This is a genomic window from Salinigranum marinum, assembly GCF_024228675.1.
Taxonomy (GTDB): Archaea; Halobacteriota; Halobacteria; order Halobacteriales; family Haloferacaceae; genus Salinigranum; species Salinigranum marinum.
Genome location: NZ_CP100461.1, coordinates 902,005 through 1,015,566, shown reverse-complemented (window position 1 = coordinate 1,015,566; position 113,562 = coordinate 902,005). Strand labels below are relative to the sequence as shown.

General features: G+C 67.0%; 104 protein-coding genes, 3 tRNA genes, 3 rRNA genes and 1 pseudogene (2 of these 111 cut by a window edge). 61 read left to right on the top strand and 50 right to left on the bottom strand.

The window, feature by feature from the left end:
- Positions 1 to 1,283, bottom strand: partial view of a Fe-S cluster assembly protein SufB gene (gene sufB / locus NKJ07_RS04950; protein ID WP_318569474.1) — the 5' portion only. The gene continues 151 nt to the left of window position 1, outside the view; 1,283 of the gene's 1,434 nt are visible here — the first part of the coding sequence; it begins with the start codon at positions 1,281 to 1,283; the stop codon falls past the left edge of the window.
- 173 nt (positions 1,284 to 1,456) lie between these two features.
- Here sufB and NKJ07_RS04945 point away from each other — a divergent pair, with 173 nt between their 5' ends.
- From NKJ07_RS04945 to NKJ07_RS04935, 3 genes are all read left to right on the top strand, one after another.
- Positions 1,457 to 1,648, top strand: coding sequence for an HVO_2922 family protein (locus NKJ07_RS04945; RefSeq protein WP_318569473.1), 192 nt, complete (start codon positions 1,457 to 1,459; stop codon positions 1,646 to 1,648).
- Between the two features lie 186 nt (positions 1,649 to 1,834).
- Entirely contained in the window at positions 1,835 to 2,566 is a 732-nt protein-coding gene (psmA, locus tag NKJ07_RS04940) for an archaeal proteasome endopeptidase complex subunit alpha (RefSeq protein ID WP_318569472.1), read from the top strand.
- Positions 2,563 to 3,399: an MOSC domain-containing protein gene (locus tag NKJ07_RS04935; protein ID WP_318569471.1), complete on the top strand. Its 837-nt coding sequence runs from the start codon at positions 2,563 to 2,565 to the stop codon at positions 3,397 to 3,399. Before psmA ends, NKJ07_RS04935 begins: the two co-directional genes overlap by 4 nt.
- A gap of 63 nt (positions 3,400 to 3,462) precedes the next feature.
- Here NKJ07_RS04935 and NKJ07_RS04930 read toward each other — a convergent pair whose 3' ends face one another.
- Positions 3,463 to 4,194: an SDR family oxidoreductase gene (locus tag NKJ07_RS04930; protein WP_318569470.1), complete on the bottom strand. Its 732-nt coding sequence runs from the start codon at positions 4,192 to 4,194 to the stop codon at positions 3,463 to 3,465.
- Positions 4,195 to 4,402: 208 nt separating this feature from the next.
- On the opposite strand from NKJ07_RS04930, the gene NKJ07_RS04925 reads away from it, so the two are divergent.
- The 12 genes from NKJ07_RS04925 (at position 4,403) to NKJ07_RS04870 (ending at position 19,838) form a co-directional block, all read left to right on the top strand.
- Positions 4,403 to 4,624 (top strand): hypothetical protein, encoded by a 222-nt coding sequence (locus NKJ07_RS04925; protein ID WP_318569469.1) that lies wholly within the window; start codon positions 4,403 to 4,405, stop codon positions 4,622 to 4,624.
- A 122-nt stretch (positions 4,625 to 4,746) separates the two neighbouring features.
- Positions 4,747 to 4,821, top strand: a tRNA-Glu gene (locus tag NKJ07_RS04920).
- Between the two features lie 465 nt (positions 4,822 to 5,286).
- The gene (locus tag NKJ07_RS04915) at positions 5,287 to 5,955 is read left to right on the top strand and encodes a helix-turn-helix domain-containing protein (protein ID WP_318569468.1); all 669 of its coding nucleotides are present in this window, start codon (positions 5,287 to 5,289) and stop codon (positions 5,953 to 5,955) included.
- Between the two features lie 138 nt (positions 5,956 to 6,093).
- Positions 6,094 to 7,485 carry an ABC transporter substrate-binding protein gene (locus tag NKJ07_RS04910; protein ID WP_318569467.1) on the top strand — a complete coding sequence of 464 codons (1,392 nt, stop codon included), beginning with the start codon at positions 6,094 to 6,096 and terminating at the stop codon, positions 7,483 to 7,485.
- Positions 7,486 to 7,503: 18 nt separating this feature from the next.
- Positions 7,504 to 8,415 carry a carbohydrate ABC transporter permease gene (locus NKJ07_RS04905; RefSeq protein ID WP_318569466.1) on the top strand — a complete coding sequence of 304 codons (912 nt, stop codon included), beginning with the start codon at positions 7,504 to 7,506 and terminating at the stop codon, positions 8,413 to 8,415.
- Positions 8,412 to 9,287: a carbohydrate ABC transporter permease gene (locus NKJ07_RS04900; RefSeq protein ID WP_425504743.1), complete on the top strand. Its 876-nt coding sequence runs from the start codon at positions 8,412 to 8,414 to the stop codon at positions 9,285 to 9,287. The genes NKJ07_RS04905 and NKJ07_RS04900 overlap by 4 nt, the downstream gene beginning before the upstream one ends.
- Entirely contained in the window at positions 9,287 to 10,417 is a 1,131-nt protein-coding gene (locus NKJ07_RS04895) for an ABC transporter ATP-binding protein (RefSeq protein ID WP_318569464.1), read from the top strand. The genes NKJ07_RS04900 and NKJ07_RS04895 overlap by 1 nt, the downstream gene beginning before the upstream one ends.
- Before the next feature lie 113 nt (positions 10,418 to 10,530).
- Positions 10,531 to 11,754, top strand: a complete 1,224-nt coding sequence (locus tag NKJ07_RS04890; RefSeq protein WP_425504726.1) for a CaiB/BaiF CoA transferase family protein — start codon at positions 10,531 to 10,533, stop codon at positions 11,752 to 11,754.
- A gap of 980 nt (positions 11,755 to 12,734) precedes the next feature.
- A complete protein-coding gene (locus NKJ07_RS04885; protein ID WP_318569463.1) occupies positions 12,735 to 13,091 on the top strand; it encodes a hypothetical protein in 357 nt (118 codons plus the stop codon).
- 154 nt (positions 13,092 to 13,245) lie between these two features.
- Positions 13,246 to 14,424, top strand: a complete 1,179-nt coding sequence (locus NKJ07_RS04880) for a thiolase family protein (RefSeq protein WP_318569462.1) — start codon at positions 13,246 to 13,248, stop codon at positions 14,422 to 14,424.
- Between the two features lie 741 nt (positions 14,425 to 15,165).
- Complete coding sequence (locus tag NKJ07_RS04875; RefSeq protein WP_318569461.1) at positions 15,166 to 19,029, top strand: PAS domain S-box protein; 3,864 nt, start codon at positions 15,166 to 15,168, stop codon at positions 19,027 to 19,029.
- An 89-nt stretch (positions 19,030 to 19,118) separates the two neighbouring features.
- A complete protein-coding gene (locus NKJ07_RS04870) occupies positions 19,119 to 19,838 on the top strand; it encodes an HAD family hydrolase (protein ID WP_318569460.1) in 720 nt (239 codons plus the stop codon).
- A 236-nt stretch (positions 19,839 to 20,074) separates the two neighbouring features.
- Here NKJ07_RS04870 and NKJ07_RS04865 read toward each other — a convergent pair whose 3' ends face one another.
- Positions 20,075 to 20,725: a DUF7344 domain-containing protein gene (locus tag NKJ07_RS04865; protein ID WP_318569459.1), complete on the bottom strand. Its 651-nt coding sequence runs from the start codon at positions 20,723 to 20,725 to the stop codon at positions 20,075 to 20,077.
- 314 nt (positions 20,726 to 21,039) lie between these two features.
- On the opposite strand from NKJ07_RS04865, the gene leuS reads away from it, so the two are divergent.
- Entirely contained in the window at positions 21,040 to 23,739 is a 2,700-nt protein-coding gene (gene leuS / locus NKJ07_RS04860; RefSeq protein ID WP_425504725.1) for a leucine--tRNA ligase, read from the top strand.
- Between the two features lie 55 nt (positions 23,740 to 23,794).
- A complete protein-coding gene (locus NKJ07_RS04855; RefSeq protein WP_318569458.1) occupies positions 23,795 to 24,310 on the top strand; it encodes a CinA family protein in 516 nt (171 codons plus the stop codon).
- A 1-nt stretch (position 24,311) separates the two neighbouring features.
- Here NKJ07_RS04855 and NKJ07_RS04850 read toward each other — a convergent pair whose 3' ends face one another.
- Both NKJ07_RS04850 and NKJ07_RS04845 read right to left on the bottom strand, forming a co-directional pair.
- Positions 24,312 to 24,947: a universal stress protein gene (locus NKJ07_RS04850; RefSeq protein WP_318569457.1), complete on the bottom strand. Its 636-nt coding sequence runs from the start codon at positions 24,945 to 24,947 to the stop codon at positions 24,312 to 24,314.
- 86 nt (positions 24,948 to 25,033) lie between these two features.
- Complete coding sequence (locus tag NKJ07_RS04845) at positions 25,034 to 26,224, bottom strand: redox-regulated ATPase YchF (RefSeq protein WP_318569456.1); 1,191 nt, start codon at positions 26,222 to 26,224, stop codon at positions 25,034 to 25,036.
- 159 nt (positions 26,225 to 26,383) lie between these two features.
- Here NKJ07_RS04845 and NKJ07_RS04840 point away from each other — a divergent pair, with 159 nt between their 5' ends.
- Together NKJ07_RS04840 and NKJ07_RS04835 are read left to right on the top strand one after the other, a co-directional pair.
- On the top strand, positions 26,384 to 26,836 hold the full coding sequence (locus tag NKJ07_RS04840; protein ID WP_425504724.1) for a DUF8124 family protein: 453 nt from the start codon (positions 26,384 to 26,386) through the stop codon (positions 26,834 to 26,836).
- The gene (locus NKJ07_RS04835; protein WP_318569455.1) at positions 26,826 to 27,263 is read left to right on the top strand and encodes a hypothetical protein; all 438 of its coding nucleotides are present in this window, start codon (positions 26,826 to 26,828) and stop codon (positions 27,261 to 27,263) included. Before NKJ07_RS04840 ends, NKJ07_RS04835 begins: the two co-directional genes overlap by 11 nt.
- 143 nt (positions 27,264 to 27,406) lie before the next feature.
- Here NKJ07_RS04835 and NKJ07_RS04830 read toward each other — a convergent pair whose 3' ends face one another.
- The 5 genes from NKJ07_RS04830 to NKJ07_RS04810 form a co-directional block, all read right to left on the bottom strand.
- Positions 27,407 to 29,032 (bottom strand): ICP22 family protein, encoded by a 1,626-nt coding sequence (locus NKJ07_RS04830; protein ID WP_318569454.1) that lies wholly within the window; start codon positions 29,030 to 29,032, stop codon positions 27,407 to 27,409.
- Between the two features lie 938 nt (positions 29,033 to 29,970).
- Positions 29,971 to 30,092 (bottom strand): 5S ribosomal RNA (gene rrf, locus NKJ07_RS04825).
- Positions 30,093 to 30,251: 159 nt separating this feature from the next.
- Positions 30,252 to 33,166: ribosomal RNA gene (locus tag NKJ07_RS04820) — 23S ribosomal RNA — on the bottom strand.
- A gap of 245 nt (positions 33,167 to 33,411) precedes the next feature.
- A tRNA-Ala gene (locus NKJ07_RS04815) sits at positions 33,412 to 33,483 on the bottom strand.
- A 113-nt stretch (positions 33,484 to 33,596) separates the two neighbouring features.
- Positions 33,597 to 35,063, bottom strand: a 16S ribosomal RNA gene (locus tag NKJ07_RS04810).
- The 16S, 23S and 5S rRNA genes sit together here with 1 tRNA gene alongside, the layout of an rRNA operon.
- Before the next feature lie 997 nt (positions 35,064 to 36,060).
- Between NKJ07_RS04810 and NKJ07_RS04805 the strand changes: the two genes are divergently transcribed.
- Together NKJ07_RS04805 and NKJ07_RS04800 are read left to right on the top strand one after the other, a co-directional pair.
- On the top strand, positions 36,061 to 36,621 hold the full coding sequence (locus NKJ07_RS04805; protein WP_318569453.1) for a TATA-box-binding protein: 561 nt from the start codon (positions 36,061 to 36,063) through the stop codon (positions 36,619 to 36,621).
- A gap of 97 nt (positions 36,622 to 36,718) precedes the next feature.
- A complete protein-coding gene (locus NKJ07_RS04800; RefSeq protein WP_318569452.1) occupies positions 36,719 to 37,507 on the top strand; it encodes a helix-turn-helix transcriptional regulator in 789 nt (262 codons plus the stop codon).
- Between the two features lie 54 nt (positions 37,508 to 37,561).
- Here the strand turns inward: NKJ07_RS04800 and NKJ07_RS04795 are convergent, their stop codons facing one another.
- Entirely contained in the window at positions 37,562 to 38,767 is a 1,206-nt protein-coding gene (locus tag NKJ07_RS04795; RefSeq protein ID WP_318569451.1) for a Cdc6/Cdc18 family protein, read from the bottom strand.
- Between the two features lie 1,111 nt (positions 38,768 to 39,878).
- A complete protein-coding gene (locus NKJ07_RS04790; protein ID WP_318569450.1) occupies positions 39,879 to 40,751 on the bottom strand; it encodes a hypothetical protein in 873 nt (290 codons plus the stop codon).
- 144 nt (positions 40,752 to 40,895) lie between these two features.
- On the opposite strand from NKJ07_RS04790, the gene NKJ07_RS04785 reads away from it, so the two are divergent.
- Positions 40,896 to 42,830: a DEAD/DEAH box helicase gene (locus NKJ07_RS04785; RefSeq protein ID WP_318569449.1), complete on the top strand. Its 1,935-nt coding sequence runs from the start codon at positions 40,896 to 40,898 to the stop codon at positions 42,828 to 42,830.
- Between the two features lie 87 nt (positions 42,831 to 42,917).
- Entirely contained in the window at positions 42,918 to 45,155 is a 2,238-nt protein-coding gene (locus tag NKJ07_RS04780) for an N-6 DNA methylase (RefSeq protein WP_318569448.1), read from the top strand.
- Between the two features lie 35 nt (positions 45,156 to 45,190).
- On the opposite strand, the gene NKJ07_RS04775 is transcribed toward NKJ07_RS04780, so the two are convergent.
- Positions 45,191 to 45,994, bottom strand: a complete 804-nt coding sequence (locus NKJ07_RS04775) for a class I SAM-dependent methyltransferase (RefSeq protein WP_318569447.1) — start codon at positions 45,992 to 45,994, stop codon at positions 45,191 to 45,193.
- Positions 45,995 to 46,093: 99 nt separating this feature from the next.
- Between NKJ07_RS04775 and NKJ07_RS04770 the strand changes: the two genes are divergently transcribed.
- Both NKJ07_RS04770 and NKJ07_RS04765 read left to right on the top strand, forming a co-directional pair.
- Positions 46,094 to 46,167, top strand: a tRNA-Tyr gene (locus NKJ07_RS04770).
- A 56-nt stretch (positions 46,168 to 46,223) separates the two neighbouring features.
- Complete coding sequence (locus tag NKJ07_RS04765; RefSeq protein WP_318569446.1) at positions 46,224 to 46,733, top strand: hypothetical protein; 510 nt, start codon at positions 46,224 to 46,226, stop codon at positions 46,731 to 46,733.
- A 37-nt stretch (positions 46,734 to 46,770) separates the two neighbouring features.
- Here the strand turns inward: NKJ07_RS04765 and NKJ07_RS04760 are convergent, their stop codons facing one another.
- The 10 genes from NKJ07_RS04760 to NKJ07_RS04715 form a co-directional block, all read right to left on the bottom strand.
- Entirely contained in the window at positions 46,771 to 48,069 is a 1,299-nt protein-coding gene (locus NKJ07_RS04760) for an IS4 family transposase (RefSeq protein ID WP_318569445.1), read from the bottom strand.
- Between the two features lie 304 nt (positions 48,070 to 48,373).
- Positions 48,374 to 48,517: a hypothetical protein gene (locus NKJ07_RS04755; RefSeq protein WP_318569444.1), complete on the bottom strand. Its 144-nt coding sequence runs from the start codon at positions 48,515 to 48,517 to the stop codon at positions 48,374 to 48,376.
- Complete coding sequence (locus NKJ07_RS04750; RefSeq protein WP_318569443.1) at positions 48,514 to 48,708, bottom strand: hypothetical protein; 195 nt, start codon at positions 48,706 to 48,708, stop codon at positions 48,514 to 48,516. Before NKJ07_RS04750 ends, NKJ07_RS04755 begins: the two co-directional genes overlap by 4 nt.
- Positions 48,709 to 48,710: 2 nt before the next feature.
- Complete coding sequence (locus tag NKJ07_RS04745) at positions 48,711 to 49,154, bottom strand: hypothetical protein (protein WP_318569442.1); 444 nt, start codon at positions 49,152 to 49,154, stop codon at positions 48,711 to 48,713.
- 5 nt (positions 49,155 to 49,159) lie between these two features.
- Positions 49,160 to 49,537, bottom strand: a complete 378-nt coding sequence (locus NKJ07_RS04740; RefSeq protein WP_318569441.1) for a hypothetical protein — start codon at positions 49,535 to 49,537, stop codon at positions 49,160 to 49,162.
- 3 nt (positions 49,538 to 49,540) lie between these two features.
- A complete protein-coding gene (locus NKJ07_RS04735) occupies positions 49,541 to 50,068 on the bottom strand; it encodes a hypothetical protein (protein ID WP_318569440.1) in 528 nt (175 codons plus the stop codon).
- Positions 50,069 to 50,302: 234 nt separating this feature from the next.
- Positions 50,303 to 50,695 (bottom strand): hypothetical protein, encoded by a 393-nt coding sequence (locus NKJ07_RS04730; protein ID WP_318569439.1) that lies wholly within the window; start codon positions 50,693 to 50,695, stop codon positions 50,303 to 50,305.
- 4 nt (positions 50,696 to 50,699) lie between these two features.
- The gene (locus tag NKJ07_RS04725) at positions 50,700 to 51,347 is read right to left on the bottom strand and encodes a hypothetical protein (protein ID WP_318569438.1); all 648 of its coding nucleotides are present in this window, start codon (positions 51,345 to 51,347) and stop codon (positions 50,700 to 50,702) included.
- A 57-nt stretch (positions 51,348 to 51,404) separates the two neighbouring features.
- The gene (locus NKJ07_RS04720; RefSeq protein WP_318569437.1) at positions 51,405 to 51,923 is read right to left on the bottom strand and encodes a hypothetical protein; all 519 of its coding nucleotides are present in this window, start codon (positions 51,921 to 51,923) and stop codon (positions 51,405 to 51,407) included.
- A gap of 1 nt (position 51,924) precedes the next feature.
- Positions 51,925 to 52,146, bottom strand: coding sequence for a hypothetical protein (locus NKJ07_RS04715; protein WP_318569436.1), 222 nt, complete (start codon positions 52,144 to 52,146; stop codon positions 51,925 to 51,927).
- A gap of 251 nt (positions 52,147 to 52,397) precedes the next feature.
- Between NKJ07_RS04715 and NKJ07_RS04710 the strand changes: the two genes are divergently transcribed.
- The 5 genes from NKJ07_RS04710 to NKJ07_RS04690 all read left to right on the top strand — a co-directional run bounded on the left by NKJ07_RS04710 (position 52,398) and on the right by NKJ07_RS04690 (position 54,450).
- The gene (locus tag NKJ07_RS04710) at positions 52,398 to 52,586 is read left to right on the top strand and encodes a hypothetical protein (protein ID WP_318569435.1); all 189 of its coding nucleotides are present in this window, start codon (positions 52,398 to 52,400) and stop codon (positions 52,584 to 52,586) included.
- Positions 52,586 to 53,071 carry a hypothetical protein gene (locus NKJ07_RS04705; protein WP_318569434.1) on the top strand — a complete coding sequence of 162 codons (486 nt, stop codon included), beginning with the start codon at positions 52,586 to 52,588 and terminating at the stop codon, positions 53,069 to 53,071. Before NKJ07_RS04710 ends, NKJ07_RS04705 begins: the two co-directional genes overlap by 1 nt.
- Positions 53,064 to 53,459, top strand: coding sequence for a hypothetical protein (locus NKJ07_RS04700; protein WP_318569433.1), 396 nt, complete (start codon positions 53,064 to 53,066; stop codon positions 53,457 to 53,459). Before NKJ07_RS04705 ends, NKJ07_RS04700 begins: the two co-directional genes overlap by 8 nt.
- On the top strand, positions 53,460 to 54,074 hold the full coding sequence (locus NKJ07_RS04695) for a hypothetical protein (RefSeq protein WP_318569432.1): 615 nt from the start codon (positions 53,460 to 53,462) through the stop codon (positions 54,072 to 54,074).
- A 103-nt stretch (positions 54,075 to 54,177) separates the two neighbouring features.
- The gene (locus NKJ07_RS04690) at positions 54,178 to 54,450 is read left to right on the top strand and encodes a polysaccharide transporter (RefSeq protein WP_318569431.1); all 273 of its coding nucleotides are present in this window, start codon (positions 54,178 to 54,180) and stop codon (positions 54,448 to 54,450) included.
- A gap of 1 nt (position 54,451) precedes the next feature.
- Here NKJ07_RS04690 and NKJ07_RS04685 read toward each other — a convergent pair whose 3' ends face one another.
- The 3 genes from NKJ07_RS04685 to NKJ07_RS04675 all read right to left on the bottom strand — a co-directional run bounded on the left by NKJ07_RS04685 (position 54,452) and on the right by NKJ07_RS04675 (position 55,654).
- The gene (locus NKJ07_RS04685; RefSeq protein WP_318569430.1) at positions 54,452 to 54,883 is read right to left on the bottom strand and encodes a type II toxin-antitoxin system VapC family toxin; all 432 of its coding nucleotides are present in this window, start codon (positions 54,881 to 54,883) and stop codon (positions 54,452 to 54,454) included.
- Complete coding sequence (locus NKJ07_RS04680) at positions 54,883 to 55,143, bottom strand: AbrB/MazE/SpoVT family DNA-binding domain-containing protein (protein WP_318569429.1); 261 nt, start codon at positions 55,141 to 55,143, stop codon at positions 54,883 to 54,885. The genes NKJ07_RS04685 and NKJ07_RS04680 overlap by 1 nt, the downstream gene beginning before the upstream one ends.
- A 220-nt stretch (positions 55,144 to 55,363) precedes the next feature.
- Positions 55,364 to 55,654, bottom strand: coding sequence for a MarR family transcriptional regulator (locus tag NKJ07_RS04675; protein ID WP_425504723.1), 291 nt, complete (start codon positions 55,652 to 55,654; stop codon positions 55,364 to 55,366).
- Between the two features lie 256 nt (positions 55,655 to 55,910).
- On the opposite strand from NKJ07_RS04675, the gene NKJ07_RS04670 reads away from it, so the two are divergent.
- The 6 genes from NKJ07_RS04670 to NKJ07_RS04645 are packed head-to-tail and all read left to right on the top strand — an operon-like array spanning position 55,911 to position 57,963.
- Positions 55,911 to 56,141 (top strand): hypothetical protein, encoded by a 231-nt coding sequence (locus NKJ07_RS04670; RefSeq protein ID WP_318569427.1) that lies wholly within the window; start codon positions 55,911 to 55,913, stop codon positions 56,139 to 56,141.
- The gene (locus tag NKJ07_RS04665) at positions 56,138 to 56,281 is read left to right on the top strand and encodes a hypothetical protein (RefSeq protein WP_318569426.1); all 144 of its coding nucleotides are present in this window, start codon (positions 56,138 to 56,140) and stop codon (positions 56,279 to 56,281) included. Before NKJ07_RS04670 ends, NKJ07_RS04665 begins: the two co-directional genes overlap by 4 nt.
- Positions 56,278 to 56,487 (top strand): hypothetical protein, encoded by a 210-nt coding sequence (locus tag NKJ07_RS04660; RefSeq protein WP_318569425.1) that lies wholly within the window; start codon positions 56,278 to 56,280, stop codon positions 56,485 to 56,487. The genes NKJ07_RS04665 and NKJ07_RS04660 overlap by 4 nt, the downstream gene beginning before the upstream one ends.
- Positions 56,487 to 56,738, top strand: a complete 252-nt coding sequence (locus NKJ07_RS04655; protein ID WP_318569424.1) for a hypothetical protein — start codon at positions 56,487 to 56,489, stop codon at positions 56,736 to 56,738. Before NKJ07_RS04660 ends, NKJ07_RS04655 begins: the two co-directional genes overlap by 1 nt.
- Positions 56,738 to 56,953 carry a hypothetical protein gene (locus NKJ07_RS04650; protein WP_318569423.1) on the top strand — a complete coding sequence of 72 codons (216 nt, stop codon included), beginning with the start codon at positions 56,738 to 56,740 and terminating at the stop codon, positions 56,951 to 56,953. The genes NKJ07_RS04655 and NKJ07_RS04650 overlap by 1 nt, the downstream gene beginning before the upstream one ends.
- Positions 56,953 to 57,963, top strand: a complete 1,011-nt coding sequence (locus NKJ07_RS04645) for a tyrosine-type recombinase/integrase (protein ID WP_318569422.1) — start codon at positions 56,953 to 56,955, stop codon at positions 57,961 to 57,963. Before NKJ07_RS04650 ends, NKJ07_RS04645 begins: the two co-directional genes overlap by 1 nt.
- A gap of 458 nt (positions 57,964 to 58,421) precedes the next feature.
- On the opposite strand, the gene NKJ07_RS04640 is transcribed toward NKJ07_RS04645, so the two are convergent.
- On the bottom strand, positions 58,422 to 58,793 hold the full coding sequence (locus NKJ07_RS04640) for a 2Fe-2S iron-sulfur cluster binding domain-containing protein (protein WP_318569421.1): 372 nt from the start codon (positions 58,791 to 58,793) through the stop codon (positions 58,422 to 58,424).
- A 186-nt stretch (positions 58,794 to 58,979) separates the two neighbouring features.
- Here NKJ07_RS04640 and NKJ07_RS04635 point away from each other — a divergent pair, with 186 nt between their 5' ends.
- The 5 genes from NKJ07_RS04635 to queC all read left to right on the top strand — a co-directional run bounded on the left by NKJ07_RS04635 (position 58,980) and on the right by queC (position 62,064).
- Positions 58,980 to 59,306, top strand: a complete 327-nt coding sequence (locus NKJ07_RS04635) for a DUF7999 family protein (RefSeq protein WP_318569420.1) — start codon at positions 58,980 to 58,982, stop codon at positions 59,304 to 59,306.
- Between the two features lie 96 nt (positions 59,307 to 59,402).
- Complete coding sequence (locus NKJ07_RS04630; protein ID WP_318569419.1) at positions 59,403 to 59,813, top strand: acyl-CoA thioesterase; 411 nt, start codon at positions 59,403 to 59,405, stop codon at positions 59,811 to 59,813.
- 115 nt (positions 59,814 to 59,928) lie between these two features.
- Positions 59,929 to 60,390 carry a 6-pyruvoyl trahydropterin synthase family protein gene (locus tag NKJ07_RS04625; protein WP_318569418.1) on the top strand — a complete coding sequence of 154 codons (462 nt, stop codon included), beginning with the start codon at positions 59,929 to 59,931 and terminating at the stop codon, positions 60,388 to 60,390.
- A 2-nt stretch (positions 60,391 to 60,392) separates the two neighbouring features.
- Positions 60,393 to 61,175: a 7-carboxy-7-deazaguanine synthase QueE gene (locus NKJ07_RS04620; protein WP_318569417.1), complete on the top strand. Its 783-nt coding sequence runs from the start codon at positions 60,393 to 60,395 to the stop codon at positions 61,173 to 61,175.
- A 175-nt stretch (positions 61,176 to 61,350) separates the two neighbouring features.
- A complete protein-coding gene (queC, locus tag NKJ07_RS04615; RefSeq protein ID WP_318570534.1) occupies positions 61,351 to 62,064 on the top strand; it encodes a 7-cyano-7-deazaguanine synthase QueC in 714 nt (237 codons plus the stop codon).
- Positions 62,065 to 62,083: 19 nt separating this feature from the next.
- Here queC and NKJ07_RS04610 read toward each other — a convergent pair whose 3' ends face one another.
- On the bottom strand, positions 62,084 to 64,381 hold the full coding sequence (locus tag NKJ07_RS04610; protein WP_318569416.1) for an outer membrane protein assembly factor BamB family protein: 2,298 nt from the start codon (positions 64,379 to 64,381) through the stop codon (positions 62,084 to 62,086).
- Positions 64,382 to 64,614: 233 nt separating this feature from the next.
- On the opposite strand from NKJ07_RS04610, the gene NKJ07_RS04605 reads away from it, so the two are divergent.
- Positions 64,615 to 65,520, top strand: a complete 906-nt coding sequence (locus tag NKJ07_RS04605; RefSeq protein WP_318570533.1) for a DMT family transporter — start codon at positions 64,615 to 64,617, stop codon at positions 65,518 to 65,520.
- A gap of 155 nt (positions 65,521 to 65,675) precedes the next feature.
- Positions 65,676 to 67,694, top strand: coding sequence for a hybrid sensor histidine kinase/response regulator (locus tag NKJ07_RS04600; RefSeq protein WP_318569415.1), 2,019 nt, complete (start codon positions 65,676 to 65,678; stop codon positions 67,692 to 67,694).
- A gap of 77 nt (positions 67,695 to 67,771) precedes the next feature.
- Here the strand turns inward: NKJ07_RS04600 and NKJ07_RS04595 are convergent, their stop codons facing one another.
- Positions 67,772 to 68,248 (bottom strand): VOC family protein, encoded by a 477-nt coding sequence (locus NKJ07_RS04595; protein WP_318569414.1) that lies wholly within the window; start codon positions 68,246 to 68,248, stop codon positions 67,772 to 67,774.
- Positions 68,249 to 68,475: 227 nt separating this feature from the next.
- Between NKJ07_RS04595 and NKJ07_RS04590 the strand changes: the two genes are divergently transcribed.
- Both NKJ07_RS04590 and NKJ07_RS04585 read left to right on the top strand, forming a co-directional pair.
- Positions 68,476 to 69,012, top strand: a complete 537-nt coding sequence (locus NKJ07_RS04590) for a cupin domain-containing protein (RefSeq protein ID WP_318569413.1) — start codon at positions 68,476 to 68,478, stop codon at positions 69,010 to 69,012.
- A gap of 172 nt (positions 69,013 to 69,184) precedes the next feature.
- Entirely contained in the window at positions 69,185 to 69,817 is a 633-nt protein-coding gene (locus NKJ07_RS04585) for a class I SAM-dependent methyltransferase (protein WP_318569412.1), read from the top strand.
- Position 69,818: 1 nt separating this feature from the next.
- On the opposite strand, the gene NKJ07_RS04580 is transcribed toward NKJ07_RS04585, so the two are convergent.
- The 3 genes from NKJ07_RS04580 to NKJ07_RS04570 form a co-directional block, all read right to left on the bottom strand.
- Entirely contained in the window at positions 69,819 to 70,292 is a 474-nt protein-coding gene (locus NKJ07_RS04580) for an SRPBCC family protein (RefSeq protein WP_318569411.1), read from the bottom strand.
- 62 nt (positions 70,293 to 70,354) lie between these two features.
- A complete protein-coding gene (locus tag NKJ07_RS04575; protein WP_318569410.1) occupies positions 70,355 to 70,564 on the bottom strand; it encodes a hypothetical protein in 210 nt (69 codons plus the stop codon).
- Positions 70,565 to 71,121: 557 nt separating this feature from the next.
- A complete protein-coding gene (locus NKJ07_RS04570) occupies positions 71,122 to 75,666 on the bottom strand; it encodes a DUF7997 domain-containing protein (protein WP_318569409.1) in 4,545 nt (1,514 codons plus the stop codon).
- Between the two features lie 265 nt (positions 75,667 to 75,931).
- Here NKJ07_RS04570 and malA point away from each other — a divergent pair, with 265 nt between their 5' ends.
- Together malA and gghA are read left to right on the top strand one after the other, a co-directional pair.
- On the top strand, positions 75,932 to 77,935 hold the full coding sequence (gene malA, locus NKJ07_RS04565) for an alpha-amylase MalA (protein WP_318569408.1): 2,004 nt from the start codon (positions 75,932 to 75,934) through the stop codon (positions 77,933 to 77,935).
- Positions 77,932 to 80,334, top strand: coding sequence for a glucosylglycerol hydrolase (gghA, locus tag NKJ07_RS04560; protein WP_318569407.1), 2,403 nt, complete (start codon positions 77,932 to 77,934; stop codon positions 80,332 to 80,334). The genes malA and gghA overlap by 4 nt, the downstream gene beginning before the upstream one ends.
- A gap of 52 nt (positions 80,335 to 80,386) precedes the next feature.
- On the opposite strand, the gene NKJ07_RS04555 is transcribed toward gghA, so the two are convergent.
- The 9 genes from NKJ07_RS04555 to NKJ07_RS04515 all read right to left on the bottom strand — a co-directional run bounded on the left by NKJ07_RS04555 (position 80,387) and on the right by NKJ07_RS04515 (position 89,853).
- Positions 80,387 to 80,836, bottom strand: coding sequence for a GNAT family N-acetyltransferase (locus tag NKJ07_RS04555; protein WP_318570532.1), 450 nt, complete (start codon positions 80,834 to 80,836; stop codon positions 80,387 to 80,389).
- Between the two features lie 145 nt (positions 80,837 to 80,981).
- Positions 80,982 to 81,143 (bottom strand): hypothetical protein, encoded by a 162-nt coding sequence (locus NKJ07_RS04550; RefSeq protein ID WP_318569406.1) that lies wholly within the window; start codon positions 81,141 to 81,143, stop codon positions 80,982 to 80,984.
- Positions 81,144 to 81,185: 42 nt separating this feature from the next.
- Positions 81,186 to 82,031: an N-acyl homoserine lactonase family protein gene (locus tag NKJ07_RS04545; protein ID WP_318569405.1), complete on the bottom strand. Its 846-nt coding sequence runs from the start codon at positions 82,029 to 82,031 to the stop codon at positions 81,186 to 81,188.
- Between the two features lie 64 nt (positions 82,032 to 82,095).
- Positions 82,096 to 84,222 (bottom strand): ArnT family glycosyltransferase, encoded by a 2,127-nt coding sequence (locus NKJ07_RS04540; protein ID WP_318569404.1) that lies wholly within the window; start codon positions 84,220 to 84,222, stop codon positions 82,096 to 82,098.
- A gap of 12 nt (positions 84,223 to 84,234) precedes the next feature.
- The gene (locus NKJ07_RS04535) at positions 84,235 to 85,434 is read right to left on the bottom strand and encodes an ABC transporter ATP-binding protein (RefSeq protein WP_318569403.1); all 1,200 of its coding nucleotides are present in this window, start codon (positions 85,432 to 85,434) and stop codon (positions 84,235 to 84,237) included.
- Positions 85,424 to 87,016 (bottom strand): ABC transporter permease, encoded by a 1,593-nt coding sequence (locus tag NKJ07_RS04530; protein WP_318569402.1) that lies wholly within the window; start codon positions 87,014 to 87,016, stop codon positions 85,424 to 85,426. Before NKJ07_RS04530 ends, NKJ07_RS04535 begins: the two co-directional genes overlap by 11 nt.
- A 33-nt stretch (positions 87,017 to 87,049) precedes the next feature.
- Entirely contained in the window at positions 87,050 to 88,246 is a 1,197-nt protein-coding gene (locus tag NKJ07_RS04525; RefSeq protein WP_318569401.1) for an extracellular solute-binding protein, read from the bottom strand.
- A gap of 46 nt (positions 88,247 to 88,292) precedes the next feature.
- Positions 88,293 to 89,456: an alpha-1 4-glucan-protein synthase gene (locus NKJ07_RS04520; protein WP_318569400.1), complete on the bottom strand. Its 1,164-nt coding sequence runs from the start codon at positions 89,454 to 89,456 to the stop codon at positions 88,293 to 88,295.
- Between the two features lie 103 nt (positions 89,457 to 89,559).
- Positions 89,560 to 89,853: a methyl-accepting chemotaxis protein gene (locus NKJ07_RS04515; RefSeq protein ID WP_318569399.1), complete on the bottom strand. Its 294-nt coding sequence runs from the start codon at positions 89,851 to 89,853 to the stop codon at positions 89,560 to 89,562.
- Here NKJ07_RS04515 and NKJ07_RS04510 point away from each other — a divergent pair.
- Positions 89,848 to 90,036, top strand: coding sequence for a hypothetical protein (locus tag NKJ07_RS04510; protein ID WP_318569398.1), 189 nt, complete (start codon positions 89,848 to 89,850; stop codon positions 90,034 to 90,036). The two genes, NKJ07_RS04515 and NKJ07_RS04510, sit on opposite strands and share 6 nt — an antisense overlap.
- Positions 90,037 to 90,252: 216 nt before the next feature.
- On the opposite strand, the gene NKJ07_RS04505 is transcribed toward NKJ07_RS04510, so the two are convergent.
- Complete coding sequence (locus NKJ07_RS04505; RefSeq protein WP_318569397.1) at positions 90,253 to 92,571, bottom strand: DEAD/DEAH box helicase; 2,319 nt, start codon at positions 92,569 to 92,571, stop codon at positions 90,253 to 90,255.
- A gap of 186 nt (positions 92,572 to 92,757) precedes the next feature.
- Here NKJ07_RS04505 and NKJ07_RS04500 point away from each other — a divergent pair, with 186 nt between their 5' ends.
- Entirely contained in the window at positions 92,758 to 93,186 is a 429-nt protein-coding gene (locus NKJ07_RS04500) for a thiol-disulfide oxidoreductase DCC family protein (RefSeq protein WP_318569396.1), read from the top strand.
- Positions 93,183 to 93,683 carry a GIY-YIG nuclease family protein gene (locus NKJ07_RS04495; protein WP_318569395.1) on the top strand — a complete coding sequence of 167 codons (501 nt, stop codon included), beginning with the start codon at positions 93,183 to 93,185 and terminating at the stop codon, positions 93,681 to 93,683. The genes NKJ07_RS04500 and NKJ07_RS04495 overlap by 4 nt, the downstream gene beginning before the upstream one ends.
- A gap of 335 nt (positions 93,684 to 94,018) precedes the next feature.
- Here the strand turns inward: NKJ07_RS04495 and NKJ07_RS04490 are convergent.
- The 5 genes and pseudogenes from NKJ07_RS04490 to NKJ07_RS04470 form a co-directional block, all read right to left on the bottom strand.
- Positions 94,019 to 94,333, bottom strand: a pseudogene (locus NKJ07_RS04490) (ATP-binding cassette domain-containing protein); the annotation flags it as partial.
- On the bottom strand, positions 94,330 to 95,649 hold the full coding sequence (locus tag NKJ07_RS04485; protein WP_318569393.1) for an ABC transporter permease subunit: 1,320 nt from the start codon (positions 95,647 to 95,649) through the stop codon (positions 94,330 to 94,332). The gene NKJ07_RS04485 and the pseudogene NKJ07_RS04490, both read right to left, overlap by 4 nt.
- Entirely contained in the window at positions 95,646 to 95,888 is a 243-nt protein-coding gene (locus NKJ07_RS04480) for a hypothetical protein (protein ID WP_318569392.1), read from the bottom strand. The genes NKJ07_RS04485 and NKJ07_RS04480 overlap by 4 nt, the downstream gene beginning before the upstream one ends.
- A gap of 99 nt (positions 95,889 to 95,987) precedes the next feature.
- Positions 95,988 to 96,143: a hypothetical protein gene (locus NKJ07_RS04475; RefSeq protein WP_318569391.1), complete on the bottom strand. Its 156-nt coding sequence runs from the start codon at positions 96,141 to 96,143 to the stop codon at positions 95,988 to 95,990.
- Between the two features lie 111 nt (positions 96,144 to 96,254).
- Positions 96,255 to 96,689, bottom strand: a complete 435-nt coding sequence (locus NKJ07_RS04470; RefSeq protein WP_318570531.1) for an ABC transporter substrate-binding protein — start codon at positions 96,687 to 96,689, stop codon at positions 96,255 to 96,257.
- A 589-nt stretch (positions 96,690 to 97,278) separates the two neighbouring features.
- On the opposite strand from NKJ07_RS04470, the gene NKJ07_RS04465 reads away from it, so the two are divergent.
- The 4 genes from NKJ07_RS04465 to NKJ07_RS04450 all read left to right on the top strand — a co-directional run bounded on the left by NKJ07_RS04465 (position 97,279) and on the right by NKJ07_RS04450 (position 100,460).
- Positions 97,279 to 97,839 (top strand): winged helix-turn-helix domain-containing protein, encoded by a 561-nt coding sequence (locus NKJ07_RS04465; RefSeq protein WP_318569390.1) that lies wholly within the window; start codon positions 97,279 to 97,281, stop codon positions 97,837 to 97,839.
- An 89-nt stretch (positions 97,840 to 97,928) separates the two neighbouring features.
- The gene (locus tag NKJ07_RS04460; RefSeq protein ID WP_318569389.1) at positions 97,929 to 99,647 is read left to right on the top strand and encodes an Nramp family divalent metal transporter; all 1,719 of its coding nucleotides are present in this window, start codon (positions 97,929 to 97,931) and stop codon (positions 99,645 to 99,647) included.
- Positions 99,644 to 100,015: a hypothetical protein gene (locus NKJ07_RS04455; RefSeq protein WP_318569388.1), complete on the top strand. Its 372-nt coding sequence runs from the start codon at positions 99,644 to 99,646 to the stop codon at positions 100,013 to 100,015. Before NKJ07_RS04460 ends, NKJ07_RS04455 begins: the two co-directional genes overlap by 4 nt.
- Positions 100,008 to 100,460 (top strand): hypothetical protein, encoded by a 453-nt coding sequence (locus NKJ07_RS04450; protein ID WP_318569387.1) that lies wholly within the window; start codon positions 100,008 to 100,010, stop codon positions 100,458 to 100,460. Before NKJ07_RS04455 ends, NKJ07_RS04450 begins: the two co-directional genes overlap by 8 nt.
- A gap of 13 nt (positions 100,461 to 100,473) precedes the next feature.
- Here NKJ07_RS04450 and NKJ07_RS04445 read toward each other — a convergent pair whose 3' ends face one another.
- From NKJ07_RS04445 to NKJ07_RS04435, 3 genes are all read right to left on the bottom strand, one after another.
- On the bottom strand, positions 100,474 to 100,740 hold the full coding sequence (locus NKJ07_RS04445) for a hypothetical protein (RefSeq protein ID WP_318569386.1): 267 nt from the start codon (positions 100,738 to 100,740) through the stop codon (positions 100,474 to 100,476).
- Positions 100,741 to 100,743: 3 nt separating this feature from the next.
- Positions 100,744 to 103,824: an FAD-binding and (Fe-S)-binding domain-containing protein gene (locus NKJ07_RS04440; protein WP_318569385.1), complete on the bottom strand. Its 3,081-nt coding sequence runs from the start codon at positions 103,822 to 103,824 to the stop codon at positions 100,744 to 100,746.
- A gap of 95 nt (positions 103,825 to 103,919) precedes the next feature.
- Complete coding sequence (locus NKJ07_RS04435; protein WP_318569384.1) at positions 103,920 to 105,647, bottom strand: L-lactate permease; 1,728 nt, start codon at positions 105,645 to 105,647, stop codon at positions 103,920 to 103,922.
- Between the two features lie 584 nt (positions 105,648 to 106,231).
- Between NKJ07_RS04435 and NKJ07_RS04430 the strand changes: the two genes are divergently transcribed.
- From NKJ07_RS04430 to carB, 7 genes are all read left to right on the top strand, one after another.
- Entirely contained in the window at positions 106,232 to 106,735 is a 504-nt protein-coding gene (locus NKJ07_RS04430) for an LUD domain-containing protein (RefSeq protein ID WP_318569383.1), read from the top strand.
- Complete coding sequence (locus tag NKJ07_RS04425; RefSeq protein ID WP_318569382.1) at positions 106,728 to 108,941, top strand: LUD domain-containing protein; 2,214 nt, start codon at positions 106,728 to 106,730, stop codon at positions 108,939 to 108,941. Before NKJ07_RS04430 ends, NKJ07_RS04425 begins: the two co-directional genes overlap by 8 nt.
- Before the next feature lie 91 nt (positions 108,942 to 109,032).
- Positions 109,033 to 109,320 carry a PRC-barrel domain-containing protein gene (locus NKJ07_RS04420; protein WP_318569381.1) on the top strand — a complete coding sequence of 96 codons (288 nt, stop codon included), beginning with the start codon at positions 109,033 to 109,035 and terminating at the stop codon, positions 109,318 to 109,320.
- 249 nt (positions 109,321 to 109,569) lie between these two features.
- A complete protein-coding gene (locus NKJ07_RS04415) occupies positions 109,570 to 109,821 on the top strand; it encodes a DUF8006 family protein (protein WP_318569380.1) in 252 nt (83 codons plus the stop codon).
- A 119-nt stretch (positions 109,822 to 109,940) separates the two neighbouring features.
- Positions 109,941 to 110,474 (top strand): DUF5815 family protein, encoded by a 534-nt coding sequence (locus NKJ07_RS04410; RefSeq protein ID WP_318569379.1) that lies wholly within the window; start codon positions 109,941 to 109,943, stop codon positions 110,472 to 110,474.
- A gap of 63 nt (positions 110,475 to 110,537) precedes the next feature.
- Positions 110,538 to 110,753 carry a hypothetical protein gene (locus NKJ07_RS04405; protein ID WP_318569378.1) on the top strand — a complete coding sequence of 72 codons (216 nt, stop codon included), beginning with the start codon at positions 110,538 to 110,540 and terminating at the stop codon, positions 110,751 to 110,753.
- Between the two features lie 152 nt (positions 110,754 to 110,905).
- Positions 110,906 to 113,562 carry the 5' portion of a carbamoyl-phosphate synthase large subunit gene (gene carB, locus NKJ07_RS04400; protein WP_318569377.1) on the top strand. It continues 577 nt past the right edge of the window, so only the first 2,657 of its 3,234 coding nucleotides appear in the window; the start codon lies at positions 110,906 to 110,908; its stop codon lies off the right edge, out of view.

Below are 113,562 nucleotides of genomic sequence, written 5' to 3'. Positions count from 1 at the left end.
AAGACGTCTTCGTCGCCGATCTTGCCCACGGTGGCCTCGTGGGCCACGTCGACGCGCTCTTCCATGATCTCGATGTGGGGCATCGTATCCGAGAGCGAGTCGTTGTCGAACATCAGCGCGTCACACTCGACGGTGCACGACGAGTCGTGTGCGCCGTCGGCGATGCGGACCAGGCCCCGGTAGTTCGTACGGCCCCCCTCGCGTGCGATCGACTTCGAGACGATCGTCGACTTCGTCTCGGGAGCGTTGTGGTACACTTTCGCACCCGTGTCGATGTCCTGCCCGCGCGAGGCGAACGCGATTGTGATGTGGTTGTCCGAGGCACCGCGCCCGTTGAGGATCGTCGCCGGGTAGAGCATGGTGGCCTTCGAGCCCATCGAGCCCGAGATCCACTCCATCCGTCCGTTCTTCCCGACGATGGCGCGCTTGGTGTTGAGGTTGTACGTGTTCTTCGACCAATTCTGCACTGTCGAGTACTGGACGTGAGCGTCCTCCTTCACGAACACCTCCACGCAGCCGGAGTGAAGGTTGAACGCGGAGTACTTGGGCGCGGAACAACCCTCGATGTAGTGGACCTCGCTCCCCTCCTCGGCGACGATGAGCGTGTGCTCGAACTGGCCCATGCCCGCCGAGTTCATCCGGAAGTACGCCTGGATGGGCATGTCAAGGTGGACCCCCTCGGGGACGTAGACGAACGACCCGCCCGACCAGATCGCGCCGTGGAGGGCGGCGAACTTGTTGTCGGTGGGCGGGACGCACTTCGTCATGAAGTACTCCTCGACGAGTTCCGGGTGTTCCCTGACCGCCCTGTCCATGTCCATGAACACCACGCCGAGCGACTCCCACTCCTCGCGCATGTTCTGGTAGACGATCTCGGACTCGTACTGTGCGCCGACCCCCGAGAGCGCGTTCTTCTCTGCCTCGGGGATCCCCAGTTTGTCGAACGTGTCCTTGATGTCTTCCGGGAGGTCGTTCCAGTCGCGGACGCCGCCGCGGACCTCGACGTCGGGCCGGATGTACGGGACGATGGCGTCGACGTCGACGTCCGAGAGGTCGGGCTGGTTCGGCCACCCGGTAGGCATCGGCATGGCGTCGAACGTCCGCAGCGCGCGCAGGCGGCGCTGGAGCATCCACTCCGGTTCGCCCTTGTCCGCGGAGATGAGGCGCACCGTCTCCTCGGTCAGCCCCTTGTCGGCGACGAACGCCGCGCGCTGTTCCTTTCTGAACTCGAAGCGCGCCTGTGCGTCCGTCTCTTTGAAGTGTTCCTCCTTGCGGGTACTCATGCTCCCACTCGGTGCCGAGAGCTTATCACCTTATCTGGATTCGTGATTCGAGAGGAGATATACGAACGAACCGTGAACGTATCGTGAGCCAGAGCGCCGGCTGGGCCGCCGCGACCTCGCACCTCGGGGAGCGTGGCAGGAGGCCTTTTCAGCGTTCGTGTCGAACGGCGGGCATGAGCAAGGCGAGGTTCGAACTGTACGTCGACCGCGCCGGCGACCACCGCTGGCGGCTCGTCCACGACAACGGCAACGTGCTCGCCGACTGTGGCGAGGGGTACGCGTCTAGACAGAAGGCGCGGCAGGGGCTCGAGAGCGTCAAGCAGAACGCGCCGGACGCCGAGGTGACCGTCCTCGACGACGGCTGAGACGGTCTGTCGTCACCGTGTGCTGGTCGTCGCCGCCCCGGGAGGCGACAGCCGGCACTGACTGACGACAGGCCTCGTGCGGGGGGTGGCGGTCGTGAGGCTGGTGCAGGGATTAAACGCCGTCGGAGACGGGTACCGCCGCCGCCTCGGGAGCCTTTATCCGTGCGTAGGGCCGAAAGGATGGTAATGAAGCGCAACGACCAGCAGGCGTACGACCGGGGGACGTCGCTGTTCTCGCCGGACGGCCGGATCTACCAGGTCGAGTACGCGCGCGAGGCAGTCAAGCGTGGCGCACCCGCCGTCGGCGTTCGCGCGTCCGACGGGGTCGTTCTCGCCGCACAGACTCGGACGAGTTCGTCGCTCATGGAGACCGAGAGCGTCGAGAAGCTCCACAAACTCGACGACCGGATCGGGGCCGCCAGCGCCGGCCACGTCGCCGACGCCCGCCAGCTCGTCGACGACGCGCGACTGGAGTGTCAGACCAACCGCCTGCGCTACGGCGAACCGATCGGGCTGGAGACGCTCACCAAGGCGCTCACCGACGACATCCAAGAGAGCACGCAGTTCGGCGGCACCCGGCCGTACGGCGCGTCGCTGCTCATCGGCGGGATGGACGGCGACGAGGCGGGGCTGTTCGCGACCGACCCCTCCGGCACGCCCCAGGAGTGGAAGGCGGTCGCCATCGGCGGCTCCCGAGGCGAGATTCAGGAGTTCCTCGAAGACGAGTGGACGACCGAACTCTCCGTCGACGACGCCGTGACGCTCGCCATCGAGGCGTTGCTCACCGGCGTCGACTCCCTCGCTCCCGAGGAGGCCAGCGTCGCCGTCGTGACGAGCGAGGGTTACCGGCACCTCTCCGTCGAGGAGGTGGGCGACGTGCTCGCCGAACTCCAGCCCGACGACGCCGACAGCGAGTGACCGCCGACGGCGACCCACACCTCGCCCGCATCACCGTCTACCCGGTCAAGTCGCTCGACGGGCTCGAACGCGACCGCACCGGCTTCGCGGGTGAGGGGCTCGAACTCGACCGCGAGTACGCGCTCGTCGACGCCGACGGCGCGTACGTCAACGGCAAGCGCGAACGGGCGATCCACCGGCTCGACAGCGCGTTCGACCCCGATCGGCGAACGCTTCGGCTGTCGGCTCCCGATCGGACGGAACGGACGTTCGCGCTCGGTGCGGACGGGAACGAGGATGCAAACGCCGGCGACCGCGACGATATCACGGAGTGGCTCTCGGCGTACTTCGGCTACCCCGTCTCCCTCCGGCGGGACGACGCGGGCGGCTTCCCCGACGACACCGCGGCCGCGGGCCCGACCGTGGTCTCGACGGCGACGATCGAAGAGGTGGCCTCGTGGTTCCCGTCGATCACCGCCGAGGGGATGCGGCGACGGCTCCGTGCGAACCTCGAACTCGGCGGCGTGCCGGCGTTCTGGGAGGACCGGCTCTTCGCCGACCGCGACCACGTCGTCTCCTTCTCGATCGGCGGCGTCGAGTTCGCGGGCGTGAACCCGTGTCAGCGCTGCGTCGTCCCCTCCCGCGACCCCGACACCGGCGCGGAGACCGACGGTTTCCGCGAACGGTTCGTCGAGCGTCGCCGGGAGACGATGCCGCCGTGGAGCGGCGGGGACTGGTTCGACCACCAGTTCCGGCTGATGGTCAACACGTGCGTCGACGGTGACGCCGAAACCCGGGAACTGGTCGTCGGCGACCCGGTCACGGTCGGCGAGACGCGGGCCATCGACGGGTAGCGGTCGCGAGGCGTCGTCGGGCGGGCACAGATCAGATCAGCTCAGGGCGCAGATCAGCTCAGATTAGATCTCGCTGAACTTGTCGCGACGGTAGATGTCGAGTTCCTGGACCGTCGAGCCGTCCTGGCGCGCGGCGAAGAGGATGGCGTCTGCAACCTCCTCGGGTTCTGTGACCTCCCCGGCGTCGAACCGCTCTTCGAACGGGTCGCCGTCCTCGCTCCCGAACTCCGTGCGGACCTCGCTGGGGTTGACGACCGTGACGCCAACGCCCAACTCGCCCACCTGGGCGGCGACGCTGTGGGCGAAGCCGCGGAGCCACCACTTGCTCGCCGCGTACACCGGGTTGAAACCGCGGGGGTACTGACCGGCGAAACTCCCCACGAAGACGAGCGTGCCGTCGGCGTCGCGGAGGTGCGGAAGCGCCGCGCGCGTCGCGAAGAAGCAGCCGTCGACGTTAGTGTCCATCATCTGGCGGTACTGGTCGGTCGACAGCGACTCCACGTCCGACCCCCGTCCGAGGCCGGCGTTGTTCACGAGGACGTCGAGCGTGCCGAACGCGTCGACGGTCCGGTCGATCATCGTCGCCACCTGGCTCTCGTCGCGCACGTCGGTCGGCACGACGAGCGTCTCGACGTCGTACGCCGCGAGGTCGGCGGCGATCTCCTCGAGGCGGCCCGCGCGTCGGGCCGCCAGCGCGACCGACGCGCCCTCGCGGGCGAACGCGTGTGCCGTCGCCTCGCCGATACCCGAACTCGCGCCGGTCACCAGGACCGTTCGTGTCGATAGATCGTGCACATCACCGCCTCACGCGCGGGGTACTTCAGGTTCTCCCACGCGCGTCGCATATCATGAACGATCATTAAGATTGATGTGGGTTCGGGACGTTGGACGACTCACGATGACCGAGTCCGTATCGGGACGCGACTAGTTCTCGACCCCGGACGTGTGCCACTCCGGCCGATACGCACCGACTTCGACCGACCGACGACAACCCACCGAACACATGAGTTTCGAGCCGACCGACACCGGGATGAATCGCCCGACGACCGACGTTCAGCCCCTGGTCCCGATCTTGCCCGACAGGACCCCCGCGACCCGCGACGGACCGACACCATCGACGACGGACGCGGGGTGTGCGCCGCCGAGGCGAACCGACTACGCGACGCCGTACACGCGCCACAGGGAAGCGATCCTGCCGGGCGTCGCCCCCCGTCGCCGCGACTGAGCCGGCGTGGTGAGGACGCCCGGTGATTCGCGTGCGAGGAGTCCACCGCCGGTGCGTCAAACCGCCGCACGGTGGCGATGAAACGGAACTGTTTTACCTGTCTCAACGTATTTTTCAGATACGCTCCGTTGGTGTAGTCCGGCCAATCATCTTGCCCTCTCACGGCAAGGACCAGGGTTCGAATCCCTGACGGAGCATCCCTTCCTGCCGCCGTCTCCGGGTTTCGACTGTGACCGATGGTCATATCCACCGATGGCACAGGGCAAGTGGATTCGGAAGAGCTGGAGAATAGACCGCTGTCTGGCGGTTAGCAGTATTGCCAGGGGACCTCAACTCGAACGTAACTCCCAGTGAACGCGACCGATGGAAGCAGTATCTCGCCCAACGGTTCGAGAGGCCGAAGTCCGAGGTTACTCGGACAGATTGGGAGCGCGCGAATAGTTGGAAAGTGCCTTCGTTGGTTTGGACCAGTTTGGATGCCGAACTCCGACTGGTCGAAGTCGGCAAGGCCTCGGTCGACTGGGTCGACACAAAAAACAGTGTACTCCGAATTCCAGTTCAGGATAGCGCCAAGTCCCAGGACAGTTGGATGGTAAGTCTTCGAGGTCGAACCTCGACGTTTCTGGAAACACTCATTTGCGTTCGGCGTCCAGCGTATGCGAATGCTTCGTGCGAAACTCTACCTCGATATGGAGACGGACTGTATCCTAAGTGAGGTGACTGCCCGCTGGGATACAGCGTTCACGGTCAACTACGAGGAGGTGATTGACGACGAGCACATCAAGTTTGTTATCGATGCCGGGGACAACGTCGACGAGTTCGTGCGGTTGTTCGAGGCATCGGAGCAGGTCCGCACCGTCGACCGGGTCGGTGGAACCCACGTGAAACTCACGAAGCGCTCGTGTGGTGCGCTGCCGATTATCCGGAATAACCATGGGATGATGCAGTGGTGGGACCGCGTGAACGGGACAGAGCGCATCTTCGATATCGTCGTCTATCGTCGGGACGACCTTCGGAACATCGTCCAAGAGCTTCGAGAGTTCGGATCGGTCGAGGTCATGCAGTTGTTACCGTACAACTCGTCAGAGACGCTGCTGTCAGACCGACAGACCGAGGTCGTCACGCTCGCGCTCGCAGAGGGATACTACGATTGGCCCCGAGCGGCAGATGCCGAAACGCTCGCGGCAGAGCTTGATATCGCGCACTCGACATTCCTCGAGCACCTACGGAAGGCGGAGGCCCAGCTCCTAGCCAGCGCACTCGAGGGTGAACAGCGAAGTGGCACGAACAGTGACGGGGGGTTGCATACCTCCTCGTCTCTTGAGAGTTAGCTATCCGGCTCACCATGGCGTCGAGTCACACACCTGCTGGCACGGCAACTGGCAATGGTTCTGGAGCAGCCGACCCTATTTAACTGACCTACACATGTAGGCCAAAGACGTTCATGATTAAGTGGAAAAGTAGAGGTTATGTCTCGGAGACACCGGTCTCGGCGTGCGTTCCTCACAGCAGCGGGCACCACAGCGACAATCGGCCTTGCAGGATGTCTTGGCAACGGTAGCAGCGACGGTGGCGGTGGGGATACCAGCGGCGGTGGGAGCAGCGATGGAGAGAGCGGTGGAGAGAGCGATGGAGGGGGCGGTGGAGGCGGCGGGAGCGACACCTCGAGCACCATCACTTACCTCTCGGACCGCGGGGACTCGAAGGACGTCATTGACCAAATCATCTCGGAGTTCGAAGACGAGTACGACTACACAGTCGACGTCACGTACACCGCAAAAGGGACATCGACCGACGAGCAGTTACAGAAAATGCGGGCCGCGAACAACCCGCCGGACATCGTCTTCGACACCGCTTCAGACGCGTACCGCTACCAGCGTGACGGCAATGCCGCACCAGTCACGGACGCCGTCCAGGGAACCGGCCTTCCGGACCCCGTGAACGTCGGCGGCGAATCGTACTTCGTCCCGACGATGGTCGAACCCTTGATGGGGTGGTACCGGAACGACATCTACGAGGAGAACCCGACGACCTGGGAGAACTGGCTTTCCGAGGCCCAGCGCGCGAGCGAGGAGGAGGACATCAATGGCTACGTCGTCCAGTCCGGGAACACGAACAACGCCGATACCTCGGTCACACAGACGCTCTGGCAGAACGATGTCGACATCTACAGCGGTCCAGAAGGCGATATCGAGGTCACTATCGATCAAGGAGAAAACCGGACTCGCGCGGTCGAGACGTTCGAGTGGCTCGCGTCGATGGCCGAATACGCGCCGAACGGCTCGGGCTGGGAGTGGGGCGATGCGATCTCCGCCCTCCAGCAGGAGAACGCCGCCGCCGCAATGAGCGTCGGTGGGCTCCCGATTCTCACCATCATGGGGAACCGTCCCGACCTCGCTGAGAGACTGTCTCCGACCGCGTTCCCCGTCCCTGACGGCAAAGAACAGGACAAATGGTGGGCGTACATGGAGGGCCACGTCGTCTGGGCCGATGGCGAGGCGACCGACGGCGCTCGCGAGTTCGTCAAATTCTTCAACGAGTCAGACAGGTTCATGGACTTCCTGCTCTCCGCACCGCTGTTCCAGTTCCCGCCGACGCGCGAGGGACTCGACAGTGAGGCGTACACCACCAACGAAACAGTTCAGAACAACTCCGAGGTCATGGACCTGGTTCGCGAGAACTGGGATGCGTTCACGACCGTTCTCGCGACCGGTGACGACAACGCTCCGAACATCGTTGCCGCGGACGCCTACGGTCAGCAGAAGTTCGGCGAAGCCGCCGACCAACTACTCGTCGGCGGGCTCTCGCCAAGTGAGACTGTCGACTGGCTCGCGGAGGAACTCCGGGCACTCCAGGGCTAACTCAGGTATCTCTCCGCAATGAGTACCTCGACGTCTCTTTCGACACGGCTCGCAGACATCGACGAGCGTCGCCTGCTGCTGTTAGCGACGTTCGTCCCCCTCGTAACGTTCTTCATCGTCGTGTGGGCGGTTCCGATACTCTACGCGCTCGGGATGAGCCTGTTCACCGACCCGACCGGCGCGAGCGTCTTCGTCGGGCTGGAGAACTACGCCGAAATCTTGACCGCACCGGACTTCCTGACGTTCCTCTGGAACAGCGTCGTCTACGCCGTCTCGACAACGGTGTTCAGTCTCCTGCTCGGACTCGCGCTCGCGTTGGTCGTCAATCAGCAGATTAAGGGTGGGAACGTCCTTCGGACGATGATGATTTTCCCGTACCTCCTGCCGACGCTCGTCGTCATCTTCATCTGGCAGTTCCTCTTCGACCCGAACCTCGGCGTCATTAACCAGTGGCTGCTTGACTTCGGTGTCATCGACGAACCCATCGCGTTCTTCTCGACACTCCAGTGGGCGATGCCGGCCGTCGCAATCACGAGCGTCTGGAAGTTTGGTTCGTTCGCGTTCTTCATCCTGCTCGCACGTCTCCAAGCGATTGATCCGAACCTCTACGAGCGCGCCCGCGTTGAGGGTGCGTCGTCGTGGCAATCGTTCCGTGATATCACGATTCCGCACCTCCGCGGGGCCATCCTCATCATCCTCCTCGTCCGCGGGATTTGGATGTTCAACAAGTTCGATATCATCTACCTCGCCACCAGAGGTGGTCCGCTCGACGCAACGACCACGCTCCCGATTCGCGTGTACGAACTCGCGTTCAACGAGGTGAACTTCGGGGGCGCCACCGCATTGGCAGGGATCATGTTCTTCCTGCTCGCGATGGTCGCTGTCGTCTACTTTAGACTCTTCACTCCCGAGGAGGAGGTGGCGGCCTGATGGCCCTCGGCGAAGGCGCGGCAGGGTCGTACGTCCCCCAACGTGTCCAGGCGCGGGTTAAACGTGTCTCGCTCGTCGTGGTCGCGGTACTGGTCGCCATCTTCGTGACTATCCCCGTGTACGTGATGGTGGCTGTTGCGGTCCAAGCACCCCAGACGGTATTCGCCGGCGGTGACGTGAATCTCCTCGTCGACTCGGTCACGTTTCGGAACTTCGCGGTCCTGTTCGAAGAAACCGCGACCGTCCAGTACTTCACGAACAGTCTAATCGTGACGGTCTCTTCGACCATCCTCTCGACATCGCTTGCGGTGGCGGCCGGTTACGGCCTCACACGCTTCGACTTCAGAGGGAAGACGATGGCGGCACGTGCGGTGTTGTTCTCGTATATGTTCAGCCCGATCGTACTCGCGATTCCGCTGTACGTCATCTTCTTCACGCTTGGCATGCTGAACAGTTACTTTGCGCTGACGCTGGCACTGACGGGCATCTCGGCACCGTTCACGATCTGGTTGATGTGGCAGTACTTCCAGACTGTACCGATCTCGCTCGAGGAATCGGCGTGGGTTCGCGGTGCGAGTCGCACCCGGACGCTCTGGGACGTCGTGCTCCCGGTCGCGCGGCCAGGGTACGTTTCCGCAGCGATCTTTTCGTTCGCCGTTGCGTGGAACGACTACACGATGGCACGCGTCGTGATGAGCCAAGACGAGATGTACACGATTACCGTCGGAGCGAGTCTGTTCCTCGACCGCGTCAGCATCGGCTGGGGGGAGACAATGGCGGTGTCGCTTCTCATCTGCATTCCGCCGTTCCTCATTGCACTGTTCCTTCAGAACTACTTGCTGCAGGGCTTCAACGTTGGAGGGCTCGAATAATGGCACGACCAATCCACTTCGATACGGTACGTAAAGAGTACAACACAGCCGGCACGGTCCATGTCGCCGTCAACGACCTCACACTGTCGATTCCGGAGGGCTCGTTCACAACGCTCGTCGGGCCGTCCGGCTGCGGAAAGACGACCACGCTCCGCATGATTGCGGGGCTGGAGACGCCGTCGAGCGGCCGCATCGCGTTCGGTGACGAGGACGTCACCGATCAGTCGCCACAGGAGCGTAACTGCGCGATGGTGTTCCAGTCGATCGCGCTCTACCCCCACATGACCGTCCGCGAGAATATCGGATACGGTCTCAAGATCCAAGGGGTTCCGAAAGCCGAACGCGACGAGCTCATCGACGAGGCGGCGGCTACACTCCAGATTACCGAGCAACTTGAGAAGATGCCGGCGGAGCTTTCGGGTGGCCAACAGCAGCGCGTGGCGCTCGGATCAGCTTTCGTCCAAGACCCCGACGTTCTCCTGCTGGACGAACCGATGAGTGACTTGGACGCGAAGCTCAAAGCCGAGCTTCGCGTTGAGGTCCAGCGCCTTCATCAAGAGCTCGACGCAACGGTCGTCTACGTCACACACGACCAGACCGAGGCGATGACGATGAGTGATCAGGTGATCCTCCTGAACGAGGGGCGGCTGGAGCAGTTCGCACCACCAGGCGAGTTGTTCGACCGGCCAGTCTCCGCGTACGTCGCGGAGTTTATCGGCACACCGTCGACGAACCTCCTGGCGGCGACCGTCGAAGCGTCCACAGACGAGTACGTCCTCAGCGCACCGGCGTTCGATGTCGTCGTGCGGGCCGAACAGTTCGCGAATCGTGTCGGCGAGCGCGTCACGGTCGGCATCCGCCCCCAGTATCTCTCGGCGGACGGTGGCACGTACGACCTCGACGTCACCGCCGAAGTCATCGAACAGCTCGGCACCGAGTTCGTCGTCCACGGCTACACGAACGACGGCACGGCCGTCGACGCCGTGTCCGCCACCTTCGGAGACGTCACCAATGGCGACGAACTCAACCTGTCCTTCGAGGCGAGCGACCTGTTTGTCTTCGACGCCAACGGGCAGACCATCTGTCACGGTCCGGACCTCGTCCAAGAGAACCTCTCACAGCCGAGCTGACCACCCATGTTTCGATCATCCATCTCATGACACACGATTCACCGACACACGGAGCGCGAACGAGCTCCGAAGCGCGAGGCAGAGAAGACGGACCCGAGAACGTGACGTCGGTTATGACCGACGGTGGGCGCGTCACGCCATCGATGCTTCCGGGCGGCGAGGGGCGGCCACTATCGGACGTGACGGTCCTTGAACTCGGGCACATCATCGCTGGCCCGTTCTGCTCGATGATCCTCGCCGATCTCGGCGCGGAAGTCATCAAGGTCGAGTCACCGGGCGGAGGCGACGCCATCCGCGACTCCAGCCCGATCGGGAACAGTTCGTTCAACTACGTAAATCGGAACAAACTCAGTGTCACGCTCGACCTGAAGTCTGACGATGGCCAAGCCATCTTCAGGGAACTCGTCGCGAACGCAGATGTGTTGGTCGAAAACTTCGCCGCCGGGACGACCGACCGCCTCGGCGTCGGCTACGACGACCTCAAGACCGCCAACGAGGAACTAGTGTACTGCTCGATCAAGGGGTTCAACCAGGGCCCATACGAGCGCTTCCCAGCGCTCGACCCGGTCGCCGAAGCGCTCTCGGGGGTCATGAGCGTGACTGGCCATCCCGGTCAGCCGCCAGTCCGGTCAGGCACGAGCCTTTCGGACATGGCGGCGTCGTTGTACGCCGCCGTGACAGTCCTCGGTGCCATGCGTCAGCGCCAGGAGACGGGGACCGGCCAGCACCTCACTGTCCCGCTGTTCGAGAGCACGGTCGCACTCATGGGATACTGGCTCGCGTACACACAGGCGTACGACGACATCCCCGATCCGATGGGCGCGAGTCACCCCGGTTGGGCGCCGTACGACGTGTTTCAGTCTGCCGACGACGAGTGGGTGTTCATCGGACCGTCCTCCGACCGGCAGTGGCGGCAGTTCTGTGACGTTCTCGACCTCGACATCGGTGACGACGAACGGTTTGCCGAACTCAAGAACCGCTTGAAAAACCGCACGGAACTCCACGGCATCGTGGAGGCGACCTGCAAACAGTACACGAGAGACGAGCTCGTCGAGCGACTTCAGGACGGGGGCGTTCCGGTCGCCCCGGTGAACGATATGGGCGACGTCCGAGACGACCCGCATCTCGAGGTGACGGAGGCCCTCGCTGAAGTCAATGCTACCGAAGGTGAGGGCGGCCGGATCCGGACGCCACGGTTCCCCGCGCGCTCGACGGGCTTCGACCGGGTCGAGTCAACGGACCCGCCATCGCTTGGTGAGGACACCACTCCCGTCCTCGAGGCACTCGGCTACGACGAGGGAGAGATCGAGAGACTCCGAGAGGCGGGCGTACTGTGAAGCTTCTCGACCTCACCCTGCGTGAGGTGGAACAGCGTCCGAGTGTCGAGTGGAACAGCGTCCGAGTGTCGAGTACAGGTCAACGACCTCTGGTACTGACCGACCACATGTCGGTAAGCAAGCGAGAGGAGCGACGAGTGCTGCGTACAGCCTCTGTATTCAGCAGGCGATCTCTATCAACTGATGTGGATCTCAACGGGGCAGGGTATTTCAATGAGTTCGGTGAGGAACGCTTGATAGGTCGTATTTTCCGAACTCTGAGACATTGGTGATTGATGTACTGATGGAGTATGTGGCGGGTTTCCGTGGGCGTCACGGAGTATCGAACCACGGCTCGTCGCGCGAACTCAAATGCGTCCTCGACATGGACCTCGTCGTCAAAGACGGGACACTCGTCACAGCTGACGGTACGATTGCTGCCGATCTCCTCGTTGAGAGGGGGCCGGATCGCAGGGATCGTGAAAAAACGGTACCGACATCGAAAGCGCGGCTACAGTCGACGTGTCCGATCGGCTAGTTCTCCCGGGAGTCGTCGACCCTCACGTCCATCTCGAGGGGCCATGGTTGATCGACTCCTCTCGAACAGGAGGTCAAGCCGCGGCGTTGGGTGGCCCGACGACTCTCCTAACCTTCGCCTGGCAGGGACGGGACGGAGTGGACTCACTGTGTACGAGTGACAGGACGCTGCACGAGGCGGTCGAGCGCCAGCGGTCCGCTGGAGAGTCCTCGCTCGTCGATTTCGGTTTCCACGGGACGATTACCGGGGAGGACCCCAACGGTCCTAGACGAAATCGCGGATCTGGTGGAGAGCGGGACTGTCTCGTTCAAGATCTTCACCACCTACGACTTCAGGCTCCGAAACGGGTTCATAGAACGAGCCCTCGAAGGTATCGAAGCGGCTGACGGGCTCGCTGTCCCCCACACGGAGGACGACAGCGTGTGCTCGACACGGGAGACGGATGCGCACTGAGGGGAGGGGTGTGCCGACCGACTACCTTGACTCGCGCCCTCCCCATGCCGAGGCGAAGGTAGCCGACGACGCCGTTCGGTTGGCGCAGGGAGTCGAGATCAAATATTACGTCATCCATACGTCGTGCTGGGCGGCCGCTGAAGCCATCGAAGCAGCACAGACGGATAAGTCGCAGATCCGCGCTGAGACGTGTGTCCACTGTACGACACTCGACAGGACCGACTACGAGGAGCAAGGGCTGCTCCCGATGATCGCACCACCACTCCGGACGCCCGATGACGTCGTTCTCTCGAGCGAACAAGACTACGACACGGTCGGACTGGATCGAATACCGCTCGAACCGGACGCTGACGACACTGACGAGTGAGCGGCGAGACGGAGCACTTCTCTTCCCGTTATCCACAGAGCGTCGCGAGGCCGGCGACCGGAATCCGCTTCGATCCCCGCGCGACGGGTCGGCGGGGCGGCCGGGACGCCCCGCCGGGTAACACTGATACGTCGTGTCGATGACACACAGACACATGAACGAAGTCGTCCTCGTCGACGGCGCGCGGACTCCCCACGGGACGCTCCTCGGCTCGCTGGCCGGCGTCGGCCCCGTCGAACTCGGGCGCGTCGCCCTCGACGGACTGCTCGATCGGATCGACCTCGCTCCGAACCGGGTCGACCACGCGGTTCTCGGCAACGCCATCCAGGCGGGGATCGGTCAGGTACCGGGCCGACAGGTGGTCGTCGAGTCGCGGCTCCCGGAGACGACGCCGGCGACGACGATCAACGAGGCCTCGGGGTCGGGCGTGCGGGCGATCACGCTCGCGGCCGATCGCATCGCCGCGGGACGGGCGTCGTTCGCGGTCGCCGGAGGATTCGAGTCGATGACGAACGCGCCGTGGGTCCTCCCCGGCATGCGGGGCGGAAAACGACACGGCGACGTCACGCTGAAGGACTCGATGCTGCTCGATTCCCTCTGGGACGTCACCCTGGACGTCCACATGGGCGAGATCACCGAGCGACTCGTCGATCGGTTCGGCGACGAGTACGACCTCTCGCGGGAGGCACAGGACCGCTACGCGTTAGAGAGCCACCGGCGGGCCGCGGCGGCGACCGCCGACGGGCGGTTCGACGCGGAACTCGTCCCCGTCGACACCGGGGCGGGGACGGTCACCCCGGACGAGGGACCACGCCCGGAGTCGACTATGGACGACCTCGCACGCCTCACGCCGGCGTTCCGATCCGACGGGACGATCACGCCCGCGAACGCCTCGAAGCTCTCCGACGGTGCCGGGGTCGTGCTCCTTGCCGACGCCGACGCCGCGGCGGACGCGGGGCTGGATCCGATGCTCCGCCTCGTCGACGACGCCGTCGTCTACCGGGCATCCGACGAGTTCAACGAGGCCGTCGGCGACGTGATCGAGAAGCTGTTGGCGGCCAACGACCTCGGGATCGACGACGTCGACGCCTGCTGGGTGAACGAAGCGTTCGCCGCCCAGTCGGTGTACGTGATGGAGCGGCTCGGGATCCCACGCGAGAAACTGAACCCACGCGGCGGCGCAGTCGCGTTCGGGCACCCGATCGGCGCGTCCGGAGGGATGTTGGCGACGTCGCTGGCGTACCAGTTCGTCGAGGAAGGTCTCGAATACGGCCTCGTCGGGATGAGCGTCGGCGGGGGCGGCGCGGTCATGTCGCTGTGGCGACGGCGGTGAGCCTCCCGAACGGGACGCCGCTCCGCCGGAGGGCCGCAGAACTGTGGGTCGTGAAGGGCGGTACTGCTGCTCGTAAAGGGCAGTACTGTCGCTCGTTAATCCAACGCGGGGCCGTGAATACGCGACGTTTCGCCGGGTCAACGCCACGGAGGCCGGTGTGACGAGGCTGGGTTCGGGTAGTGAACGTCTGCCCGCGGCGCCGAGAGTCATCCGGTAAACGTCGCTCTCGGCGTCCCGGACCGTTCCGGCGAGGGCCGAATCACCGATCGTCCGAGGCGGCTCGCGGAGTTCCACGAGCCGACACGACGTCAAGTGCTGGCCAGGGTGACCTACTCGGCTGCGCGAACCGCCCGTCGCGGTCCGCAGCCTCTCCCCCTTCTTGGGTTCTCCCCAGTTCGTCTCCCCCTTCTTGGGTTCTCCCCAGTTCGTCTCCCCCTTCTTGGGTTCCCCCCAGTTCGTCTTTCCCTCGTTTTCCCCCCACCGCGAGTAGACGAACGAACCCCCGCCACATACCGGTTGAGCCAAACATATTAGGCTCTACTGCGGCCGATGACGGGACAGGGCCCCGGACATCCGCGATCAGAGAGCGGTTCGTTCGTCGGAGCGGGCCACGCCGACACGACGCCGCGACGGACCGATCTGGCCGTCGCAGAGGGCACCAGTTCGGCCGACATAGTTCGGTCTCCCCACACCGAATTCCGTCAACGGTATATTTATATCAGGAGATCGTACCCCGACGGGATGTCCTCTGCAGGCCCGCTGTCGGAGCGACTGAGCGAGACGCTCTCGGCTTTCGACCGGCCCTCGTCCAGCTTCACTCCCCTCACCACGAGCGAGGTGGCGGACGCCACCGACTGTTCGCGCCGTGCCGCGTACAACCGACTCGACGAACTCGTCGACCGTGGCGCGCTGGCGACGAAGAAAGTCGGCGCGCGTGGCCGGATCTGGTGGCGCACGTCCGGCACCGAGTCCGAAGACGGCGTCGGAACGGACGGTCCCGGAGAGACGCTGGCGGGAGACGAACGCGGGGTGGAGTTCCGGTCGCTCGTCGGGGCCGTCGACGAGTACGCCATTTTCATGCTCGACACCGACGGCGCCGTCGTCACCTGGAACGACGGGGCGAGACGGATCAAGGGTTACCGGCGCGAGGAGATCGTCGGCGATCATTACGGCAGCTTCTACACGGAGGCAGCGGCCGAAAACGGCGTCCCGGAGCGGAACCTCGAACAGGCGGCAGCGCAGGGCTCGGTCGAGCTGACGGGGTGGCGCGTGCGCGCGGACGGCTCGCGCTTCTGGGCGAACGCGACGCTCACAGCCGTCCGTGACGACGACGGCACGCTCCAGGGATACGTGAAAGTGACCCGGGACATGACCGACCACCGGGAGTACGAGACGCGGCTCCGCCGACAGCGGGACCTCGTCCGGAAGCTGTTCGAGACCAGCACGGCCGGGGTCGTCCTGATCGACGCGGACGGGACGGTCGAGGAGACGAACGAGCGCGCGAGGGACCTACTCGGCGTCCACCCCGCCGGCGTGCCCGCGAGCGAGTGGCCGCTCGTCGACGAGGCCGGCGAGCCGATCCCCGGGGATGATCGCCCCGTCGCACGCGTCTTTGAGACCGGCGAGCGGGTGGGCGACTGGGAGGCTCGCGTCGACAGGCCGGACACCGAGCGGTGGGTCTCTGTCACGGCGGCCCCGCTGACGTGCGACGACGGCGGCGTCGAGCAGGTCGTCGTCACCCTCTACGACGTCACGCCGCTGAAGTCACGACAGCGGCGGCTGGAGCGCCACCGAGACGACCTCCAGCACGAACTCGGCGAGGTGTTCGAGCGCATCGACGACGCCGTGCTCGCGCTCGACGACGACTGGCGCGTCACGTACCTCAACACACGGGCCGAGCGGCTCCTCGGTCGATCCGCCGACGAACTGGTCGGGCGGTCGATCCGTGAGGGGGTCCCCGACGCGATCGCCTCGACGTTCCGTGGGGTCGAGGGAGCGATCGACGCCCGGGAGACGGTCACGTTCGAGGAGTACTACTCGACGCTCGACGCCTGGTTCGACGTCCGGGCGTATCCGTCTGAGACGGGGCTGTCGGTCCACTTCCGCGACGTCACGGAACGGAAGGAACGTGAGGCCGAACTGGAGCGCTACGAGACGATCGTCGAGACGATCGACGACGGCGTGTACGTCCTCGACGACGATTACGAGTTCGTCCAGATGAACGACGCGTACGCCGAGATGACCGGCTACGACCGGACGGAGTTGCTCGGGTCGCACTGCTCGCTCGTCGTGGGCGAGGGGATCTCCGAGCGGGCCGCGGCGTTCTCGGAGGCGATGGTGGCCGGCGACGGCGATCACGCCACGATCGAGGCGGAGATCCAGCGAGCCGACGGCGACGCGCTCCCGGCCGAAAGCAAGTTCACGCCGCTCCCGAGCGACGACGGGACGTTCCAGGGGACCGTGGGTGTCGTCCGCGACGTGACGGAGCGGAAGCGACGCGAACGGGAACTCGAACGCTACGCCACCATCGTCGAGACCGTCGACGACGGCATCTACGCGGTCGACGCCGACGCGCGGTTCATCCTGGTCAACGACGCCTTCTGCGAGCTGACCGGCTACGGCCGCGCGGAGTTACTCGGCGCACACGCGACCACGGTCCACGGCGACGAGATCACGCCGAAGGCCGCCACACTCGTCGCCGAGGTCGACGCCGGTGAGCGGAAGGTAGCGAACGTCGAACTCGACATCCATCGGGCAGACGGTACATCCGTCCCGGCCGAGAGCCGTCTCGGGCCGATCGACCTCGACGACGGCCGCGGCCGATGTGGCGTGGTCCGGGACGTCACAGAGCGCGTCGAACGCGAGCGCGAACTCGAACGACGGGTCCGCCAGCAGGAGGTCGTCACCGAACTCGGTCACCGGGCGCTCGAAGGCGAGGGGCTCGACGCGCTGATGGCCGAGGCGGCCGAGCTGGTCGCCGACACCCTCGACACCGACTACTGCAAGATGCTCGACCTCGACGCGGAGGCAGAGGAGCTTCTGCTCCGCCAGGGCGTCGGCTGGGACGACGGCCTCGTCGGCTCGGAAACGGTCTCGTCGGTCGAAGCCGAGTCGCAGGCGGCGTACACGCTGGGGTCGGACGCCCCCGTCGTCGTCACCGACCTCGCGACCGAATCACGGTTCAGCGGACCCGACCTGCTCGCGAGCCACGGCGTCCGCAGCGGCGTCACGACCGTCGTCGGTCCCGTCGACGAGCCGTGGGGGGTCCTCGGCGTCCACGACCGACGGGTGAGGGAGTTCGCAGACCACGACGTGGACTTCGTGCAGTCGGTCGCGACCATCCTCGCCAACGCGATCGATCGCCAGCGGAACGAACAGCAGCTGCGCCGCCAGCGCGAACAGCTCGCCGCGGTGAACAACCTCAACGAGATCGTCAACGGGATCGTCGAGGCGGTGATCGACCGGTCGACCCGCGAGGAGATCGAACGGGCCGTCTGCGAGCGGCTGGCCGCCGCCGACTCGTATCTGTTCGCGTGGATCGGTGACGTGGACTCACACTCCCAGACCGTTCGAGTTCGGACGGAGGCCGGCGTCGACGGCTACCTCGACGACGTCACGGTCTCGATCGATCCCGACAATCCCCGCTCGCAGGGCGCGACCGGGCGGGCGCTCCGGACGGGCGAGACGCAGGTCACCCAGGACGTCCGGGGGAACCCTGACTACGAGCAGTGGCGCGAGCACGTCCGCGCGCACGGCTTTCGGTCCTCGGCGGCGATTCCGATCACGCACGAGGGGACGCTATACGGGGTCCTGAACGTGTACGCTAGCCGGCCGAACGGCTTCGAGGGCGACGAGCGGGCGGTCGTCAGCCAGCTCGGCGAGGTGATGGGACACGCCATCGCGAGCATCGAGCGCAAGCGCGCGCTCATGAGCGACGAGGTGTTGTCGATCGAGTACCGGATCCGGGACTGCTTCGACGTGTTCGACGCGCCGGCCACGGCGGAGACGATCAGGCTCGACCAGGTCGTTCCCGCCGGGAACGACGAGTACCTCCTGTACGGGAGCACCTCGGCGCACGCCTTCGAGACGGTGCTCGCGCTGGCCGACACCGTCCCGACGTGGACGACGGTGACGCGGCTGACCGAGGGGTCCGGGACGGTGCGGTTCGAGGTCCAGCTGTCGGAGCCGCCGGTCGTCTCCGAAGTTGCTTCCCACGGGGGGTACGTCGATCAGGCGGTCATCGAGGACGGCGACTACCGGATCGAGTTCCACCTGCCGCCGGGGGTTGAGCCCCGACGGATCTCCGAGGTCGTCCGGGAGTCGTACCCCAGCGCCGAGTTCGTCGCGAAGCGTCACGTCACCCGCACACCCGACAGCGTCGACTCGCTGAAGCGCGTGCTCGCGGAGGAACTGACCGACCGGCAGCGGTCGGCGCTCGAAGCGGCGTACTTCGGCGGCTTCTTCGAGTGGCCCCGGGAGCAAAACGGGGAGGACGTGGCCGACGCGATCGGGATCTCGCCCCCGACGCTCCACCAGCACCTCCGGATCGCACAGCGGAAACTGCTCAGCGCGACGTTCGACGACGCGCGGGACGCCCGGGACTGACCGACATCCACGCCGGAGGTCGTCTCCGAGACCTCGTCGCGGCACGATGGCGAGCACGGGCTTTTGTCGTCCGCGCGCCTACGGAGACCGTGAGACGGTTCGACGCGATCCTGTTCGATCTCGACAACACGCTCTGCCGCCACGAGCAGTCCGCCGAGACGATCTACCGCGGGGCGTTCGAGTACGCGGGTGTCGATCCGTTCGGTGCCCCCGAGGAGCTCTGGCGCGCACTCGACGGCGATCCCCCACCCCGCGACGCCGCGGGCTACCTCGCCGACGGGTTCGGACAGATCGCCGACCGGCACGGCGTCAGCGTCGACGCGGACGCGCTCGCCGCGGGGTTTCTCGAAACTGTCGACTACCGTGCGGTCTCGTTTTGCCCCGGCGCGGAACAGGCGCTCGCCGCCGCGCGCGACCGCGCTCAGATCGGACTCGTCACGAACGGGCCGTCGTCCCGGCAGTCGGTCAAACTCGACGCGCTCGGACTCGCGGCGGCGTTCGACGTGGTCGTCTACGCCGGCGACCTCCCGCGTCGGAAACCCTATCGGGACCCGTTCGACCGCGCGCTGGAGTCGCTCGCCGTCGCCCCCGGATCGGCGCTCTACGTCGGCGACTCGGTCGAACACGACGTCGTCGGGGCACGCCGCGCGGGGCTCCGGGTCGCGTGGTGTCCCGCGGACGACGAGACAGCGGCGGCGTACCGGCGGGGCGAGGCGGCGTGGCCCGGCGGCCGGGAACCCGACTACGTGCTCGACGGGCTCGGTGAACTCGTCGCCGTCCTCGGCGGCGACCGGGATCGACCGGCGTGATCGAGCCGGCGGCGGTAGCGCGCGAGTGCCGGCTCCATGGGGGTGATCCCCGCACCGCCGTATTGTGATCCGTTCGCGATCCACCCCGGCCACGCGACGCGGTCCAGGCGTTCCGGCGGTCCGGCGGTCCGGTGCTTCGGCGCTTCGTGAAACCGCGAGAGCCAGCCCCACCGCTCCGTCGGAGAAACACGTTCGGGACGAGCGGTCGGGGGCGACGACGGCCCGAGCACGGCCCGTTACGTACACCACCGTCCGACCGAGAGAAGCACGAACCCCACCACCACCACGACGGCCACGCCGAGTTCCGATACCGAGGCGAGGAGGGGGACGTCGAGGGCCGCCATCGCGAGCACGGCGGCCCCGACGATGGCGAACGCGAGCGAGTACCGCCGCCACCGGGCGTCCGTGTCGTCCGTCTCGCCGTTCGTCCTCTCCCCTCCGGCGTCCTCGGAGGTGTCGGCCGAAGGACCGCCTGCGCCGACGAGCCCGCTCTCGGTCGCCATGTCGAGGTAGTCGACGATCCGTTCGGCACGGACGCGTGGCGTCACGAACCCCCGACTCTGGTTGTAGTCGAGGACGTCCATGTCGTCGAGTTTGGGGAGGTGTCGCTGGTAGAGCGCGATGTAGACGCGCTGGCGCTGTGTCGACGTGAGCGCCTCGACCGTCGTGCCGTGTTCCCAGGCGGCGACCTGTTCGGTGAGGTCGGACATGGAGACGGTCCCCTCGACGCCGCGGAGGCACCTGAGCACGCGTCGCCGCCGCTGGTTCTGGAGGAGGTGAAAGACGTCGTCCGGTCCGAACTCCTCGTCCTCGGAGCCGGTTGGGCGCTCGTGTGGGCGGTCCGTGGGTGGGTGTTCGAACGTGGTATTCGTCGCGTCGACTGACATCCAGTTCAACTGTACTATGCGTGGTAATAACCTGAGGAGCCCGTTCTCGCTGTTGCAGGCTCGGTAAGTGAATCGTAACTGACCGTTTCGCCCGCAACGGTCGAAGCATATAAGTACCGTTCTTATACAGCCGGCGCGTCCGGACGGGCGGACCGACGGTTCGCCGTCCGGCTGTGGTTCGACAGCTCCACCCGAGGCGCCACGTCGATCCCCTCGCGCGGCTCGTCGATCGGCCGTCCGGCCGCGTCCACAGACCGCCTCCGCCCGAACAATCATATCCCTCCGCGCCGCAGGGCTCCCAAGGTCGTTCTATCATGTCTCGGGGATACAGCCACGGTCGGGTGCAGGAGTACTGGCAGTCCGTCTGGGAGCGGGAGGGCGTCTACCGCGTCGACGACGCGGCCGACCCGACCTACGTACTGGGAATGTTTCCGTACACGTCGGGCGAGCTCCACATGGGTCACGTCCGGAACTACACGATCACGGACGCGTACGCCCGTTACCGGCGGATGCAGGGCGACGACGTGCTCCACCCGATGGGCTGGGACGCGTTCGGTCTCCCCGCCGAGAACGCGGCGTACGACCGCAACACCGACCCCCGATCGTGGACGGAGACGTGCATCACGCAGATGCGCGAGGAGATGGAGACGATGGGTTTCGGCTACGACTGGTCGCGGGAGGTCACGACCTGTGAGCCCGACTACTACCGCTGGAACCAGTGGCTGTTCAAACGCTTCTACGAGGAGGACCTCGTCGAGTACGAGGCTGCGACGGTCAACTGGTGTCCCGACTGCGAGACCGTCTTGGCGGACGCGCAGGTCGAGACGCGCGAGCGCGCGCCGGCGACGGACGGATCGACTGGGGACGAACACGCCACCCACGACGGCGGGAGGGAGACGGTCGACGTCTGCTGGCGGTGTGAGACGCCTGTCGGGCGGCGCGACCTCGACCAGTGGTTCTTCGGGATCACCGACTACGCGGAGGAGCTCCACGCCGGGCTGGAAGAGCTCGACGGCTGGTCGGAGGGCGTCCGCGAGATCCAGCGCAACTGGATCGGGCGACGGGAGGGGGCGCGGGTCACGCTCGACGTGGTCGACCGCGACGCGACGGTCGACGTGTTCACGACCAGGCTCGACACGGTGTACGGCGGGACGTTCGTCGCACTCGCACCGGGTCACGATCTCTCTCGAGCGGTCGCCGCCGAGGACGAGACCGTCGCGCAGTACGTCGACATGGTCCGCGGTCACGCCGACACGGAGGGGACGTCGGGCGTCGACACCGGGCTCCGCGCGACCCACCCCCTCACCGGCGAGGAACTCCCCGTCTACGTCGCCGCGTACGTCCTCGACGACGTGGGGACGGGCGCGGTGCTGGGCGTCCCGGCGCACAACGAGCGCGACCACGCCTTCGCCCGCGCGCACGACATCCCCGTCACCCAGGCCGTCGAACCCGTCGACGGTTCGGGGACGAACCTCCCCGACGAGCCCTTCACCGGCGACGGGATGCTCACCGACAGCGGCGCGTACGACGGGCTCGCGAGCGCGGCCGCGCGCGACCGACTCCTCGACGAGCCCGCGGTCGAGTCGTCGGTGACGTACCGCCTGCGCGACTGGCTCATCTCCCGCCAGCGCTACTGGGGGACGCCGATCCCCGTCGTGCACTGCGACGACTGCGGGCACGTGCTCGTCCCGGACGAGGAGCTCCCGGTCGAACTCCCCGCGTTCGTCAAGACGACCGGCAACCCGCTCGACGCGAGCGAGGAGTTCGTCGAGACGACCTGTCCCGACTGCGGCCGCCCGGCGCGGCGGGAGACAGACACGATGGACACGTTCGTCGACTCCTCGTGGTACTTCCTGCGTTTTCTCTCGCCCGACCTGGAGACGGCACCGTTCGACACCGAGGGGGCGAACGAGCTCCTGCCCGTCGACGTCTACGTCGGCGGCGACGAACACGCCGTGTTGCACCTGCTGTACATCCGGTTTTTCGCGCGGGCGCTCTGTGATCTCGGTCTCCTCGACGTGCGCGAACCCGTCGAGCGACTCGTGAACCAGGGGACCGTCCTCTACGACGGCGAGAAGATGTCGAAGTCGAAGGGCAACGCCATCGCCCCCCACGAGTACGGTGCCGAGACCACCCGGCTGTTCGTGCTGTCGGCCGCGCACCCCGAACAGGACTTCGAGTGGACCGCCAAGAAGGTCTCGACGGCGTACGATCTCCAGCAGACGGTCTACCGACTGGTCCAGGAGTACACGGAGCGCGACGAGGAAGCGGCCCGCGACGAACACGCCCCACACGACACGTACCTCGAACGCGAGCTCGACCGCACGATCGCCGCGGTCACCGCCGACTACGAGCGCTTCCGGTTCCACCGGGTAGTGAGCGAGATCCACGGGCTGACGCGGCTGCTCCGGCGCTACCGCGCGTACGACACGCCGTACAAGTACCCCTACGAGCGCGGTCTCCGGGCGCTGGCCCGCTTTGTCGCCCCGATCACCCCGTTCCTCGGCGAGGAGCTGTGGAGCATGCTCGGGGAAGAGGGTTTAGTCGCGGAGGCGCGGTGGCCCGAGCCGCTCCGGGCGGTCACCGACCACCGGGTCGAGCGTCAGCTCGTCCGGCGGACCCTCGACGACGTCCGCGGGATCACGGACGTGGTCGGGATCGACGCACCGGAACGGATCGAGATCGTGGTCGCCCAGCCGTGGAAGTACCGGGCGTACGAACTGGCCCGCGCGGCCGACCCGGACGCGGCCGTGGTGGGACAGCTCATGGCCGACGACCGGATCGGCGAACACGGCGAGGTCGCCGCGGAGTACGCCACCCGCGTTGCCGAGCGAAAGCCGGGACTCGAACCCGTGCTCGACGCCGACCGCGAACTCGCGCTGTTCGAGCAGGCCGCCTGGCTCTTCGAGGAGGAGTTCGGGGCCGAGGTGGCGGTCCGCCGGGCGACCGACGACCCCGACGACGACCTCGCGCGGAAGGCACGGCCGGACAAGCCGGCGATCCACATCGACTGACAGCCCCCTCCGCGGCGTCGCGAGGCTTCATGTGTCCGCGGTCCCGCCACCCCACATGGACGCACACGACGAGACGGTCGAGGCCCGCGTCGGCGACGCGCTCCGAGCGGTCGGGCAGACGGTCGCCGTCGCGGAATCGCTCACCGGCGGCCTCGTCGGCTCCCGGCTGACCGACGTTCCCGGGTCGAGCGACTACTTCGACCGCGCGGTCGTGACGTACTCGAACGACGCCAAGCGCGACGCGCTGGCGGTCTCGCGGGAGTCGCTCGACGCGCACGGGGCCGTGTCGGCCCCCGTCGCCCGCGAGATGGCCCAGGGGGTTCGAGACACCGCGGGGACGACCTGGGGCGTCTCGACGACGGGGATCGCCGGGCCGACCGGCGGCACGGCCGAGAAGCCGGTCGGGCTCGTCTTCGTCGGCGTCGCCTACGCCGCGCCGTGGGGAACCGGTGAGTCGTTCACCCGCGCCGAGCGGTACGTCCTCGACGGCGATCGCCACGAGGTCAAGACGGAGAGCGCGACACGGGCGCTGGCGGCCCTCCTCGCGGGTGTCGAGGGGGACTCGGCGTGAGCTACGGCTCGTCCGGCGTGGCGACGACGTGTGGCTCGCCCGTCGCCCGGTCGACGTAGACGGTCACGTGTCGGTCCCCGGCCGAGCCCTCGAACACCCACGCGTGCTGTTCGCGGTACGCCCCTCGGCCGAGGTCGACGTCCGGGCCGTACTCCTCGGCCACCGCCTCCCGAGCGACCGCGCGTGCGTCGTCCTCGGCCGTGATCTCGTCGACCGAGCCGCGCAGCCCGACCGTCACGACCGGGACGGGCGCGGACCGGACCACGCGCTCCGTGACGCTCCCGAGCAGGTGCCGTTCGATGCCGGTCCGCCCGTGGGTCCCCATGACGACGAGGTCGATGTCGCGCGTCTCGACGTACCGGAGGATCTCACCCTGCGGATCGCCATACCGGATGTCGCTCGCGAACGGAACGCCGTGGTCGGCGGCGTACCCCTCCACGAGGTCGATCGCCTGCCGCCCCCGCGCCGTGAGTTCGTCGTCGACGGACCCCGCGCTCGCGACCGGGATCGATCCGTCGTCGACGACGTACAGTGCGTGGAGCGTGGCGTCGTAGGTCGCGGCGAAGTCGGCCGCGCGTTCGACCGCGCGCTCGGAGCCCGAGCTCCCGTCGGTCGGAACGAGGATTGCGTCGTACATCGTGTTCACCGTGTCGTCCTCGGCACCGAACGGGCAAATAGCCGGGAACCGGTTCCGACGAACTGACAATCGTCGTGGTTCGTCGGTCAGTTCGTCGTGACGAGTTCGACCACGTCGCGGTGGGCGAGTTCGTGATCGCCGCCGATCTGCCGCCCCGACCGGCAATCGATGCCGTGTAAGAGACCGTCGCCGAGGTCGGAGTGGATGTGGTACGCGAACGCCTCGGTCGTCGCCCCTTCGGGAAGGATGAAACAGTCGCGGAAGACGCCCTGGGAGTCCGCACGGCCGTTGGCACTCCCGGGGAAGACGGCGAGCGCGCCGAGTTCGTCGAACAGCGCCGTCTCCAGGGCCTGCTGGACGCCCGTGCCGCCGTACTCGGAGACGAACTCGCGGATCCGCTCGAGTCCCGCGCGCTGTTCCTCGGAGAGTTCGCGCTCGACGGTGAACGCGTCGTCGCCGGCCTGATACGCCACCGCACCGCCCTCGGTGGCTTTTTTCAGCGCCTTCTCGGCGTGGGCCGACGCGGGGACGATCGTGAGGTGGTCGTAGTCGGGATCGGCGGTGATCTCGGCGTAGTTCTCCTGGGCGGCCTCGGTGTCCATCTTGTTTGCGACGATCACCATCGGCTTCGTCCGCGCCCGGAGTTCGCGCGCGATCGCGAGTTCGTCCTCGTCGGACCAGGTGTCGGGGTCGAGCCCGAGGTCGAGCCCGAGGATGACCTGCTTGATCTCCTCTTCGGAGGTCCGGAAGGCGTCCATCTGCGTGGCGAGGTCGGCCTCGACGTCGCCCGCCTTCCCGTGGTAGCCCGACTCGTACCGGTCGAGGCCCTTCTTCAGCACGTCCAGGTACCACTGGTCGAGTTCCGTCTCGAGGAACGCGATGTCCTCGCGGGGGTCGTGGCCCTCCGTCGGTTCGCCCTCGATGTCCGTCTCGCCGGAGAAGTCGACGACGTGGACCAGGACGTCGGCCTCGTTGAGGTCGGTGAGGAACTGGTTACCGAGGCCCTTCCCCTCGTGCGCGCCGGGGATCAACCCGGCGACGTCGACCAGTTTCACGGGGACGAACCGGGTTCCGTCGTCGCAGAAGCCGACCGACGGCGTGCAGGACTCGTCGAACTCGGGGGCCGCACACGGCACGCGGACGTACGCCTCGCCGATGGCGGGGTCGATCGTCGTGAACGGGTACGCCCCCTCCGGGACGTCGTTCATCGTCGCGGCGTTGAAGAACGTCGACTTGCCCACTGAAGGCTTGCCGACCAGACCGATCCGGTAGCTCATTACCGCACGCTCTCACGTCGGCGGACAAAAACGCCGCCATCCGGCGGCGGTCTGCCACGTCGTCTCGTATCACGTATCACGTCGCGGGCCGAACGCGGCGGCCCCGAATCCATGACGGCGAACGCGAGCTATTTGACGCGCGCGTGCCGAGGAGTGGGTATGAACGACGGCGACCCCGAGGCGGCCGCGAGCGGCTCCGGTGGTGGGACGGTCGACCGCGACAACCCCGACGCGGGCGAGGACACGGTGGCGAGCCGAGCCACGGGAGCCGGAGACGCAGACACGTTCGGCGTCGGGATCCACGTCACGGAACGGGAGTTGCGGTTCGTCGTCCACGTCCCCTCGTCGATCGATTCGGGCTGGACGGATCCCGAAGCGTTCCAGCGGCTGGTCGAGCGCGTCGTCTGGCGTCAGCTCGACCAGGAGTCGACCCTGCGCGCCATCGCGTCGTCGACGGCGACCGGCGAGACCGTCACACTGGGGACCGTTACGCTTCGTCCCGACGAGACGGTCGTCGACCACTCGCTGTCTCGACCGTCGGCGACGGAAGCGGGCGGGACGCACACCGACGGGGAGACGAACCGCGAGGACGACCGACCGAATGGCGCGTGACCCGCTCGTCGCCGTCCAGCGGGCTGCGCTCGAACGCGCGCTCGTGGACGACGTCGACGCCCGGCGTTACTTCGCCTTAGCGGGGGCGCTCGATGCCGCCCCGGCGGACGAGACGATCGAGGGCGACCGGGACGAGACCGTGCCCGCGGTGGGGCGCGGATCGGGTGTATCCGGCACCGACACCGAGGTCGAGTCCACGGAGGTGTTACCGGTCGCCCTCCTGTCGCTGGCTGTCGCGCCCGCCCTCGACGACGGACGCACCACGCGCTCGACGCGAGCGAACCCGTGGACGCCGGCGCCGGACGCGAGCCGACCGGCCGTGAGGCGCGGTGCGCGGCTCGCACTCCGCTGGTTCGACGTGTCCGCCAAGCGGATCGCGGCCCGTGCGGGGCTCCCGACGGTCGTGCTCACGTCGTCCGACGAGTGACCGGTCGGTTCGCCGGACGCGCTCGCGCTCGTCGAGTGCGTGGACCGCCGAAGCTCCGGCGCGACTGCCAGGTGATGGAAAAAGAACCGCTGGTGGGTCCGTTCCCGTCGACGCGCGACCGTGACGGGCGGACCCGTCCCTGCTTACTTCCCGCGACCGTTGCCGTTACCGTTGTTTCCGTTCGATCCCTCGCTGTTGCCCTTGTCCCCGCTGTTCCCGGGTGCGCCGTCACCGTCGTCCTCGGATTCGGCCTCGCCATCGCGTTCGGCCTCGTCGTCTTCGCTGTCGCACGTTTCGGCGCTGTCCTCGGCGTCGCAGTCGTCGCCCGCCTCGCCGGCGCCGCCAGCGTCTGCCTCGGTTTCGTCCGCGGTGGTCGTGTCCGAGCGCTCGTTCTGCGCGTGTGCCGGCGGCCCGCGGTCGTCGTCTTCGGGGGCCGACTCGGCCGCGCCGTCCGCTTCGTCGCTCGACTCCGTCCCCTCGTCGTCAGCCTGCTCGTTCGGACCCGCGTGGTCGGGTCTCTCGTCGGCACCGGGGTTGTTCTCGGTCGCGAACTCGGAGACCTTCTGACCGAACTCGGCCCCGAAGTACCCTTCGTCACGCAGCTGGTGCACGTACGAGGAGACCCACTGCCCGAAGTTCGCGAAGCCGCCGTTCTCGACGATCTCGAGTTCGGCGGTCGCCGTCGCTTCCTCGCTTCCGTTGATCGCGATGACGGTGATCGTCACGTTCTCATCGGGGCGCGGGAGTTCGACAGCTCCCTCTGCGCCGGTCGTGTACGTCCCGTTCCCGTCGTACGCCACGTCGGACGTGACGTTCACGGTCGCGTTCTCGACGGCCGAGCCGTCGTCGGTGACGGTCACCGCCGCGGTCCCGTCGCCGTTCTGCACGACGTCGACCGCGAGTCCGGTATCGACCGGCGACAGGTCCGCGTCGGTCGTCGCTTCGTCCTCGCCGTCTTCGGCGGTGATCGTCACGGCGATCGTCCGCTCGGGTTCGGGGAGGTCGACCGTGCCGTTCGCGTCGGTCGCGTACGTGCCGTTCCCCGCGTAGGCCCCGTCCGAGGTGACGGTCACGGTCGCGTTCTCGACGGGGTCGTCGTCGCGCGTCACGGTGACTGTCGCCGTCCCGTCGTCGCTCGCCGCGAGACCGACCTCGAACTCGGCGATCGGTTCGATGGTCGCCGTTTCGATCGCTTCGAGGTCGCCCGCGGTGACGACGGCGGTCAGCTCCGCCGTCTGTTCGGGTTCAGGGAGGTCGACGGTCCCGTTCGCGTCGGTCGTGTACGTGCCGTTCCCCGCGTAGGCGACGGTGGAGCTCAGTTCGACCTCGGCACCGCCGAGTGCCGTGCCGTACTGCGTGACCTCGACGAGCGTCGTGCCGTCGCCGTTCTGCGTGATCGCCACGTCGATCGACTCCTCGACGGGGACGAGCGTGAACGTCTCGGTCACTTCGGTCCCGTTCGACGTCACTGCGACGTCGATCTCGACCGTCCGCGCGGGGTTCGGGAGCTCGAAGGTTCCGTTCGCGTCGGTCGTGTACTGGCCCTCGCTTCCGTACGTCACGCTCGACGTGACGTTCGCCGTGGCGTCGGTTACCGGACCCGCGTCGTCGGTGGCGGTCACCGTGGCGATCCCCGTTTCGGGATCCTGGGTGAGCGAGACTGTGAGGTCGGTCGTCTGAGTACTCTCCTGTGCGCTGACGGCCGCCGGTGCGAAGGCGGTCAGCACCAGCATCGTCGCGAGGAGTGTCGCTACCAGTTTGCGGTTCATTTCATTCGTTCCGAACAGTCTGAATATGTTAAACGGGGTCGTCGCTGAACCCCGTTTCGGACCGGTTCGGCCCCAGTTTAGCCGGATTTACACCGTTTTAGCGGCCGAGAGCGGGCCTGAATCGTCTGAATTCGGGTTTCGGACGTTTCGAGCCGACCCCGGCGTTCGCGCGCGCTCGCCGCCCGTCGACTGACTGTTTTCCACAGCGGGGCATTCGGAAATCGTGCTACCGGGCGCGATGGGACGATCAGTAAAGCGGGGCCCCAGTTCGGGTCCCGGCTCACAGCAGTTCCGGCGAAGTGGTGGTCGCGACGAACACGGCCACGCACGAACCCATGCCACAGTCATGCCGTCGCCGTGGCGGCCGCGTCGAGTACTGCTGCCGCTGGAAACTGAACTCGAACCGAGTGCGCCCTGGGTCGCCTGAGTGGACCGCGAACGCGGTCCGGTGACTCTCTCGAATCAGTCTGTATCCCCGAGTGAAAACCAGTGCGCGCCCGCGACAGACACGGCGGATCGGGACGCTCTCGTTCGTGCGTACTGACACGCCGGACACCCCCCGGGCGCGTCTCGGATGTCCAAAACCCCGGAACTACAAACCCTCAAAATCCCAAAATTCCAAAAGCAGTCAAAAACCCCGCGAGTCCCGAGTGCCTCGCCGGAGACGGTCAGAACGAACCGGTCTCGATCGGCCCTGCGCTCTCGGGTGGCACTCTTCCGTGTCCTGTCGCCGAGCGACGGCTCATAACTGCAGAGCGACGACCGACGACTGATGATCGCCGTGCGAGCCAGAACCGAGCCGAGCCGATCCCCAACGCGTGGTCGCTGTCGCCTGGTGACCCGTTACTCTCGTGATCGGAGTCTCGACTACGGGGGAACGACTGGTGAAAACTGATAGATGATACTGAAGCAGAGTGGATGAAGTATGAAGTATGAATGGGAGGCGGCGAATCACTGTTCCCAGGGGGTCGCCCACCCCAGTACTTGCTGATACGCTGGCGAGCTTAACTTCCGTGTTCGGGATGGGTACGGGTGTTGCCTCGCCGCTCTGGCCGCCTCAACGCCGACCGACGGAATCGAACCGTCGTCATCGTCTGACCACTGTCGGTATGACCGAACGTCGATCGTTCGGGTCGTCTGATCGTGTGTAGGAACGTGCAATCCAGTTTGCGCCTGGACTCGTTCAAACGAGTCTCAGTGCGGGCCACATTCGGTATGATATGACTGTGGCTCGGTCTGTTAGTGCTCGCGGGCTGAACGACTCGTTGCCTCGTCGCGTACACCCGAGTCTATCGAACTCCTCTTCTAGGAGTGACCTCGGTGACACCTCTTTTTCAGGTGGGTTTCGAGCTTAGATGCGTTCAGCTCTTACCCCGTGTGGCGTGGCTGCCCGGCAACTGCCCTCTCGGACAACCGGTACACCAGTGGCCACCACTCGTAGTTCCTCTCGTACTATACGAGCGTTCCCGTCAGGTGTCTTCACACCCCCAATAGATAGCAGCCGACCTGTCTCACGACGGTCTAAACCCAGCTCACGACCTCCTTTAATAGGCGAACAACCTCACCCTTGCCCGCTTCTGCACGGGCAGGATGGAGGGAACCGACATCGAGGTAGCAAGCCACCGGGTCGATATGTGCTCTTGCCGGTGACGACTCTGTTATCCCTAAGGTAGCTTTTCTGTCATCTACGGGTCCCATGAATGAACCTCGTAGGTTCGCTAGACCACGCTTTCGCGTCAGCGATCCTCGTTAGGAAGATCACTGTCAGACGTCCTTTTGCTCTTGCACTCTTCTGCGGGTTTCCGACCCGCGTGAGGACATCTTCGGGCGCGCTCGATATCTTTTCGAGCGCGTACCGCCCCAGTCAAACTGCCCGGCTACCGGTGTCCTCCTCCCGGAGTGAGAGTCGCAGTCACTGACGGGTAGTATTTCAGTGTTGTCTCGGTGGCCCGCTAGCGCGGGTACCTGTGTAATGACTCCTACCTATCCTGCACATCAGCGACCACGTCTCAGCGACAGCCTGCAGTAAAGCTCTATAGGGTCTTCGCTTCCCCTTGGGGGTCTCCAGACTCCGCACTGGAACGTACAGTTCACCGGGCCCAGCGTTGGGACAGCGACGCTCTCGTTGATCCATTCATGCAAGCCGCTACTGAAGCGGCAAGGTACTACGCTACCTTAAGAGGGTCATAGTTACCCCCGCCGTTGACGGGTCCTTCGTCCAGTTGTACCTGGTGTTCAGATACCCGCACTGGGCAGGATTCAGTGACCGTACGAGTCCTTGCGGATTTGCGGTCACCTGTGTTGTTACTAGACAGTCGGAGCGTCCGAGTCACTGCGACCTGCCTCTCCCGAGGCAGGCATCCCTTATTGCGAACGTACGGGACTAAATTGCCGAATTCCCTAACGCCGGTTGCTCCCGACAGGCCTTCCCTTTCTCCGGGAGAGCACCTGTGTCGGATCTCGGTACGGACACACACCTCGTCTTTTCACGGGCTCTGGGTAACACCGACTTGCGCTGTCCCAGGATTCGCTCGCTTCGTGCCATTACGGCTTCCACGAGTTTCTCTGGTTCGACCGGGCGAAGGCCCGGTTCGGTGGTTCCCAAAGCGTCGACTTTGAGTGGTGGTGGTACTGGAATATTAACCAGTTTCCCATTTGACTGATTCGAGTTGCGGTCAGTCTTAGGACCGACTAACCCTCGGCTGATTGGCAGTGCCGAGGAACCCTTGCTCTTGAGGCCGTCGGGGTTGTCACCCGACTTTCGCTGCTACTGTGACCAGGATTTTCGTTTCCGTACGGTCCACACGAGTTCTCACCCGTGCTTCCGCCCGCGCGGAACGCCAGTCTACGAGATTCCTTTCGGACTGGTAGGTCTCGGAAGTGGATTTGAGCCCCGATCATTTTCGACGCCTCGAACCTCGGCCGGTAAGCTGTTACGCTTTTCTTAGAGGGTAGCTGCTTCTAAGCTCACCTCCCGGCTGTTTAGGGCTCGAGACAATCTTCGGTCGCACTTAATCCACATTTGGGGTCCTTAACCTACCTCTGGGTTGTCTCCCTCACGGTACCCAAGCTTACCCCGGAGTACCGGACTCCCAGCTTCTGCGACGTACGCAGGTTCGGAGTTCGACAGGGAGGCCGACTCCTCTCGGAGGCGGGTCTCCCAATCGGTCGCTCTACCCCGCGTACTATCTCTGCTGAGGTCATGCTTCGACATGTTTCGACTGGAACCAGCTGTTGCCGAGTTCGATGGGCCTTTCACCCCTACGCGCGGGTCACGGGAGGGTATTGTAGGACACCAACCCTAACGGGCTTCCACGTGGCTTTCGCCACGCTTCACCCTGCCCCCGCGTAGATCACTCGGTTTCGGGTCGCAACTGTCTGACTCCCCGCGCTTGAACACGGTGAGCCTGGTCTCGAAGAGACTGCGCTCGTATCGGTTTCCCTGTGCCTTCCACGGTTCTCGTGTTAGACTCGCCAGACAATTGCACTCCCTGGTTCGTTTTTCAAAACGTACGACGCGACACCGGCTCCTCTCACGTTCTACTGCACGCTCGCGCGTGGGTCGTTTGGTGAGAGGCCTTGTATGCCCCGTCGTTCTATCACTGACTGAGTTCAGGCCCTATTGCACCGCCCTTCTCGGGGTGCTTTTCAGCGTTCGCTCACGCTACTTGTTCGCTATCGGTCTCGAGGAGTGTTTAGTCTTCTCAGGTCATGCCTGAGGTGTTCACGAGGGATATCCAACCCCCGCTACTCTGGAGCTGACGCACGCTGTAGTAGATCCCGATACGGGACTGTCACCCTGTATCGTACTCCGTTCCAGGAGATTTCTCGGGATGGTTCCAGCGATGAAAGTCAGTCCGAACACCACATGTCCCGTGAGGGATTCGGTTTGGACTGTGTCGCGTTTACTCGCCGTTACTAACGACATCGCGGTTGCGTTCTTTTCCTGCCCCTACTAAGATGTTTCAATTCGGGGCGTTCCCTATTGCGCGAGGCAATTGTGGAAGGGATTCCCATTCGGAGATCTTCGGTTCTTCGCCTCCATGCGGCTTCCCGAAGCTTATCGCAGCTTGGCACGTCCGTCGTCGGCTCTCGAGCCGAGCCATTCACCAGCCAGTACAGTAGCCAGTTGGATCTGACTTCACGATCGAACGTCAAGTCTGATCAGTATAATGTGGGCGCACTTGTGACTCGATGAACGAGTCCAGTGGACGCCTGGATTGCACGTACACACGATCTCATCACGCTCTCCGTGACGGCGGAGCGCGTTCGACCCTTCCCAGCCGCGCTTTCGCGGGTTGGTGCATCGGTTCGGTTCGGGACTTACCGTATCGCCGTCTTCCTTATAAGGAACACGGTTCGTTGGTGCGTCCCGGGAGTGGACCCGCTGGGAGTTGAACCCAGGGCTTCCTCCTTGCAAAGGAGGCGCTCTACCACTGAGCTACGGGCCCGGTTAGCCCTGGTAGTTCTAGAGTGCCCGGTCGGTGGTCGGGTGGTGTGTCGGTGGGTGGACTGTGTTGCAATGCGGAAGGTGGGCTTCCCGTGCAGGGAAGTCCCGGTCTTTAGGAGGTGATCCAGCCGCAGATTCCCCTACGGCTACCTTGTTACGACTTAAGCCCCCTTGCGGAGCCCAGATTCGACCTGGGAGCCAGGCCTCATCCGGACCCCACTCGGGTGCTTTGACGGGCGGTGTGTGCAAGGAGCAGGGACGTATTCACCGCGCTCTGCTGAAACGCGATTACTACCGAATCCAGCTTCATGTGGGCGAGTTTCAGCCCACAATCCGAACTACGACCAAGTTTCGGAGATTACCGTCCTCTTTCGAGGTTGGAACCCATTGTCTTGGCCATTGTAGCCCGCGTGTAGCCCAGCTCATTCGGGGCATACTGACCTACCGTTGCCCGTTCCTTCCTCCGCTTTAGCAGCGGCAGTCCTCTTAATGTACCCATCCAGGAAACCTGATGCTGGCAATTAAGAGTGCGGGTCTCGCTCGTTGCCTGACTTAACAGGACGCCTCACGGTACGAGCTGACGGCGGCCATGCACCTCCTCTCTACAGCGTCGTGGCGAGGTCATCAACCTGACCGTCATCACTGTAGTCGGAGCTGGTGAAATGTCCGGCGTTGAGTCCAATTAAACCGCAGGCTCCTCCGGTTGTAGTGCTCCCCCGCCAATTCCTTTAAGTTTCATCCTTGCGGACGTACTTCCCAGGCGGCCAGTTTCACGGCTTCCCTACGGCACAGCACAGGCTCGTAGCCTGTGCCACACCTAACTGGCATCGTTTACGGCTGGGACTACCCGGGTATCTAATCCGGTTCGAGACCCCAGCTTTCGTCCCTCACTGTCGGATCCGTCTTCTCGAGGTGCTTTCGCCATCGGTGGTCCGTCCAGGATTACGGGATTTCACTCCTACCCCGGACGTACCCCTCGAGCCTTCCGGTCCCAAGCCACGCAGTTTCCGCCGGACGCCCATCAGTTGAGCTGATGGATTTCCCGACGGACTTGCGTGGCCAGCTACGGACGCTTTAGGCCCAATAACAGCGGCCATCACTTGAGCTGCCGGTATTACCGCGGCGGCTGGCACCGGTCTTGCCCAGCTCTTGTTCCTGTACCTCCCTACGGTACAGAAAAGCGAGGACTAGTATGTCCTCGCACTCGGGGTCCCCTTATCGCACTGGCGTGCAGTGTAAAGGTTTCGCGCCTGCTGCGCCCCGTAGGGCCCGGACTCTTGTCTCAGAGTCCGTCTCCGGGCTCTTGCTCTCACAACCCGTACTGATTATCGGCACGGTGGGCCGTTACCCCACCGTCTACCTAATCAGCCGCAGCCACATCCTGTGGCGCCGGAGCGTTTCGGACACGCAGTATTCCAACTTGTGTGTCGTATGGACTATTAGCCTCAGTTTCCCGAGGTTATGGTCCTCCACAGGGTAGTTTGGCCACGTGTTACGGAGCTTTTCGCTACGGTAAACGTACAACTAGCATGGCTAAATCGGACCCCGATAGCAATGGCCTCCGGCAGGATCAACCGGAATGTTCCTGTCGCCTCGTGGGAGAGGGGACAGGGGGTGGCGGGATTCTGTGCTCTATACAGAGCACGAATCACCAATATCGTTGCATTGCAAGGTCCGTCCAGTGACACACGCTGGTCGACGACCGACCGGGTGTCACCGAACTACCAGGGCTAACATCAGATTCCGTCTTACGGCGGACCGCAGGGGTGGAATCCTCACGGGTTTTTCGGACCTGAATCAAACAGGCGGACGGGTATAAACCCGTCGAACCTGTTTGGGAGGTCCGAGCGCGAGTGCGATCGCGGGCCGGGTTGAACGGCCCGCAGTCGCGGTGTCTGCGTTTCGCGTTCGCGTTCCATCGAAACGCGCTGGGACACTTAAGGCCGTCGAACCGCGACGGGCTCGAGCGTGTGAGCGCGGGTGGATGGGGTGACACACCCGGGCGCTCCCGGGTGCGTTCTTCGCATTACGTCCGAGGCTGGGTACACATAAAAGGCCGTCGAAGCGGAGCGACTTCGTCAGGCGGTTTCATGGGAGGCACCCTCATAAGCGGGTGGGAGGTGTTCGCACGATCTTACGGGGGGACCCGCGGCTCGTCCATATCCAACGGGACCGCGAGATTTCCGTTCGGTTCGAGGGAGACGAGCCGGTGTCTCGGCGAACCCCGTCGACCTCAGTGATGCGTGTTCTCGAATTGCGCGCACGCGTGGGGCGCACGCAAACAGGCCCAGTGCCGAGTGAAACGAACGACGGAAAGAGTAGTCGAAAGTCCCGGCCGAGTAAAGCGTCGCGGAACGAAGGCAGGAGTACTCGGCCGTGCAGGTCTGCACGGTGGGACCCGATGTGGGGAGCAAGAGGGGACGTCTTTTCGGCCTATCGGCAGACTATCTCTCAATCCGACAGTTCGGGCGATGTCCTGCGTGGTCGTCCCGGATTTGGCCGCGAGCACCGAAAACCGGGCACTCCTTTTATAAGGGTGCCGTTTATAAATGCGGACAGAGGAGACAACAACGAGACAATGAGTACACCGGCAGACTCTATCGAGATTCAGAACGTCGTTGCATCGACCGGGATCGGCCAGGAGTTAGACCTCGAAGCCCTCGCGGAGGACCTCCCGGGGGCGGATTTCAACCCGGACAACTTCCCGGGACTCGTCTACCGCACACAGAACCCGAAAGCCGCCGCGCTCATCTTCCGCTCGGGGAAGATCGTCTGCACGGGCGCGAAGAGCATCGACGATGTCCACGAGGCGTTGGGGATCATCTTCCAGAAGCTCCGAGACCTCCAGATCCCCGTCGAGGACGATCCGGAGATCACGGTCCAGAACATCGTCTCGAGCGCGGACCTCGGGCACAACCTCAATCTCAACGCGCTCGCCATCGGGCTCGGGCTGGAGGACGTCGAGTACGAGCCCGAGCAGTTCCCCGGGCTCGTCTACCGCATGGACGAGCCGAAAGTCGTCATCCTGCTGTTCGGGAGCGGAAAGATCGTGATCACGGGTGGGAAGCGGACGAGCGACGCCGAGACGGCCGTCGTCGAGATCGTCGATCGGATCGAGGGACTCGGTCTGCTCGGATGACGCCGCCGGGAGGGGGCGCGAACGGGGGCCGGGATCTGCGGGCGGACAGCTCGCTCTTCCGCAAACGTGATAGTGGCCGCCGAGACACTGTACAGGTATGAACGCTCGGGAAGACGTCGCGTATCTCGTCGGCTCGGAGTGTCGCGTCGAGACGCTCCGAACGCTCGACACCGAATCGCTTCGCCCGAGCGCGCTCGCAGAACGGGTGTCGTGCGCGAGAGAGACCGCACAGCGGAACCTCGCGGGCTTCGTCGAGCGCAACTGGGTGCAGAAACGCAACGGGACCTACGAACTGACCGCGGCCGGACGGATGGTGCTCCGGCGATACTCCCGTCTCGAGCGGACCGTCGAGAGCGCGGAACGCCTCACCGTCTTCCTCTCCAACGTCGACGACGTTGTCGACGGAGTCGACCCGGAGTTGCTCGCTGGGCAGACGGTCACGACATCGACGGCGGAGAACCCACACGCCCCGATCGAACGGTGGCTCGGGATCGTCGACGGCGTCGCGGGCACCTACTACGGGATCACGCCGATCGTCAGTCGGGTGTTCAACCAGGCCGCCGAGCGGGCGATCGGTCCCGACACCGAGATGGAACTCCTCATCGACAGGTCCGTCCTCGATACCTCCCGCGAACAGTTCCCCGACGCACTCGAGTTAGCGCTGGAACTCGATCAGTTCACCCTGTGGATCTCGCCGACTGACCTGGAGTTCGGACTCACGATCTGTGACGGGCACGTGTGGCTCGCCGCGTACGACGACCTGGGCAACGTCGTCGCGAGCGTCGACGGCGACGACGAGGCTTTCGTCGAGTGGGCACACGAGGTGTACGAGAGCCGCTGCGAACGGGCGAGCCGAGTCGAATCCGAGGGCCTATCCGTCCCCTGATTCACCGGCGATCCGTTCGGAACCGACTACTTCGAGGTCTGCGTGGTTCGGCACTCACCCCTCGACACCTTCGGTGAGTACCTCTCGAACCACGTCCGGGTCCTCGAGGAGTTGGTGTTTCGTGTAGCTCCCTTCGGCGCTCCCCCCGCTGTGTTTCGACTGTTCGATGATGTCGAGAAAGGCGTGTTCCTTGAGGAGGTCACGGACGCGTCGGAGCGAGAGGCTGTCCGAGCCCTGTCCGGCGCAGATGTTCCCGTACACCTCGTAGACGCGACTCGTCCGGAAACCGTCGTCGCGCCCGCCCGACAACGAGAGCATCGCGAGCGCCTGGAGCACGTACCGTGAGTGGGGAGTCGACCCACGGATGAGTTCGCGGAAGCGGTCGGTTTCGGCGCGCTCGCGCGCCTGCGTGACGAACTCCTCTTTCACTGTCGTCGACCCGGTCGACTGGGCGATCTCGCCCGCGTAGCGGAGGATATCGATCGCCTTCCGCGCGTCACCGTGTTCCCGTGCCGCGAGCGCGGCGGCCCGCGGAACCGTCGACGCGTCGAGGACTCCGTCGCGGAAGGCGTCCGACCGCGCCTCCATGATCGCCCGCAACTGGTTTGCGTCGTACGGCGGGAAGACGAACTCGCGTTCGCAGAGCGAGGACTTGACGCGCTCGTCCATGCGGTCTTTGTACTGGATCTTGTTCGAGATACCGATGACGCCGAGTTTGCACTCGGTGATCTTCCCCGCCTCACCCGCCCGCGACAGCTGCATCAGGATGTCGTCGTCGCTCAGTTTGTCGATCTCGTCGAGGATGATGAGGACGACGTCGTAGAGGCGGTCGAGGATCCGCCAGAGGCGCTTGTAGTACGTCGAGGTCGACAGCCCCTTGTCGGGGATCCGAACGTCGGTCACCGCGGGCTGGTTGACCCCCTCGGCGATGGTCTGGACCGCCTGCGTCTCGGTGGTGTCCTGCGCGCAGTCGACGTAGGCGAACGTCGCCGTCACCGACTCCTCGCCCGCGGTGTCGACGAGTCGCTGAGAGACGTACTTCGCACAGAGGGACTTCCCGGTCCCGGTCTTCCCGTAGATGAGGACGTTGCTCGGACTCTGTCCGAAGATGGCCGGATTGACCGCCGCCGCGAGGCTCGATATCTCGTCGTCGCGACCGACGATCCGTCCCTCGCCGGGCAGGTGGCTGATCTCCAAGAGCTCCTTGTTCGCGAAGATCGGGTCCTCCCGGGTGAAGAGGTCGTCGGCGGTGTCGGGCATGTTCTGCCACACCGGGTTTCCGGTGAAATGCGTTACTATTCTGCGGCCGAGAGACACACACCGGGTTTCCGGTGAACGAGGGAGAAGACGGCCGGGGGTGCAGGTGAAACGGAGGTATCGATTCACCGGAAACCCGGTGTCGACCCCAGGACACGGGCCGGACCCGGTGGTCCGAGCGGATCGAGTCTAACGGACAACAGCGAACGTGCGAGGGATGAACGGAGAACGGACGAAAGTGGTCGGAAGGTCTCAGAACCGTGTCTCCTCGAGGAGGTAGTGCTACGATCGGGTTCACCTGCAACACAGTCCTGAACGAACTGAAAAGTAGTATGCTGAACGGGGTACGGTAACGAAAACAGTAAACACATTTAATATTTGTGTTCTGGAGACCGCGGGTCGACCGCCCCGACACGGATTGTTGAGCGGCGAGGCTGTCACACGACCCCAGTTCACCGGAAACGTGGTGTGTCTCACGGGGGAGGTCACTCTCACGTCCCGCGAGAGAGCACTCGCACACCCCGTGTTCTACGAGAGGTTGACCGCGGTGTTTCACGACGCGAACTCCCGGCCATACTTCGGGAAGTCGCCGGTCGCGGCGACCGTGTCGTTCGAGCGCTTGCGCGTCCGCGGCTCTCCGGGTCGCCGTTCACCGGAAACGAGGTGTCCCGCACGGACACGGGCGAACTTTCGCCATCGAAGTGACTGCCGCCCTCGACTGCTGGGACGGACTGTCGTTCACCGGAAACCCGGTGTGTCAGTCACACACGGATCCCCCGGTTTTCCCGTTATTCCCCGGTCGGTACCGGTTGTTTTCACCGGAAACGTGGTGTGTTCGCTTCGGAGTCACCGACCGGACCGACCGGTCCAGGACACGGATTCGAGACGGAGGTCGAAGTCCGAGTCCACCGGAAACGTGGTGTGTCTCGTCAGAACGGCTCCGTTCGGCCGGTCGGGGTCTCGTTAGCGACGCTCCGGGAGTGCCCGTCGGCCTCGACACGCGATCGCGACCCGAGAACGGCTGTCGACGCCCGGCCCGCTTCCGGAGCCGCTTTCACCGGAAACCCGGTGTGTCGCCGTCCTCGCCCGCCGATTCGAGCGCATCTCCCCAGAGCTACGGTCGGGTGGTTCCATCGGCGGTGACGAGGGTTCCCGACTCCTCCGGACGTGGGTCCTCCGAGGCGTCCGCGTCGCCGAGAGCGAGGACGGCCCACTCGTCGCGGACGGACGAGACGCCGTCGAAGACGTGCTCGGGAACGAGGGGCATCGGAACCGGCTGGTAGGCGTTCGCCCGCATGGCGGCGACCCCATCGTAGATCCCGACCGTTCGGCCCCCGTTCGTCGGGGTTCGGACGCGGAACCGTTTGTCGTCGGGGTCACGGGCGTACGAGTAGGGGAACACCGCGGGATCGGGGCAGTTGAGCCCGTCGACGCCGTCGAGGTGTGCCACCACGGTGTCGTCAGCGCCCCGGCCGACGTCCCCCCGAGAGGTCTCTGTCCCGTCGATCCGGCCCGCGTCGACGAGCAGGACCGAGCGCTCGTCGCCGTCGCCGTCCTCGCGCCAGACGAGGTCCGCGGGGTCGGAGTCGGTCCGGACTGCGGCGTACCCCCCGCCGGCGAGCGCGACGCGGTCGGGACCGTTGTAGAACGTGCGTCTCCCCTGGGCGTCCTCGGCGGCGACCAGCGGCGGGTCGTGCAACAGCGCTCGGACCCGCCGTGCCTCCGCCTCGTCTTCGACGACGAACAACGAGAACCGGTCGTTCCCGCGGTTGTTGCGGAGACGAGAGACCAACATCGTCGGCGTGGCCTCGTCGGGAGCGAGCGGTTCGATCGCCACACGGGAGGCGGTCGCCCGGGTGACGAACGGGGTGGCGTCAGGCGTCGGATCCGCGAGTCGGGGCGGCAGCCACGGTCGCCCGGGAGCGGTCACCTCGTAGCCACGGCGCTCGCAGGCCGCGCGGCCGGCCGCAAGGAGTCGATCGGTCATCGTCCGGAGTACGGACGCGAGAGACAATACCGTTGTCGTGCCCCGGTGCCGTGTCCGAAGCGAGCACCGTGGCCGAGACGCATCTCGTCCCCCGACGCCGGAAGAGGCGCAAGCCGTTTCCGCGGTGGAACACTACCGTGGGTAATGACAGACGAGTCCACCGAGTCCACCGCGATCGGTTCCGGCGTCGGTGCCGGCGATTCCGGGGGCGACGGTGACGGTGAGCAAGGGGGCGAAGACGGCGGCCCCGCCGACGCGGAGGCCGGCGCGTCGCCGCCGCTCTCGCGCGACGAGTTCTACCGGGCGATCGAGGCCGAGGGCCGGCCCGTGGTCACCGCACAGCAGGTAGCCCGGCGTACGGGAACGACGCAAGCTGAGGCCGCCGCCGCGCTCGCCGATCTCCGAGGCGACGGCGTCGTCCGGTCGGTCGACGTCGAGACCGATCCCCTGGTGTGGTTCCCGAGCGAGTGGGGCGACCTAGCGACGCGCGAGCGCGTGATCCTCTTCCCCCAGCGACGCGAGGTCGTCGTCGACGCCCCGACCCAGTACACCCGCGCGCGGATGGCACAGTTCGCCCACCTGGTCGACACGACGGGCGACCGCGAGTCGGGGACGAGAGGCTACCTCTACCGGATCAGGCGCGAGGACGTCTGGAGCGCGCCGTTCGACTCGCTCTCGGAGTTGCTCGCGCTGATGCGATCGGTCCTCCCCCGACGCTCCGAGCCACTCGAAGACTGGGTGACCGACCAGTGGCAGCGCGCGAACCAGTTCACTCTCTCGACCCACGAGGACGGCTACACCGTGCTGTCGGCCGCCTCAGAGAACCTGATGGGTAATGTCGCCCGACAGAAACTCGACGAGGAACACCTCCACGGGCCGATCTCCGACACCGAGTCGTGGGTACGCGACGGAGCGGAAGCGGCGATCAAGCGGATCCTCTGGGAGGCGGGCTATCCCGTGGTCGACGAGCGCGACCTCGAGACGGGCGACCCGCTCGAGGTCGAGCTCCACGTGGAACTCCGCGACTACCAGCGAGAGTGGGTCGACGCCTTCGTCCAGAAGAAGGCGGGCGTCCTCGTCGGGCCGCCGGGGAGCGGCAAGACCGTCGCGGGGATGGGCGTGCTCGAGGCCGTCGGCGGCGAGACCCTGATCCTCGTCCCCGGGCGCGAACTCGCCGTCCAGTGGCGCGAGGAGCTCCTGACGCACACCTCCCTCTCCGAGGGGGAGATCGGCGAGTACCACGGCGGGACCAAGCAGATCCGGCCCGTCACGATCGCCACCTATCAGACGGCCGGGATGGACCGACACCGCTCGCTGTTCGACTCGCGCCGGTGGGGGCTCATCGTCTACGACGAGGTCCACCACATCCCCTCGCGAGTCTACCGGAGAAGTGCGGACCTCCAGGCCAAACACCGCTTGGGGCTGTCGGCGACGCCAGTGAGAGAATCCGACGACGAGGAGGAGATCTTCACGCTCATCGGCCCGCCGATCGGGACCGACTGGACGAAGCTGTTCGACGCGGGCTACGTCCAGGAGCCGGAGGTCGAGATCAGGTACGTGCCCTGGCGCGACGACGAGGCACAGAACGAGTACGCCGCCGCGGACGGGCGCGAGCGTCACACGATCGCCGCGACGAACCCCGCGAAGATCGAAGAGATCCGGTATCTGCTCGCCCGACACGACGACGCGAAGGCGCTGGTGTTCGTCGACTGGCTCGACCAGGGCCGCGAGATCGGCGAGGCGCTCGACGCGCCGTTCGTCAGCGGCGAGACGCCCCACTGGGAGCGCGAACGGCTGTTCGAGCGCTTCCGGGAGGGGGAGCTACGGACGCTCGTCGTCTCGCGCGTAGCCGACGAGGGCATCGACCTCCCGAACGCCGGACTCGCCGTCGTCGCGTCGGGACTCGGCGGTTCGCGACGCCAGGGTGCCCAGCGCGCGGGCCGGACCATGCGCCCCGCGGGCAGCGCGCTCGTCTACGTCCTCGCCACGCGGGGTACCTCCGAGGAGGACTTCGCCCAGCGACAGACCCGCCACCTCGCCGAGAAAGGCGTCCTCGTCCGCGAGAACGACGTGTCGTAGTCGGTCCGGACCCTCGGCCACGTCCGACTCGATTCGGGCCCTCGATCGAGCCCAACCGTTAAGCGCTCCGTGGTCCACTTACCCTCGATGACCCTCCCCGGCGTCGACCTCGCGTCGACCGACGACTACCGGTCGCGGGTGGCCGCGCGCCTCGACGCCGGGGACGCGCTCGTCACCGAGGCGTTCGACGACTGGCGCACGCACGTCCGGCGACACCACGGGGCCGTCTTCGACGACGACCACGCCGCCGCGGCCGGAGGCGACGCGGAGACGACCGCCCCGCGCGATCTGTTCTGCGACACGCTCGCGTTCGACGCGGCCGTCCGTGCGCTCCGGCGGACGATCGAAGCGACGTTCGGCCTCCGGACCGACGAACCAACGGACGCCCTCGACTTCTCGCCAGCCCACGACGCGATCGACGTCTCGGTTGCCGACGCCGACGCGACGGCGACGGAGGCCGGCGACCACGACGGGACCGCCGCCCGTGCGGTCGACCCCGCGGCGCTGCTCGCGGTGGACGCCGACGACCTTCGACGGCTGTACGAACGGACCGTCCCGGCTCCCTCGCGTCGGGTGTTCGGCGAGTACTACACGCCGCCGGGGGTGGCGGAACTCGGCGTCGAGGCGGCCGCGGCGAGCGTGGACGACTTCTCGTCCGCCCGGGTCATGGATCCGGGGTGCGGTGCCGGGGCGTTCCTGACGGCCGCGTTGCGGCGAAAGCGCGGCGACGCCGCCGCGTCCGACGCTCCTGCCACCGCCGTCGAATCGATCGAACGGCTCACGACCACCGTGGTCGGCGTCGACGTCAACCCGGTCGCCGTCGCCGCCGCGCGGACGGCGTACCTGCTCGAACTGCTTCCGATCCTCCGGGACGGCGGCGTCGAACGCGTCCCGCTCCCGGTGTTTCTCGGTGACGCGCTCGGACTCGCGGGGGACGCACCGACCACCGGCGTCGAGGGGGCGGCGACCGTCCTCCTCGGGAACCCGCCGTGGATCCCCTGGGAGCGACTGCCCAGCGCACAGAAACGCCGACTCCGTGAGGGGCCGGTCGAGCGACTCGGACTGTTCGACCTCCAGGGAGCCGTGGCCCGCCTGGGACACGCCAACGACGACCTCTCGCTCCCGTTCGTCTGGACCTGCCTCGACCGGTATCTCGACGACGGGGGCGTCGCCGCGTTCGCCCTCAAGCGCGACCACCTCGGGGGGCCGGCGGGGCGGCTCCTCCGTTCCGGGCGGGTCGGATCACGGCCGCTCTCGATCGAACACGTCCACGACTTCGCCGCCGTCGATCCCTTCGACGGCGTCGACGCCGCGGCCGCGCTCTACCTGTTTCGGGTCGGCGGGTCTGACCGCGACCCCGAGGACGCGACGGAGACGACGCCCGAAGCGGTCCCTACGACGGTGTGGGAACCGACGGACTGCGTGGCCGACTTCGGCTCCCTGGCCGGGCTTCGGGCGACGCTTGCCCGCACCGAGACGGGGCTCCGACCGGTCGATCCGGACGACAGGGCCGGGCCGTGGCACCGGACCGACGCCGCCGTCGACGCGCTCGGCGACTGTGCGTACCGGATCCGACACGGGTTGAAAGACGACGCGAAGGCCGTCTTCTCCGTCGAACCCGACCGACTCGCCGAACTCGAACCCACGCACGTCTACCCGTACCTCCGGTCGAAACACGTCGTCAAGTGGGGGCTGTTCGGCCACGATCGCTTTCTCGTCCCGCAGCGACAGGCCGGCGTGGACAACGAGCGCGCCCTGGCGCGCGAGAGCCCGGCGACGTACGACTACCTCACGGATCACCGCGAGCGACTGGAAGCGCGCGGCTCGTCGTGGTTCGAGGCGGGCCCCTTTTATTCGCTGTTCGGCCTCGGGCCGTACACGTGGGCCCCGTACAAGGTGGTCTGGTGCCGGCTCGGCTTCAAGCCACACTTCGCCGTCGTGTCGACGGTCGACGACCCGGGACTCGGCGAGAAGACGGTCGTCCCCGGCGACCACTGCATGTTCGTCGCCTGTGACGACGAGCGTGAGGCTCACTACCTCTGTGCGCTGCTCAACGCCGCACCGTACCAGCGCTGTCTGCGCGACCTCGCCGGCGGGGGAAAGGCAGGGCTCTCGAAGTCGGTCGTCTCGTCGGTCTCGTTACCCACGTGGGCGGACACCGACCGGCAGAACCGCCTCGCAGATCTCTCGCGCCGGGCACACGCGATCGTACCGAATTACACCGACTGCTCGAAACGCACGTACAACGACCGTTCGATCCCCGAACTCGCCGCCGTCGAGCGGGAGATCGATGCCGTCGCCACCCGGTTCCTCGAAGGTCGCTGACGGCGCGTGCCGTCGCCACTGACTCGGAAACGGCCTCAGTACGACGGGCGGTTCACCGCACGGAACCGGAGTCGCCGGTAGTCCGCGACCCACGTCCCCTCGCGAAAGCGGTCGTCGCGCAGGCGCGCCGCGATGCCCGCGACGACCGCGTCGTACTCCCCGTCGGGGACCGGGTCGAGGAGGTCGTCACCGAACATCGCGAGCCACCCACCCAGCCCGTCCTCGCCCGCGTCGAGTTCGGTCGGTCGGTCGAACAGGTGCGCCCGCTGGACTTCTAGAGCGTGCGACTCCAGCCGGGGGGCGTACTCCCCGATGCTCGGGAAGTACCACGGGCTCTCGCAGTCGTACCCCCGGGCGGCGAGCTCTTCGGCCGCCGCCTCGACGATGCTCGCGACGTTGCCGCGCCCGCCGAGTTCGGCGACGAACGCGCCGCCGGGGCGGAGCAGTCGGGCGACCCCGGCGAGGACGGCGTCGTGATCGGGGCCCGGGATCCAGTGGAGCGCGGCGTTGGAGAACACCGCGTCGAACGCGCCGGCCGAGTCGCCGAACGCCGCCGAGAGCTCGCGGGCGTCAGCGTGGACGAAACGGAGGCCTTCGATCTCCCCGTGGCGGTCGCGCGCCCGATCGATCATCCCGGTGGCGCTGTCGACGCCGACGACGTCGACAGCGCGGTCGGACAGCTGTCGCGAGAGCTGGCCGGTGCCACAGCCGAGGTCGAGGACGCGATCGCCCGCGTCGAGATCGAGCAGGTCGGTCACGCTCTCGCCGTACTCGTAGACGAACGCACACTGGTCGTCGTAGCGGTCGGCGTCCCACGCCGACTCGTCCCGACTCGTCATGCCACCCGATACGTCGACCGTGACGTAAGCGTCGGGGGTCGATCCTCGCACGGCAGAATGGGAACCCTTAAATTCGGAGACCCGGTTACGATACGATGACCGCTCTTAGCTCAGCTTGGTAGAGCAGCCGACTGTAGATCGGCTTGCCCCCCGTTCAAATCGGGGAGAGCGGACTCGAAATAAACGGGTTCTCACGCCTCTCACGACGTCTAGCCGGAGGTGTGTCGCGGTGAGCGGATCACCTCCACTCAAGGAACTCTCTCGTGACGAGTTGATCGAACGCGTTCGGGATCTAGAAGAGCGCGTCGACCGACTCGAACAAAAAGAGTACCTGAAGGCGCTCGTTAGGCAGGTACTCGCGGAGGACCAACCCGACCTAGAGACGCTCGATGCCGCCCCGCTCCGCATCCAGCGGGTAACTCGGCTCCCCGACGACGTCGCTCGTGAGGAACTGTCTCCGAACGAGTACCGGGCTCGGTGGGTCTGGATGAACCTCGGCGACATCTCGCATCGCGTCGACGGCGGGCGAGTCGTAAAAGCCGGGCAACTCCGGCGGCTCCTTCAGACACGGGACGGCGAGGACGAGAAGATCTACAGGGTCACGGTCGGTCGGGTGATAGACGCGGTCGCCAGACTCACCGACGGCATCGCCAGGGCCACGAAAGCGAAGAACGGAGAGCGACGGCTGTTCGTTCCAAACGACTGGCGGCAGCAGGCCGAATCACGGGAGGACGAGTAACACACCATGTTACGGAAGCGGTACCATCGGTGTTCGGTTAAGCATTGGATCGCCTCATGAAGGCCTCAGCCACTCGTTCGCTGAGTAAGAGCCGCGATTTCTCTGGTTGGCGGGCGTCACGAAACATCAGCTCCGACAGATTCGGCGGTGGATGTCCGAGCGACTGTGCCAGATCTTCGAGGATGAGCTGGGCGAAAGACCGGAAGGTCTTCGCCCAGCGCTCACGGGGGAACACCGTCTCTGGAAACAGCTCTTGAAACACGCCGAGCAAGGCTCTGCTGACCGTCAGTGTCAGCAGAGCCGCCACCACCAACAGGTGGACGATCGCTGGATCACTCGTCTGGAACTTCTCCAGCCCATACAGCGACTTCAGTTCCCGGAACAGCAACTCCACTTCCCACCGCAACCCGTACAGGGCCGCGATCTGCCTCGGAGTGAACGCGTCGGGGAGATTTGTGACGTACAGATGGTAGTCGTCGGTGTCCTCGTTGCGGACACCGACGACGCGAACCTCCATCGAATCGGTTGACTCCTTCCCAGCGTATGCTCGCCGCTTGAACGAGATCTCCACGGTCACATCGATTATCTCCCGTGTGAGGTCACTCAGGACGTCCTGGAGGCGACGTCCTGGCAAGGAAATGGCGCGCCCGCGCCATTTCCGCCGTTCTCCGACGATCAACGGGTTCGCGTTCGACTTCAGCCGTGTCAGGAAGAACCCACCGTTTTCCTCGATCAACGCGAACCGACGGAAATTGTAGAACCCGAGATCGAACAGCACCAACCGGCCTCGCAGCCAGCTCCCCGTGCGGAGCTGGCTGCTCTCGTGGGTGCATTCGTCGGTGAGCTGGAACTGCTCGATCGTCTGTGTCGTCGCGTTATGGACGAGGTGAAGCTTCGCGCCGGACTGATCCGCGTGAGTCGCCGGAAACTCGCTGAGGAGCCGATGCAACCGGAAGACGGTTGCATCGGCGATCAACACCTCACGAAACAACTCGAACTGGGGAGCGATCGTGTGGGGAACCGCGACCTCCTCGAGAGCGTGCTCGAGGAGGTCGCTCAACAGTGTCGCAAGTGCTGGTGTGAACCGGTCGTAAAAACTGGAGCGGGCAACAGTCTGGTTGGTCGCTGCGGAGTAAGCCCGCTGAAACCCGGCGATAGTGCGGGCTTCGCCGTCGACGGCGAAGCCCATGATGAGCGTCCAGACGAGCATCGTGATGTCGATTGTCCGGTGGCGTTGGACGACATCGCGCTCGCGCGCGATGTCTTCGATAACCGCTGCTGGAAACAGGGAAGTGAGCCGCCGTCGTATGAGGTTCGGGGAGAGCGTCTTGAACACATTCTCTCCCCACGCGGTCTACATCGATAGCTTCGTCAGTGGAGCGCAGTCACCCGATTCAACGTCTTAACCGAACACGGATGGAAGCGGTACGTAACAGCGTTGTTACGTGGGTGGCGTTACGTGGGGGGTGGCAAGCCACCCCCCTAGCTGTCAAGCGAAAAAAACCGACGCACAGCGCCGCGAAAGCAAGTGTTTTTGAGCGACAGCTAGGGGAAGCCCTCAGACGCGAAACAGTAGTGTAGCGCCTGAGGGCAACGCTAGTCGCTCAAATCGGCGTAACAACACTGTTACGTGCGTGGTGTCAGACCGCGTCGGCAAGATCCACCAGGACATCCTCGACCGCGTCGCCATCGACGACGAGACACGGGACGCGATCGGGACGGGGAGGGTCCCGGGGAACGTGCGGCCACCGACCGGGGTCGACGTCGGACTCCAACCACTTCATGAATCGTCGTCTCTGAGTTCGCCGCCGTCGGTCAACAGCGCTGACTCCGTCCTGGTGACCCGACCGCGAATGAGCTTCAGATCCTCTTTGAGGTCGGCCCGAATGTGCTTGATGTAGCGAGCGAGCCCGAGGACGAGCAGCGCTGTGACCGGGTCCGTCGCCGACAGCAGTGCATCGATGAGCGCCGACATGGTTACTCTCCGAGGACGGCGTCGAGCAACGGCCCGATGACCGGACCGGCGACGTACAGGGCGACCAGCAGCGCGAGCCCGATCAGGAAGATCGACGTCGACGTCTCGGCGGACGATCGGGTCTCACCCTCCGAATCGACGAGGACGTCCGAGATGGATCCCTCACCGGTAACCGAGGGACCGAAGACGTCGCTCGTATCCTCGTTTCCGAGGAAGCCGCCGGAGGGTGAGGTGAAGATCGTGTCCTCCGCGCCAGGACCGAGTGTGTGTCGGGTGAGGAGCCGGCTGTACGCGGTTGCGCGCTGACCGGCGGACTGATCGAGGCCGCCGGTGGCCTGGTACTCGGCCGCGTCGCGGAAGAAGCGACCCGTCGCTTCGTCGGTCGATCCGGCCGCGTAGTCTCCGACTCCGGCGACGGTGGACCAAGCGCCGTCGAGAACGCCCACGTCGATCAGAGCCCCACGGTGTTGCCCCTATTCAGCTGGGCGATCCGGCCGGCGGCGTCGAAGCCGTCAGGGAGGTAGCCGGTGCGCTCAACGATCTGTTGAGCGAACCCTGGTTCCCAGGTCGACGAGTCGCCTGGATCGTTGACCGAGCTGTCGGGGGCCGTCGTCGACGAGCTCGACGAGGATCCCGAGGACTGACTAGCGAACTGTTCCATCTGATCGATGAGCGATTGCTGATTAGCGGCGAAGCCGGCGAGGACGTCGTCCCGGCTGGTGGCCCCCGAGGACGTGGACGAGCCGCCACTGCCGCCGCTGAAGATCATCACCGCTGCGATTCCGAAGCCGATGAGCGCCACGAGGACGCCCGTGTTGTTGTCTGGCATTTTTCAGTTACCTCCGAGTAGCGCGAGTGCGAGTCCGCCGACCGCGAGAGCGGCCGCGAGAACCCACGACGATGAGCCGGAGCTCGATCCCGAGCCGGTCGTCGTCATCGTCGATTGGTAGTGATTCGCCGTCTCGACCGCTGGTTCTCCCACGACCTGTTCGGGCTCCGCGCCGACCGAGAGCGCGGCCTTCTCGCCCTCGCTGAGACGTGAGTACGACCCGTCAGGGGCGTCGCCCGTCTGCCAGTCGAGCCCGTCGATGAGCCAGTGATCGAGGTCTTTGTCGGCTGTCTCCGCCGACCAAATACCGATTCCGGGGACGTCGACCGACACCGCGGGACCGGCGTCCTCAATGTGCTTGCTGTACGGAGCCCCACTGTAGTCCCGGATCTGACCGGTCTCTTCGAGCGCGAAGAGTTTGTACGCCCATTCGAGCCCACCGGGAGCGTTCGCGTTGCCGGGTGTGGTGAGTTCGTTGCGCGTCACTACTCCGCCGTCGGTGAGGTCCGCGACATCGGATGGGACTGGCACTACTGACCGCCTCCGTTGCCGTTGCCCGCGTCGTCCGGCGGTCCGCGTCCCTCTCGCTTGGCTCGGATATCTGGCGGTCCGCGTCCCTCTCGCTTGGCTCTCGCCACCTCGGTCGCCTCTCCTGGCTCTCGGGCGTGCTCCACCTGCTCAAGATGGTCTGTGGCGATACCCTCCGCTCGGAGTATCCTGATAATCGCCTGTATCTGCTCTCTGTTGAGTTGTGCTCGTCTCATGCTAGATCGGATGATCGTGTGGGTTCAGTCCTTGCCTGTGAACATCGTAATCGATCGAGGCGTCCGTACCCTGATCGCTGTAGTCTACTCTCGTTTTGCTCGTGAGGGTCGAGTCGTAGCTGAGAGTGAGCGGAGAGTCCTCAACGAAGTAATCTGTGCCGTTAAAGTCCTCCACCTTGTTGCCGAGCTCGTCGTATACTCTCAGTCGCGTCACGACTAGGTCCGTTGTCCACGTAATCACCACTTCATCGGTCCTCGTGGGCTGGGGAGGAGTCCATTGAAGATTACCCCCAAAGTTACCGCCCGTCGACGACTCCGATGCCGCATTGAGATACCCGTAAGGCTGTGATGCTTCTTTGGTCTTTGGCGGGCTGATTGGAGGATCTTGTCCCATCCTCTCACCTCGCGTAGATACTGTAATCGAGCTCGTTCTGAGCCCCACTGTCGTCGACGATACGGACCTGAACGTGCGGACTAGCGACGGCCGCTCGAACGAGGACGTTCGTCGTCGAGTCTCCGGCGTAGTCGCTGAGGTCGCCGTCGTCGCGAACGACGACGTCGGTACCCGAATCGTCCTGAAATGCGACTTCGACGTGGAACGATCCATCCGCGTCGTCGACGGCGACGACGACGAAGTCCGCCCGATCGGGAGCCTCGAACGACTCCGAGACGGCCGATGCGTTCACATCGACGGCGGTGTCCTGGCGATGGACGAATGCGGCAGAGGCGGGAGCGACTTCGCTCCCGTCGTCCGCCTGAACCGAGCCGACCACGGTGCGAACCATGAAGTCGATGTCAACGGCCGCCTCGCTGATCGAGACGGTGACACCGTCGTCGTCGGTGTAGGCGTAGAGGGCGGACCCACCGAGGTTCGAGAGACGGACTCGGTCGCCGGCCTTAATTCGGTCACCGTTGCGCTTGACCTCCTGTCGGTGGTGGCCGACTAGGATGTCCCCGCCGGTAATCGACGCCTTCCAGGTGTCGTACGCCTGCTCTTCGTTGACGATTTTCACCGTCTCGCCGGCCGGGATGTCGATGTCACCCATCGATGGGCCTCCGACTCACCGGCTTCGTGTGGGTCATAAATCTATGCTCCAGCGGGGTTACCGCGTCTTCTCGATCTTGTAGCCCTCGATGAGCGCCTTCGTCTCGCTCTCCGCGTCGTCGATGGTGATTGCCGAGTCCGCGCGGATCTCCAACCAGACGTTGTACTGCTTGGTGACCGCGTTGGTGTTCTTGAGCGAGAACGGACGGCGACTTTCGCGGTCCTTCTGGGAGCCGGAGCCGGCCGCGCCGGTGAACAGATCGAACTCTTCGAGGTCGCCCGAGACGAGCTCGGCGACGAGACGGTCCTGGGGGGTTCGGACGACGATCCGCCAGTCTCCGGTGGCCTGCCCAGCTGCGGCGTCCGAGACGAACCGGAAGCCGGCGAAGCCCTCGGCGAACTGCGGGGCCTCCGAGGACCCGCGGCCGAAGACGACGCCCTGACCTTCCTGAACGTCGAGCTTGTAGGCCTGCTTGTACTCGCCGGCCGGGAGGTCGAGCGTGTCCCCGCTCGCGTTCAGCGTGAGATCGAGGTCTCCGCTCCCGAACTTGTAGGTGTGAGTGGTGACGGCGGGCATCTCAGAGATCCCCCATCAGACCGAAGCCGGCGTTGCCGGAGGCGTTCGTACCCACGAGGCTGTCGATTCGAGTAGTGAGGTAGTCCCCGATCTGCGAGCCGTACGAGAGCACGACAGCGCCGACGGCGACGCCGCCCATCGCCATCGCGATGCTCTTCATCGACTCAGCAGGCTTCGAGGTGTCGACCATTCCGCCCGTGATGGGCGCTTCTACTTTCGGCATTGCATGACTTACCAGGAGAGAGAGGGGATTGTCCGGGTGGAGTGCCCCCGACCCACCGATGGGTTGGGGGCGACCCATCAACGGGTTCGGGGCGAACCCACCGAAAATCGGGTCGGACCCAGGGGTCGACCCGATTATATCGGGTGATACCCGGCGGGTAAGGGTCAAGCCCGATAGGGGTTCAATCGACAGACAGCATCGGGTCGGACCCACTCTAATCGGGTAAGACCCGCCGCAGTCCCTCGATTATCATGAGTATCGTTGAAATTGGACTCGCCTTCGTGGCCGCCGCGGTGGCGGACCTGCGGGGCAACGAGACAACGCGGCCGTTCACGCGGCGAGGGTTCTTCTTGCTCTTGCTGATCGAGATGGGGCTGTCGCTGTCTGGATTGGAGTCGACCCTCTCGGCGGTCGTCTCGCTGCTCGGAGGGGTACTGTAATGGCGGGAGGGAGCCGCGAGCCGGACGGACCGGACGAGTACCAGTGTCAGAACTGTGGACGCTGGTACGCTCGGATCGGTCTGTCGCAGCACGAAGCGTCGTGTAGTCATCCCGAGTGGGCGGACCCGCTCGTCGAGCTCGTCGACGTCGACGACCATCCGATGATGAAGCCGAGCGAGGACGTCGACGAGCCGACCGACCAGGACGAGGCCGACGACCTCGATGACGACCAGGAGCCCGAGCCGGTCGTCGACGAGTCGCCCGCGCCCGCTGAGACGGCCGCGACGGATGGGGGCAACCCGATCTTCGATGGGCCGGACCCGGACCCGACTCCGGCGACAACGGATGGGGGCGACCCGTCTGATGACCCGACGTGCCCCGAGTGCGGGGGAGACGTCTACTTCGACGCGAGCGAACACACTGACCACGACTTCGGCTGTCCGAACTGCTCGACCGACGAGGAATGGGTGGTCTGGAATGAGTGATCTGCCACCCTCTCCGGGTGATACACTCGGGAGCGCCGGGTGCGAGGGGTCGACGAGCGCTCCCGACGTCGAGCCGGAGTCAGGACCGAAGGACGTCCTCGATCTACTCTTACACACGGAGCCCGACATCTCGCCGAGCGAGATCGAGCGGAAAATGGGAATCGGGCCGGCCCCGTCGAACGCGATCGTCGGCGTCCGCAAAGTTCTCCACGGACAGACCGGGCGCGGTGGCGGGAGCGGGACGCCAGTGCTGGTGAACTTCGGAGCCGCCGCGTACCACGCCGTCGGAATCGAGGGAGGGGAGGCCACCGAGGCCGACAGCGAGGGAGCGAGCGACGAAGAGGTGGCGGACGCGTTCGCTGAGGCCGCCGAGGAAGGTGAGCTGTAGATGCAGGCGTACCACACGCTCGTCGCCGGGGACAGCGGGGGCGGCAAGACGACGCTGATGCGGCAGATGCAGGCCGAGTACAACGGCCTGAGCATCTGGATCAACCACACGGGAGCCGACGGACTCTCGGGTCGACACCTCGATTCCGCAGCGACTGTCAGAAGCGCCTCAGAAGCCCGCCAGTCGCCCGCGGTGCGTCTGAACTGGATCACCAGTGAGCCCGTAGAGACGGCGCGTGAGGTGCGACAGGTGGCCCACGAGTACCACGACGCGACAGGCTACCCAGTGCAAGTCGTCATCGACGAAGCTCACGAGGTCCTCCCCGATGGAAAGGTCGACGTCGACAACCCGGTGAAACGGATGCTCCACGAGGATCGCGACCGTGCCCTGAAAGTAGTCATCGCGACTCAGGACCCGTCTGACTTCGACTACACACCCATCAAGCAGTGCAAATACTGGGTGTGGGTCGGCGAGTGGTCAGTATTCCACGACGGCTTTCTGAGGTACTTCTCGATTCCTCGCGACGAACTCCCCACGGCGCCGTACGAGTACGTCGTGTTCGACAAGCGAATGAACGTCCTCTATCGGGGCGAGACGGAGAAGCGGTACGGATGATCCTCTTCGAATTTCTCGCGGTGCTGGCAGGCGTCACGTTGGGTGTGTTCTTCGGCTCAATCGCTGAAACGCTCTTCTGGCTCACTCTGAGTGAGGTGTTCAGATGATCCTGCCGACACAGGCGCTGCTGGTGCTGCTCGGTCGTCGACGACGCGCCCTCGAAGAGACCGACGTCTCCCTTGAGGGAGACGAGTGGGGTCGCTACCGGAAGCGCCCCGTCGTGATCGACGCGAAGCAGCTCACCCAGCGCGTCGAAATCGACACGCGGGAAGGAACGGTCGTCGGAGAGGCCGGCGACTACCTGATCGTGGGTGTTGAGGGCGAAATCTACCCATGCGGACGGGAGATTTTCGAGAAGACCTACGAGGAAGTGTGACCTAGGAAAACGGATTGTCGGCCGTCGATAGCCGAGTCACCCAGTCGAGACGGTCAAACTCCCCGTCCAAGGTGTAGATGTACTCAAGCCCGACTCGGTCCATGTACGCGGCCAGAATGCAGTCAACGAACGACAGCTTCTCGTGACGACGGTACAGCCGCACGCCCTCGGTGAAGTCGTTCTTCGCGGTGTGTCGGATTTCGAATCCGGCGCTGTCATACAGTAGATCGTACGTCTCCTCACCGAGTCGGTGAGCGTCTCGGCTGTGCATCAGATTCAGCGTCTCTGCAACTACGTAGTCCGTCACGTGGGCCGTCGGCAGCTCACCCCGGTCGATTCCTTTGACGATCTCTAGCGACCGCTCGTGTCGCTCCCCGGAGTCGCTGTTTCGGGCGTAGATGATGACGTTCGAATCGAGAAGTGCCGCCCGCATCAGTCGCTCGTGTCGATTCCCATCGCGTCGATGTCCTCCTCGGTCACCTCACCGAGGCTCTGCGGTTCGGCGTCTTCCCAGACGCCGTATCGTTGTTTCACGACCTCCACACGGAGCTGTCCTTCCTCGGTCGCCGTCCACCGAATCTTGTCTCCCGGTTGGACGTCGACGCGCTCCCGGACACGGGCGGGAATCGTCGCGGCGTAGTTCTCGTTGACGGTGGTTTCATCCGTCGCTTCGCTACTCTCGTCGGTTGCCATGCTCTCAGTTCGAATCTCTACGGGTATAAGCAATTGGGCGGGCAATTGGTGCGTACACCGGTGGGAGGTCAGAATCGGCGCTCAGAAACATTATCGTCGGTTGAAGGGGTGCCTCTGGGCCTGTGACGGCCATTCGGAGATAAAGACTTTCGGAACGTACCAGTTTGCTTACCGGGTTTTCTCTCTGGATTCTGGTACTTCGTGCGTCAAAATTGCCGGTTTACGCGCTCGCCGGCCGCTCGCTTCCCGATCCGTCTTCGTCTACCTCTCCCGTATCGAGGTCACCCGCGAGATACGCTTCTCCCTTCTCTGTGATCACGTAGACGCCATTCCCGAGATGTTGGAGAAGATCGTGTTTTGTCAATTCACGACAACGCTCGGCCACATACTGAGGTGTGTAGCGTATCTTACCCTCCTCTTTCATCTTTTTAGGGGAACCAGAACCGTTCTCGTGGATATATTCTAATATTCTGTCATCCACAATAGACATCCACCTCCCAGAGTAGCGCATATAGATTGTAGCACACAACAGCGGATATTTTCAAACAATATAAAGTAGAAATTATATTCTCAGGTAGAGATTTGGGGATAAACTATATTTTACAGACACCATTCTAGCTTGCAACGAAAGCTATAGACGGGCCTCATCGTCTCGTGGTCTGCGAGAAACGGACCGGTTCGTGGGACCGGCCCGTCTTGGCTTTCGGGCGAGGAAAACCAAGTGTAACAAGAACGACACCGGGCATAAATCACCCGGTACGGACGATTTGAACCGGACGCTCGAACGGCTGGCGGTCGCCGTCGAGACGCAGAACGCGATTCTCTTCGAGTTCATGCGGCGCTGGGACTACTTCCAGCACGAGCCGGACGAACTGCTACAGCAGAGTGAGTCGTCGACGCCGGAGGCGCTCGCGACGGCGATTCAGGACGCCGAGTTCGAGCTGGGCTACCGGGACATCCACGGTCGGGTCGACCCCGACGACCGGGAGGACCGATGACGATGTGGCACATCTCCTGCCGCGACTGTGACGCGGAGAACACCCTCGAAACGACCGAGCGGACGGTTCGAGGGCTCGCAAAGATGCACGAGGACGGCCGTCCGGGTCACACTGTCGAGTACGAGAGGGTCGAGTCATGAGCTCCGAGACGGCACTGCGTTTCCGGTGTCCCTGCGGGCGGACGTTCGACGACGAGTACCGGGCGAGACAGCACGCTGAGGAGAGTCACGCGCACCGGACCGCGGCCAACGACGTCCATCCTGTCGAAGTGCGTGTTGATGACTCTTCTCCGACGACGCTCGACGAGTGGGGATTCCAGACGGCGGCCGACCGGAGGGCCGAGTGATGGATCCGTACGCGTTCAACACGGTGGCGTCGGACTGGATCGACGTCCAGATCGGTTCACTCCTCGAGGCGTGGCTGACCCGCGACACCCCGGGGTGCGACTACTGTAACGAGCCATTAAATGTGGGTGAGGTCCTCCGGAACGCCGGGCTCACGTTCTGCGACGAGTCGTGCCGCGTCGACTACGAGACGGTTCGAGAAGCCCGACAGGTCATCGGTGAGCGGGATCTTCGCCAGCGGGGGTTCGACTGATGATCGAGACCAAACAGCGAGACGACGGCTTCGTGGTCGTCCACGACGACCGCGAGTACGTCTTCTCCCTGTCGGAACTCCGGTGCAATGAGTGCCGGTCAGGGAAGGTCAAGGCGACGTACACGAACGAGCACGAAGAGTCGGGCGTCACGGCGCTGGCGCTCGGGACCGAGTGTAAGGTGTGTGGCGCGACCGCGCTGCACATCTCGTACTGATGACCGACCTCGAACCCATCTCGCCGAGTGAGGCGGTCGACCTGTATCTCTCTCACCGGTCGGGGAGCGTCCGTCAGAAGACGATCGAGGCCCACGGCTACCGGCTGAAGCAGTTCCGCGAGTGGATAGAGGCGGAGGAGCTCACGAACCTGAACGACCTCACCGGGCGTGACATCGAGCGGTACTTCCAGAGCCGTCGCGACGCCGGCGTTCGCGAGACGACGATCCGCGGGAACTCCTACACCTACCGAGCATTCCTGAGCTACTGCGAGGCGATCGAGGCCGTCGAGTCGGGTCTCTCGGACAAGGTGCTGATCCCCTCACTTTCTCGTCGAGAGCTCTCACGAGACCACGCGCTCGAACCGGAGCGGGTTCAGGAAGTCCTCGAACACCTGGAACGGTTCGAGTACGCGTCGCTTCAGCACGTCCTGGTTGCCCTGCTGTTCCACATCGGCTGTCGACTCGGCGGCCTCCGCGCGCTCGACGTCGACGACTACCACCCGGACGAGCAGTTCGCGACGTTCGTCCATCGGCCGGAGACAAAGACGCCGCTCAAGAATGGTGTCGAAGGTGAGCGAGCAGTCCACCTCTCCGAGGAGATCGTTGAGCTCGTCGAGGACTACCGACGGGTGACCCGGTCGGACGTCGTCGACGACTACGGTCGACGGCCGCTCGTCGCGACGCGCTACGGACGCGTGTCGGAGTCGGCTGTTCGCCACTCGATGTACCGGGTGACTCGGCCCTGTACCCTGGGAGTCGCGTGTCCACATGACCGAGACGTGGACGAGTGCGAAGCACTCGACAGCGGGTACGAGTCTCGGTGTCCGAGCTCTCGGTCCCCCCATGACGTCCGGTCGGCCGCTATCATGCACATGCGGTCGCTCGGGATCCCGCCGGACGTCGTCTCCGAGTGCGTGAACGCCACCCGAGAGGTCATCGAGCTTCACTACGACGAGCGGACGGACGTCGAGCGGATGGAGACCCGACGGTCGCACTTGGAGGTGCTCTGAGCGGTGCTGACGTCCGTTTGCCCGGGAGCCGTCCGCGGGGAGAGCGGACTTTCTTACCAGTCCAACTCCGAGAGCCGTCGGCTTGCCCCCCGCTCCCGTGACCGAAGCGAACGGGAGGCAGCGAGTCGAGCGAAGCGAGTCTCGTCCGCTTCAAATCGGGGAGAGCGGACTTTTTTGCGGACGAACTGGATTCGCTGATGAGAGTTTTGGTCGTGTGGCCGCACTGACTCGTGAAACTCCGTGAGGACTCGGATCGTCTCACCCAATCGTCCATCCAGAGATACGTACATGTTCGACGAGCTCGTTTCGACGACCCAAAGCCGGTCAATCGACCGGACGCCTCGTGGTTGCGAGGAGCGCGGATCGAGTGCGCTCGGTACGACTGCTCGTAACAGTGTAACTCCGTTCGATCGGCAGACAGAGTCGGGGCGACTGACGTTGACGCAATCTGCCGGGATTCACTTCGACTCCCGCCGGCCCCACACGTGTTTTTCCTCGTCGAGTTCGACGACCATCGCCTCCTCGACGCGGACCTGACACGACAGTCGCGGGTAGCCGAACCGGGCGGCGAGTCGGTCGTGCCAGTGGTGGGGATCGGGGCCCACCCGGAGCCGGACGCCACAGGTCGCACAGAGGCCACGACCCCCGCAGTTCGCCCGCTCGGTCAGCCGGGTGTACGGCGAGAGGCCGTGCTCACGGAGTACGTCGCGGAGGATCCGGCCACGACGAACCCTGAGCGTGGTCTCGCCGTCGGCGTGCCGAACGACGACCGAGACCCGCGCGTCCGTGTCGCCGTCCTCGCCGCCGTCGCCGTCACGAGCGTCGCTCACGCGCCGCGGCACCCGTCGTCTCGGGCCCAGTTTCGTCGTGGCTGTTCGGCGGTCACGTCCACATCAGAGGCGCGATCCCATTGAACGTATCGTCCTAGGCTGTGGGGTCCGGACGCCGGAGTCGTGCGTGTCAGAAAATGACATTCTCACGACGTTTTTAAGTGGTGGCACGTCGAATCGTCGACAATGACCCGACAGACCCTCCGCTCCACACCCGTCTCGGTCGTGATCAGACGCGCGATGAACGACCACGGGGCGATGACGGTCGAAACCGAGGAGACGAACGAGGTCCGTCACCTCGTCGACTACGACTCGGATCGCGTCCGGTCCGTGCTGGCCGAGCTTCCTGCCGGGGCGACCGTTCCGGTGCGGATGACGAGGGTCGGCTCCCGATCGAACGCCTGGTGCGTGAGCGACCTGCCGGCGGGGCCGTTCAGTCCCCCCGCTCCCCGACGCACACGCACGCGCACCGTCGGTGAGAACCGGACGAATCCCGATCCGGACGCGAGTTGAGTCGCCCGGAATCGACCGTCTCGGCCGTCTTCGCCCGTCCGTCCCCGGTCTCGCCGCGACCGACGCTGTTTTCGAGCCGGCGGGGGACGTTCGGGTATGGGCGACTCCGACCTCCACTACCACGCCACGGTCGACGTGCGGTACTCCGACCTCGACACGTTCGGCCACGTCAACAACGCCGCCTACGCCACCCTCTGTGAGGAGGCTCGCGTCCACTACTTCCGGGACGTACTGGACCTGGGCGTCCACGAGATCAGCTTCGTCGTCGCGCGGCTCGAACTCGACTACGAGCGCGCGATCCCTGACGTCGGCGAAGCCACGGTCGCGGTCGGCATCACCGACTTCGGTCGGACGAGCTTCACTATGGGGTACGAACTCCGCTACGAGGGGAAGCCCGTCGCGACCGCCGAGACCGTCCAGGTCGCCGTCGACGACGACGGACGGGCGATCGAGGTCCCCGACTCGTGGCGCGAGCGGGTCGCCGCCGCGCGCTCGGACGCCGCCTGAGCCCGGCGGAGCCTCTTTGGGCCCGAGTAGCGTCCAGCACGTGTGTCCCGTCCGGCCCGATCGTCCGATGTCCACCGATGGAACTCGTTAAGTATGATCCCAGTATTCTCCGGATATGAACCGAAGAGTACCAAAAGAGAGTTCCGAGCCGTCGACGCTCGCCGACGCGGGCGAGCGGGTCCTCCACGTCGGGCGCGACCGGCCGATCCGCATCAGCGCGGGCCACCGGCTCCAGCACCACGACGGCAAGTGTGCCCGGCCGCACGGGCACAACTACGAGATCTCGGTCACGGTCCACGGCGAACTCTCGGCTGAGGGCTGGGTCGTCGACAAGGGCGACGTCACCGACGTCGTCGACGAGTGGGACCACCGGTTTCTCCTCGAGGCCGGCGATCCGCTCGTAGAGGCGTTCGAGGCCAGCGGCGACGGTGACGCGCTGATCGTTCTCGACGCGCCACCGACCGCCGAGGTGATGAGCGTCGTCCTCGAACGGCGGCTCGAAGCCCGGTTGCCCGACACGGTCACGGCGGTCGCCGTCGAGGTGCGCGAGACGGCCGAACTCTGCGCGCGGTCCTGACGATGCCGGTCTCCTCGGACGCCGACGCGGTTGGGCGAGAGACGGACCCCGACCGTCCGTCGCTCCCGATCAACGAACTGTTCTATTCGCTCCAGGGCGAAGGGATCCTCGCCGGCACGCCCTCCGTGTTCGTCCGCACCAGCGGCTGTAACCTCCGTTGTTGGTTCTGCGACTCGTATCACACCTCTTGGGAGCCGACGGGCGCGTGGCGCACCGTCGACGAACTACTAGACCGGATCGACGCGTTCGACGCCGACCACGTCGTCCTGACGGGCGGCGAACCGCTCGTCCACGACGCCGCGGGCAACCTCCTGGCTCGGCTCCAGGGGCGCTACCACACGACCGTCGAGACGAACGGGACCCTCGCGCCCGACGTTCCGATCGACCTCGTCTCCATCAGCCCGAAACTGGCCTCGTCGACGCCGACGCCTGATCGACCGCCGGCCGGCGGCGACGCGGACGTCGGGACGTGGGCCGAGCGGCACGACCACCTGCGCGTCGACCTCGCGGCGCTGGCGACGCTCGTCGAGCGCCACGCGTTTCAGCTGAAGTTCGTCGTCACGGGCCCCGAGGACCTCCCCGAGATCGACTCGCTGGTCGACCGCCTCCGCGACGCCGCGAGCGTCCCCATCCGCGGCCACGACGTGCTCCTCATGCCCGAAGGGACGACCCGAGAGGCGTTCTCGGCCCGTCGGGCGACGGTCGCCGACCTCGCCCTCGAACACGGCTACCGGTACACCCCGCGACTGCACGTCGATCTCTGGAACGACGCGCCCAAAACCTGATCCTCCTCGACCCGCCCCCGACCGACCTCCGACCGACCACTCGACTCCCCACCGCTTCACCGACCCACGACACACCACGACCGACCCACGACACACCATGACCGACGACCACCGAACCGACACCGCCACCCCGACCCTCGACCGCGAGAGCGCCGACACGGACGAACGTGCTGACATGGACGAACGTGCGGACCCCGCCGCCGAAAAACGCGCAGTCGTGCTCCTCTCGGGTGGGATGGACAGCGCGACGACGGCCTACGAGGCCCGCGACCGGGGCTACGAGCTGTTCGTCCTCCACACCTCCTACGGCCAGCGGACCGAGACGAAGGAGTACGACTGCGCCCGCCGCTTGGCGGACGATCTCGCGGCCCGCGACTTCCTGCACGTCGAGACGGATCACCTCGGACGCATCGGGGGGTCGAGCCTCACGGACGAGGCGATGGACGTGACCGACGCCGATCCCGCGAGCGAGGAGACCCCCTCGTCGTACGTCCCGTTCCGCAACGCCAACCTCCTCTCGATGGCGGTGTCGTACGCCGAAGCCCGCGACTGTGACGCGGTGTTCGTCGGCGCGCACTCGGAGGACTACGCCGGCTACCCCGACTGCCGTCCCGAGTTCTTCGCGGCGTTCGAGGCGATGGTCGACGTCGGAACGAAGCCGGAGACGACCGTCTCGATCGAGGTACCGTTCGTCCGCGACTCGAAGACCGACATCGCCCGCCGAGGGCTCGAACTCGGTGTCCCGTTCGGACACACCTGGTCGTGTTACCGCGACGAGGAGCCGGCCTGCGGCACCTGTGACTCCTGTGCGTTTCGACTGCGGGCGTTTCAGGCGCTCGGAACGGAGGATCCGATCAGCTACGCCGAACGGCCGACGTACGTCGGCTGAAGCGCCGGTATCGGCCGTCTCACCCGTCCGTGCTGGTCGCCAGGCAGTGACACGCTCCCGACTGGTCGGTGACGAAGACGGCACCGTGGGCCACGGCGGGGGAGCCGTCGACCCAGTTGTCGAGTTCGTGTCGCCACCGCACCGAGCCGTCGGCGGCCGCCAGCGCGTACAGGTGACGGTCGCGGCTCCCGACGAACACCGTGCCGTCGGCGACCGCTGGACTGCTTCGGACCGGGCCGTCGGTCTCGACCCGCCAGCGTTCGGTTCCATCCGCGAGCGCGAACCCGCGGACGACGCCGTCGTCGCTCCCGACGAACGCCATACCTGAACTGACCGCCGGACTGCTCAGGACGGGGCCACCGGTCTCGACACGCCACCGTTCGGTCCCGTCGCCGAGCGCGAGCGCGCGAACGACGCTGTCGTCGCCCCCGACCACGACGCGGCCGTCACGAACGGCGGGACTGCTCCGCACCGCCGCCGGCGTCTCCACGTGCCACCGCCGGCGGCCCTCGGCGGTCCCGAACGCCGTGATGCCGTCGGCACCGCCGACCACGACTCGCCCCTCGTTCGCTATCTCGCCGACCGCCGGCGTCGTCCCCACCGCACTGCCCACGTTCGACCGCCACTGGATGCGCCCCGTGGCGGCGTCGACACGGACGAGTTCGCCGCCCGCGGGGACGTACGCGGCCCCGTCGGCGAACCCAACCCCGCCGGTCGGCAGCGCCCCGAGCCCCGTCGTCCAGCGTCGGTCGGCCTGCGGGAGGTCGATCGCGACGGGCGTCTCCGTCGGCGACGGCCGCGGCGTCACCCGAACCGGGTCGCGCGGGGGGTCGCCGTAGTCCAGCGGCGCGGTCGCGGCCAGTCGCCGGTTCCGGAGGCCGGTGACGACCCCACCCGCGAGCACCGCCGGCGTGCCGACGACGCCGGCCACGAGCCCGGGGCGCCAGAGGTCTTTGCCGCTCTCGACGACGATGCCGTGGAGGGAGCCCGAGAGCCCCTCGACGTAGACGGAGCGGTCGTCGACGACCGGGCTCGGCGTCGTCGCGGGGCGAGCGGTGAACGACCACCGCACGCGCCCGTCGTCGACCGCGAGCGCGTAGGCGTCGCCCTCGTCCGCGCCGACGTAGAGCCGGTCGCCGGCGAGACGGAGCGGCGGGCTGACGTGGCCATCGACGTCCGTCCGCCACCGGACCGCGCCGTCGGCCGCGTCGAACGCGACGACGCCCTCACCGCTCCCGGCGTAGAGGACGTCGTCACGGACGACGGGCGTCGTCAGTTCGAGGTCGTACGTGGCCCGCCGCCCTCCGTCGCGTTCGAGCGCGAACAGTCGGCCGTCGAGCGTTCCCACCCAGACCGCGTCGGCGGCGACGACCGGCGTCGTGCTCACCCAGTCGTCGACAGAGGTCCGCCAGCGCTCGCGTCCCTCGCGGTCGACCGCGAGAACTAAGCCCCGGTGTGTGCCGGTGTAGACGTCCGTCTCGGTGACGGTCGGGGCGACGGACGCCCCTCGTGGGACGGTCGCTCGCCACCGCTCCGTGCCGTCGTCCAACGAGAGCGCGACGACCGCGCCGTCGCCGTCCTGGGGGTCCGTACTCACGTACACCGTCCCGTCGACCACCCGCGGACGGTGGACGCGCCCCGTCAGCGCCGTGTCCCAGCGGCGGCCGCCGCCCGCGAGGTCGAACGCCACGACGCCCGTGGACTGGTGAGCGACGACGACCGTCTCGGTCGTCGCGGCAAAGACGGTACCGTCGGAGGCGTGCGGCGCGAACAGTCTCTCGGGGAGGCTCGCGGACCACGCTTTCTCGCCGGCGGGCGTGAAGGCGGTGACGGTGCCCGAGACCGTGCCGACGACGACGCGGTCCGGCGTCACGACCGGGGCCGTGACGACCTCGTCGTCGAGCGCCCGAAGCCAGCGTTCCTCACCGCTCGCGTCGAGTGCGACGAGCGCGCCGCGGCGCGTCGCGACGTACGGGCCTGCGGGGCCGACGGCCGGATACTGGAGGCCGACGTTCCCGACCTGTTGGGTCCAGTAGGCGTCCACGGGGGCGCTCGGCCCCGACGCGTCGGTCGTCGCCGTGTTACCGGGGTCGCGGCCGAACGTCGGCCACGGCCCGGCGAGGCTCGCGTCGATGGGACCCGCGGTGGGCGTCTCGTCGCTGTGCGGCGTCGCACTGGTCGCCGAGGCCCGCTCGTCGGTCGCCGTCGCCGACGGTGCAGTCGACGGGTCCGGACGCGCGCTACAGCCCGCCCCGAGCGCGAGGCTCGAGACGGCTCCGAGGAGTCGTCTGCGCGTGAGTCGCGGGGTGGAGGGCATCGCCATCGCTTCAAGCAGCAGCGGCAAAGGTCTTTTGTGCCGTTCGGATCCGGGGCGAGGGGTGCGACTCTCCCCGGCCGAGGTTCGAGTCACCCCCTGGTTAAAGACACCTCCTGGTTCGAGTCACCCCCTGGACCGACGGCGCGGACGAGGCCGACACCGATACCGGTAAGCCACGGACGCACGCATCACCCGACGTGAGCCTCGCCGCTGTCGAACGCCGAACGCCGCCGATGGCCGCGCTCGGCGTGGCGGTCGTCGCCGTCTCGACGAGTGCTATCCTCGTCCGGTGGTCCGCCGCCCCGTCGGTCGTGAAGGCGTTCTACCGGGTCGTCTTCACTGTCGGCCTACTCCTCCCGTGGGCGGTGACCCGGTACCGCGGCGACTTCCGCCGTCTTCGGCCGCGGGACGCGCTTTTCGCGTGCGTGACCGGCGTCGCGCTCGCGGTCCACTTCGCCGCGTGGTTCGAGAGCCTCGCGTGGACGTCGGTCGCCGCCTCGGTCACGCTGGTGCAGTCCCAGCCGCTGTTCGTCGCCGTCGGTGCCTGGGCACTCCTCGACGAACGGGTCACCCGTCGCCGGGCCGCGGGCATCCTCGTCGCCCTCTGTGGGATGGTCGCCATGTCGCTCGGCGACGTCCTCTCGGGGGTCGCACTCGGCGGGAGTCGGCCGCTGTACGGCAACGCGCTCGCCGTCGTCGGGGCCGTCGCCGCCGCGGGGTACGTCCTCGCCGGCCGCTCGATCCGCCAGCGGGTCTCGCTCGTCCCCTACGTGACCGTGGTCTACGTGGCCTGTGCGGCCGCGCTCCTCGGCGTCACCCTCTGGGAGGGTCACGCGCTCACGGGCTACCCGCCCCGGGAGTGGCTGCTGTTCGCCGGGATGGCCGTCGGTCCCGGCCTCTTCGGTCACACGGTCATCAACTGGGTGTTGGCCCACGTCGACTCCTCCGTGGTCAGCGTCTCGCTCCTGGGCGAACCGCTGGGCTCGACGCTCCTCGCGCTTGCGCTCCTCGGCGAGGTGCCGACCCTCGCGACTGTCGCCGGCGGGGCGGTCGTCCTCCTCGGCATCGCGGTCACGACGACGAGCGAACGGATAGCGACCGACGGATCGGAGACGGACCGCCACCCCGACGGAGCGTGACCGTCCGGCCGTCCGGTCTCAGTTCTGATCCGACCGTCCGATAGCCAGGACGCCACAATCAGGCAACAGGAGGTTCCTGACTCCACGCCGAATCAGGCTCTCACTTGTGATTCTCGGACGCGAACGCTAAAGGGACGGATCGTTCTCGCTGTCGTATGAACGACTCGGGCTGGGAGATCACCGTCCTCCACGTCGACGACGACCCGGCGTTCGGGGAACTCGTCGCGACGTATCTCGAACGGGAGGGCGGTGAGACCGGACTCGACGTCGTGACGGTGTCGGACGCGACGGCCGCGCTCGACGAACTCGAGCGGGGACGCGGGGAGATCGACTGCGTCGTCTCCGACTACGAGATGCCGGAGATGAGCGGGCTCGATCTCCTCAGCGCGGTCCGGAGCGAGTGGCCGGACCTCCCGTTCGTCCTCCTGACCGGGAAGGGGTCGGAGGAAGTCGCACGGGACGCGTTTCGCGAGGGGGCCACGGACTACGTCCAGAAACAGTCGGGGGCCGACCACTACGCCGTCGTGGCGAACCGGATCGTCAACGCGGTCACGCAGTACCGGGCACAGCGGACGTCGCGACGCTACGGCTCGGCGCTCGAAGCGCTCGACAGCGCCGTCTTCCTCCTCGACGACGACGGCCGGTTCATCTCGGTCGACGACCTGTTCGTCACCCACGCCGGAGCCGAGCGTCGCGAACTCCTCGGCCGGCACGTCTCGGCGCTCGGAACGGACGACCAGCTCACCGCGGAGTTCGAGTCGATCTCGGCCGAGAGCGGTCCGGAGACCACCTGCTTCCGGACGACGCTCGGCGGCGACGAACCGACGGAGTACGTCGTTCGGATGACGCGATCGGGACTCGAAGCTGACACCCGCGGGGTGGTCGGGACGCTCTCGCGGGCGGTCGAAGCGGGCGATCCCCACGCGGACGACCTACAGTACCTCGTCGACTTCCAGGATCTCGTCCTCGACACGTCGACGTCGCTGATGAGCGCCGAGACCGACGAGATTGCCACGAAGGTCCGCTGGACGCTCCAGAACGTCGCCGAGTTCGCCGACCTCGACCGCTGTTACATCTACGAGACGGACGGGACCGAGCCGCCGGTGCTGAAACACGGCTGGACGCGTGGCGAGGACGACGATGCTGTCGCGGTCCCGCCCGAGATCGTCGAGTACTGGGAGCCCGAGGGGTGGCTTCCGAGCCGCCTCTGTCGGTTCGAGAACGTCCGGATCGTCGACGTCGCCGACCTCCCGACGAACGAGGCGTTCACGTCCGAACTGTTCGCGGGGACGACCGGGGCAGTAGTGGTGCCGCTGGTGTCGGGCTGGGAGTTCCGGGGGTTCGTCGGCTTCGAGACCGCTCGGGGCCCACGCGACTGGTCCGACGCGGAGGTGTCGATGCTCCGGACGGTCGCCGACACGGTCGCGCACACGCTCGAACGCCAGCGGCGCGAGCGGACGCTCAAGCGACAGAACGACCGGCTCGACGCGTTCGCCGCCGCGGTCTCACACGACCTCCGCAACCCGTTGAACGTCGTCGAGGGCTTCGTCGACGTCGCACAGGAGACGGGCGACGTGAGCCACCTCGACCGCGTGTCGTCGGCGATCGACCGGATGGAGGCGATCATCGACGACGTCCTCGCGCTCGCCCGCGAGGGTCGGACGGTCGGCGAGGTGACGACGGTCGACCTGACCGAGGTCGCCGAGGAGGCGTGGCTCGCGGTCGAGACGGCGGACGCCACCCTCTCGGTCGAGGAGATCGGAACGGTGTCCGCAGACCCCACTCGGCTCCCGGCCGTCTTCGAGAACCTCTTCCGGAACAGCGTGGAACACGGCTCGACGACCGGTCGCTCGGCGACCAACGAGCCCGGGGGCGCCGGCGACACGACCGTCAGGATCGGCCCGCTCGACGGCGCGAGTGGGTTCTTCGTCGAAGACGACGGCCCCGGCATCCCACCCGACGAGCACGACCAGGTGTTCGACGAGGGCTACTCGACCGGCGACGACGGCTCGGGGCTCGGGCTCGCCATCGTCGCCAAGGTGGTCGACGCCCACGGCTGGAGCGTCGACGTCACGTCCGGTTCCGACGGGGGCGCTCGGTTCGAGGTCGTCACGGCGGAAGTGGCTGGAGCCGAACGCCAGTCCGTCGCCGCCAGCGCCGAAGTGTCCGACTGATGGAGTAGAGACACCGGGTGCGGACGAACGCCCGACAGACCGACGACCGCCGGCGGGCCGACTGTCAGACACCGTCGCTAGTGGACCTTGAGCTCGACGCGCCGGCCGTCGGGATCGCGGACGTACGCCGCCCACGCTCGCCCGTACGCGCCGTACCGCTTCTTCGGCTCGTCGGCTTCGACCGTGACGCCCGCGTCCGCGAGGTCGTCGAGGAGCGCCTCGAGTTCCCCCCGCGAATCGATCTCGTCCGACCGCAGGAGGAGACAGACGTGCTCGCCCCCAACGTCACCGTCGAACGTCTCGTCCGGCACGAGGTGGAGATGTCTGCCGCCCGCGACGACCGCGACGTAGGGCACCTCACCCCGGTCGTACCGCGCGCGGTCCCTGATCGGAAGCCCGAGGAGGTCGTGGTAGAAGCCGAGCGCGCGGTCGAGGTCGACCACGCGGAGCGCCACGTGGTCGAGGTCGACGACCGAGAGTCCGGCGGCCGTGGCCGTGGTCGTCGCGTCGATGTCGGTCTCGCCGCCCACCTCGGCGTCGGAATCGCGAGTCATGACCAGTGGTTGGGTCGGCGCGGAAAAAAACCCGCGTCGGGGAGTCGCCCCGCGACCTCGTCGTCGCGAGCGACCACGCGTTCGACGGCGGGTGGCGTCCCGACACCCCCGCCGTTGCCCATCCCATAGATTCAATCCGCGTTGCGTGTTAGGTGGTAACTCAGTTCCGACACTACGTGGGCGACGTCGGATACGTCCGGCGGCGAACGACGGAGTGACCGACCGCCGTGACGCCCACGCCGACGGAGATCCGCGATCCGACCACCGGCGTGCGGATCGCCGTCGACGAGGAGGCGTCCGACGACGAGGCCCTGGTCTGCGAGGAGTGGCGGCCGGTGAGCCTCGACCCGCCGCCGGCGCACTACCATCCCGGCACCGTCGAACGGTTCGTCGTCCGTGACGGACACCTCGTGGTCCGGACAGAGGGGGTCGACCATCGCGTCGAATCGGGCGAGGCGTTCGTCGTCGAGGCGGGGACGCCGCACGTCTCGTTCACGGCGGACGACCCGGTTCGGCTCCGACGCGAGGTGACGGCTCCCGGGCGGTGGCGAGCGTTTCTGACCGTCTCGGTTCGCCTGCGCGCACGGGGCGGCCGGGCGCTCGGATGCTGGTCGATTCCTCGAGACTGCGCGCCTGCTCCGGACGTACCCGGACGTGGTCGTCCTCGCGCGGCCACCACGGGCCGTCCAGCGCGTCCTGCTCTCGGTGCTCGCGACGGTGGGGCGAGCCACTGGCCGGGGGCCACCCGAGCCGTACCCATCTGACGACGAGGCGGGTACGGAACCGGACCCGGAGCGAACCCTGTGAGAGGGCTGGCGACACCGGACGTGGTCGGCGGGACCGCCCAGCACTACGGGGAAGCGAAAACGATTCCTCGGGCGTCCGGGTGCACGCACTGCCGGAAGCCTCAGGACGCCGGCGACCGTACCACGGACGATGACCGACGAGACCGCACGCCGGAACGCCGTGCGGCGGGCGTGGGACGCCGTCGCCGACGACTACGCGGCCGCCCGCCGCGCGGACGGCCCGGACGCCGACCTGCTCCGTGACCTCGCGCCCGACCTCCCCGCGGGAGCGAGCGTGCTTGACGTGGGCTGTGGGGACGGCCGGCGGACGATGGCGACCCTCCACGACGCCGACCCGACGCTGGACGTGGTCGGGCTGGACTTCTCGCGGGTCCAACTCGGCCTCGCGAGCGAGGCCGTTCCCGACGCGCGACTCGTGCAGGCAGACATGACGGCGCTCCCGTTTCGGGAGCAGACGTTCGACGCCGTCTCAGCGTACCACAGCGTCTTCCACGTCCCGCGCGAGCGACATCCGGCCGTGTACAGGGAGTTCGCCCGCGTCCTCCGGCCGGATGGGCTAGTGCTCATGACCGTCGGCTCCGGTCGGTCCGAGTCGACGCGGCGGAACTGGCTCGGGAGCGGTCACGCCATGTTCTGGAGCACGCCCGGCTCCGCGGCGACGACGGCACAGCTGTCGGACGCCGGGTTCGACGTCGAGTGGGAGCGTCGCGTCGACGACCCGCTCGGGAGCACGGCGCTGTTCGTCCTCGCGCGGCGGCGCTGAGTCACTCCAGGAGTTCGCGCGTCTTCTTGTGCCGGTAGCGGAACATCGGCTCGAAGCCGACCATCGACAGCGGCCCCAGAAGGCCGTCCGCGACGGGGAAGGCGTACTCGACGTCGTCTTCGATCACGGTCTCGTCGCCGTCGGCGAAAAATCGGTGGGTGTGTCGCCACTCCCGGAAGGGGCCGTCGGTCATGTCGTCGGTGAACGTCGCCGTCCCCTCGCCCTCCTCGCGGGCGACGATCCGGGAGACGAACGACTGGCGGGGACCGACGCCGAACGGGCGGGTCGACAGGCGGATCCGCGTCCCGGTCTCCAGCACCGCGGGGTCGTCCTCGCCGTCGGGACCGCGAACCGCCTCGACGCGCAGGTTCATCCACCCCGGGGTGAGCGCTTCCAGTCCTTCGATGCGAGAGTGAAACGCCCACACGTCGTCGAGCGGGGCCGCAACGCGGGTCCGCCGTTGATATCTCGCCATACCCGTACCTGGGGCGTCGGCAAGCAAAGGGTCACCGATCGTCGGAAACGGCTCCCGGCAGGTCACCGGAGACGCTCGACGGCGTCGTGTGCGGCCGTCGTCACGACGACGCCAGCCGCCGCGGCGACCGACACCGTGGGGTGGCTCAGGACGCCAACGACGACGACCGGGAGCGTCGCGAACGCGAGCGAGAAGGCTGCCGCGGGCGCGCGCTCGGCGGCGGCCGCCCGTCGCGAGCGGTTCGATTCGTGGGAGGGGTCGGCGGGGAACATCGTGTGGAGGGTGGTGGAAACGGCTGCTCGGCTGGCAGTTCGACGGCGTGCGATCGGAGCGGGCGCGTCCGCGACGCGGGAACCACCGGCGAACTGGAACCATTGGCGGCCGGGGAACTGACCGGTCGACGCTCCCGGGAGACGCGGACGAACGGAGCGGCAAGGGGTCACTCGCGAGTCGGGGACGGTGGCGGCCGAAGCGACGGGGTCGACCTGGTCGGACGGTCGGGCGGTCGGGCGGCGGGAGGACACCTGACGATCGCTCGTCCTGTCGGGACGAACCGACGAGAGCGGATCCCGGTCGGGCGGACGCGGGGCGGGTCAGTCGAGCGGGGTCATGGTGGAACCGTCGGAGTGTGCGCGTCGGGGACGCGACGCGATGGACTCAGGGAGGACAGCGTTGTAAACGTGTTTAAGCATTGATATCGCAGGGCACACGGACACGACTGTCGGTGAGTGCCGAGCACTGTCGGAGAGTCGACGGAGCCGTCGAAGAGTGTCGGACGCTGTCGGCGACCCGATCCCGCGGGTGCGGAAGCCGGGGCGACCCGCTCCGCTCAGAGCGTAAAGCGGGTGACGGTCGTGCCGGCGGCGGTCAGGTCCGCACGGGTCGCGGCGGCGACCGTGACCTGGTTCTCGCCGTACTCGATGCCGAGTTTCTCGGAGAACTCGCCGTCGGCGGGCGTGACGAGCCGCGTCTCGCTCGGCGTCTTGATCGAGACGACCGCGCCGTCGGTCGTGCCGGAGACGACGAGACTGTCGCCTTCGAACCGGGTGTTGACGCGGAGCGAGGGGCCCTCGGGGCGCTCCGTCTCGAGGTAGCGCTCGCGGACGAACGTCGGCATCTCGATGGGTTCCCCGGCGTCGATGCCGTGGGCGAGGCGGACGTACTGCGCCATCGACCACGCCAGCGGCGTCGCCGCGCCGGTGCCTTCACCGAACTCCCAGTTGTACGCCGTCGAGTACTCGCGGTCCCACACCTGCTCGGAGATCATCCGGCCGGAGTTGGCGAACTGCTGCATCGTCTCGAGGAGGTTCTGCGGTTCGAGCGCCGTCTCCTCGCGGTCCTCGTTGAGGAGTTCGTACTCGCCGCGCTCGCCGGTGAAGATGGGCCAGAGCCGCCCTTTCCCTTTGGCCTCGACCGACCAGGGCGCGCCCTCCTCGTCGCGTTCGCGCTCGCCGTAGCCGTCGCCGTTGTACCGGTAGAACGCGGGGCCGTGTGGCGTGTCGACCCTGATCGTGGAGTCGACCTCCTCGATGGTGTTCGTGATCACCTCGTCGTCCCACGGCTTGATCCCCAACCTCGTCAGTTCGAGGAAGCCGCCGTCGATGACCTCGCGCTCGTCGAGGGTCGGGCCGTTGTTCGCCAGTGTTCGGAGGTGGCCCGCTTCGGGGTCGCCGTCGCGGGTCACCCGCACGTAGTACGGGGTGTTGGTGTGGCGGTCCGTTCCGGTCTCCGTGGCGGTCCACTGCTCGACGTTGTCGGTCCAGTCGTCCGCCAGCGCGAGCCAGATGAGCGCGTCCTCGGTGTGGCCCTCGTCGAGAGCGACCGCCGCACCGCAGGCGAGTCCCGCGATCTCCGCGGCGATCGACGACGGCGAGTAGCCCGCCTCCTCCTCCCAGCGTTCCTGAGCCGTCGGCGGGCCGTTACGGGCGACGTAGTCGGAGGAGCGCTTGACGTTCTCGTAGCTGTAGTCGACGTCGTCGAACGTGACGCCGCGTTCGGCGAGCATGTACGCCATCACCTGCGGGAAGGAGATGTTGTCCATCTGCTCGCCGCCCCACCTCGTTCTCCCGTTGAGGTAGGTGTTCTGCGGAATGAAGCCGCGGTCGTCCTGCTGGTAGTTGTAGATGTACGAGAGGTTGTCGATGGCCGTCTCGATGTCGCCGACGGCCTCGAAGACGGTGAACACCTGGTAGAGGTCGCGCGACCAGGTGAAGTTGTAGCCGTACCCCTTCGACTCCTCGGCCGCCACTGCCTCACCCCACGGCACCGACGGCGAGGCCAGTCCGGCACCCTGGAACGTCTTGTCCTCGACGGCGCGGAGCGACATCAGCGCGGCCTTGTACTGCGCGAGGAGGTCGTCGTCGTTCGACACGGACGCCGGCGTCGACGTGTCGGCGAGGAACTCGACCCACGAGTCGACGTACGCGCTCCGGACCGTCTCGTAGCCGCGGGTGAGCGCGCCCGCGGCCTCGCCGAGCGCCGCCGCGGTGTCTGCGTTCTCGGCGAAGCCGAGCGCGAGCGTCTCGTCGAGTTCGGCGCCCGTCCCCATCCGGCCGATGAGCACGACGTTCTCGTTGTCGGCACGCTCTTGCGGCGTCGGGAGTTCGCCCGTCGAGAACAGGTCCGCGAGGTGTGACGAGCCGGCCACGCCGACCGTCGCCCAGTCGAACCGGCCGGCGGAGGTGAGCGCGATCGCGACAGAGTACTCGTCGCCGTCCTCGTCGATGAGCAACGGCTCGCCGGCCTCGCCGACGTCATACGCCTCGGCGTCGCGGGCGACGAGGTGGTAGCCGCCCATCTGCCCCAGGCGGATCCCCCGGTCCTGTGACCCGGTGTTGACGAGCGCGCTGTCGGCGACCGCGTACAGTTCGTACTCGTTGTCGTCTGCCGCCTCGAACTGCACGTCGGCCAAGAGTGCGTCGTGTTTGGGGTCGGTCGCGTACTCGATCGTGAGCTCCCACTCGTGGCCGCGGCCGTCGCCGGTCTCGGTGATGACGTGTCTGAACAGCAGGGCGTCGTCCTCGGTCATCTCCGCGTGCCGGTTGATCGTGTCAGCGTGGTCGTCGCGGCGGGTCTCGTTGTGCGTTCTCGCGGTGTACCCCGAGTCCTCGTCGGCGTCCACGACCAGGAGGTCGAGCGTCCGGAGGTTCATCAGGTCGACGCGCGGGAACCGGAGCTCGGTGAGCGAGCCCTCGGTGAGCGTGAACCAGACCCGCGAGGGGTCCGCCGCGCGGTGGTCGGCGACGGTGCCGACGCCGTACTTCTCGCCGGTGGTCCACCGCGGGCGATCCTCGGGCCCGGACGGCGGGGCTTTCGGCGCGGGCAGCGCGTCGTACTGCGCGAGCAGCGACGTCGTCTGGAGCCGGACGGCGTGGGGCCACCCCAGCGGCGTCGCCGAGTCGTAGCTCCCGTCGTCGAACACCTGTTCGGAGAGGTAGCCCGCGGGGGTGACGAGCCCGCTGTCCGGCCCAATGCACTCGTAGAGGCTCTCGGCCTCGTCGAAGAACGCCTCCGCGTCCTCGGCGCGGTCGCGGTCGGTGAGGAACGCGCCGAGGCGGGCGGCCGCGCTGGCACCCCAGGCGGTCGAGACCGACCAGATCTTCTCGTCGTGCTGTTCCGCCGAGCGCCAGTAGTCCTCTTCGAACCGGATGAGCCCCTTCACGTCCGCGTGCCCCGACTCGCGGTAGAGCCCGTCGAGCGTCTGCTCGACGTGACTGACCAGCCGGTCGACCTGCCGCGTCGAGAGCTCGTCGACCGCGTCGTACTCGATGAACGCGTCGACGAGCGCGAACGTCCCCGAGTCGAGCCGGTCGTCGAAGTCGTTGCCGCGGAGTCGGAGCGCGTACGTCTCGCTCGTGGAGTTCCACAGCTCTTCGAGCCCCTCGAACACCACGTCGGCCTGCGCCGCGGCGTGTTCGCGGAGTTCGTCGCGGACCGGTGCCCGGGCGACCGCGGCGTACGCCTGCAGGTACGCCGCCGTCGTGTGGGCGAACTGCCCGACCATGTTCTCCCAGAGGTTCTGACAGGTCTCGGGGAGCCCGTAGTCGTCGAGCGTGTCGTCGAGCGCCTCGACGCCGTCGGACAGCGTCCCCTGGATCTCGCCGGCGAGTTCGTCGTCGATCTCCTCGCGGCGGGTGCGGACGAGCGTCGCCAGATACGTCAGGACGGCCGCGGTCTGATCGGCCTGGTACTCCGGCTTGTCGGACTTCTCGACGCGTGCGTGGGCCCACCCGGGCGCGACCGAGCCGTCGGAGGCCCACGAGCGGTGGGGCCACGAGCCGTCGTCCAACTGCGTCTCGACGAAGAAGCGCGCACTGGTCGTGAGCCGGTCACCGACGCCTAGATCGAGCGCGCCGTCGGCCTCCAGGAGATGTCGTCCGACCTCGGCCTCGTCGCGGAACCAAGTGTAGCCGTAGCCGCCCGAGTGCGCGAAGAACGGGTCGAACTCGGGGCCGGCGATGTGTGCGCCGGTCGGCGCGGTCAGAAGCGACAGGGCGCGGAGATCCGCACGGCAGATGTCCTCTCTGGGCGTCCCCTCGGGGACGTACACTTCGGCGCGTTCGCGAGCGCCCGCACGGAGTTCGTCCGCCGTGGCGTGGTTGTTCGCGCAGTGACGCAGATCCGCGAGTGCGTCCTCGCGGGTGACCTCCGAGTGGTCGGACAGCTGGGTGACGAGCGTCGTCTGCGCGGCGCGGCCCTCGCGTTCGAGGGGCGCGCTCACGACGACGTCGCCGCTGAGGTGGGTGTCCTCGTACCGTTCGAGGACGGCCTCGCGCGGGAACTCGAACGTCTCGTCGGAGAGCATCTCGTCGAACCGCTCGGGGATCTGTCCCCGGACGTCGTCCAGCCCGGTCGAGGCCGTGACGTAGTCGTGTTCGGTTCGATGGAAGACCTCGACGGCCTTCGTCCCGTTCGGGCCGCCCTCCTCGTGGATGAGCCGCCCGACGCGCGTCTCGCGGCCTTCGGGGGCGAACGTGAGGAAGGCGGTCAGGTGGGCGTCCGTCGGGATCGCCCCGCGGAGTTCGACGTGTGTGACGTGTGCACGGCCGAGCGTCAGGTCGTACTGGTGGACCGTGTACTCCCCGGCGTCGTACTCGGTCTCGACGAGCGTCGTCTCGCGGTAGTAGTGCTGCCGAACCGGTTCGAGGTCGTCGAACCACTGGGTGCCGTCGTCGGTGTCGATCCCGAAACGCGACCGGTCGATGCCGTAAAGTCCGGAGAGCGAAGAGGAGTAGTCTCGGATCGCACCCGAGGGGTCGACGTAGACGAGGCGATCCCCGTGTCCGGAGAACGCGCCAGCGGCCGTGGGGGACTCCTCGGGGAATCGCTCTCCCCGGTCCCGTTTGTATTCGTTGAGTGCGGTTCTCAGTCTCATGGCGGGAAGGAACGGTCGTAGTACATAAGTGTTGACGGAATCCGGCCGGTGTCACCGTGTGTTCGGGCCGAACGCGGTGCTCGTGGTCCCGAACGGTCGGTTCTCGGCTGCTTTGCTCGTCGGCTACGTCTCGGTGATGACCGTACGCACATAACGTTTTCCCAATCACCACTACGGCAGTAGTAAATGAGTAGTAGGATTCGCAAAAGAAAAGTGGCTCCTCTCAGCACTAGCACCTATGAACCACCCAGGTCCGCCACAGTTCATGGCTGTGGGTGAGACGGTTCAAGTTGCACCGCGCGATCCCGATCCGGACGCGGAGTACCACTGGCGCGTCAAGAGCGCGCCCGTATCGAGTCAACTGTCTCTCGGCGACGACCCCGTCGTCGACTTCACGCCCGACGCGGCGGGGACGTTCGTCCTCGAACTCACCGGCCCGCTCGGCGTCGAGGAGCTCACTATCCGCGTCTTCCCCGGCGAACTCGCCCCCGCCGGCCGCGGGTCCGGGTCGTCCGGCGAGTCGGGACTCTCGGGCGTCTCCGGGGTTTCCGGCGTCTCGGGGATCTCCGGCGTCTCGGGGATCTCCGGCGCCTCGGGCGTCTCCGGCTCCGGCAGCGGCGCGCGGGGCGCGGAGAAGGAAGGCGTCGGCGGCGGTCGCCCGCGCGTCACGCTCCACGGCCGCGTCGAGGACGACACGGTCGTCATCGAGGCCGACCCCCAGCCCAACCCGAACAGTTCGACGCCGCGCGAGGAGCTCTCGGTCGAGTTCCTCGTCGACGACCGCTGGCCGGTCGACGACGCCGCGGTAGAAGTCGACGGCTGGACCCTCACGATGCCGGTCGACGCCTTCGAGGAGAAGACGCGCGTCCACGCGGTCTCGATCGACGCCGAGTACTCGGTCGCGGACGCGATCGAGATCCGCGTGAAGGGGACGACCGTCGACTTCGGCGAGGGCGCGCGCACCGACGGGGGAACGGCCGTCCAGGGCGGCAGTCAGAAGCAGGTCGAGACCGGCCGGCTGTACGAACCGCCGGAGTGGTCGAAGGACATCACGCTGTACGAGATCTACGTCCGCGGCTTCGCCTCCGACGACGACGAGGCCGAGAACACGTTCGCGGCGCTGGAAAAGCGCCTCGACTACCTCGAAGGCCTCGGCGTCGACTGCCTCTGGCTCACTCCGGTGCTCCAGAACGACCACGCGCCGCACGGCTACAATATCGTCGACTTCTACGACATCGCCGAGGACCTCGGCGACATGGACGCTTACGAGGAGTTCGTCGACGCCGCCCACGACCACGGGATGAAGGTCATGTTCGACCTCGTGCTCAACCACTCCGCGCGCGAGCACCCCTACTTCAAGGACGCGTACAAGAACCCCGACTCGGAGTACTACGACTGGTACGAGTGGCAGGAGAACGGCGAACCGGGCACGTACTTCGACTGGGAGTACATCGCCAACTTCGACTACCACTCCCTGGAGGTCCGCCGGTATCTCCTCGACGCCGTCCAGCAGTGGTTCGAGATCGTCGACGGCTTCCGCTGTGACATGGCGTGGGCCGTCCCCTTTACGTTCTGGCAGGAGCTGCGCGACCGCGTGAAGTCCCAGGACCCCGACTTCCTCCTCCTCGACGAGACCATCCCCTACATTGCCGACTTCCACGAGGGGATGTTCGACATGCACTTCGACACGACGCTGTACTTCACGCTGAGACAAGTAGGCGACGGCCACCAGCCGGCCGACGCCATCCTCGACGCCATCGAACAGCGTACCGAAGTGGGGTTCCCGGACCACGCGTCGTTCATGCTCTACCAGGAGAACCACGACGAGACGCGCTACATCGTCGAGTGCGGCGACGAGGCCGCCTTCGCCAGCGCCGGCGCGCTCTTTACGCTCCCCGGCGTGCCGATGCTGTACGGCGGGCAGGAGATCGGCCAGCGCGGCCGCCGCGACGCGCTCGCGTGGGACCACGCGCGCGACGAAGTCCAAGAGCACTACGAACACCTCATCGAGATGCGCTCGGAGACGCCGGCGCTGGATTTCCGCGGTGGAATCGACCGCGTCGACTACGAGGCCGACTCGGAGCGGGTGACTGTCTTCCGCCGCGAGGCCGAAGGGCAGTCGGTGGTCGTCGTCCTCAACTTCGGTGACGCGCCCGAGTACGTCGAGGTCGACGCCGACGTCGACGGGACGAACCTCGTCAGCGGTGAGCACGTCGTCGACGACGGGACGGTCGCCGTCGAGAGCGTCGCGGTGCTGGAGGAGCGATGAGCCAGGGTCGGTACTCCGAACCCACCCGCGACGACGACGCCACGGCGGAACTCGTCGAGTGGCACGACGCGGTCGTCGCCGCCTACGACGACGACTTCGAGGCCGCGAAAGAGCTCGTCACCCGCCTCGGCGCGCACTACGTGGACGGCCGCGGCGAGTTCGGCTTCTGGACGCCCGAACTCCTCGACGAGGGCGTCCCCGTCGAGGCCGTCTCCCTCGAACTGCTGACCCCCGTCGGTGAGATCGACTACGGTGCCGACGAGGAGATCGAGTTCCACCGCGACCGCCTGCCCGTCGAACGGAACGGCGCGTACCACTGGGTCGCCGTCTCGAACGTCCGCGCGGGGACGCGCGACCGGTTCGGCGCGTTCTATCGGCTGGTGTACGAGACCGACGACGGCTGGGAGACGATCGCCGATCCCCTCGCGTACTCGGTTCCGTTCGGGGCGTTCGCGCCGGCCGAACTGTACGACTGGGAGTCGCTCGACGAGTCGCGCGCCGACCGCGAGTACTTCCAGCAGTTAGGCACCGACGACGAGCGCGTCTCCACGACCGGCCACGACGGGCTCCCCCGGGTTGACCCGGCGAACGCGATGGTCGAGATCCACCCCGGGACGGCGACCGAAGACGGCACACTCGGCGGGCTCGCCCGGCAGTACGAGTCGATCGGCGAGACGCTCGGGTCGGGCGCGGAGCTGACGCCCGCCGAGCGAAACTTCGCGGGCTACGACGGCATCCAGCTGATGCCCGTCGAACCGTTAACCGAGAACCGGGAGTTCGAGGACTACTGGCGCGAACAGTCCGACGACGGCGACTCGCTGACCGTAGCGGTCGACCGCCCCGACATGATCAACTGGGGGTACGACATCGTCGTCTCGGCGTACTCGGCGACCAACCCCGCCGTCCTGGAGACGGGCCGGCCGGACGAACTCGTCGACTTCATCGCCGCGTGCCACACCCTCCCCGACCCGATCAAGGTGGTGTTCGACGTCGCGCTCGGCCACGCCGACAACCGCGGGGCCGAGTTGTTGAACGACTACTACTTCGAGGGGCCGGGGATGTACGGCAAGCACCTCCACTACAAGCACCCCACGGTCCGTGCCGTCCTGCTCGAACTCCAGCGCCGCCGGATGGACTACGGCGCAGATGGCATCCGCGTCGACGGCGCGCAGGACTTCACCTACTACGACCCCGAGACGGAGGAGAACGTCCACGACGACGCGTTCCTCGCCGAGATGGATCGGGTGACCCAGGAGGTCGCCGGTACGGAGTATCGCCCGTGGATGATCTACGAGGACGGCCGGCCGTGGCCGCGCGAGGACTGGGAACTCGCGTCCTCCTACCGCTCACTCATCGAACGGCACCCCCACTCGTTCCAGTGGTCGCCGATCACGTTCGCGCACAACACGCCCGCCCTGCTCACGTTCTGGGCGACGAAGTGGTGGCGCGTCAAGGAGGTGTGTGAGTTCGGCAGCCAGTGGCTCACCGGGGTGGCGAACCACGACACCATCCGGCGGGGGACACAGATCGACCCCACGGTGGCGTTCAACCAGTCGCCGGTCAACCCCTACCTCGGGGAGGACTACCCCGAGACGCTCGACAACGCCTACAACAACCCGGCGTCGAGCATGTTCTTCTACTGCTTCTCGCCGGGAGTGCCGATGGACTTCATCCACGCCAACATGCGCGCGCCGTGGGGGTTCATCCGCGACACGGACTCGATCTGGAACGTCAAGGTCGTCTCCGACGAGTCGAAGTTCTGCTACTGGCAGGTGCGCGAGGAGGACTTCGCGGATCCCGACCAGTTCCGACGCATCAAGGCGCTCGGCTTCACGGAGCGCGACGAACTGCTGACGTTCATGAACGCGCTCTCGGCGGCGGTCACCTCGACCGACTACGACCTCGACGTGATGGCCGGCATGCTCTCGGCGATGGAACAGCCGTTCGGCGACGACCTCTCCGCGAGCGATCTGGAGGAGTACGCCTACGCGTGGATGCGGGACGTCCACGAGTTCGCCAACCTCGCCAACTGGTACGAGAGCCAGGACGACGAGCGGACGGCGTTCGACTTGCGTGTGAGAGAGTTCCGCCAGGAGCGGCCGTGGCTGCGTTCCGACGTCGACTTCGAGGGCGACGAGTACTACGGCTACCGTCACCCGACCGAGGCGACGGTGCTGTACTACGGCTTCCGGATCTCGCCCGACGGCGACGAGCAGTTGCTGTTCGCGGCGAACATGGAGGGTGTCCCGGTCACGGTGTCGCCCGCTCTCTTGCAGGAGGAGATGCCCGACGTCCCCACCGAGGGCTGGGAGGTCGCGCTGGCGGCACCCGGCGTGGACGCGGGGGAAGAGGTCGAACTCGCGAACTCTCAGGCGATCGTCTGGCGGCGCGAGCCGTAGCCGACCCGGTTTACTCTTCCTCACTCATCTGTACATCTGTACTCTTCCTCACTCATCTGTACTCCCCTTCGCTCGCGCGCCACTCGGGCGCGAGCAGCCCGTACCGGTAGGCGTCGTGGCGCTCGCCGTCGCGGTCGGTGCCCTCGCGGACAAACCCCAGCCGTTCGAGGAGCCGGATCGAGGGGTCGTCGAACGTGGACACCGCGGCGGAGAGCTTGTGCGGTCCGAGCTGTTCGAAGCCGTACGTCACGAACAGCCCGACCGCGTCGGTGCCGTACCCCCCGCCCTGGTGGTCCCGCGGGACCCAGTAGCCGAGTTCGGCGATCCGTGCTCGCCAGTCGATCGGATCGAAGCTGACGACGCCGACGGGAGCCGACTCCGCGGCGACGAGGAGGTGAACCGCGGCCTCCGCGTGGCTCACGTACTCGAGAAGCTCGCGGTCCGCGTCGGGCGTGGCGGGGCGCGACCAGTCGGTGCCGCGCCAGACGACCGGGTCGTTGATGTGGGTGTGCAGGAAGTCGAGGTCCTCCCCTCCGATCGCCCGGTGGGAGACGCGGTCGCCGGCGAGGATAGCTGGTCCGGGTATCGGCTTCGCGTACGACGGGGACCGTGAGGAACCGACGGGTTCGGCCGCGCGGCGTCGGCGGTCAGTTCTCGGTCGGCGCGTCGAGCACGCGCTGGAGCACGCCGCACGCCGAACAGGTCAACACGAGCGCGTTCCCCACGGGGACGTCGCCCTCCCACACGGCCACCGACCGTCGCTCGAACGTCGCCGTCGCCCCGCAGTGTTCGCAGACGTACTCGGACATGGCTCACCATACGGGGAGCGGGAGGTAGTCGTTGCGGTCGAGTCAGACGCGGGAGGGCTCGGCGGCGGATTCGGCGGCGGCGGGTGCCAACGGCACCGTCTCCCGGCGCCGGAGTCGCCGCGGTGCCTCGGGGTCGTGGGAGGGGAGGTAGACCGTCGGCGTCTCGTGGGCGAACGCGCGGATCCGCTCGACCGTCGTCGCCGCCGCGTCGTAGTCGTCGACGCCGCCGGCGACGGTACCGTCCAGCAACTGCGCCTGCGAGAACGTCGTGTCGCCCGCGAGGAACACCGCACAGGTGTCGTCGTGGCAGACGACCGATTGGTGGCCGGGCGTGTACCCCGGCGTCGCGACGAGGGCGACACCATCGGCGAGGACGTAGCTCTCGGGAAACGGGCCGAACGAACCGTCGTACTCGATCGGACGGGGTCGGACCCACGCCGGCCAGTCGAGCCCCGACTCCGCCGTCGACTCCCACTCGCGGCGCGCGACGACGACCTCGGCGTTCCGGAAGTACGGGACGCCGTCGGCGTGGTCGGGACAGAGATGCGTCGTTACGACCCACCGAACCTCGTCGGGGTCGACGCCCAGTCGTCGCAGTTGCGGACCGATCTCCTCCTCGGGCGCGACGTCGAACCACTCCGACCGCGCGGCGAACAGCCGGGAGAAGAGCCCGCGCCGGCCCTGGTCGTAACAGGCCACCGTGGCCCCCGCATCGACCACGAGTAGTCCCTCGGGGTGTTCGACGACCCACGCGTACACCGGCAGCGGCGCGGTCCACTGTCGATCGGCGAGAACGTCGAGCGAGCGGAGCGACCGCCGTCGCCACCGCGCGGCGACGTACCGCCGCTTGAGTCGAACCGTTCCCGTCCGCACCGGGTGAATCTGCATACCCCTCGTACGACCCCCTCGGTCATGTGATTTGCTCTCGTGCACCAGGGACGTGCAGCTCCCGTCACCGATCGCCGCTCGTCGCCGAGCCGTTCACCGCCCGGGCGTCGGTGTCGACCGACACGCCGTCGAGGTACGACCCGTCGGGCCCGACCCACGTTCCCTCGGTGCCACACTCGGGCCGAAGGCGGCAGACCCGAGTCTCGGGTGGCCAGAGCACCCGTACCGATCCGTTCGCGCGGTCGAGGGTCGCCTCCTGACGGTACGTGACGGAGGCCCCCCCGGTCGTAGCGAACCGGACGACGAGATCGACTTCGCTCGCGCCGGGTGGGAGCGAGACCGCGGCCGGCCCCGCCGCCCGCGGCCGGTTCGTCACCGCAGCCCCCTCGGGCGTGACGGTCCACGCGAGCCGAACCCTGTCGCCGACCGTCTCGACCCGGTAGCGGGCGAAGCCTGACTCGGTTTCGATGCGGACCGACGCCCGCGTCGCGCCCTGCGGCGTCCCGAGGGTCGTCACGGCCTCGACGCGGTCGCCGTCAAGCACGCGGAGCCGGCTCAGTCGGGGCTCGACGGGGCGGACCGCACCCGACCACTCCCCGCGGTAGGTGAACCGGTACGGCGTCCGGTCGGTGGCGTCGAGCGCCCGCACGTCGGCGTCCGGCCCCTCGTCGAGGACGTAGAGCACCGGGCCATCGAAGCCGGGATCGTTCCGGAGGTACTGGAACGGGTGCTGCTGCCAGTCGCCGTACGGATCGGGCGTGTAGACGAGGGCGTCGTCGAAGCCCCGTTCGAGGGGAACGTACGTCGCCGCGAGGCTGTCGGTCCGCTGGCGGTTCTCCGCCCAGGGTTCGGCGATCGCCGCCCGCTCGGCCCCGACGACGACCGGGGCGGAGACGACGAGCACGACTGCGAGAGCGACCCGCGTGCGCCGAGCGGAGAGCCGCGCGGACGCGAGCCCCTGGAGGCGTCGCCAGAGCGTCACCGCGCCGACGGCCCCGAACAGCGACAGCGGCACGAGCAGGTCGAAGTGGTAGAAGGGGCCGAGGAGATCGATGAGGCCGTTCCGGAGGCCGTTGAGCGTCCCCCAGAAGTAGACGTTGCCGAAGACGACGCTGGGGACGACCCCGAGGACGACCGCGGCGGCCTCGTGGTCGACGCGGGCGGACCGGAACGCAGCGGCGACTCCGGCGGCCGCGAGCGCGACACCCAGTGCCCCGAGCGGGGCGAACTGGTCGACGAGGAGCGCGAGTGCCTCGGTGGACGACTCGACTCCGAGCGCCGGGGTGTACTGCTCGGTGTAGCCCAGGATCTCCCGTTCGCCGAAGCCGAGACCGTCGCGCGGCGCGAACGCCTCGTAGGGGAACGTCGTCGGGTCGCCGGTGACGAACGCGTTGTACGCGAGCGCGACGCCAACGAACGCGAGGCCGGGGCCGGCGACGCACGCCGTCCGTTTCGCGACGCGCGCAAAGCCCTCGCGCGATCCCCGGGACGACCGCCACAGCCGCCAGCAGGCGTGGGCGACGAACGGGGCGGCGAACAGCACGGCGGTGTACGGCCGGCCGAAGAATGCGACGCCGACGGCGACGCCCGCCGCGAGCGCGTAGCCGAGCGAGTCACGGCCGACGGCGCGGAGGTACGCGACCGCGAACGCGAGGTTCCACATCGTCGTCTGCGCGTACGGGAGGAACACCGACGAGGAGAGGAGAAACAGCGGGGCCGTCACGAGGAGGCAGACGGCGACGACGCCGGTGGGGCGGTCGGCGACCTCCCGGCCGAGGAGGAACACGAAGAGCGCGGAGAGACTGGCGACGCCCGCGAGCGAGAGGTGTGCGTCGCCGGCGAGGGTCCCGACGGCGAAGACGGCGGCGGGGACCGGCGCGTACTTGGGGTACATGACCGGGCCCGTCGGCGTCGACTCCTCGATGAAGAACCACGGATGGACGAGGTCGGCGATGGCCGCCGGCGGGTGGAGCGCGACCTGGCCGTCGAGAAGCATCGCGGCCTGGAGGAGGTAGACGCCCTCGTCGTCGTTGACGGAGTGGTACGCGAAGAGGTCGGTCGCGACGAGAAAGACGACGACGCCGGCGGCGAACGCGAGCGCGAGGCCGAGCGCGTCGAGCGGATGCACGCCGCGGAGTCGCGTGCGGAGGCGGTCGAGGAGGTCGGGCGGCGGCGTCGGAGTCGGGACCACGTCGAGTCGGTCTCAGTCGTCGGCGCCGTGGCGGAGTTGGTCCTCGCGCGAGTCGAGTGCGGGGCGCTGTTCGCCCGGGAACCACGCGAGTTCGTGATCCGCTTGGAGCGTCAGTTCGACGCGTTCGTCGAGCGGCACCTGCTCGTCGTGGTTGTGCATACACTGGATTCGGGTCCCGTCGTCGAGGGCGACCTCGTAGAGGATCGTCGGCCCGAGGTAGCGCTTCGTCACCACGTGGGCGTTGCCGACGTCGTTCCCGTGGTTCGCGTCGGCCCGCGACGGCCGCATGGCGCGGACGTCGTCGGGGCGAACGAGGATATCGATCGCGGTGTCGTCGTACTCGGGGGCGAGCCCGTGGATCTGGTCGCGCGGTACCGATCCCAGGTCGGTCCTGACGACGTCGCCGTCGACGTGGCCCGGGATGAACGAGGCGTACCCCAAGAACCCGGCGACGAACCGGGATTCGGGGTGCTGAAACACCTGCTCGGGCTCGCCGATCTGTTCGATTCGGCCGTCGTTGACGACGGCTACTCTGTCCGAGATGCTCATCGCCTCCTCCTGGTCGTGGGTGACCGACACGGCCGTCACGCCGGCCTCCTTGATGATGTCACGGACCTCCTCGCGCATCGCCACGCGGAGGTCGACGTCGAGGTTCGAGAATGGCTCGTCGAGGAGGAGGATCTCCGGTTCGGGCGCGAGCGATCGAGCGAGCGCGACCCGCTGTTGCTGCCCGCCGGAGAGCTCGTCGGGGTAGGAGTCGGCCTGCGCTTCGAGGCCGACGAGGTCGAGCAGTTCCCGCACGCGGGCGTCCGTCTCGGCCGTCGAAGCCTCCTTCAGCCCGAACGCGACGTTCTCGGCGGCGGTCAGGTGCGGGAAGAGCGCGAACTCCTGGAAGACGACGCCGACGCCGCGCCGTTCGGGCGCGACGAACGCGCCGTCGCCGGAGACGGGGTCGCCGTTGAGCCGGATCGTCCCCGCGTCGGGACGGTCGAGCCCGGCGATGAGTCGAAGCGTGGTGGTCTTGCCACAGCCCGACGGACCGAGCAACGTGAGGATCTCTCCCTCGTTGACCGACAGCGACAGGTCCGCGATGACCGGCTCGTCGCCGTAGCGTTTCGCGACGTCGTCGAGCTCTAACACCGGCGGCTCGGCCCGCGTCGTCGGTTCGGTGTCGGTTCGTCCGTCGCCGTGTGAGAGTACACTATCTGACATCGTAACCCTCCTGTGAGAGGATGACCAGCATCGACAGCCCCGACACGCCGAGGAGAATCAGCGCCGGGACCGCGGCCTGACCGAAGTATCCGGCCGCGTAGGCGGTCCAGATGTGGACGACGAGCGTCTTGAACCCCGACGGCCTGAGCAGCAAGGTCGCCGGGAGTTCCTTCATCGTCGTCAGGAAGACGAGCGCCGCCCCGCCGAGCAAGCCGGGCGCGACGAGCGGGAGCGTCACCGCGCGGAACGCGCCGACCGGCGTCCGTCCCAGGGTGCGGGCCGCCTCGGGGAGCGCGGGGTCGACGCGCAAGAACGACGCCCGGAGCGAACCCACGGCCTGGGGGAGAAAGCGGACGACGTAGGCGAACACGAGGAGGAACGTCGTCTGGTAGATCGGCGTCGCCACCGTGGTGCCGAGGAAGACGAGCGCGAGGCCCAACACGACCCCGGGGACGGCGTAGCCGACGTACGTCGCTCGCTCGGAGAGAGTGGCGATTTTCGAGTCACGCGTCGCCGCCAGATACGCCACGGGGAGGCCGGCGACGGTCGCGACGAGCGCCGCGGCGGCAGCGACGCCGACGGAGTTCAGCGCGTACTCCGGGCGGAAGGCGAGCCCCTGTCCCACCGCGCTCGTGTCGCCGAGCCAGGTGAGCAGGATGCCGAGCGGGACGACGAGCGCGAGGCCGGCCACCGCAGCACAGAGCACGAGCGCGGGGACGACCCACCCGCCGAGCGCGACCACGTCGCCCGACCGGCCGCCGGCCGCGGTGCGTTCGTTCCCGCTGACTTTCGACTCGAGCGCGAGGATGAACACCGTCAGCGCCACGAGTTGGAGCGACAAGAGCGTCGCGGTGTCGCGGCCGAAGGCGTTGAACTCCACGTAGATCACCCGCGTGAAGGCGTCGAACTGCATGATCGCAGGGGTGCCGAAGTCCGACAGCGCGTACAGCGCCACCAGAAGCGACCCCGCCGCGACCGCCGGACGGATATGGGGAAGAGTCACGTGGCGGAACGCCTCCCGCCGGGAGTGTCTGAGCGTGCGGGCGGCGTCGATGAGGGTCGTGTCGAGCGACTTCAGCGCCGCCCGCGTCGTGATGTAGACGTACGGGTAGGTGTACAGCGTGAGCACGAGCACCGCGCCGTGGAAGCCGTAGATCTCGGGCAGCGACTCCACGCCCAGCGGGGCGAGCAACCGTTGAAACGCCCCCTGCGGGCCGAACGCCGAGACGAACGCGAACGCGCCGATGTAGCTCGGGATGACGAGCGGGAGCGACACCGCGACAGTCCAAAACCGCGCGAATGGGAGGTCCGTCCGGACGGTGAGATACGCCAGCGGCACCCCCAAGAGGATCGACCCGGCGGTGACCCCGGCGACGAGCAGCGCGCTGTTGACGAACACCTCGACCGTGGTCGGGCGCGTGAGCAGCGCGATCGCCTCGGCGACACCGACGCCCAGCGCCGTCCGGAAGAGCCAGACCAGGGGCAGGAGCACGGCTACTGCGACCGCCACCGCCGCGGCCGTGAGGCCGAGCGGGAGCGGGTCGTCGGCCGTCTCCTGCGTGGTTCCCTGGTCAGTCGCCATCCGTGTGTGGTCTCCCGTCTGTCGGGGGGTCCGTTAGAGGACGCCCACGTCGCGCATCAGCCGCACCGTGCCTTCGAGGTCGGACAACTGTGTCAGGTCTAACCCCCCGGGTGGGTTCAATTCATCGATACTCGGCAACTCCCCGATGGGGTCGACGCCGGGGACGAGTGGGTACTCGAACGTCGTCCGCGCGAAGTAGTCCTGCGCCTCCGCCGAGAGGAGGTGCCGGACGAAGTTCGACGCCAGCGTGCGGTCCTCGGCCGTATCGAGGACGAGCGCGCCGGCGACGTTGAAGATGGCCCCGGCGTCGCCCTCGGTGAAGGCCGTGGCGATGGGGGCGTTCGGCCGCCCCGCGAGCACCCGCTGGATGTAGTAGTGGTTCGCGAAGCCCGCGGTGATCTCGCCGTCGGCGACGGCCTGCGAGACGAGGAACTCGTCGGAGAACTCCTGGACGCCCAGTGCCTGCATCCCTTCGAGCCACTCCCGGGTGGCGTCGTCGCCGTTCAGCACGCGCATCGCGGTGACGAACGCCTGGAACGACGAGTACGTCGGTGCCCAGCCGATCGAGTCGCGGAGGGCCTCGGTCTCGGGGAACGCGAAGATGTCGGTCGGCACCTCGCCGGCAGAGAGGGACTGAGTGTTGTACGGGATCGTCCGGGCCCTGCCAGAGGTGCCGACCCACTGGCCGTCGGGGTCGTGGAACTCCGCGCGGACCATGTCAAGCACCTCTTGCGGCAGTTCGACGGTGCGCCCGGCGTCCTTCAGCGCGCCCAGCGCCCCGGCGTTGACAGAGAAGAATGCGTCGGCGGGGGAGTTACCGCCCTCGGTCTGGATCTGGTTCACGAGGTCCGCCGCCGCGTTGTAGCGCGGGCGGACGGTGAAGTCGGGGTAGAGTTCCTCGATGAAGCCGATCAGTTCGCCGACGAGCGCCTCGCCGCGGCCGGAGTACAGCGTGAGTTCGCCCGAGAGGTCGGGCATCTCGCGCATCGACATCCCTCCCGCGAGGCTCCGGTCCCCGAACGGCGAGCGGCCGGAGCCGATCTGTCCGACGGCCGCGTCGTCGTCGGCGCTGTCGCCGCCCCCGCTACCGCCGCTGCTGTCGGTGCCGCCGTCACCGGCGGTTTCGGTTCCGCCCGTCTGTCCGCCACACCCTGCCACTACCGTGACGCCAGCGGCCGTCGCGGCCTGGAGGAACCGTCGTCGACTCCTCCCACGCGGATCATCGCTCATACATTGATTTAGGCCCGCCTAAAACCTAAATACCTACCGGTTCGGTCTAGTCGTCGGCCGGAACGGGCTGTGGCTCCGCGTCGAGGCCGGCGAGAGCGTCGAGACAGTCGAGCCAGTCGCGCATGTACTCGCCGACGTGGTTCAGGAAGGCACCGTTGTTCAGTTCGGCGAAGTCGCCCTCCGCGAGCCGGTCGGCCATCGCGGCGAACGCCTCGGCGTACGTCTCTGCGTCCCCTCCGACCTCGTCGACGTACTCCCAGAGGTGTTCGTTGAGTTCGAGCCCGGGCACCTCGTTGTTCAAGTCGTCGAACGTCGGGCGCGGGGCCTTGTTGTGTTCACAGAGCGGGTCGCCCGTGAGGACGTCGTGGCCGAGGAGGTCGGCGGCGCGCTTGAGGAAGACGCCCGACCAGATGTCGTCGAACCGCCCGACGTCCCACTCGTTGTCGTCCATCGGCAACTGGTAAAACGCGGGGACGACCTCGCGGCGGAACGCGAGGTTCATCGAACAGACGGTGAGGTACTGGCCGGGGTCGACGACGAAGTCGCCGGTGAAGTCCGCGACCGACGTGCGGGTCTGTGCTTGGCCCTGCAGGTCGCCGTCCATCAGGATGCGGACGGCGTCCAGGTCGGGGACGTTCGTCCACAGCCCCTGCGAGGCGACGACGTGGTCGACTGCCCTCCGACTGGTCTCGACCGTCTCGTCCATCGCGGCGTACGGGTAGCCCCGCGGGTAGAGGCCGTGGTCGTCGAACGCCTGATAGAGAACGTTCACCCACCGCTCGTCCGACCGGACGGACTCGATCGGCCCCTCGAACGCCAGGTTCTCCATGTGCCGACCGAAGAAGTCCCACTCGTCGTGCGGGAGCGTGTCGTCGTCGATGAACACCCCGTAGTCGAACCCGTTGGCCCACAGGTACAGCAGGCCGAAACTGGTCTGGGCGTGGCTCGCCGCCGGAACGAGGTGCGAGAACTCGGCAATCTCGTTCGCCTCGAACCACTCCTCACGACGGGTACCGTCGAACACCTCGCCCGCCACGCCGAGGTCGCGGAGCATCCGTTCCATCTCCCGGCTGTCGCAGAAGTCCTCGGTCACGAGGACGAAAAAGAGGCGATCGGTGTCGAAGCCGTGAGAACGGGCGTTCTCGACGTAGGCTCTGACGCATTCGTACTCCCTGATGGTGGGAACGACGACGCAGACGTCGTGGGTCATGGCTCACGAGTTTTTAGGCCGCCCTAAAATAACTATTGATCGAGCGCGTGCGCGAGCGACGTGCCGAGACCCGACGGGCGTTCCCGAGAGCGCACCAGGTCGGTCACGGCCCGGATCCGAGCGCCGCCCGCTCGTCGTCCGCGACTTTGAATCGGTCGACCGCCGCGTGGAGGACCTCGCTCCGGTCGGAGAGGCAGACGGCCGTCGACGCGATCTCGTCGGTCGCCCGCGTCTGCTCGTCGATTCCGGCGGAGATCTGCTGGACCGACGCGCTCATTTCCTCGGCCAGTGCGGTCGTCTCCTCGACGACGGACGACACCTCTTCGGTGTCGGGCGCCTGCGTTTCGACGGCGTCGGCGATCTCCTCAAGGCCGGTGTCGGTCGCCGTCGCGTGCACCCGGATGGATTCGAGCGTCTCGACGGATCCCTCGACGGCGTCGGCACCCTCGTCGACCTCCGCGTTCGCCTCGCGGATGCTCTCGACGACGTCGCCGGTCCGCTGCTACGATTCGAGGGCTGCGGCACCGTCGTCTGCTTCGGCCCCGCCCTGTCCGATCGACGCCGTCTCATCCCCGAATAAACAGTCAGTACTCATCGTCTTCGAACCGACCACCGATCCGCATGGGCGCACGGATGGACTGTGCCGGCCGGCGGTATCGACTCTGACACATCTAAAAATCGGGCGAGGTAGGAGCCAACCCGGACCCAGCCGATGGGGTTCGAGCGTCCGTCCGATCCGCTGCGTCCGGCGCGGACACCCAGCGGGTTCTCACTCGCCCGAACCCAATCGGCCGGGTCAGTCGGTCAACGCGTCGAGGAGCAACACCGCCGGCTCCGTCGCCAGCGGCTCGTTCGCGTTGCCGCAGTGTGGGGACTGGACGCAGGCCGGACAGCCGTCGTGACAGCCACACCCCTCGATGAGCCGTGCCGTCCGCCGCATCAGTTCCTCGACGGAGTCGTAGCCGCTCTCGGTCAGCCCCACGCCGCCGGGGTGACCGTCGTAGATGAAGATCGTCGACCGGTCGGTGTGTGGGTGGTACGGCGTCGACAGCCCGCCGATATCCGCACGATCACAGAGCAACTGGAGCGGGAACAGCGAGATCATCCCGTGTTCGGCCGCGTGGATGCCGCCGTTGAACTCTGGGTCTCCCCCGAGGTCGCGCATCCGCCCCTCGACGTCGAGCGGGACGGTGAAGTAGAACGCCTTGGTCCGGAGCGTCGTCTCCGGGAGGTCCAGCGACTCCCGCCCCAGCGTCGCCCCGCGCCGGGCGTCCCGGCGCTCGAAGCCGGTGATCCGCTTGCGCATCGTCACCTCGGCGAAAACCACGTCGGTGTCGGGCCGCGCCGAGAGCGGCTTGGACGTGTGATCCCGTTCGACGGTGATCTCCTTGTCGTGGAGGACCCGGGTGTAGTAGTCGGCCCAGGTCCGCTGGAGTTCGGCGACGTCGCGGCCGAGATCCAGGTCGGCGACCTCGTACGTCGTCCCCTGGTGGTGGTAGATCGCCCCCGGGTGTGCGTCCCGCAGGGCGTCCTCGAACGGGAGCGAGGCGACGACCTCGTTCGAGCGCGCGTCGAGCAGGTCGATCTCCCGGTCCGAGATGGTGCGGAGGCTCATCTCGTGTTGGGGGCTGCCGTCCCCCGCGTGGATCCACCGCATCCCGTCGGGCGTCGTCCGGCGCTCCAGCCGGCCCGCCTCGGTGAGGTCGGCGACGACGTCGGGAAACCGCTCGCCGAAGCGTTCCTCGTCGGCGGGCGACAGCCACCCCTCCGCGGCGGCGCTTTCGACGTGATCGGCGAGGAGGTAGTCGTTCTCGGGGTCGGTCACGGCACGCTCAGGGTCGCCGTCGAAGAAGTCGTCGGGCTCGGCCATGAGGTACTGATCGAGCTGGTCCTCGCCGCCGACGAGGACGACGAGCGCGGGGTCGTCGCCGCGCCCGGCCCGCCCGGCGCGCTGGTGGGTCGACATCCGCGTCCCGGGGTAGCCATCGAGCAACACCGCGTCGAGTCCGCCGACGTCCACGCCGACCTCCAGCGCGTTCGTCGACCACACTCCCCGGAGGTCGCCGCCGTGGAGCTCGGATTCGAGGTCGCGTCGACGGTCGTGCGTGAGCGCTGCCTGGTACGCCGCGACCTTCCCGGCGAGGTCGGGCTCGCCGCGTTCCCTGAGGGCCGACGCGCTCTCCGTGGCGTAGCGCTCGGCGGTCTGTCGCGCCCGGGTGAACGCGAGCGTCTGGTGGCCCCGGGCGACGAGGTCGACGAGGAGGTTCTTGGTCTCGACGTGTGAGGAGCGACGACGGCCGCTCCCCTCCTCGTCCTCGTACTCCGGCGGGTTCCAGAACAGCCAGTGGCGGGGGCCCGTCCCGGAGGTGTCCTCGTCGACGAGGACGTACGACGCCTCGGGCTGGCCGGTCACCCGCGCGGCGTGCTCGACCGGGTTGCCGATGGTGGCCGAGCAGCAGACGAACGACGGGGTCGATCCGAACCGTTCGCACGCCCGCGCCAGTCGGCGGAGCACGAGCGCGACGTGACTGCCGAAGACGCCGCGGTACTGGTGGACCTCGTCGACGACCACGAGTTCCAGCGAGGAGAAGAACCACTCCCACAGCCGGCCCGCGTGGGGCAACAGCGCGTAGTGGACCATGTCGGGGTTCGAGAGGATGACCGTGGGGCGGCGGTCGCGCACGTCGCGCTTCTCGCGCTTCGAGAGCCGTCCCGTGTACTGGTCGACCGAGACGCGGGAGCCGAAGCCGAGCCCGTGGGCGAGGTCCGACAGCGTCTCCGTCTGGTCGGCGATGAGCGCGTTCTGCGGGCCGAGATAGAGGGTTCGACCGCCGTGGTCCATCGCGCGCTCGAACGCCGGCACGGTGTACGCGAGACTCTTGCCTGAGGCGGTCTGCGTGGCGAGGACGACGTTCTTTCCGTCGCGGACCGCCTCGACGGCCCGCGCCTGGTGGTCGTACAGCCGGTCGATCCCCCCCTTCGAGAGCGCCGACGCCAGCCGCGGTTCGAGGTCGACGGACGAAAAGGAGGGCTCGCGACCGGGGACGCGGCGGTGGTCGCGGAGCTGTCCCCGGTAGTACGGCCGATCGCGCAGCCACTCGACGAGTTCGTCCACGGGGGCTCTCGGGAGGCGTAGAGCCTAACGGTTCTGGTCGATGAAACCGACTCCCGGCCGGCTCGGGTCGAACACACGGGTCGACGCTCGCCCGGCGTACCCGCAACGACCCGCGAGCGGCGGTCCGTCCCCACGCCCCCGTCGCGTCGCCGGCAAGGTTTTGCTCGTCTCGTCCGTAAGCCGAACATGTCACAGTACGACGCCGTCCTCATCTACGACGGCGAGTGTCCCTACTGTTCGGTCGCCGCCGTCGCGCTCCGTCGGCTCCGGTCGATCGGGTCACTCTCGTGGTACGACGACGAGGCACAGCGCTTCCTGGCCGCGCAGTTCGGCGAGACGCCCTTTGCGATGGTCCTCGTCGACAGACGGCGAGAACGGGTGTACGCCGGCCGGTCGGCCGCCGAGGAACTGGCCGAGCGCGCGGGGACACCCGAGATCGTCGGCTCGCTCGTCCGCGACCGCTACGACGACATCGCGCGGCTCGTGGGCGTGGCGAGCGGTCGCGGCCGCGACCCCGACGACTACCACGCGATCTACCCCCTCGCCGAGGACGCCGCGGGGCTGTTCGACGGGTTGGTCGCCGCCGCGGCCGACGGGACGGCCGCGCAGGCGTGAGCGAACGAGCTTCGCCGGGGGTCGTCCGGTACGGCCCCGACGACGCGCTCGGTTCGGTCCTCGACGACCCGGCCGTCGGCGGGACGTACGTCGTCGTCTTCGAACTCGCGAGACGAACGTCGGTCGAGGTCGGCGCGCTCGGCACCCACGAGCTAGCCGCCGGCGACTACGCCTACATGGGTAGCGCCTTCGGTCCCGGCGGGTTCGGCCGTGCCGAACGCCACCGCCGTCACCTCGACGAGGACGACGGGACCGTCCACTGGCACGTCGACGCGTTGACGACACTCCCCGAGACGTCGTTCGTCGCCGCCCTGCTCGTGCCCTCCCGGGACGTCGAGTGTGCGATCGCACGCCGACTGCCGTCCGGCCCGATCGACGGCTTCGGCTCGTCGGACTGCGACTGTCGGTCACACCTGTCAGTGGAGACACGAGACGCCACGGAACGAGACCTGACGGCTCTCATCGGCACGATTCGTTCCGCAGTAATCGACCGCTGAACAGCCCTCGAAAGGGGTGTTCCCCCCGTCGACGCGGCGGCGTGGGCATCGACGCCGCGTGTAGGGTTGCCGACTGGTGGACCAGTGGCCCACACCGGAAGCCGGGTCGTTCCGGTGAGCCGGCCTGTCAGAGGCATCCCGGCGTCTGTCCTTGACGGTACAACGTCTTTACCTCACCCCCTGTGCACTCATCCACGGCTTGAAAAGTCAAATATAAACATTTCGTTTATTTATATATCTCTCGCGGTTCCGTTCGACAGTACCGAACAGACAATCCAATAATACGTTGGGTGGGACCGGGCCGCCCTGTCCGGGGTGGGGTGGGCCGTTCAGGTGCCGAGGAGCATGTTCTGTCGGACCTTCATCCCGGTGAGTTCGCGGGTGATCTGGAACGTTCGGACCATGCCCCGTCGCGATCGTTCCTCGGGCGGGCGATCGACGACGTTCTCGCCGTGGAGGTAGACGTCGCCGTCGTCGGCCTCGTGGAAGCCCGTGACGAGGTTGAACGTCGTCGACTTCCCCGCGCCGTTGGGCCCGATGAGTCCGACGACGGTGCCTCGTTCGACCTCGAACGACGCGTCGTCGACGGCGACGAGGCCGCCGAACGACTTGCGGAGGCCCTCGACGCGGAGGATGGGGTCGGCCCTCATCGCGTCGCCTCCCCGAACAGGCCGTCCGGACGCGTCAGCAGGCCGACCACGAGCAGCGCGAGGCCGACCAGCGGCTTGTACTCCGACGGGATGACGACGACGCTCACCTCCTGGAGCAAGCCGATGGCGTACCCGCCGACGACCGCGCCGACCGGGTCGCCGATCCCGCCGAGGATGACGGCCGCGAAGATGGGGATGAGCGTGAGAAAGCCCATCGTCGGCCGCAACTGGGAGCCGAGCCCGAGCATCACGCCCGCGATGGCGGCGATGACGCCGCCGACGAGCCAGACGTACAGCACCAGGCGCTCGGTGTCGACGCCGCGGATGCGCGCGAGGTCCGTGTCGTCGGAGGCCGCGCGCATGGCGACCCCGATGTCGGTCTTCCGCAGGAGGACGAACGTGAGGCCGAGCACCGCCAGGCTCAGGAAGACGATCGCGACCTGATCCGGGAGGATCTGGATCCCCAGGTACGTGGGTGCCTCCTCGATGGGGACGTCGAACCGCTGGGAGCCGCTCCCCCAGACGACGCGGATGACATTTCGCAGCACGAACGAGAGCCCGATGGAGACGACCAGGAGGAGGATCGCCGACCGGTTTCGGAAGTGCTGGAAGACGGCTCTGTCCAGGGCGACCGCGACGGGCCCCATGACCGCGACGGCGACGACGCCGGAGACGATGATGGGGAGGCCCACCTGGGTGTTCAGCCCGAAGGCGATGAACGCACCCAGCGCCATGTACTCGCCGTAGGCGATGTTGATGAAGTCGAGGATGGCGAAGAAGAACTGCGCCCAGAGCCCCCCAGCGAGACCGGCGACGCCGGACCCGAGGCCGACCGACTTGAGCTTGAAGACGGGAGTCCGCTTCCCGAGCGCCCGGGGGACGTTGTCGTCCTCGCGGATGCCGTGGAGGACCCGGCCGAACGGGCTGGACGACAGCCGGGTGAAGACGGCGAAACAGCCCCCGAGGAGGGCGACCGAGAGGCCCAGGTAGAACAGGTCGTAGCCGACGACGACGCCCCCGAGTTCCATCGGGAACGCCCCCGACGCCGGCCGCGGGATCTGGTTGATTCCCTGTGCGCCGCTCGTCAGCCACGACTCGTTCGTGATGACGAGCCGAATGAACTCGGCCGAACTCAGCGTCACCATCGCGAGGTAGTCGCCTTCGAGCCGGACGCTGGTGAGCGCGATGACCACCCCCACGGCGGCCGCCAGCACGGTCGCCGCGATCAGCCCGACGACGACCGTCGGCGTCGAAGATGCCGCCGTGGCCGCTACTCGGCCAGTTCCTCGGCCGAGTACGTGATGACCTCGGATCACTCGCCGTCCTGCGCTTGCAGGGCCGCGAACGGGCCGAGCGGGTCGCCGGTGTCGTCGAAGTTCTGTGGGTTCGACGCGCCCTGGTAGTTGATCTCGCCCCCGTTCTCGAGGACCTCCTTGCCGGCGGCGAACGAACTCACCTCCTCGCCGGGCGGGTTGCCGTGGTCGCTGAGGTCGTTCGGGACGGCCTGACGGTTCGCCTCGCCCTCCTTGACGAACGAGAGCGCGATGAGGTTCATCGCGTCGTAGGCCGCGGCGGCGAACGCACCGGGCTTTTTATCATTGACGTTCTGGTGTTTCTCGGCGAACTGGTCGTACGAGGGGCCTGGAGCGGGTGGCTAACCGACAGCACCCTCGATGACGTCCGAGCCGACCTCCTCGATGAAGTCGGGCGTGAGCACGTCGTTGCCGAGCAGAAGCTGGAACTCCTCGGCCGCGCCGGCTTCGACGTAGTTCTTGAAGAACAGCGACGACACCTCGGTTCCGGTGGTCATCGAGACGACCTCCACGTCGGAGTCTTGGAGCGTCTGGACCTCGCTCCGGTAGCTGCTGGCCGTAGGGTCGAGGGCGACCTCGGTGGCGACTTCGCCGCCGAGGTTCTTGAACTACTCCCCGGACGCCTTCGAGAAACTCTGTGACCCCTTGTCGTCCTTGTACGCCAGCCCCATCGTGCGGTGGCCCTCCTCCTCGTAGGCGTACTGCGCCTGACAGCCCGCCCCGATGCTGTCCGAGGGGACCGTCCGCCAGACGTACTCGCCACCGACGTCGTCGAGCTGGATGGTACCCATCATCGGCGAAACGAACGCCAGGCCGGAGCTCTGCGCCGGATCGACCAGGCTCGGCGTCACGGTGCTCGACGGCCCGACCCTCGCCGGGACGCCCTGACTGTCGAGCGTCTTGAAGCCGCTGATCGCCGGCTGCGGCTTGGTTTCGGTGTCCTGTTCGGCGATTTCGACCGTGCGGCCCAGCCCCATCGCCTGGTTCACGCCGCCTTCGCCTTCGAGGGCCGTGTTGATCGCTCGCCGTGCGTCGGGGCCGATCCAGCCCAGCCCGCCGCTGAACGGCGAGAGGTTTCCGACCGTGATGCTGTTTGACCCGCTTCCCCCGTCTCGGTCGATCCTCCTGAGTCAGTCGACCCCCCGGTATCGGTCGACCCACCGGAGCTCTCCGACGTCGTCGATCCGCCGGAGCCACCGCCGCCGGTACAGCCCGCGAGCCCCACCGCGCCGGCCACACCGAGTGCTTTCAGGTATCCACGTCGATCCAGCCCTGCCACGTTCCTGCCATCTTCTGGCATGGATTTGTGGTACGAATAGTGGCATGAATAACTAATAATTTTTAATGACCGTGAAGGATTCGGGCAGGGAAGGCGACGTGATTAATGGACAGTTTGAAACCATATTCCACGTAGATACTGGTGAAATGTGGATTCGAAAGGCGTCCGAAGCGAGGTAATGTCTGAGAAGGTCTCACACGTTCATCGCGCGTGGTGAGTCACGACGAGTGAGGTATCCGGATCATCCGCGTGTATTGGCCTCTTCACACGTGTTGTCATCCGGTTCGCTCGTGTACACAGGTTTCTGCACACCAGTGAATAGGTTTATCACGGTTCGCTCACTCCCGTCAGGTATGTCCGACGCCGGCGACCGCGATCGCAACGAACACGGTCAGTTCGCCGACCGTATCCCGCCGGAGGAGGCGCTGTCCGTGTTCGAGGCGCGCGAGGACCGCGCGCGACCGCTGACGGCCGGCGACATCGCCGACGCGCTGGACTGCTCGCGGCGGACGGCCCACAACAAACTGGGCGAACTCACCGAACGCGGCCTGCTCCGCACCCGGAAGGTCGGCGCGCGCAGCCGCGTCTGGTGGACGCCGCTCGACGCGTCGGAGGACCGCGACGACGTGGAACGGCGCCCAGCCGCGACGGACGCGGCGTACGACGTCGAACTCCCGGGTTCGGGAGATATCCTCGAACGGCGGCGGGAGGCGTTGCTCGCGGCGTACGACTACCTGAGCGATCACCCCGAAGCAAAGAAGGCCGACTTCCTCCGCGACGTCTACCCCGACCACAGCGCGGAGTTCGAGTCCGCCGAGGGCTGGTGGAACGCGATCCAGCCCGCCCTGCGGGAGATGCCCGGCGTCGACCCGCCGAAGGAGCGGGGACATATCTGGCACTACCTCGGCGGCTGACCCGGAGCTGTCACGGACGCGGACGTACAGGTTTATAAAGGCACGGGCTCCGGTGTCACACACCATCGAGAGACCCAGGGAACGGTGGCATGCACACACCTGACGAGACGCACGAAGAGACGGACGAGAAGACGGACGAGGAGTACGACGTCTACGCGTCCGAGGTCGAGGGACGGCAGTACCGCGGCACGTCGTACATGCCGATGCCGTACGACGACCTCAACGACGCCCCCGCCGCGACCGACTACCCCGACCGCGGCGAGGGCGGCGGGTTCAAACTGCTCGACCTCCCGCGCGTCCCGAAACTCAGTCACGTCGTCGGTCCCTCGGCGATCATGCTCGGTGCGAGCCTCGGGAGCGGTGAGACGCTCTTCTGGCCGGTGCTCGTCGCCCAGGGCGGGTGGACGCTGTACTGGGCGTTCTGGATCGGCGTCCTCACCCAGTTCTTCGTCAACACCGAACTCCAGCGGTGGACTCTGGCGACCGGCGAGAGCATCTTCCGTGCGTTCGGGCGCGTCCATCGCCTCTGGCCGCTGTTTTTCCTCCTGGCGGGGTTCGTGAGTCTCGGCTGGCCCGGGTGGGCCGCGAGCGCCGCCCAGATCGGGGCGTGGGCGTTCGGGGTCGCCGACTGGAAACCGTTCGGGGTCGGACTCATGCTGCTCATCTTCGTCTCGTACCAGCTCTCGCCCGTGATGTACAACGTCGTCGAGGGGGCGCAGTTCGTCCTCGTGGTGACGTCGGTCGTCGGTGCGGTCGCGCTCGCCGTCGTCACCGGCTCGATCGGACAGTTGACGAACCTCCCCGCGGGCGCGCTCGCCGTCGGCACCGTCCCCGCGGGAACCGACCTCGCGGTGTTCCTCGGCGGACTCGCGTTCGCGGGCGCGGGGGGCTACCTCAACCTCTCGCAGTCGCTGTGGGCCCGCGAGAAGGGGTACGGTATGGGCAACTACCAGGGGCGGCTGAAGAACCCGCTCATCGGTGACGACCCCGAACCCGTCCAGCGCGACGGCTTCGTCTTCCAGCCGACGGGGCAGAACCTCCGGCGCTGGCGCGGGTGGTGGCGGATCGTCCAGCTCGAACACCTCCTCACGTTCGTCGTCGGTCTGCTCGTCGTGGCCACGGTGTTGATGACGGTCGCCGCGGAGTACGCGTCGGGGACCGCCACGACCGGGATCGATATGTGGCTCCGGGTCGTCTTCCCCCAGCTGTCCGGAGTCGGGGCGGTCCTCATCCCGGTCGTCCTGTTCGTCGCGCTGTTCACCACGGAGTACGCCATCGTCGAGTCGTTCGTCCGCAACAGCGCCGACATCATCTACGAGAGCCACGGTCGACAGGCCGGCTGGGAGCTCCCGACCATCTTCCTCGTCACGCTTACCGCCTTTACCCTCTGGGGGATCGCGATCATCCTCCTCCCCTTCGAACAGCCGTTCTTCTTGCTCGTCGTCGGTGCCGCGATGTCGGGCGTGATGATGTGGCCCTACATCGCGCTCACGCTCGTCATCAACACTGCGCGTCTGCCCAGACACCTCCAGCCGGGGTGGCTCCGGATCGTGGCGATGTGGTGGGCGACGGGCTTCTTCGGCTACTTCAGCACGCTCCTCATCGGGCGGACGCTCGCCCGCGACTTCGGCGTCGGCGTCTTCGAGACGGCCCCGACGATCCTCGGGAGCGCGCCGGGCGGCTACGTGCTCTGGGCCGGTTTCCTGGCCGTCCAGACGTACACGGTGATCCGGACACTCCAGGCGAAAGACCGCGAGACAGAACTCGACGACGCCGAACGCGAGGCCGCCCGCGGGTGGCTCTCATGAGTCCCCCACGGGCGTCGAACAGCTCCGCGGGGCTCGTCCACCGGACGTTCGCCACGCTCCGTGCCGGGAGATACGCCGTCTACCTCGGCGGCCTCGCCGTCGTCGTCGCCGCGTCGACGGTCGCGCCCGCGTGGACACGAACCCCGCTCGTCGTCGCCGCCCTGACCGCGATGTGTGTGACCTACCTCGCCGAGCTCCACGGTCGGGCAGGCGTCGTCCGCGGCGAGGCGGTCGTCACCGCGGTCGCCGTCGCGGGCGTCGCTGTCGGGACCTACGTGCTGGTCGCGGTGCACCGCGTCGGCGGGGCCCTGTTCGTCCTTGGCGGCGTCCTCTTCTTCCGCGCGGCCACCGGAGACGGCGATGACTGACGGGGGCGGCGACGCTCCCCGCGTCCGCGTCCACTACGGCATGTCGGGGTCGGTCCCCCTCCAGCTGTTCGAGTTCGTCTTCGAACCCGCGGGTTGTTACGTCCTCGAGTGCGGCGCGTTCACCCCGCTGTTCGGGCTGTCGAGCGGCAAACACACCCGGCGGGCGGCCGCCGTGGACGCCGTCTACGACGACCACGGGATCGACGGGCTCCTCGCCTGCGCCGACACGGTTCGGTGGCTCGCCGTCGGGACGATCGACCGCGTCACACTCCACGACGGCGGGCTGGTCGCCCGCCCGAAGCTGACGATCGAGGCCCGTGGGGACGCACCCGACCGGGCGGTGCGCCTCCACGACGTCGACGTCGACGCGGTGGCCGACGCACTCGAAGCGCTGGTCGACGGCGCGGTCCGCGTCGAACGCGTCGAAGGGAGTGGGCTGTTCTGAGCCGTCGCGGGAGTCACCGACGCGGATGCCGCACCTCGATCCACGCGACGGCGTCCTTCTCGTACGTCTCGATCGCGTCGGGCGGGAACGACGGGTCGGTCGAGACGACGAAGGCGTCGCGGTCGTAGCGGACGAACGCCTCGTCGTGGTGGATCAGTTCACCGCTTGCGGTCCGGAGGTCGACGGTGCCGCGACGGACGGGTCGGTCGGCGGCCCGGTCCGCGTCGGGGCCGGCGTCGGCGTCCGATCGCGGCCGAGGACCGTCACCGTCGGGTGACACCGCTCACGCGAGCGCCGCCGCCAGTTTCTCGACCGGATGTGGCGGCTCCCGCCCCTCGTGGTCGCCGAGTTGCGAGCGACACGATGCACCGGGCGCGACGACGGTCTCGCCCGCGCTCGCGTCGACCTGCTCGTAGAGGATCGACGCGATGGCTTTCGACATCGCGTAGTGTTCGGCCTCGTAGCCGAACGAGCCAGCCATCCCACAGCACGTGGAGTCGAGCGGGTCGACCTCGTACCCGGCCCGGCGGAGGACGCCGACGGCGTGGTGGTCCTTGTTAGTCGACTTCTGGTGACAGTGGCCGTGGTAGGTCAGCGACTCCCCCGGATCGACGGTTCCTACCCCGTCGAGGAGCGAGAACGTGTCGACGTACTCCATCACACCGTAGCTGTTCGCGGCGACCGCTTCTACCTCGCTCCCCGAGAGCAGGTCGAGGTAGTCCGACTGGAACATCACGGCGTCGGAGGGCTCGACGACCACGACGTCCCAGCCGTCGCCGACGAGCGGCGCGAGCACCTCGACGTTCCGTTCGGCGTCTTCGCGGGCGCGGTCGAGAAAGCCCTTCGAGTGCGGCGGTCGTCCGCTGCCGGCGACGCCGTCGGGGATTCGGACGTGGACCCCCGCGGCTTCGAGCGCCCGCACCGCTGCTTTCCCCGCCTCGGGGTGGTTGTAGTTCGTGTACGTGTCGGGGAACAACAGCGCCCGACGGACCGCCTCGTCGGCGGGGACCGTCGCGCCCCCTCGCTTTTCGAACCAGGTCTCGAGCGACTCAGAGGCGAAGGCGGGAAGCGAGCGCTCGGCGGCGATCCCGAGCGTCTTTTCCATCAGCCACCCCGATCCGGGGAGCTTCGTCGCCAGGTTCGAGACGGGCGCGAACGCGCTCCCGAGCTTCGAGAGGGTCTCGACGTTGGCGAACACCCTGTCGCGGAGGCTCGACCCGTTGCGCTGGTGGTACTCGTGGGTCACCTCGGCTTTCATCTTCGCCATGTCCACCTCCGAGGGGCAGTCCTTCGAACAGCCCTTACAGCCGATACAGAGGTCAAGCACCTCGTGGACGAACTCGTCAGTGAAGATCTCGTCGTCGTCGAACGCGCCCGACATGGCCTGCCGGAGCATGTTCGCCCTCCCTCTGGTGGACTGGATCTCTTCTTCCGCGGCGCGGAACGTCGGACACATCACGCCGCCCGTGGTCTCCTGTGGCCCGCGACAGCCCGCACAGCCGTGACAGAGCTCCGCCATCCCCTGAAAGCCGTTCTCGTTCTCCCAGTTCAACGCCGTATCGAAGCCGGCGTCGAACTCGTAGTCGGGCGAGAAGCGGAGGTGTTCGGTCATGTCGTGGTCGCCGCAGACGTTGCCGGGGTTGAGGAGCCAGTCGGGGTCGAACGCCGACTTCAGGTCGCGGAACACGCCCCAGAGGCGGTCGCCGTACAGCTTCCGGTTCCACTGGGTGCGGGCGCGACCGTCGCCGTGTTCGCCCGACACCGATCCGCCGTACTTCACGACGAGGTCGGTCACGGCGTCGGCGATGGCCTCGAACGTCTCGACGCCCGCCGCGGTCTTGGTGTTGATTAGCGGGCGAATGTGGAGCACGCCGGGGCCCGCGTGGGCGTAGTAGCTGGCGAACGTGTCGTGCTCCGCGAGGATCTCCTGGAACTCCGCGACGTACGCCGGGAGGTTCTCCGCGGGGATGGCCGTGTCTTCGATGTAGGCGATGTGTTTCTCGTCGGTGGTCCGCGAGAGGAGGATCGGCAGGCCCGACTTGCGCATCTTCCAGAACTTCGCGCGCGTCTCGGCGTCGTGTGCCTCCATCGCCCCCACGGCCGTCTTCGGCTTCGCGGTCGTCTCCGCGGCCTCCTCGCTCGGCGTCGCCACCGAGTCTCCGTCGGGGACGCGGTCCGCGACGAGGTCAGCCACCTGCTGTCTGCCGTCGGCGTCGTCCTCGGCGTAGAACTCCACGAGGAGGACCGAACTGGTCCCCTCCGGGAGCAGCCCCACGACGTCGCGGAACTCCGCGGTGTCGCGGGCCAGATCGAGCAGCACGTCGTCCATCACCTCGACCGCGGCCGGGTCGTGGTCGAGGATGGGCGCGACGTCCTCCATCGCGTCGAGGACGCTGTCGTAGGTGAGCAGCGCGACAGACGCCGTGTTCGGGACGGGCGCGAGCGAGACGGTCGCCTCGGTGACGATCGCGAGCGTCCCCTCGCTCCCCGCGAGGAGGCGCGCGAGGTTCACGGTTCCGGGCTCCGAATCGGGGTCGATCCCCGTGTCGTCGGCCGTCCGTCGCTCCCCGCGGGCCTCGTCGACGAGCATGTCGAGGTTGTACCCCGAGACGTTGCGCTTCAGGTCGGGGTATCTCGATTCGATCTCGTCGGCCTCGTCGTCGAGGATCCGGACGACCTGCGCGTAGACGCGGGGCAGGATCTCGTCGCTGTCGGCCTCGGCGCGCTCGCGGAGTTCCTCCACCGCCATCTCGCCGAACCGCTCGATGCTCCCGTCGGCGAGCACGGCCGTGCACTCCTCGATGTAGTAGTCCGTCTTGCCGTACTTCAGCGAGTGCGCACCGGTGGAGTTGTTGCCGATGGCCCCCCCGAGCGCGCTCTTGTCGCCCCACGCCGGATCGGGCGCGAACTTCAGCCCGTACGGTTCGAGTTCCCGGTTGAGGTCGCCGAGGTAGGTGCCGGCCTGCGCCCGCGCGGTCTCGGCGTCGAGATCGACATCGACGACCGCGTTCATGTGCCTGGTGAAGTCGAGGACGACCGCCTCGTTCACCGTCTGCCCCGCCAGCGAGGTTCCGCCGCCGCGGGGCAGCACGGGGATCTCGCGCCGGGCACAGTAGCGCATCACCGCGGCGACGTCGTCCGTCGACCGCGGCATCACCACGCCGATCGGCGTGCGCTCGTACGCCGAGGCGTCGGTCGCGTACAGCTGTCGTGTGTAGGAGTCGAACCGGACGTCTCCCTCGACGATCCCTTCGAGGTCCTCGACCAGCGCCGGTCGAGCCACGTCGTCGGAGACGTAGTCGAAGTTCGCCCCCTCCCGTGGATCGCCGGCCGGCGATCCGGTGCTGTCCGTGTTACTCGCCATCGTTGCTCACTTCTTTGGGTCGTCGATAATAAATGCCGGACATCACGCGGTCCGGCGGCGGGCTCGGTCAGCGGTGCGCGCGGTCGACATCGGGCTCAGAACACCCCGGGGAAGAGGACGTAACTGAACACCAGCGTCAGGAGTCCGGTGGCGGTCCCGTAGTACACGAGCGGGATGAGTTCTAACCGGATGACGCGGCCCTCCTCGCCGACGAGGCCGACGACGGCCAGCGCGGCGACGACGTTGTGGACGGCGATGAGGTTGCCGATCGCGCCGCCGACGGCCTGTGCGCCGAGCATCAGCGTCTTCGACGTGCCGATCTGGTCGGCCACGCCGTACTGGAACGTCCCGAAGAGGATGTCCGAGACGGTGTTCGAGCCGGCGAGGAACGCGCCGAACGCGCCCACGTACGCCGCGAAGAACGGGTAGACGCCGCCGGCGAGCGAGGCCATCCCGTCCGACAGGACGATGAGCATGCTGTCGGTCCCCGTCGCCGTCCCCGACTGGAGCATGATCTGGACCGTCGCGACCGCGAACAGCAGGGCAACGACCGCTGGCGTGACCTTCTCGATCGTCTCGGACCACGCCGCGGTGATCTCGTCGGTCCGCATGTCGTGGAGCGGGATCGTCAGCAGGTGAACCGCGACGAACACCGCCCCCGGCAGGTAGAGCACGGCGAAACTGTCGCCGAGGCCGGTGCCGAGGATGTCGGTCCACGCGAGGGTGAAGAGGTCCTGCGTGACGAAGGCGTTCACGGGGTCGTACACCCGCGTGACGACGAGCAGGACGGCCACGAGCGCGTACGGCATCCACGCCTTCCAGAGCGGCATCTGCACGGCCCCGCCGTCGGCGGTCACGGACCCGTCGCCCGAGGTGCCGGCGGCGACGCCGCCCTCGCCGGGCTGGATGTCGCCGATCCAGTGGTCGGGCCACGCCTCCTGCGGCCCGAAGTCCCACTCCTCGTCGGGGTGGAAGAAGCCGGCTTTCAGCACGCCGACCGTGACGAACAGCCCGACCATCGCCCCGATGAGGCCGGGGAATTCCGGCCCGAGGAAGTAGGCGGTGAGCCAGTACGGGACCGCGAAGGAAGCCCACGCGAACAGCGTCAGCGGCAGCACCTCCAGCGCGGGCTTGATCGAGCGCTCCTCGCCGAAGAAGCGCGTCATCATCGCGACGCCGATGAAGGGCAGGACGATCCCCACGACGACGTGGTACGTCGCCGCCCAGACCGCGATCTCGGCCACCCACGCCTCGATGGTCAGTCCCTGCGCGGACACCGCCGACGAGACGGTGTCGACCGACCCGAAGACGTCGATCATCCCGATGATGAGCGGCGTCCCCACCGCGCCGAAGGTGATCGCCATCAGGTTGCCCGTGAGGGCGACGACGACCGCGGCGAGTGGCGGGAAGCCGAGCCCGACTAAGAGCGGGCCGACGATCGCCGCCGGCGTCCCGAAGCCGGCCGCGGCTTCGATGAACGAACCCATGAGGAAGACGAGCAGGACGACCTGCACCCGTCTGTCTTCGCTCACGGAGGCGAATCCCTGATTGATCACGTCGAACGCTCCCGTGCGCTTGAGCGTGTAGAGCAGCAGGATCGCCCCGAAGACGATGTAGAGGATGTTCGCCGCGGTGATGAACCCCACAATCGAGGCGGCGGCGATCCACCGAGCGGACATCCCCCACCCGACGACGCCCGCGCCGACGGCGACGAGCCAGGCGACCGGCATCGCTCGCGTCGCCGGCCAGTACCGCCCGACCATGAGGAACGCGATCGTCGCGAGCGGGAGCAACGCGACGAGCGCGTCGGCGGTGCTAGCCATGGCTCACCCCCCACGGCGTGTCTGTGCAACCCAGTGCCCGATCCATGCCAGAGCCGTTCTCGATTCCTTGTGGCATGGTCGCCAGGCCAGGATGCCACCAGTATATACCTGCCGATCGTTCAGTTACATCGTCGAAGAGTCACTTCTCCCCGGGGGATCGGTAGGAGTCCACTATATTCGAGGGAATTGGCGAGAACGGGTGTTTCGACGCGGTCAGAGCGTTATTCTCTCCCGAGTAAATCCCTCCAGAATCGCCGAATCCCGAGTGTGACGTCCGTGATCGAGACCACTTCAGTCGTGGGCCGTGGCCGTTACTCTCGTGTGTACATACCAGTTCCCTCGAAAGAACAGTATCTTGTATCGCCCCAATACTGAAGAAAGCAATATCGAATCGTACTGAGAGCGTCTTTCGTCCGTACTCGTCTGCTCGATGGGCGTCGAAACGTGGTCGCGCAGCGGTGAGCGGGAACCGGAACCGCGCGCGCCTCCCCATCGTCGGGAGAGACGGCCTGATCCGAGCGTTTCTGCCCCCCTCAACCCGTGCAAGCCAAAGGAACTTTGAGAGTCCTGTGGTAAGGGATCGTATGGCAACTGGCACGGTCACGAGGTTCGAGGCGTCGCTGGACCGTCTCGACGTGGGCTGGACGCACGCGACGACCGACGAGTTCGAATCCGTGCTCGCCGACGTCGCGACGGAGCCAGCGGTCGGGACGCCGCTCCCGTTCGACGTCGCGCTCCCCGACTGGGTGAACACAACGCCGACCCCGGCGGATCTCGACGAGGCGACGACGGGGGTGACCGCCGCGGCGCTCGGGATCGCGTCGTACGGGAGCGTCGTCCTCCCGTCGACGACCGCGGGCGGGGAGCCGGTGTCGCTGTTCCCCGACCTCCACGTCGCCGTCGTCCGCACGAGCGACGTTGTTCCCGGGATGCCCGAGGCGTTCGAATGGTTCGGTCCGGAGTTCAGAGAGGGTGACCACTCCTCGGCGATCATCGCGACCGGCCCGAGCGCCACCGCCGACATGGGGGAGCTGGTGACGGGCGCACACGGCCCCAAAGCGGTTCACGTGGTGATGCTCGATGAGTAAGTCGCGCGCGGACAAGGCCGCTCGCATCCGGCGACTCCTCGATACGGAGGGCGAGGCGGTCAAGAGCAACACCCGCGGCTTCAACCAGGGGCGCTACGACTCGGTCGCGAAGCTGGAGTCGTACGAGGAACTAAAAGACCGCGCGCGGGCCATCAAGGAGGACGCGATCGAGCGACTCCCCGAACTCATCGACGAACTGACCCAGACGATCGAGGAAAACGGCGGCACCGTCTACGTCGCCGACGACGCAGCGGACGCGAACCGCTACGTCCGCGAGGTCTGCCGGGAGAAAGACGCAGACCGGGTCGTGAAGTCCAAGTCGATGACCTCCGAGGAGATCGAGGTCAACGAGTTTCTCGAAGCCGACGGGATCGAGGTCGTCGAGACGGACCTCGGCGAGTGGGTGTTGCAGGTGGCCGACGAGTCACCCTCCCACATCGTCGCGCCAGCTATCCACAAGTCCCGCGAGGGGATCGCACGGCTGTTCAACGAGACGTTCGACCCCGACGACGAGCTAGAGACCGCTAAGGAGCTGACGATGTTCGCCCGCGAGCGGTTGCTCGAGAAGATCAAAGGGGCAGACGTCGGCATGACGGGCGCGAACTTCGTCACCGCCGACACCGGGACGATCGCGCTCGTCACCAGCGAGGGCAACGCCCGGAAGTCCGCAGTGGTCCCCGAGACGCACGTCGCCGTCGCCGGCGTGGAGAAGGTGATCCCCGCCGTCGAGGACCTCCAGCCGTTCGTCGAACTCATCGGCCGCTCGGGGACCGGCCAGGACATTACCTCGTACGTCTCGCTGTTGACCCCGCCGGTCGACTCACCGACGGTGGACTTCGACGACCCCGACACGCCCATCGCCGCCGACGGGGACCGCGACTTCCACCTCGTGCTTATCGACAACGGTCGGTTCGACATGCGCGAGGACGAACAGTTGAAAGAGACGCTGTACTGCATCCGGTGTTCGGCGTGCTCGAACGTCTGCGCCAACTTCCAGTCGGTCGGCGGGCACGCCTTCGGCGGCGAGACGTACTCCGGGGGGATCGCCACCGGCTGGGAGGCGGGGATCGAAGGGCTCGACACCGCGGGCGAGTTCAACGACCTCTGTACGGGCTGTAGCCGGTGTGTCGACGCCTGCCCCGTGAAGATCGACATCCCGTGGATCAACACGGTGGTCCGAGACAGGATCAATCGCGGGACGGACCACGAGTTCGACTGGCTGGTCGACGGGCTGACGCCCGACGCCGAGGCCGAGGGCGTCGACCTCCAGAAGCGCTTCTTCGGCAACTTCTCGACCGTCGCCAGCGTGGGAAGCGCGCTCGCGCCGCTCTCGAACTGGGTGGCGTCGACCGACGTGTCGCGCCGCCTCCTGGCGTCGACGCTCGGCGTCGACGCCCGCCGCGACCTCCCGTCGTTCGAGCGCGAGACGCTCGTCGACTGGTTCGAGTCGCGCGGGCCGCGGGTGTCCGCGAGCGAGGCCGCCCGCGAGGCCGTGCTCTACCCGGACGTCTACACGAACCACGCGATGGTCGACCGTGGGAAGGCCGCGGTGCGGGCGCTCGAAGCCCTCGGCGTCCACGTGCGCGTCCCCGACGTGCCGTCGTCGGGCCGCGCACCGCTCTCGCAGGGGATGCTCGCCACCGCCGAGGAACACGCGCACGACCTGTATGCCGCGCTCGCCGAACACATCGACGCGGGACGCGACGTGGTCGTGATCGAACCGTCGGACCTCGCGATGTTCGACCGCGAGTACGAGAAGTTCCTCGCGCCTCGCTCTCACGAACGGCTCTCGGAGGGGAGTTACGAGGTGATGGAGTACCTCTACGGCCTCCTCGAGAACGGGGCCGACCCCGACGCGCTTCGGGGGCCACCGGCGACGGACCCAGGCGTCGCCTACCACGCACACTGTCAGCAACGGACGCTCGGGCTGGCGGGGTACACCGAGGCCGTCCTCGGCGACCTCGGCTACGACGTGGTCACCTCCGACGTCGAGTGTTGCGGGATGGCCGGCTCGTTCGGCTACAAGTCCGAGTACTACGAGCTCAGCATGGACGTCGGGAGCGAGCTCGAAGCGCAGTTCTCGACCCGAGAGACGCGTCATCGAACCGTCGTCGCGTCGGGGACCTCCTGTCTCGAGCAGCTCGACTCGTTGCTCGCACGGCCGTCGCGACACCCGGTGCAGCTGGTCGCACCCGGTGAGAACTGACCGCCCGCGTTCCCCTCGTGTCCCGCGGTCTGACTGGCGTCAGACGCCCGTCTGATACGTAATTAAGAGGGCCGAAATCGTGAGACGAGGTATGGATGGGACGCCCCAGGAGATCACGAACTTAGTCGGCCGCGAGGTCTACTCGAACAACGGCGTGTTCGTCGGCGAAGTGCGCGACGTCCACCTCGACTTCGAGCGACAGACCGTCACGGAGCTCGCGCTGCGCGACCTCAACAACGAACTGTTCCACGGCCGCATCGAACCCGGCAAAGGCGTCATGGTTCCGTACCGATGGGTCCGCGCCGTCGGCGACGTCATCCTCATCAACGACATCGTCGAGCGCTACACCGACGAGGAAGAGGAAGCCGCGATCGCCTGAACTCGAACGCTTCTCGTTTCACGTCGGCCATGGAGCCCGCGAGCCAGCGATGGCCGCGTCTCGGGCCGGTTCGCGCACCCGGAACACGTCCAGTCGTTACACTCGTCGAATCGTTACACACCGGCGGTCCCAGAGCGACGCCGTGATCCCCGTGACCGCCTCTCCAACGTCGGCCGGCCGGACAGTGCCCCCGCGCCGCGCGGACCGAAGAACGGAACTTTAATTGCCGATTCGTTCGGACTGCCGAACATGGTTCCGCTCCAGCTCATCGACAGCTTCCTGCTCAACTACAACGTCGGGCAGGCGCTGTTGCTCGTCTTCGTCCTGGGGGCACTCTCCATCGTGCCGCTGAAGTCGCAGAAACTGCTCTCGCTGCACGTCATCGGGTTCGGCGTCGTCTTCCTGTTGACGCCGCAGGCGCTCGTCCCGACGCACTACCTGTTCCTCGGCATCGTGCTCGTCGTCGTCGGCCCCCTGCTGTACGTCACGGCGAACGCCTGAACGGCCGCTAGTACCCTCCTGGGGACCCCCGGGCCACGGAACCGCCCGCCGCGTTGTGCTCCTCTCTCGCTCCCGACCGAGAGCGCGAGCTTTAAGCGACGACGCGCCCAACCTCGCCTATGACCGAACCGCGCGTCCCCGGCGGCCGCGGGGCGGAACTCGAACTCCCCTGTGGACGGACGCGGCGCGTCCGGACCATCGACCTGGGGATGCGGGAGTTCGACTGTCCCTGCGGCGACACGCACGCCACGGTGATGGACGTCCACCCATCCGAGCGGTTCCTCCCGGAGTTTCTCGTCGAGGTCCTCCGGGAGGCGATCGAGACGACCAGCGAGGAGATGCCCGAGTTCGGAACGCCGCACCTCATGGGGATCGTCACCGAGGAGTTTCCTGACGCCGTTGCCACCGCCGACGTCAGCGACGACGGCGAGATCGGCTGCGGGATCGTCTGGGTGACCGACTTCGACGCGCGTCGACTCCACGAGGTGGTCGTCGAACTCGTCGTCGAACTGATGGAACACGCCGTCAGTCACGCGGAAGACGACTCCCTGCTCACGGAGTTCGAGTCACAGATGCTCGATTTCGACGTTTCGGCGTTCGTCGACGAGTACCGCGCCCAGCGCGATCTCTCCGAGGAAGACGTCTTCGTCTGACGGTTGTCGGACTCCCGTCTCACTGAACGCTAAGTCGTCCCCGTGTGTACGTATGACGTGACGATGCACCCCCAGACGGACTTCGAACCCCTCAGGGGTGTGCTCTCCGAGGCCGACGAGCCGCTCACCGCGCGCGAGATCCTGTCGCTCCTCGACGAGCACGACGAGTTCGAGAGCGCACACAGAGTCGCCACCGTGCTCGGGCGCTGGGCACAGCGGGGCGAGGTGGAGGTCCTCCGGGAGAGCCCGTACCGCTACCGACTCTCCTCGTCCTCGTAAACCGGCCGAGCACGCCTCGACGCCGCGGCGAGAGCGGTGTCTCGACCCGAGAGTCGAGGGAGGGCCCAGACGCTTTACGAATTTCGAAACTCGTTTGCGCTTCTCGTAGAAATTCGTCGCGCTTATTACGATGAACCGGCTCCCACCCGATAATGAGCGACGAGGCGTCACCGAGCGAATCCGAGACAGACTCGGAGAACAGAACGATCCTCCTCATCGGGAGCGGTCCGATCCAGATCGGACAGGCCGCGGAGTTCGACTACTCCGGCGCACAGGCCTGTCGCGCACTCCAGGAGGAGGGCGCACGAGTGGTCCTCGTCAACTCTAACCCCGCGACCATCATGACCGACCCCGATATGGCCGATCGGGTGTACATCGAACCGATCACGACCGAGGCCATCGCCGAGGTGATCAGAAAAGAGCGGCCCGACGGCGTCATCGCCGGCCTCGGCGGGCAAACTGGCTTAAACGTCACGGCCGCGCTCGCCGAGGAGGGCGTCCTCGACGAGTACGACGTCGAGATCATGGGGACGCCGCTCGACACCATCTACGCGACGGAAGACCGCGATCTGTTCAGAAAGAGAATGGAGAAGATCGGCCAGCCGGTCCCCCGATCGACGACCATCTCGCTCGACGAGGGCGAGTCGGTCACCGACTTCGATCGCGACGCGCTGACGGCGAAGATCAAGGCCGCCGTCGAGGAGGTGGGCGGGCTCCCCGTCATCGCCCGCACGACGTACACCCTTGGCGGGTCGGGGTCGGGCGTCGTCGACGACTTCGAGGAACTCCGCGAGCGCGTCCGGAAGGGACTGCGGCTGTCGCGCAACAGCGAGGTGCTGATCACCGAGTCGATCTCCGGGTGGGTCGAACTCGAGTACGAGGTGATGCGCGACGCCGACGACTCCTGTATCATCATCTGTAACATGGAGAACATCGACCCGATGGGCATCCACACGGGCGAGTCGATCGTCGTCACGCCGTCACAGGTGATCCCCGACAAGGGTCACCAGGAGATGCGCGACGCCGCCCTCGGCGTCATCCGCGAGCTCGGCATTCAGGGCGGGTGTAACATCCAGTTCGCGTGGCGCGACGACGGCACGCCCGGCGGCGAGTACCGGGTCGTCGAGGTGAACCCCCGCGTCTCGCGCTCCTCTGCGCTGGCGTCGAAGGCGACGGGCTACCCGATCGCCCGCGTGACGGCGAAGGTCGCCCTCGGCAAGCGCCTCCACGAGATCGAAAACGAGATTACCGGGGAGACGACCGCGGCGTTCGAGCCCGCGATCGACTACGTCGTCACCAAGGTCCCGAGGTGGCCCAAGGACAAGTTCGGCGACGTCGACTTCACGCTCGGGACGGCGATGAAGTCGACGGGCGAAGCGATGGCGATCGGCCGGAGCTTCGAGGAGTCGCTGTTGAAGGCGCTCCGGTCGTCGGAGTACGAACCCGCCGCCGACTGGGCCGACGTGAGCGACGCGGAACTCGAGGCGGAGTACCTCGCGAAGCCGACGCCGGACCGCCCGTACGCGATGTTCGAGGCGTTCGAGCGCGGCTACTCAATGGAGGAGGTCGCGGAGCTGACCGACATCGAGACGTGGTACGTCGAGCGGTACAAGCGGGTCACCGACTCGGTGGCGGCCGCACAGGACGGTGACTTCACCGCCGCGGCCATCGCCGGCCACACGAACGCCTCGATCGCCACCGCGACGGGGTCGGAAGTCGACACCGTCGAGACGCAGGTCCCCGGCCGGACGTACAAACAGGTCGACACCTGCGCCGGCGAGTTCGCCGCCCGCACGCCGTACTACTACTCCTCGCGGCAGACAGAGTACTTCAGCGGCCCCCTGAAGGGGGACGCCGCCGCGGGCGAACTCCGCGTCGACCGCGACGTCGAGAGCGTCGTCGTCGTCGGCGGGGGGCCCATCCGGATCGGCCAGGGCGTCGAGTTCGACTACTGCTCCGTCCACGCGATCCAGGCGCTCCGAGAGTTAGGGATCGACGCCCACGTCGTCAACAACAACCCCGAGACCGTCTCGACGGACTACGACACCTCCGACGGCCTCTTCTTCGAGCCGATCACGGCCGAGGAGGTCGCCGACGTCGTCGAGGCGACTGGCGCCGACGGGGTGATGGTCCAGTTCGGCGGCCAGACCTCCGTCAACATCGGCCACGAGGTCGAAGCGGAGATCGAACGCCGCGGGCTCGACTGTTCAATCATGGGGACGTCCGTAGACGCGATGGACCTCGCGGAGGACCGCGACCGGTTCAACCGGCTGATGGACGACCTCGGCATCGCCCAGCCCGAGGGCGGCTCGGCAACGTCCGAAGACGAGGCACTCGCGCTCGCCCGCGACATCGGCTACCCGGTGCTCGTCCGGCCGTCGTACGTGCTCGGCGGCCGCGCGATGCAGGTCGTCCACTCCGACTCCGAGCTCAAAGAGTACATCGAGGAGGCGGTCCGCGTCTCGCCCGACAAGCCGATCCTCGTCGACGAGTTCCTCGCCGACGCGATCGAACTCGACGTCGACGCCGTTTCCGACGGCTCCCGCGTGCTGATCGGCGGCGTGATGGAACACGTCGAGAGCGCGGGCGTCCACTCGGGGGACTCCGCCTGTCTGATCCCGCCGCGCTCGCTCGACGACGACGTGCTGGGGCGCGTCCGCGACGTCACCCTGGACATCGCACGGGCGCTCGACACCGTCGGCCTGCTCAACGTCCAACTCGCCGTGAAGGACGGCGCAGTCTATGTCTTAGAAGCGAACCCCCGCTCCTCGCGGACGGTCCCCTTCGTCTCGAAGACCACTGGCGTCCC

Excerpts from the sequence above, each read along its gene's own strand:
- NKJ07_RS04785 (WP_318569449.1), top strand. The coding sequence starts at position 40,896 with ATGACAGACGAGTCCACCGAGTCCACCGCGATCGGTTCCGGCGTCGGT.
- NKJ07_RS04665 (WP_318569426.1), top strand. The coding sequence starts at position 56,138 with ATGACGATGTGGCACATCTCCTGCCGCGACTGTGACGCGGAGAACACC.
- NKJ07_RS04695 (WP_318569432.1), top strand. The coding sequence starts at position 53,460 with ATGCAGGCGTACCACACGCTCGTCGCCGGGGACAGCGGGGGCGGCAAG.
- NKJ07_RS04805 (WP_318569453.1), top strand. The coding sequence starts at position 36,061 with ATGAGTACACCGGCAGACTCTATCGAGATTCAGAACGTCGTTGCATCG.
- NKJ07_RS04675 (WP_425504723.1), bottom strand. The coding sequence starts at position 55,654 with ATGCGCTACTCTGGGAGGTGGATGTCTATTGTGGATGACAGAATATTA.
- NKJ07_RS04855 (WP_318569458.1), top strand. The coding sequence starts at position 23,795 with ATGGACGCACACGACGAGACGGTCGAGGCCCGCGTCGGCGACGCGCTC.
- NKJ07_RS04775 (WP_318569447.1), bottom strand. The coding sequence starts at position 45,994 with ATGACGAGTCGGGACGAGTCGGCGTGGGACGCCGACCGCTACGACGAC.
- NKJ07_RS04835 (WP_318569455.1), top strand. The coding sequence starts at position 26,826 with ATGGCGCGTGACCCGCTCGTCGCCGTCCAGCGGGCTGCGCTCGAACGC.
- NKJ07_RS04435 (WP_318569384.1), bottom strand. The coding sequence starts at position 105,647 with ATGGCTAGCACCGCCGACGCGCTCGTCGCGTTGCTCCCGCTCGCGACG.
- NKJ07_RS04500 (WP_318569396.1), top strand. The coding sequence starts at position 92,758 with ATGTCACAGTACGACGCCGTCCTCATCTACGACGGCGAGTGTCCCTAC.
- NKJ07_RS04645 (WP_318569422.1), top strand. The coding sequence starts at position 56,953 with ATGACCGACCTCGAACCCATCTCGCCGAGTGAGGCGGTCGACCTGTAT.
- NKJ07_RS04430 (WP_318569383.1), top strand. The coding sequence starts at position 106,232 with ATGGCAACTGGCACGGTCACGAGGTTCGAGGCGTCGCTGGACCGTCTC.
- NKJ07_RS04895 (WP_318569464.1), top strand. The coding sequence starts at position 9,287 with ATGGCACGACCAATCCACTTCGATACGGTACGTAAAGAGTACAACACA.
- NKJ07_RS04545 (WP_318569405.1), bottom strand. The coding sequence starts at position 82,031 with ATGCAGATTCACCCGGTGCGGACGGGAACGGTTCGACTCAAGCGGCGG.
- NKJ07_RS04465 (WP_318569390.1), top strand. The coding sequence starts at position 97,279 with ATGTCCGACGCCGGCGACCGCGATCGCAACGAACACGGTCAGTTCGCC.
- NKJ07_RS04525 (WP_318569401.1), bottom strand. The coding sequence starts at position 88,246 with ATGAGCGATGATCCGCGTGGGAGGAGTCGACGACGGTTCCTCCAGGCC.
- NKJ07_RS04780 (WP_318569448.1), top strand. The coding sequence starts at position 42,918 with ATGACCCTCCCCGGCGTCGACCTCGCGTCGACCGACGACTACCGGTCG.
- NKJ07_RS04475 (WP_318569391.1), bottom strand. The coding sequence starts at position 96,143 with ATGACCACCGGAACCGAGGTGTCGTCGCTGTTCTTCAAGAACTACGTC.
- NKJ07_RS04910 (WP_318569467.1), top strand. The coding sequence starts at position 6,094 with ATGTCTCGGAGACACCGGTCTCGGCGTGCGTTCCTCACAGCAGCGGGC.
- malA (WP_318569408.1), top strand. The coding sequence starts at position 75,932 with ATGGCTGTGGGTGAGACGGTTCAAGTTGCACCGCGCGATCCCGATCCG.
- NKJ07_RS04730 (WP_318569439.1), bottom strand. The coding sequence starts at position 50,695 with ATGGGACAAGATCCTCCAATCAGCCCGCCAAAGACCAAAGAAGCATCA.
- NKJ07_RS04750 (WP_318569443.1), bottom strand. The coding sequence starts at position 48,708 with ATGTCGGCGCTCATCGATGCACTGCTGTCGGCGACGGACCCGGTCACA.
- NKJ07_RS04840 (WP_425504724.1), top strand. The coding sequence starts at position 26,384 with ATGAACGACGGCGACCCCGAGGCGGCCGCGAGCGGCTCCGGTGGTGGG.
- NKJ07_RS04480 (WP_318569392.1), bottom strand. The coding sequence starts at position 95,888 with ATGAACCTCATCGCGCTCTCGTTCGTCAAGGAGGGCGAGGCGAACCGT.
- NKJ07_RS04595 (WP_318569414.1), bottom strand. The coding sequence starts at position 68,248 with ATGACTCGCGATTCCGACGCCGAGGTGGGCGGCGAGACCGACATCGAC.
- NKJ07_RS04845 (WP_318569456.1), bottom strand. The coding sequence starts at position 26,224 with ATGAGCTACCGGATCGGTCTGGTCGGCAAGCCTTCAGTGGGCAAGTCG.
- NKJ07_RS04880 (WP_318569462.1), top strand. The coding sequence starts at position 13,246 with ATGAACGAAGTCGTCCTCGTCGACGGCGCGCGGACTCCCCACGGGACG.
- NKJ07_RS04415 (WP_318569380.1), top strand. The coding sequence starts at position 109,570 with ATGGTTCCGCTCCAGCTCATCGACAGCTTCCTGCTCAACTACAACGTC.
- NKJ07_RS04610 (WP_318569416.1), bottom strand. The coding sequence starts at position 64,381 with ATGCCCTCCACCCCGCGACTCACGCGCAGACGACTCCTCGGAGCCGTC.
- NKJ07_RS04650 (WP_318569423.1), top strand. The coding sequence starts at position 56,738 with ATGATCGAGACCAAACAGCGAGACGACGGCTTCGTGGTCGTCCACGAC.
- NKJ07_RS04720 (WP_318569437.1), bottom strand. The coding sequence starts at position 51,923 with ATGCCCGCCGTCACCACTCACACCTACAAGTTCGGGAGCGGAGACCTC.
- NKJ07_RS04740 (WP_318569441.1), bottom strand. The coding sequence starts at position 49,537 with ATGCCAGACAACAACACGGGCGTCCTCGTGGCGCTCATCGGCTTCGGA.
- NKJ07_RS04635 (WP_318569420.1), top strand. The coding sequence starts at position 58,980 with ATGACCCGACAGACCCTCCGCTCCACACCCGTCTCGGTCGTGATCAGA.
- NKJ07_RS04580 (WP_318569411.1), bottom strand. The coding sequence starts at position 70,292 with ATGGCGAGATATCAACGGCGGACCCGCGTTGCGGCCCCGCTCGACGAC.
- NKJ07_RS04600 (WP_318569415.1), top strand. The coding sequence starts at position 65,676 with ATGAACGACTCGGGCTGGGAGATCACCGTCCTCCACGTCGACGACGAC.
- NKJ07_RS04875 (WP_318569461.1), top strand. The coding sequence starts at position 15,166 with ATGTCCTCTGCAGGCCCGCTGTCGGAGCGACTGAGCGAGACGCTCTCG.
- NKJ07_RS04945 (WP_318569473.1), top strand. The coding sequence starts at position 1,457 with ATGAGCAAGGCGAGGTTCGAACTGTACGTCGACCGCGCCGGCGACCAC.
- NKJ07_RS04460 (WP_318569389.1), top strand. The coding sequence starts at position 97,929 with ATGCACACACCTGACGAGACGCACGAAGAGACGGACGAGAAGACGGAC.
- NKJ07_RS04605 (WP_318570533.1), top strand. The coding sequence starts at position 64,615 with ATGGCCGCGCTCGGCGTGGCGGTCGTCGCCGTCTCGACGAGTGCTATC.
- NKJ07_RS04850 (WP_318569457.1), bottom strand. The coding sequence starts at position 24,947 with ATGTACGACGCAATCCTCGTTCCGACCGACGGGAGCTCGGGCTCCGAG.
- NKJ07_RS04425 (WP_318569382.1), top strand. The coding sequence starts at position 106,728 with ATGAGTAAGTCGCGCGCGGACAAGGCCGCTCGCATCCGGCGACTCCTC.
- NKJ07_RS04630 (WP_318569419.1), top strand. The coding sequence starts at position 59,403 with ATGGGCGACTCCGACCTCCACTACCACGCCACGGTCGACGTGCGGTAC.
- NKJ07_RS04905 (WP_318569466.1), top strand. The coding sequence starts at position 7,504 with ATGAGTACCTCGACGTCTCTTTCGACACGGCTCGCAGACATCGACGAG.
- NKJ07_RS04620 (WP_318569417.1), top strand. The coding sequence starts at position 60,393 with ATGCCGGTCTCCTCGGACGCCGACGCGGTTGGGCGAGAGACGGACCCC.
- NKJ07_RS04450 (WP_318569387.1), top strand. The coding sequence starts at position 100,008 with ATGACTGACGGGGGCGGCGACGCTCCCCGCGTCCGCGTCCACTACGGC.
- NKJ07_RS04570 (WP_318569409.1), bottom strand. The coding sequence starts at position 75,666 with ATGAGACTGAGAACCGCACTCAACGAATACAAACGGGACCGGGGAGAG.
- leuS (WP_425504725.1), top strand. The coding sequence starts at position 21,040 with ATGTCTCGGGGATACAGCCACGGTCGGGTGCAGGAGTACTGGCAGTCC.
- NKJ07_RS04690 (WP_318569431.1), top strand. The coding sequence starts at position 54,178 with ATGATCCTGCCGACACAGGCGCTGCTGGTGCTGCTCGGTCGTCGACGA.
- NKJ07_RS04625 (WP_318569418.1), top strand. The coding sequence starts at position 59,929 with ATGAACCGAAGAGTACCAAAAGAGAGTTCCGAGCCGTCGACGCTCGCC.
- NKJ07_RS04535 (WP_318569403.1), bottom strand. The coding sequence starts at position 85,434 with ATGTCAGATAGTGTACTCTCACACGGCGACGGACGAACCGACACCGAA.
- NKJ07_RS04655 (WP_318569424.1), top strand. The coding sequence starts at position 56,487 with ATGGATCCGTACGCGTTCAACACGGTGGCGTCGGACTGGATCGACGTC.
- NKJ07_RS04725 (WP_318569438.1), bottom strand. The coding sequence starts at position 51,347 with ATGGGTGACATCGACATCCCGGCCGGCGAGACGGTGAAAATCGTCAAC.
- NKJ07_RS04410 (WP_318569379.1), top strand. The coding sequence starts at position 109,941 with ATGACCGAACCGCGCGTCCCCGGCGGCCGCGGGGCGGAACTCGAACTC.
- NKJ07_RS04795 (WP_318569451.1), bottom strand. The coding sequence starts at position 38,767 with ATGCCCGACACCGCCGACGACCTCTTCACCCGGGAGGACCCGATCTTC.
- NKJ07_RS04680 (WP_318569429.1), bottom strand. The coding sequence starts at position 55,143 with ATGGCAACCGACGAGAGTAGCGAAGCGACGGATGAAACCACCGTCAAC.
- NKJ07_RS04575 (WP_318569410.1), bottom strand. The coding sequence starts at position 70,564 with ATGTTCCCCGCCGACCCCTCCCACGAATCGAACCGCTCGCGACGGGCG.
- NKJ07_RS04550 (WP_318569406.1), bottom strand. The coding sequence starts at position 81,143 with ATGTCCGAGTACGTCTGCGAACACTGCGGGGCGACGGCGACGTTCGAG.
- NKJ07_RS04800 (WP_318569452.1), top strand. The coding sequence starts at position 36,719 with ATGAACGCTCGGGAAGACGTCGCGTATCTCGTCGGCTCGGAGTGTCGC.
- queC (WP_318570534.1), top strand. The coding sequence starts at position 61,351 with ATGGACGAACGTGCGGACCCCGCCGCCGAAAAACGCGCAGTCGTGCTC.
- NKJ07_RS04890 (WP_425504726.1), top strand. The coding sequence starts at position 10,531 with ATGACCGACGGTGGGCGCGTCACGCCATCGATGCTTCCGGGCGGCGAG.
- NKJ07_RS04755 (WP_318569444.1), bottom strand. The coding sequence starts at position 48,517 with ATGAAGTGGTTGGAGTCCGACGTCGACCCCGGTCGGTGGCCGCACGTT.
- NKJ07_RS04715 (WP_318569436.1), bottom strand. The coding sequence starts at position 52,146 with ATGCCGAAAGTAGAAGCGCCCATCACGGGCGGAATGGTCGACACCTCG.
- NKJ07_RS04530 (WP_318569402.1), bottom strand. The coding sequence starts at position 87,016 with ATGGCGACTGACCAGGGAACCACGCAGGAGACGGCCGACGACCCGCTC.
- NKJ07_RS04915 (WP_318569468.1), top strand. The coding sequence starts at position 5,287 with ATGCTTCGTGCGAAACTCTACCTCGATATGGAGACGGACTGTATCCTA.
- NKJ07_RS04660 (WP_318569425.1), top strand. The coding sequence starts at position 56,278 with ATGAGCTCCGAGACGGCACTGCGTTTCCGGTGTCCCTGCGGGCGGACG.
- psmA (WP_318569472.1), top strand. The coding sequence starts at position 1,835 with ATGAAGCGCAACGACCAGCAGGCGTACGACCGGGGGACGTCGCTGTTC.
- NKJ07_RS04685 (WP_318569430.1), bottom strand. The coding sequence starts at position 54,883 with ATGCGGGCGGCACTTCTCGATTCGAACGTCATCATCTACGCCCGAAAC.
- NKJ07_RS04455 (WP_318569388.1), top strand. The coding sequence starts at position 99,644 with ATGAGTCCCCCACGGGCGTCGAACAGCTCCGCGGGGCTCGTCCACCGG.
- NKJ07_RS04710 (WP_318569435.1), top strand. The coding sequence starts at position 52,398 with ATGAGTATCGTTGAAATTGGACTCGCCTTCGTGGCCGCCGCGGTGGCG.
- NKJ07_RS04440 (WP_318569385.1), bottom strand. The coding sequence starts at position 103,824 with ATGGCGAGTAACACGGACAGCACCGGATCGCCGGCCGGCGATCCACGG.
- NKJ07_RS04830 (WP_318569454.1), bottom strand. The coding sequence starts at position 29,032 with ATGAACCGCAAACTGGTAGCGACACTCCTCGCGACGATGCTGGTGCTG.
- NKJ07_RS04705 (WP_318569434.1), top strand. The coding sequence starts at position 52,586 with ATGGCGGGAGGGAGCCGCGAGCCGGACGGACCGGACGAGTACCAGTGT.
- NKJ07_RS04790 (WP_318569450.1), bottom strand. The coding sequence starts at position 40,751 with ATGACCGATCGACTCCTTGCGGCCGGCCGCGCGGCCTGCGAGCGCCGT.
- gghA (WP_318569407.1), top strand. The coding sequence starts at position 77,932 with ATGAGCCAGGGTCGGTACTCCGAACCCACCCGCGACGACGACGCCACG.
- NKJ07_RS04420 (WP_318569381.1), top strand. The coding sequence starts at position 109,033 with ATGGATGGGACGCCCCAGGAGATCACGAACTTAGTCGGCCGCGAGGTC.
- NKJ07_RS04585 (WP_318569412.1), top strand. The coding sequence starts at position 69,185 with ATGACCGACGAGACCGCACGCCGGAACGCCGTGCGGCGGGCGTGGGAC.
- NKJ07_RS04520 (WP_318569400.1), bottom strand. The coding sequence starts at position 89,456 with ATGACCCACGACGTCTGCGTCGTCGTTCCCACCATCAGGGAGTACGAA.
- NKJ07_RS04405 (WP_318569378.1), top strand. The coding sequence starts at position 110,538 with ATGCACCCCCAGACGGACTTCGAACCCCTCAGGGGTGTGCTCTCCGAG.
- NKJ07_RS04925 (WP_318569469.1), top strand. The coding sequence starts at position 4,403 with ATGAGTTTCGAGCCGACCGACACCGGGATGAATCGCCCGACGACCGAC.
- NKJ07_RS04865 (WP_318569459.1), bottom strand. The coding sequence starts at position 20,725 with ATGTCAGTCGACGCGACGAATACCACGTTCGAACACCCACCCACGGAC.
- NKJ07_RS04700 (WP_318569433.1), top strand. The coding sequence starts at position 53,064 with ATGAGTGATCTGCCACCCTCTCCGGGTGATACACTCGGGAGCGCCGGG.